This is a genomic window from Paenibacillus ferrarius (assembly GCF_002027705.1).
GTDB classification, from domain to species: domain Bacteria; phylum Bacillota; class Bacilli; order Paenibacillales; family NBRC-103111; genus Paenibacillus_E; species Paenibacillus_E ferrarius.
Window position 1 is genome coordinate 115343 of sequence record NZ_MBTG01000008.1, and the last position, 115343, is coordinate 230685.

Annotated in this window: 113 protein-coding genes (2 of these 113 running past the window's edge); 31 read left to right on the plus strand and 82 right to left on the minus strand. The window is 46.5% G+C overall.

Annotation, left to right across the window (positions count from 1 at the left end; translation table 11 throughout):
* The 11 genes from BC351_RS10075 to BC351_RS10125 all read right to left on the minus strand — a co-directional run.
* Window positions 1-599 carry the 5' portion of a hypothetical protein gene (locus BC351_RS10075; RefSeq protein ID WP_079411377.1) on the minus strand. Its footprint begins 106 nt before the window's first position, so the window shows 599 of its 705 coding nt (coding positions 1-599); the start codon lies at window positions 597-599; the stop codon falls past the left edge of the window.
* Between the two features lie 166 nt (window positions 600-765).
* Entirely contained in the window at window positions 766-1419 is a 654-nt protein-coding gene (locus BC351_RS10080; RefSeq protein ID WP_079411379.1) for a FusB/FusC family EF-G-binding protein, read from the minus strand.
* Window positions 1420-2002: 583 nt separating this feature from the next.
* Window positions 2003-2653: a ThuA domain-containing protein gene (locus BC351_RS10085; RefSeq protein WP_079411382.1), complete on the minus strand. Its 651-nt coding sequence runs from the start codon at window positions 2651-2653 to the stop codon at window positions 2003-2005.
* A 26-nt stretch (window positions 2654-2679) separates the two neighbouring features.
* On the minus strand, window positions 2680-3399 hold the full coding sequence (locus tag BC351_RS10090) for an SDR family NAD(P)-dependent oxidoreductase (protein ID WP_079411384.1): 720 nt from the start codon (window positions 3397-3399) through the stop codon (window positions 2680-2682).
* Window positions 3400-3445: 46 nt separating this feature from the next.
* The gene (locus tag BC351_RS10095; protein WP_079411385.1) at window positions 3446-4204 is read right to left on the minus strand and encodes an SDR family oxidoreductase; all 759 of its coding nucleotides are present in this window, start codon (window positions 4202-4204) and stop codon (window positions 3446-3448) included.
* A 147-nt stretch (window positions 4205-4351) separates the two neighbouring features.
* The gene (locus BC351_RS10100; protein ID WP_079411386.1) at window positions 4352-5563 is read right to left on the minus strand and encodes a M20 metallopeptidase family protein; all 1212 of its coding nucleotides are present in this window, start codon (window positions 5561-5563) and stop codon (window positions 4352-4354) included.
* A complete protein-coding gene (sdaAA, locus tag BC351_RS10105; protein WP_244208951.1) occupies window positions 5544-6398 on the minus strand; it encodes an L-serine ammonia-lyase, iron-sulfur-dependent, subunit alpha in 855 nt (284 codons plus the stop codon). Before sdaAA ends, BC351_RS10100 begins: the two co-directional genes overlap by 20 nt.
* 83 nt (window positions 6399-6481) lie before the next feature.
* A complete protein-coding gene (gene sdaAB, locus BC351_RS10110; RefSeq protein ID WP_079411387.1) occupies window positions 6482-7150 on the minus strand; it encodes an L-serine ammonia-lyase, iron-sulfur-dependent subunit beta in 669 nt (222 codons plus the stop codon).
* A 13-nt stretch (window positions 7151-7163) separates the two neighbouring features.
* Window positions 7164-8231 carry a dihydrodipicolinate synthase family protein gene (locus BC351_RS10115; RefSeq protein WP_079411389.1) on the minus strand — a complete coding sequence of 356 codons (1068 nt, stop codon included), beginning with the start codon at window positions 8229-8231 and terminating at the stop codon, window positions 7164-7166.
* 2 nt (window positions 8232-8233) lie between these two features.
* Window positions 8234-9250 (minus strand): NAD-dependent epimerase/dehydratase family protein, encoded by a 1017-nt coding sequence (locus BC351_RS10120; protein ID WP_079411629.1) that lies wholly within the window; start codon window positions 9248-9250, stop codon window positions 8234-8236.
* Window positions 9251-9416: 166 nt separating this feature from the next.
* Window positions 9417-10748: a hypothetical protein gene (locus BC351_RS10125; RefSeq protein ID WP_079411391.1), complete on the minus strand. Its 1332-nt coding sequence runs from the start codon at window positions 10746-10748 to the stop codon at window positions 9417-9419.
* A 419-nt stretch (window positions 10749-11167) separates the two neighbouring features.
* On the opposite strand from BC351_RS10125, the gene BC351_RS10130 reads away from it, so the two are divergent.
* Window positions 11168-11869, plus strand: coding sequence for an endonuclease domain-containing protein (locus BC351_RS10130; protein ID WP_244208944.1), 702 nt, complete (start codon window positions 11168-11170; stop codon window positions 11867-11869).
* A 373-nt stretch (window positions 11870-12242) separates the two neighbouring features.
* Here BC351_RS10130 and BC351_RS10140 read toward each other — a convergent pair whose 3' ends face one another.
* The 7 genes from BC351_RS10140 to BC351_RS10170 all read right to left on the minus strand — a co-directional run bounded on the left by BC351_RS10140 (window position 12243) and on the right by BC351_RS10170 (window position 19891).
* Entirely contained in the window at window positions 12243-13061 is an 819-nt protein-coding gene (locus tag BC351_RS10140) for an inositol monophosphatase family protein (RefSeq protein WP_158082045.1), read from the minus strand.
* Window positions 13062-13093: 32 nt separating this feature from the next.
* Window positions 13094-13537, minus strand: coding sequence for a DMT family transporter (locus BC351_RS10145; protein WP_158082046.1), 444 nt, complete (start codon window positions 13535-13537; stop codon window positions 13094-13096).
* 40 nt (window positions 13538-13577) lie between these two features.
* Entirely contained in the window at window positions 13578-14522 is a 945-nt protein-coding gene (locus BC351_RS10150) for a ComEC/Rec2 family competence protein (protein WP_079411400.1), read from the minus strand.
* Window positions 14523-14557: 35 nt separating this feature from the next.
* Entirely contained in the window at window positions 14558-15640 is a 1083-nt protein-coding gene (locus BC351_RS10155; protein WP_144028338.1) for an ABC transporter ATP-binding protein, read from the minus strand.
* A 12-nt stretch (window positions 15641-15652) separates the two neighbouring features.
* Complete coding sequence (locus BC351_RS10160) at window positions 15653-17299, minus strand: ABC transporter permease (protein WP_079411403.1); 1647 nt, start codon at window positions 17297-17299, stop codon at window positions 15653-15655.
* A 100-nt stretch (window positions 17300-17399) separates the two neighbouring features.
* Window positions 17400-18515: an ABC transporter substrate-binding protein gene (locus tag BC351_RS10165; protein WP_158082047.1), complete on the minus strand. Its 1116-nt coding sequence runs from the start codon at window positions 18513-18515 to the stop codon at window positions 17400-17402.
* A gap of 41 nt (window positions 18516-18556) precedes the next feature.
* Window positions 18557-19891, minus strand: coding sequence for a hypothetical protein (locus BC351_RS10170; protein ID WP_079411408.1), 1335 nt, complete (start codon window positions 19889-19891; stop codon window positions 18557-18559).
* A 374-nt stretch (window positions 19892-20265) separates the two neighbouring features.
* Here BC351_RS10170 and BC351_RS10175 point away from each other — a divergent pair, with 374 nt between their 5' ends.
* Window positions 20266-20973, plus strand: a complete 708-nt coding sequence (locus BC351_RS10175) for a GntR family transcriptional regulator (RefSeq protein WP_079411410.1) — start codon at window positions 20266-20268, stop codon at window positions 20971-20973.
* Between the two features lie 138 nt (window positions 20974-21111).
* Entirely contained in the window at window positions 21112-22089 is a 978-nt protein-coding gene (locus tag BC351_RS10180; protein ID WP_079411412.1) for an aldo/keto reductase, read from the plus strand.
* 56 nt (window positions 22090-22145) lie between these two features.
* Here BC351_RS10180 and BC351_RS10185 read toward each other — a convergent pair whose 3' ends face one another.
* From BC351_RS10185 to BC351_RS10205, 4 genes are all read right to left on the minus strand, one after another.
* A complete protein-coding gene (locus BC351_RS10185; protein WP_079411414.1) occupies window positions 22146-23366 on the minus strand; it encodes an ABC transporter permease in 1221 nt (406 codons plus the stop codon).
* Between the two features lie 16 nt (window positions 23367-23382).
* Window positions 23383-24096 carry an ABC transporter ATP-binding protein gene (locus BC351_RS10190; protein WP_244208945.1) on the minus strand — a complete coding sequence of 238 codons (714 nt, stop codon included), beginning with the start codon at window positions 24094-24096 and terminating at the stop codon, window positions 23383-23385.
* Window positions 24097-24622: 526 nt separating this feature from the next.
* Complete coding sequence (locus tag BC351_RS10200; protein WP_079411418.1) at window positions 24623-25129, minus strand: GNAT family N-acetyltransferase; 507 nt, start codon at window positions 25127-25129, stop codon at window positions 24623-24625.
* A 116-nt stretch (window positions 25130-25245) separates the two neighbouring features.
* The gene (locus tag BC351_RS10205) at window positions 25246-25842 is read right to left on the minus strand and encodes a hypothetical protein (protein ID WP_079411420.1); all 597 of its coding nucleotides are present in this window, start codon (window positions 25840-25842) and stop codon (window positions 25246-25248) included.
* A gap of 246 nt (window positions 25843-26088) precedes the next feature.
* Here BC351_RS10205 and BC351_RS10210 point away from each other — a divergent pair, with 246 nt between their 5' ends.
* The gene (locus BC351_RS10210; RefSeq protein WP_079411422.1) at window positions 26089-26427 is read left to right on the plus strand and encodes a PadR family transcriptional regulator; all 339 of its coding nucleotides are present in this window, start codon (window positions 26089-26091) and stop codon (window positions 26425-26427) included.
* The gene (locus BC351_RS10215; RefSeq protein WP_158082048.1) at window positions 26414-26935 is read left to right on the plus strand and encodes a DUF2812 domain-containing protein; all 522 of its coding nucleotides are present in this window, start codon (window positions 26414-26416) and stop codon (window positions 26933-26935) included. Before BC351_RS10210 ends, BC351_RS10215 begins: the two co-directional genes overlap by 14 nt.
* Before the next feature lie 87 nt (window positions 26936-27022).
* Here BC351_RS10215 and BC351_RS10220 read toward each other — a convergent pair whose 3' ends face one another.
* The 5 genes from BC351_RS10220 to BC351_RS10240 all read right to left on the minus strand — a co-directional run bounded on the left by BC351_RS10220 (window position 27023) and on the right by BC351_RS10240 (window position 30585).
* On the minus strand, window positions 27023-27976 hold the full coding sequence (locus BC351_RS10220; RefSeq protein WP_079411426.1) for an aldo/keto reductase: 954 nt from the start codon (window positions 27974-27976) through the stop codon (window positions 27023-27025).
* A gap of 26 nt (window positions 27977-28002) precedes the next feature.
* Entirely contained in the window at window positions 28003-28392 is a 390-nt protein-coding gene (locus BC351_RS10225) for a MerR family transcriptional regulator (protein ID WP_244208946.1), read from the minus strand.
* Window positions 28393-28562: 170 nt separating this feature from the next.
* Window positions 28563-29387: a hypothetical protein gene (locus tag BC351_RS10230; RefSeq protein WP_079411428.1), complete on the minus strand. Its 825-nt coding sequence runs from the start codon at window positions 29385-29387 to the stop codon at window positions 28563-28565.
* Window positions 29388-29404: 17 nt separating this feature from the next.
* On the minus strand, window positions 29405-30118 hold the full coding sequence (locus BC351_RS10235; protein WP_079411430.1) for a hypothetical protein: 714 nt from the start codon (window positions 30116-30118) through the stop codon (window positions 29405-29407).
* A 20-nt stretch (window positions 30119-30138) separates the two neighbouring features.
* The gene (locus BC351_RS10240) at window positions 30139-30585 is read right to left on the minus strand and encodes a flavodoxin (protein WP_079411432.1); all 447 of its coding nucleotides are present in this window, start codon (window positions 30583-30585) and stop codon (window positions 30139-30141) included.
* A 779-nt stretch (window positions 30586-31364) separates the two neighbouring features.
* Between BC351_RS10240 and BC351_RS10245 the strand changes: the two genes are divergently transcribed.
* The gene (locus tag BC351_RS10245; protein ID WP_079411434.1) at window positions 31365-31706 is read left to right on the plus strand and encodes an ArsR/SmtB family transcription factor; all 342 of its coding nucleotides are present in this window, start codon (window positions 31365-31367) and stop codon (window positions 31704-31706) included.
* A 50-nt stretch (window positions 31707-31756) separates the two neighbouring features.
* Here BC351_RS10245 and BC351_RS10250 read toward each other — a convergent pair whose 3' ends face one another.
* Genes BC351_RS10250 through BC351_RS10260 form a run of 3 tightly spaced genes read right to left on the minus strand, consistent with a single transcriptional unit; the run spans window position 31757 to window position 35374 of the window.
* A complete protein-coding gene (locus tag BC351_RS10250; protein WP_079411436.1) occupies window positions 31757-32842 on the minus strand; it encodes a Ger(x)C family spore germination protein in 1086 nt (361 codons plus the stop codon).
* A complete protein-coding gene (locus tag BC351_RS10255) occupies window positions 32839-33936 on the minus strand; it encodes a GerAB/ArcD/ProY family transporter (RefSeq protein WP_079411438.1) in 1098 nt (365 codons plus the stop codon). Before BC351_RS10255 ends, BC351_RS10250 begins: the two co-directional genes overlap by 4 nt.
* On the minus strand, window positions 33917-35374 hold the full coding sequence (locus tag BC351_RS10260; RefSeq protein ID WP_079411440.1) for a spore germination protein: 1458 nt from the start codon (window positions 35372-35374) through the stop codon (window positions 33917-33919). The genes BC351_RS10255 and BC351_RS10260 overlap by 20 nt, the downstream gene beginning before the upstream one ends.
* A 293-nt stretch (window positions 35375-35667) precedes the next feature.
* Between BC351_RS10260 and BC351_RS10265 the strand changes: the two genes are divergently transcribed.
* A complete protein-coding gene (locus BC351_RS10265) occupies window positions 35668-37410 on the plus strand; it encodes a methyl-accepting chemotaxis protein (RefSeq protein ID WP_079411442.1) in 1743 nt (580 codons plus the stop codon).
* 17 nt (window positions 37411-37427) lie between these two features.
* On the opposite strand, the gene BC351_RS10270 is transcribed toward BC351_RS10265, so the two are convergent.
* Window positions 37428-37700: a hypothetical protein gene (locus BC351_RS10270; RefSeq protein ID WP_144028339.1), complete on the minus strand. Its 273-nt coding sequence runs from the start codon at window positions 37698-37700 to the stop codon at window positions 37428-37430.
* Between BC351_RS10270 and BC351_RS10275 the strand changes: the two genes are divergently transcribed.
* The 4 genes from BC351_RS10275 (at window position 37688) to BC351_RS10290 (ending at window position 40397) form a co-directional block, all read left to right on the plus strand.
* Entirely contained in the window at window positions 37688-38164 is a 477-nt protein-coding gene (locus BC351_RS10275; RefSeq protein ID WP_079411639.1) for a helix-hairpin-helix domain-containing protein, read from the plus strand. The genes BC351_RS10270 and BC351_RS10275 overlap by 13 nt on opposite strands.
* A gap of 142 nt (window positions 38165-38306) precedes the next feature.
* On the plus strand, window positions 38307-38636 hold the full coding sequence (locus tag BC351_RS10280) for an ArsR/SmtB family transcription factor (protein ID WP_079411446.1): 330 nt from the start codon (window positions 38307-38309) through the stop codon (window positions 38634-38636).
* A gap of 19 nt (window positions 38637-38655) precedes the next feature.
* Window positions 38656-39162, plus strand: a complete 507-nt coding sequence (locus tag BC351_RS10285) for an SRPBCC domain-containing protein (protein WP_079411448.1) — start codon at window positions 38656-38658, stop codon at window positions 39160-39162.
* Window positions 39163-39359: 197 nt separating this feature from the next.
* Complete coding sequence (locus BC351_RS10290) at window positions 39360-40397, plus strand: LLM class flavin-dependent oxidoreductase (protein WP_144028347.1); 1038 nt, start codon at window positions 39360-39362, stop codon at window positions 40395-40397.
* 278 nt (window positions 40398-40675) lie between these two features.
* Here the strand turns inward: BC351_RS10290 and BC351_RS10300 are convergent, their stop codons facing one another.
* Window positions 40676-41209 (minus strand): type 1 glutamine amidotransferase domain-containing protein, encoded by a 534-nt coding sequence (locus tag BC351_RS10300; protein WP_079411454.1) that lies wholly within the window; start codon window positions 41207-41209, stop codon window positions 40676-40678.
* Between the two features lie 161 nt (window positions 41210-41370).
* Here BC351_RS10300 and BC351_RS10305 point away from each other — a divergent pair, with 161 nt between their 5' ends.
* On the plus strand, window positions 41371-41568 hold the full coding sequence (locus tag BC351_RS10305; protein ID WP_079411456.1) for a hypothetical protein: 198 nt from the start codon (window positions 41371-41373) through the stop codon (window positions 41566-41568).
* 519 nt (window positions 41569-42087) lie between these two features.
* Here the strand turns inward: BC351_RS10305 and BC351_RS10310 are convergent.
* The 5 genes from BC351_RS10310 to BC351_RS10330 form a co-directional block, all read right to left on the minus strand.
* Window positions 42088-43677 carry an extracellular solute-binding protein gene (locus tag BC351_RS10310; RefSeq protein ID WP_079411459.1) on the minus strand — a complete coding sequence of 530 codons (1590 nt, stop codon included), beginning with the start codon at window positions 43675-43677 and terminating at the stop codon, window positions 42088-42090.
* A 39-nt stretch (window positions 43678-43716) separates the two neighbouring features.
* Window positions 43717-46074 carry a helix-turn-helix domain-containing protein gene (locus BC351_RS10315; RefSeq protein ID WP_079411462.1) on the minus strand — a complete coding sequence of 786 codons (2358 nt, stop codon included), beginning with the start codon at window positions 46072-46074 and terminating at the stop codon, window positions 43717-43719.
* Window positions 46075-46233: 159 nt separating this feature from the next.
* Entirely contained in the window at window positions 46234-47115 is an 882-nt protein-coding gene (locus BC351_RS10320) for a carbohydrate ABC transporter permease (RefSeq protein WP_079411464.1), read from the minus strand.
* A 10-nt stretch (window positions 47116-47125) separates the two neighbouring features.
* Complete coding sequence (locus BC351_RS10325) at window positions 47126-48082, minus strand: ABC transporter permease (RefSeq protein ID WP_079411471.1); 957 nt, start codon at window positions 48080-48082, stop codon at window positions 47126-47128.
* 66 nt (window positions 48083-48148) lie between these two features.
* On the minus strand, window positions 48149-49771 hold the full coding sequence (locus tag BC351_RS10330) for an extracellular solute-binding protein (RefSeq protein ID WP_079411474.1): 1623 nt from the start codon (window positions 49769-49771) through the stop codon (window positions 48149-48151).
* A gap of 80 nt (window positions 49772-49851) precedes the next feature.
* Here BC351_RS10330 and BC351_RS10335 point away from each other — a divergent pair, with 80 nt between their 5' ends.
* Window positions 49852-50211 carry a hypothetical protein gene (locus tag BC351_RS10335; RefSeq protein ID WP_079411476.1) on the plus strand — a complete coding sequence of 120 codons (360 nt, stop codon included), beginning with the start codon at window positions 49852-49854 and terminating at the stop codon, window positions 50209-50211.
* A 474-nt stretch (window positions 50212-50685) separates the two neighbouring features.
* On the opposite strand, the gene BC351_RS10340 is transcribed toward BC351_RS10335, so the two are convergent.
* The 7 genes from BC351_RS10340 to BC351_RS10370 all read right to left on the minus strand — a co-directional run bounded on the left by BC351_RS10340 (window position 50686) and on the right by BC351_RS10370 (window position 59918).
* Entirely contained in the window at window positions 50686-51144 is a 459-nt protein-coding gene (locus tag BC351_RS10340; RefSeq protein ID WP_079411479.1) for a hypothetical protein, read from the minus strand.
* Between the two features lie 205 nt (window positions 51145-51349).
* Window positions 51350-52342, minus strand: a complete 993-nt coding sequence (locus tag BC351_RS10345) for a Gfo/Idh/MocA family protein (protein WP_079411481.1) — start codon at window positions 52340-52342, stop codon at window positions 51350-51352.
* 21 nt (window positions 52343-52363) lie between these two features.
* On the minus strand, window positions 52364-53272 hold the full coding sequence (locus tag BC351_RS10350; RefSeq protein WP_079411484.1) for a Gfo/Idh/MocA family protein: 909 nt from the start codon (window positions 53270-53272) through the stop codon (window positions 52364-52366).
* 209 nt (window positions 53273-53481) lie between these two features.
* Window positions 53482-54315 carry an AraC family transcriptional regulator gene (locus BC351_RS10355; RefSeq protein ID WP_079411486.1) on the minus strand — a complete coding sequence of 278 codons (834 nt, stop codon included), beginning with the start codon at window positions 54313-54315 and terminating at the stop codon, window positions 53482-53484.
* A 518-nt stretch (window positions 54316-54833) separates the two neighbouring features.
* Window positions 54834-55880, minus strand: a complete 1047-nt coding sequence (locus BC351_RS10360) for an S-layer homology domain-containing protein (protein ID WP_079411489.1) — start codon at window positions 55878-55880, stop codon at window positions 54834-54836.
* A gap of 112 nt (window positions 55881-55992) precedes the next feature.
* The gene (locus BC351_RS10365) at window positions 55993-59277 is read right to left on the minus strand and encodes a discoidin domain-containing protein (RefSeq protein ID WP_079411491.1); all 3285 of its coding nucleotides are present in this window, start codon (window positions 59275-59277) and stop codon (window positions 55993-55995) included.
* Window positions 59278-59474: 197 nt separating this feature from the next.
* The gene (locus tag BC351_RS10370) at window positions 59475-59918 is read right to left on the minus strand and encodes an Lrp/AsnC family transcriptional regulator (RefSeq protein WP_079411494.1); all 444 of its coding nucleotides are present in this window, start codon (window positions 59916-59918) and stop codon (window positions 59475-59477) included.
* Window positions 59919-60071: 153 nt separating this feature from the next.
* Here BC351_RS10370 and BC351_RS10375 point away from each other — a divergent pair, with 153 nt between their 5' ends.
* The gene (locus BC351_RS10375; protein WP_079411497.1) at window positions 60072-61073 is read left to right on the plus strand and encodes an oxidoreductase; all 1002 of its coding nucleotides are present in this window, start codon (window positions 60072-60074) and stop codon (window positions 61071-61073) included.
* Between the two features lie 261 nt (window positions 61074-61334).
* On the opposite strand, the gene BC351_RS10380 is transcribed toward BC351_RS10375, so the two are convergent.
* The 5 genes from BC351_RS10380 to BC351_RS10400 all read right to left on the minus strand — a co-directional run bounded on the left by BC351_RS10380 (window position 61335) and on the right by BC351_RS10400 (window position 64568).
* A complete protein-coding gene (locus tag BC351_RS10380) occupies window positions 61335-62141 on the minus strand; it encodes a nucleotidyltransferase domain-containing protein (RefSeq protein WP_079411501.1) in 807 nt (268 codons plus the stop codon).
* Between the two features lie 183 nt (window positions 62142-62324).
* On the minus strand, window positions 62325-63110 hold the full coding sequence (locus BC351_RS10385; protein WP_079411503.1) for a putative protein N(5)-glutamine methyltransferase: 786 nt from the start codon (window positions 63108-63110) through the stop codon (window positions 62325-62327).
* Window positions 63111-63322: 212 nt separating this feature from the next.
* Entirely contained in the window at window positions 63323-63670 is a 348-nt protein-coding gene (locus tag BC351_RS10390) for a DMT family transporter (protein WP_079411505.1), read from the minus strand.
* Between the two features lie 26 nt (window positions 63671-63696).
* On the minus strand, window positions 63697-64026 hold the full coding sequence (locus tag BC351_RS10395; protein WP_079411507.1) for a DMT family transporter: 330 nt from the start codon (window positions 64024-64026) through the stop codon (window positions 63697-63699).
* Between the two features lie 11 nt (window positions 64027-64037).
* Entirely contained in the window at window positions 64038-64568 is a 531-nt protein-coding gene (locus BC351_RS10400; RefSeq protein WP_144028340.1) for a TetR/AcrR family transcriptional regulator, read from the minus strand.
* Window positions 64569-64734: 166 nt separating this feature from the next.
* On the opposite strand from BC351_RS10400, the gene BC351_RS10405 reads away from it, so the two are divergent.
* Together BC351_RS10405 and BC351_RS10410 are read left to right on the plus strand one after the other, a co-directional pair.
* Window positions 64735-65331 carry a TetR/AcrR family transcriptional regulator gene (locus BC351_RS10405; protein ID WP_079411511.1) on the plus strand — a complete coding sequence of 199 codons (597 nt, stop codon included), beginning with the start codon at window positions 64735-64737 and terminating at the stop codon, window positions 65329-65331.
* A gap of 23 nt (window positions 65332-65354) precedes the next feature.
* Complete coding sequence (locus BC351_RS10410) at window positions 65355-65789, plus strand: DoxX family protein (protein ID WP_079411513.1); 435 nt, start codon at window positions 65355-65357, stop codon at window positions 65787-65789.
* A 16-nt stretch (window positions 65790-65805) separates the two neighbouring features.
* On the opposite strand, the gene BC351_RS10415 is transcribed toward BC351_RS10410, so the two are convergent.
* The 5 genes from BC351_RS10415 to BC351_RS10435 form a co-directional block, all read right to left on the minus strand.
* Window positions 65806-67071 (minus strand): ATP-binding protein, encoded by a 1266-nt coding sequence (locus BC351_RS10415; protein WP_079411515.1) that lies wholly within the window; start codon window positions 67069-67071, stop codon window positions 65806-65808.
* Between the two features lie 157 nt (window positions 67072-67228).
* The gene (locus tag BC351_RS10420) at window positions 67229-69109 is read right to left on the minus strand and encodes an LTA synthase family protein (protein WP_079411517.1); all 1881 of its coding nucleotides are present in this window, start codon (window positions 69107-69109) and stop codon (window positions 67229-67231) included.
* Between the two features lie 80 nt (window positions 69110-69189).
* Window positions 69190-69666, minus strand: coding sequence for a DMT family transporter (locus BC351_RS10425; RefSeq protein ID WP_079411519.1), 477 nt, complete (start codon window positions 69664-69666; stop codon window positions 69190-69192).
* 18 nt (window positions 69667-69684) lie between these two features.
* Window positions 69685-70383 carry a Crp/Fnr family transcriptional regulator gene (locus tag BC351_RS10430; RefSeq protein ID WP_079411521.1) on the minus strand — a complete coding sequence of 233 codons (699 nt, stop codon included), beginning with the start codon at window positions 70381-70383 and terminating at the stop codon, window positions 69685-69687.
* A gap of 62 nt (window positions 70384-70445) precedes the next feature.
* Entirely contained in the window at window positions 70446-70871 is a 426-nt protein-coding gene (locus tag BC351_RS10435; protein ID WP_079411523.1) for a DMT family transporter, read from the minus strand.
* Window positions 70872-71110: 239 nt separating this feature from the next.
* Here BC351_RS10435 and BC351_RS43865 point away from each other — a divergent pair, with 239 nt between their 5' ends.
* A complete protein-coding gene (locus tag BC351_RS43865) occupies window positions 71111-72037 on the plus strand; it encodes a methyl-accepting chemotaxis protein (protein ID WP_079411525.1) in 927 nt (308 codons plus the stop codon).
* A gap of 109 nt (window positions 72038-72146) precedes the next feature.
* On the opposite strand, the gene BC351_RS43870 is transcribed toward BC351_RS43865, so the two are convergent.
* From BC351_RS43870 to BC351_RS41495, 3 genes are all read right to left on the minus strand, one after another.
* Complete coding sequence (locus BC351_RS43870; protein WP_279628329.1) at window positions 72147-72278, minus strand: hypothetical protein; 132 nt, start codon at window positions 72276-72278, stop codon at window positions 72147-72149.
* Window positions 72279-72356: 78 nt separating this feature from the next.
* Window positions 72357-72665, minus strand: coding sequence for a hypothetical protein (locus tag BC351_RS10445; RefSeq protein ID WP_079411527.1), 309 nt, complete (start codon window positions 72663-72665; stop codon window positions 72357-72359).
* Window positions 72666-72852: 187 nt separating this feature from the next.
* On the minus strand, window positions 72853-74889 hold the full coding sequence (locus BC351_RS41495) for a helix-turn-helix transcriptional regulator (RefSeq protein WP_144028341.1): 2037 nt from the start codon (window positions 74887-74889) through the stop codon (window positions 72853-72855).
* A 239-nt stretch (window positions 74890-75128) separates the two neighbouring features.
* Here BC351_RS41495 and BC351_RS10455 point away from each other — a divergent pair, with 239 nt between their 5' ends.
* Genes BC351_RS10455 through BC351_RS10465 form a run of 3 tightly spaced genes read left to right on the plus strand, consistent with a single transcriptional unit; the run spans window position 75129 to window position 77935 of the window.
* Window positions 75129-75647: a hypothetical protein gene (locus BC351_RS10455; protein WP_079411529.1), complete on the plus strand. Its 519-nt coding sequence runs from the start codon at window positions 75129-75131 to the stop codon at window positions 75645-75647.
* Between the two features lie 15 nt (window positions 75648-75662).
* Window positions 75663-76118 carry a PQQ-binding-like beta-propeller repeat protein gene (locus tag BC351_RS10460; RefSeq protein WP_079411531.1) on the plus strand — a complete coding sequence of 152 codons (456 nt, stop codon included), beginning with the start codon at window positions 75663-75665 and terminating at the stop codon, window positions 76116-76118.
* A gap of 41 nt (window positions 76119-76159) precedes the next feature.
* Window positions 76160-77935 (plus strand): S-layer homology domain-containing protein, encoded by a 1776-nt coding sequence (locus BC351_RS10465; RefSeq protein WP_244208954.1) that lies wholly within the window; start codon window positions 76160-76162, stop codon window positions 77933-77935.
* Between the two features lie 106 nt (window positions 77936-78041).
* Here BC351_RS10465 and BC351_RS10470 read toward each other — a convergent pair whose 3' ends face one another.
* Both BC351_RS10470 and BC351_RS10475 read right to left on the minus strand, forming a co-directional pair.
* The gene (locus tag BC351_RS10470) at window positions 78042-78860 is read right to left on the minus strand and encodes an ADP-ribosylglycohydrolase family protein (protein WP_079411535.1); all 819 of its coding nucleotides are present in this window, start codon (window positions 78858-78860) and stop codon (window positions 78042-78044) included.
* A 311-nt stretch (window positions 78861-79171) separates the two neighbouring features.
* Window positions 79172-79843, minus strand: a complete 672-nt coding sequence (locus BC351_RS10475) for an O-methyltransferase (RefSeq protein WP_079411537.1) — start codon at window positions 79841-79843, stop codon at window positions 79172-79174.
* A gap of 129 nt (window positions 79844-79972) precedes the next feature.
* On the opposite strand from BC351_RS10475, the gene BC351_RS10480 reads away from it, so the two are divergent.
* Complete coding sequence (locus BC351_RS10480) at window positions 79973-80869, plus strand: LysR family transcriptional regulator (RefSeq protein WP_079411539.1); 897 nt, start codon at window positions 79973-79975, stop codon at window positions 80867-80869.
* Between the two features lie 89 nt (window positions 80870-80958).
* On the opposite strand, the gene BC351_RS10485 is transcribed toward BC351_RS10480, so the two are convergent.
* A complete protein-coding gene (locus tag BC351_RS10485) occupies window positions 80959-82089 on the minus strand; it encodes a DNA alkylation repair protein (protein ID WP_079411541.1) in 1131 nt (376 codons plus the stop codon).
* A gap of 63 nt (window positions 82090-82152) precedes the next feature.
* Complete coding sequence (locus tag BC351_RS10490) at window positions 82153-82971, minus strand: squalene/phytoene synthase family protein (protein ID WP_244208947.1); 819 nt, start codon at window positions 82969-82971, stop codon at window positions 82153-82155.
* Between the two features lie 363 nt (window positions 82972-83334).
* On the opposite strand from BC351_RS10490, the gene BC351_RS10495 reads away from it, so the two are divergent.
* The 3 genes from BC351_RS10495 to BC351_RS10505 all read left to right on the plus strand — a co-directional run bounded on the left by BC351_RS10495 (window position 83335) and on the right by BC351_RS10505 (window position 85628).
* Entirely contained in the window at window positions 83335-84048 is a 714-nt protein-coding gene (locus tag BC351_RS10495) for an SDR family oxidoreductase (protein WP_079411545.1), read from the plus strand.
* 231 nt (window positions 84049-84279) lie between these two features.
* Window positions 84280-84852 (plus strand): metal-dependent hydrolase, encoded by a 573-nt coding sequence (locus BC351_RS10500; protein WP_079411547.1) that lies wholly within the window; start codon window positions 84280-84282, stop codon window positions 84850-84852.
* Window positions 84853-85007: 155 nt separating this feature from the next.
* On the plus strand, window positions 85008-85628 hold the full coding sequence (locus tag BC351_RS10505; protein WP_079411549.1) for a TetR/AcrR family transcriptional regulator: 621 nt from the start codon (window positions 85008-85010) through the stop codon (window positions 85626-85628).
* A gap of 557 nt (window positions 85629-86185) precedes the next feature.
* Here BC351_RS10505 and BC351_RS10510 read toward each other — a convergent pair.
* From BC351_RS10510 to BC351_RS10535, 6 genes are all read right to left on the minus strand, one after another.
* Window positions 86186-87727 (minus strand): choice-of-anchor Q domain-containing protein, encoded by a 1542-nt coding sequence (locus BC351_RS10510; protein WP_425270912.1) that lies wholly within the window; start codon window positions 87725-87727, stop codon window positions 86186-86188.
* 111 nt (window positions 87728-87838) lie between these two features.
* On the minus strand, window positions 87839-88786 hold the full coding sequence (locus BC351_RS10515) for a carbohydrate kinase family protein (RefSeq protein WP_079411551.1): 948 nt from the start codon (window positions 88784-88786) through the stop codon (window positions 87839-87841).
* Window positions 88783-90084, minus strand: a complete 1302-nt coding sequence (gene melA, locus BC351_RS10520) for an alpha-galactosidase (protein WP_079411553.1) — start codon at window positions 90082-90084, stop codon at window positions 88783-88785. Before melA ends, BC351_RS10515 begins: the two co-directional genes overlap by 4 nt.
* A gap of 18 nt (window positions 90085-90102) precedes the next feature.
* Window positions 90103-90927, minus strand: coding sequence for a carbohydrate ABC transporter permease (locus BC351_RS10525; protein ID WP_079411555.1), 825 nt, complete (start codon window positions 90925-90927; stop codon window positions 90103-90105).
* Window positions 90928-90943: 16 nt separating this feature from the next.
* Complete coding sequence (locus BC351_RS10530) at window positions 90944-91879, minus strand: carbohydrate ABC transporter permease (protein ID WP_079411557.1); 936 nt, start codon at window positions 91877-91879, stop codon at window positions 90944-90946.
* Between the two features lie 15 nt (window positions 91880-91894).
* Window positions 91895-93187: an ABC transporter substrate-binding protein gene (locus BC351_RS10535; protein ID WP_079411560.1), complete on the minus strand. Its 1293-nt coding sequence runs from the start codon at window positions 93185-93187 to the stop codon at window positions 91895-91897.
* A 239-nt stretch (window positions 93188-93426) separates the two neighbouring features.
* Between BC351_RS10535 and BC351_RS10540 the strand changes: the two genes are divergently transcribed.
* Window positions 93427-94449 (plus strand): LacI family DNA-binding transcriptional regulator, encoded by a 1023-nt coding sequence (locus tag BC351_RS10540; protein WP_079411564.1) that lies wholly within the window; start codon window positions 93427-93429, stop codon window positions 94447-94449.
* Window positions 94450-94932: 483 nt separating this feature from the next.
* Here BC351_RS10540 and BC351_RS10550 read toward each other — a convergent pair whose 3' ends face one another.
* The 3 genes from BC351_RS10550 to fba all read right to left on the minus strand — a co-directional run bounded on the left by BC351_RS10550 (window position 94933) and on the right by fba (window position 97625).
* Window positions 94933-95727: a DeoR/GlpR family DNA-binding transcription regulator gene (locus tag BC351_RS10550; RefSeq protein ID WP_079411568.1), complete on the minus strand. Its 795-nt coding sequence runs from the start codon at window positions 95725-95727 to the stop codon at window positions 94933-94935.
* 105 nt (window positions 95728-95832) lie between these two features.
* Window positions 95833-96762 carry a 1-phosphofructokinase family hexose kinase gene (locus BC351_RS10555; protein WP_079411570.1) on the minus strand — a complete coding sequence of 310 codons (930 nt, stop codon included), beginning with the start codon at window positions 96760-96762 and terminating at the stop codon, window positions 95833-95835.
* On the minus strand, window positions 96759-97625 hold the full coding sequence (gene fba, locus BC351_RS10560) for a class II fructose-1,6-bisphosphate aldolase (RefSeq protein WP_079411573.1): 867 nt from the start codon (window positions 97623-97625) through the stop codon (window positions 96759-96761). The genes BC351_RS10555 and fba overlap by 4 nt, the downstream gene beginning before the upstream one ends.
* A 284-nt stretch (window positions 97626-97909) precedes the next feature.
* Here fba and BC351_RS10565 point away from each other — a divergent pair, with 284 nt between their 5' ends.
* Window positions 97910-98944, plus strand: a complete 1035-nt coding sequence (locus tag BC351_RS10565; RefSeq protein WP_079411576.1) for an SIS domain-containing protein — start codon at window positions 97910-97912, stop codon at window positions 98942-98944.
* Window positions 98945-99292: 348 nt separating this feature from the next.
* On the opposite strand, the gene BC351_RS10570 is transcribed toward BC351_RS10565, so the two are convergent.
* Window positions 99293-99754 (minus strand): AraC family transcriptional regulator, encoded by a 462-nt coding sequence (locus BC351_RS10570; RefSeq protein ID WP_079411579.1) that lies wholly within the window; start codon window positions 99752-99754, stop codon window positions 99293-99295.
* A 139-nt stretch (window positions 99755-99893) separates the two neighbouring features.
* Entirely contained in the window at window positions 99894-101432 is a 1539-nt protein-coding gene (locus BC351_RS10575) for a sulfatase family protein (RefSeq protein WP_079411581.1), read from the minus strand.
* A gap of 480 nt (window positions 101433-101912) precedes the next feature.
* Here BC351_RS10575 and shc point away from each other — a divergent pair, with 480 nt between their 5' ends.
* On the plus strand, window positions 101913-103841 hold the full coding sequence (gene shc, locus BC351_RS10580; protein WP_079411584.1) for a squalene--hopene cyclase: 1929 nt from the start codon (window positions 101913-101915) through the stop codon (window positions 103839-103841).
* Between the two features lie 32 nt (window positions 103842-103873).
* Here shc and BC351_RS42165 read toward each other — a convergent pair whose 3' ends face one another.
* On the minus strand, window positions 103874-104371 hold the full coding sequence (locus BC351_RS42165; protein WP_158082049.1) for a hypothetical protein: 498 nt from the start codon (window positions 104369-104371) through the stop codon (window positions 103874-103876).
* Between the two features lie 594 nt (window positions 104372-104965).
* Window positions 104966-105916 carry a metallophosphoesterase family protein gene (locus BC351_RS10585; RefSeq protein ID WP_079411586.1) on the minus strand — a complete coding sequence of 317 codons (951 nt, stop codon included), beginning with the start codon at window positions 105914-105916 and terminating at the stop codon, window positions 104966-104968.
* Window positions 105917-106192: 276 nt separating this feature from the next.
* Here BC351_RS10585 and BC351_RS10590 point away from each other — a divergent pair, with 276 nt between their 5' ends.
* The gene (locus tag BC351_RS10590) at window positions 106193-106987 is read left to right on the plus strand and encodes an HAD family hydrolase (protein ID WP_079411589.1); all 795 of its coding nucleotides are present in this window, start codon (window positions 106193-106195) and stop codon (window positions 106985-106987) included.
* A 69-nt stretch (window positions 106988-107056) separates the two neighbouring features.
* On the opposite strand, the gene BC351_RS10595 is transcribed toward BC351_RS10590, so the two are convergent.
* Complete coding sequence (locus BC351_RS10595; protein WP_079411591.1) at window positions 107057-107845, minus strand: DeoR/GlpR family DNA-binding transcription regulator; 789 nt, start codon at window positions 107843-107845, stop codon at window positions 107057-107059.
* A gap of 104 nt (window positions 107846-107949) precedes the next feature.
* Window positions 107950-108681 (minus strand): MgtC/SapB family protein, encoded by a 732-nt coding sequence (locus BC351_RS10600; RefSeq protein WP_079411593.1) that lies wholly within the window; start codon window positions 108679-108681, stop codon window positions 107950-107952.
* Between the two features lie 918 nt (window positions 108682-109599).
* Here BC351_RS10600 and BC351_RS10610 point away from each other — a divergent pair.
* Window positions 109600-109803, plus strand: a complete 204-nt coding sequence (locus tag BC351_RS10610) for a CsbD family protein (RefSeq protein WP_079411598.1) — start codon at window positions 109600-109602, stop codon at window positions 109801-109803.
* A gap of 155 nt (window positions 109804-109958) precedes the next feature.
* Here the strand turns inward: BC351_RS10610 and BC351_RS10615 are convergent, their stop codons facing one another.
* Window positions 109959-110555, minus strand: coding sequence for a TetR/AcrR family transcriptional regulator (locus BC351_RS10615; protein WP_079411601.1), 597 nt, complete (start codon window positions 110553-110555; stop codon window positions 109959-109961).
* A 141-nt stretch (window positions 110556-110696) separates the two neighbouring features.
* Between BC351_RS10615 and BC351_RS10620 the strand changes: the two genes are divergently transcribed.
* Window positions 110697-111956, plus strand: coding sequence for an MFS transporter (locus BC351_RS10620; RefSeq protein ID WP_079411603.1), 1260 nt, complete (start codon window positions 110697-110699; stop codon window positions 111954-111956).
* 32 nt (window positions 111957-111988) lie between these two features.
* Here the strand turns inward: BC351_RS10620 and BC351_RS10625 are convergent, their stop codons facing one another.
* On the minus strand, window positions 111989-112597 hold the full coding sequence (locus BC351_RS10625) for a TetR/AcrR family transcriptional regulator (RefSeq protein WP_079411606.1): 609 nt from the start codon (window positions 112595-112597) through the stop codon (window positions 111989-111991).
* A 218-nt stretch (window positions 112598-112815) separates the two neighbouring features.
* On the opposite strand from BC351_RS10625, the gene BC351_RS10630 reads away from it, so the two are divergent.
* Window positions 112816-113574 carry an SDR family oxidoreductase gene (locus tag BC351_RS10630; RefSeq protein WP_079411608.1) on the plus strand — a complete coding sequence of 253 codons (759 nt, stop codon included), beginning with the start codon at window positions 112816-112818 and terminating at the stop codon, window positions 113572-113574.
* A 385-nt stretch (window positions 113575-113959) separates the two neighbouring features.
* On the opposite strand, the gene BC351_RS44295 is transcribed toward BC351_RS10630, so the two are convergent.
* The 4 genes from BC351_RS44295 to BC351_RS10645 all read right to left on the minus strand — a co-directional run.
* Complete coding sequence (locus tag BC351_RS44295) at window positions 113960-114046, minus strand: DUF3502 domain-containing protein (RefSeq protein ID WP_425270913.1); 87 nt, start codon at window positions 114044-114046, stop codon at window positions 113960-113962.
* Window positions 114043-114228 carry a DUF3502 domain-containing protein gene (locus tag BC351_RS10635; RefSeq protein WP_079411610.1) on the minus strand — a complete coding sequence of 62 codons (186 nt, stop codon included), beginning with the start codon at window positions 114226-114228 and terminating at the stop codon, window positions 114043-114045. The genes BC351_RS44295 and BC351_RS10635 overlap by 4 nt, the downstream gene beginning before the upstream one ends.
* A 41-nt stretch (window positions 114229-114269) precedes the next feature.
* Window positions 114270-114653, minus strand: coding sequence for a response regulator (locus BC351_RS10640; RefSeq protein WP_079411612.1), 384 nt, complete (start codon window positions 114651-114653; stop codon window positions 114270-114272).
* A 103-nt stretch (window positions 114654-114756) separates the two neighbouring features.
* Window positions 114757-115343, minus strand: the 3' portion of a protein-coding gene (locus BC351_RS10645) for an AraC family transcriptional regulator (RefSeq protein ID WP_079411615.1). It continues 235 nt past the right edge of the window; 587 of the gene's 822 nt are visible here — the last part of the coding sequence; its start codon lies off the right edge, out of view — the gene reads right to left on this strand; its stop codon occupies window positions 114757-114759.

A 115343-nucleotide genomic window follows, 5' to 3' on the forward strand; every position in this document is an offset into this window, starting at 1 on the left:
TTGGCAGGCGCTTGCTCATTGCCCGTACCAGTGCTGCTGCCTCCTGATGCGTCCGGTTTCGCGCTAGCCGCAGGCGCTTTAGCAGGATCTCCCGCTGCATTGCCGCGTTTGCCTCCGCCGCCGTTGCCTTTGTCTCCATTCGTGCCGCCATTTGGCCCGCCATTGCCACCGTTTCCGTTGCCGCGGTTATTCATACGTGTCGCTGCGTCTTCGACGAATTTTTTCTGAGCGTCTGTTAGTTTCTCCAGCAGCTTAGTTTTGTTGTCATCGGTGAGTTCACCTTTGGTCACAGCTTCCTCAGCCACAGGCAGCATGACCTGCGCTTGATCTTTCGTTATCGCTAGGCCATCGGCTTTATCAAGCATAAGGAGCGTCTGCATCGTACTGAACATTTGACGCTGCTCCGTGCTCATAGCTGGCCGGTTTGCCCCGTTGTTCGCAGCGTTTTTGGTGCCTTGCTCCTGGTTCTGCGCAGGCTGTGCCGTGCTCGCTGCAGCTGCTGCTTTGCCATCTGCAGGCTGGCTGCCGCTAGCGCATCCCGTTAGTAAGACAGGAACCAGTACACAAATACCCGCCATTTTTTTCATATTCGCCTTCATTGAATAATCACTCCTATCTCTTTTCGTACAACCCCTATCTTACTTTTCAAATATGAACAAAATTTGAAGCAAAGCTGAAACTTGGATAAATGTTTGCTTAAAATTACCTAAGTAACACACGAAAAAACCTCGAATCCACAGTATGTGGAATTCGAGGTTGAGCGGTCTATCCGTTGACGGATTCAATAAATTTTTCTAGAGCAGAAATATCGGAGATATTTTTGTTGCAATCCGCGCTATTCATACATAAATAATTGCCCACCGTTTTATAATAATCAGGCGAAGACTTGGGTGGCCGTATTTTGGATGTCGCCGAAAATAGCACAAGCTCCTCATACCGATTGCAAACAAAACAAAAGCTCTTCTTATTGGTAGGCGTAGCTCTGCCTTCAATGCCAATGAATTGCCCATTAGCATGATAGACCATGAATAATTTATTCGTAGCAATATCCATCCAACTCAGATAGGTTACATACCGATGGTCGATGGTCGACAAGTCAGGAATCTTTAGTTTCTTATTCTTGGGAAACAGTTTAAGCAGCTGCTTCTCTGTTGCTTGGGGAAATCCAACGATATAAGGCTCTAAGGACTTGATATAGTATTGGAACTCATCCGTTTTTTCTAATGTGGAAATACGATTGAGCATTTGTTTCTGCTCTTCAGTAGCCAGCGGAAACAGCTCGTCAAGTTTAGTTTCTGTAAAATATCTTAGCGAAGCCAGCACTTTGGAATCGGCATTGGTCCGAATAGCATTCAGCAGTGAATCGGCTTGCTTTTTAATAAAATTATATTGGTGGTTTCTAATAAATGGATCACACATATTGGTTCAGCCCCTTATTTATGAATAATTGAATGAAATAAGGTGCAAAGCCACTATTAGAAACGAAATATGCGTTATGGGCGATTATTCGTCGTTCACATTACGCCCATGCAAAGTATCGCCTCTATAATAGGCTTTGCATGAGACTGTGCCAATCTGACAATCGTTCATTGCCATCTTTACCAACTCCCTCGGTTCCGAATATGACTATTATAAAAAAATTAGCCTGCTAGATCAATGGAAAGTATTTTTTTAATAATGAATGAGAAGATTCTCGACATTTCCTTGCGAAAAGGAACTATGATCCGCTAATTGGTTCAGAATCCGATATATGCAGCTGAAAGGGAAGTACGATCCCTTATTTCACCTCTTTACCGGGAAATCCCGGCAATGTAGACAAAATAGCGTACCTCAGTTCCGTCTGACTAGCCAAATAGCTGTTTTGAGGGTAAATAAGGGATCATAGTTCCCTCCCACTCGTGAACTCTAAGAAAAAGCTCAGCTCATTCGAACTCTAGTAGTGTCGCTTACCGCAAAACGCCCCCCGATTGATTCGGAGACGACTTCGACAAGCTTGTTTGAGTTAAAGGCGTTCAGCTACATAACGAGCACTGTTCAACACCAGTCTCCGATACGAAGCCGGTTCGAACGAAGGAGCATGATGGCCTGGCTGAAGATAGACGACTTTGCCCAGTCCATAGGTACTTTCCCACGCAGCAGGGTACTTGCCGCCTTCGTATTCATATTCAAGAAAAACGGTTTTCTTGGTGAATAGATCGAATTCGAACATATACGGTTCCTCGTCCACCGTGAAGCTCTCTACACCTTCAAGCAAAGGATGATCCGCTATGGAGGCCGAATAGGTCAATGATTGGTAAGGAGGATGTCCTGTAAACTTAGCGCCGATAACTTGAAGCAGCTCATAGTTGTTATGCAAGGAAACACCATTGTGAATAACCAGCAGTCCACCTCCGCCCGCGACATAACGAAGAATACCTGCCGTTTGTTCCCGCGTTAAACTGCGATTCCAGCAGTCCGTATAGGACAAGCAGAATCTATAGGCCTCCAGTTGATTCTCCTGTCCCAGCCTAGCGAAACTATCATAATCTTCCGTCCCAACAACCTCGTATTCCTGACCAAGAATTGATTCTAACTGCCGCTGAGCCGGCTCTAAAGGATGCCACGGAGCATCCGTTTGATCTCCTACTAATAGAACTTGCGGTTTAGTAGACATTCTCCACTACTCCCCTCATGATCAGATTACCAAGGAATTTCATTGCCGCTGTGCGCCTCTACGTAGAGCGGTTTATCAAGGATGAAGTGCTTGCAACTTTCAATGCGATTCACAATATGAGCCGCGGCTTCATCCGGTGTGAATCTGGCTGAGGTATCCAATGTGCCACTCATATAACTTTGCACCCATCCCGGATGAATGAGCAGCACACGGCCGCCATCCTTTTTCATTTTGTTATGAATAATGGAAGAACCCATGTTAAGCGCTGCCTTCGCCATGCAATAACCAAACCAGGAGTCACGATAGCTTTGACCGATGCTCCCTGCCTCGGAGGAAATATTAACGATGAGTTTGCCGCCCTTCATGATCGGTTCGAATAAAGCATTCGCCATACGAATGGCACCTAAGGCCGTTACATTAAACACCTGCTGCATATCCTCAAAATCTAATTCATCTTCAATCGTACGATGAATATCGCCAAGGATTCCCGCGTTGTTAATCAGCAAATCCAATCCATCGGTTTGTTTCATAATAAGCTTTGCAGCTGCTTCTACACTCGCATCATTGCCTATATCCAGTACAAAGCTATGAAGCTTTCCAGGATATTTCTCGGCCAAACGCTCATGTTCTTCATTGGCTGGCAAATAACTGCCTGCATAGACGCAACAACCTGCTTCCAGCAGCAATTTCGTCAATGCCAAGCCCACTCCGCGATCCGTTCCTGTCACACATACAACGCTTGCCATAATCGCAACTCCTTTCTGCACTTCCCTGTTATAGGATTTCGTTCCATCAGCTGCCGAACGTGTTGCCACCGTTTACCGACAAACATTGACCCGTGATGAATCTAGACTCATCCGAAGCAAAGAAGACGACTGCGTTGGCAATATCGGTCGGTTCTCCCATACGCTGCAGCGGTACTCCGGCCTGATAATCACCAGTTTCAGCACCTTCATGACGTTCAACGGGAATCCATCCGGGAGCAACCAGATTCACACGTATGCCTTGTGGTCCTAGCTCACTGGCCCAAGATCTGGTCATTCCGACCATAGCTGCTTTGGCTGTTACATAGCTGGAAAAGTTGGCATTGCCGATTTGAACGACCTCGCTGCCGATATGAATAATGCTCCCTGTTCCCCTTAGCTTCATGCCGGGGAGAATCGCTTTAGCTAAAAGCAGCGGTGTTTTGACAAAAAAATCAAGTTGATCCAAGTACGTTTGCCACGTGCTATCCTCGATAGAAAGCATCGGCTGTGGCCCTGTCGCGTTATTCACAAGCACATCGATCCCGATGCCAAAATATTGCTCGGATTGTTGAACAAGCTCGAGGACCTCCTTCTCACTTGTCACATCAGCGCGAAAGGCTTGAGCTTTGCCGCCGCTAACTGTGATCATCCTTACCGTTTCTTCAGCATCTTGCTGGCTATTCGCATAGTTTACCGCGACGACAGCCCCCGCAGATGCCAAAGATACAGCGATGTGCCGTCCAAGTCCTCTTGAAGCTCCTGTTACAAGAGCAATCTTTCCTTGCAAACGTGCCGTTGATTCCATGAGTGCCTCCAGAGCTATGTACTTTCATAGATAATGTGCTATAAACACTTTCCATGTTACCATACAATGATTTCAAACGTATTTCCTGAAAGCAAAAAATTCCATGCACATCTAGCACATGGAATGATATGAACGCTAGCGATGCGCTCACTTGACACCTTTTTGCAATCTGCTGACCGCAATCCCAGCCAATAGCGCAGCACCGACAGGCAGGCATTCTTCGTGAAGTGTGAATTTGGGGTGATGGAGCCCAAAAGCTTGATCGGCATTCTCCTTCGTACCGGAACCAAGCCAAAAGAAGCAGCCTGGGATCTTCTCGAGATACAGGGAGAAATCTTCTCCGGCCATGGTCGGTTCAGCTTGGACCCGCTGTTCGGGTAGAAGCATTTGATCAATAACAGATTCCACATGCAGCAGGCACTGATCATGGTTCGTCAGTACAGGCGTTTGTTCCACGTACCGAATCTCCGCTTCGCAGCGATAAGCCTCTGCAATGGAGCGAATAATTCGTCTCAGCCTCATCTCCATGCCCATTTGCGTTGATTGGGCGAATGTCCGGACCGTTCCCGACAGAACAGCACGATGGGGAATCACGTTGTTCGCTTCGCCGGCTTGCAGGCTGCCAATCGTCACAACTGCTGGCTCGAACGGCGAAATTTCACGGCTTACAGCCGTTTGCAAGCCCATCACGATGGCAGACGCCGCAACGATCGGATCAATGCTTTGATCTGGTATTGCACCGTGGCCACCCTTGCCGGTCAGCTCGATCTCGATTCGGTCGACGGAGCCCATCAACGCCCCTTGGCGTGTAGCAGCCATTCCGTTTGCCAGCGTTGGCAGATTATGCAAACCGTAAATTTCGTCAACGCCATCTAAGGCGCCGCCAGCAATCATGGCTTTGGCTCCGGCATTGATTTCTTCCGCTGCTTGAAACAACAGCCGAATGCGCCCCTTGAGCGGTGCGTGCCACTGCGTCAGCAGCTTAGCTGCGCCAACTAACATTGCCGTATGTCCGTCGTGTCCGCAGGCATGCATCCGACCTGGCCGCTTGGATGAGAACGATAGCCCCGTCTCTTCCTGAATAGGAAGGGCATCCATATCGGCGCGCAAAGCAATTGTCGGTCCGTCTTCGCTATAAATAAGGTCCGCGATGATGCCATGACCACCAATCCCCCTGCGTGGGGAAAGGCCTAACAAATGCAGCTGATCCGCTACTTTCCGAGCTGTTTCTCCCTCGTCCAAACTAAGCTCGGGCTCTTCATGCAGACATCTGCGAAATGCCACTATATCATCGCTAATGGCTTGTGCTTCAGCATGCAGCGATTTGAGCGATTGCTGCTCATTCCGACTGCTGTTCATTTGGGATCACCGCCTTTCCTGTGCCATATAGCTCCTGCATGATGCGAGTTCCTGTTGGCGTAGCTGCTAAACCGCCCTTAGCGGTTTCACGATATTTGTCCGGCATGCTGCCGCCGACCTCGAGCATCGCGCCAATGACCTCATCCGACGGAATGACGCTGCGGATACCTGCGATCGCCATCTCAGAAGCGGTGATTGCCGACACCGCCCCGAAACCATTGCGGACGATGCAGGGAATCTCAACGAGTCCGCCTACAGGATCGCAAATTAAACCAAGCGAGTTCTTCAGTGCCAAGCCTACAGCGTGAACAGCTTGCTCTGGCGTCCCGCCGCGCAATTCGGTCAAGGCGCCAGCTGCCATTGCCACGGCAGAGCCAATTTCCGCTTGGCATCCGCCTTCGGCTCCAGACACAAACGAACGATTCGCGATCACATAGCCAAGTGCGCCGGCAGTGAACAATCCCTCGGTCATGCGGTCATCGCTCCAGCCAAAATGCTCTTGAACACTAAGAAAAACGCCAGGGATAACACCGCAAGAACCAGCCGTAGGTGTAGCAATGATCCGGCCCATACTGGCATTAACCTCAGATACGGAAAACGCATATGCAAGGGCTTTGCCGGCAATTGGCCCCAAGAGACTGGATTGTACTTCTATTAGAGCCATCGCACGTTTGGCATCATTGCCTGTGAGACCGCTTCGCGACAACGTATCCCGCGTCAGCCCGCGTTTCACGGCATCCTTCATGACCAGATAATAGCTGTGCATTTTATCGGTTTCCTGCTTCAGGGTGCGCCCGGATTCCTGCGCCTGCTCTTCCGCCATCAGCTGGTGGATAGGCTTTCCTTCTTTTAGACAAAGCGCAGTTCATTCATGCAGATGGGAAAATCTCATATAACCTCCTGGATCGTCATAACCTATCACGAAAGATCTAGGATACGCATGGACAAATCCGCTTTAATAGCTGATATCGCTTGCACCAGCTCTTCAGGAAAGCTGCTGTCCGCCTCAATGACTGTCAGCGCCTCACCGCTGCGGCTTCGACGGTCAACATCCATAGAACCTATGTTCACGCCGTTTTGAGAAAAACAGGCTGTAATCTCAGCGAGCATCCCCACACGGTCTGAATGCGTAATGACCATAGTCGGAAAGCTGGCTGAGAAACGCACATCAAAATCATCAATTCCGACAATTTCGATATTCCCGCCACCAATCGAAGTACCTAGCACTCTCAAATCTGCTATCCCTTCTGCCTTCAAGCAGATCCGTACAGTGTTGGGATGTCCGACAATGCCTTGCGATGGAATAAAAACCAGTTCCACGCCTAGCTCCTCGGCCGCAGTCAACGCTTGCGGAATCCGCTCGTTATCCGTTCCCCAGCCAAGCAGTCCAGCCGCAAGCGCAACATCTGTCCCATGGCCTTGATAAGTCTCAGCGAAGGAGCCATACAGATAAAACTCGGCACGCTGCGGCAGCCTGCCGAACAATTGACGTGCAGCCAGTCCTATTCGTACCGCACCGGCAGTATGCGAGCTGGAGGGTCCGATCATATCAGGTCCAATGATCGAAAAAACGTCTTTAAACCGCACGCGATCTCCTCCATTATTCCAGCCATTCCGCCAAATGCTCATTCACAAACGCATCATCATGCAAGTGCGGATAATCACGGTACATTCGGTCAATTTCCTCGGATTGGCCTGGGGACAGCTGCTCATGCGGATTCAAGCACCACGTACCTTTCATTAGCCCCTGTCGACGCAGCACTTCATGAATCCCGGGAATACAGCCCGCAAAAGCATGCGCCGGATCAAAAAACGCAGCATTCGTATCCGTAACCTCTACATTTCGAGTAAGCCAATCCAAAGAGATGGACTCGTTCTGCCTAACTTTCTTCACTTCCTCAAGCAGTTCAACCGCCTTGCGTGTCCAAACCGCCCAATGCCCCAAAAGGCCGCCGACAATGCGTTTCTCCACAGATTGACCTTCAATCTGAAACCGATATACGGTCAATAGATCATTGACAATGTTATCGTCATTGCCTGTATAGAGGGCGATTTCATCGCGACGGCTCGAATAGCAAACGGCACGAGCGACATCAATCGTTTGGTAACGGTTGAATGGCGCCATTTTTATTGCAACGATGCCTGGAATGTTCGCAAACTCTTTCCAGAAGTCAAAGCTGAACACCTTGCCACCCACAGAAGGCTGCAAATAAAAGCCGATCACTGGAATTTTTTCGGCAACTTTGGCTGTACGCTCCAATATTTGCGCTTCACTCCACTGACCAAGGCCTCCCATCGAAAGCAGCCCCGTATCATACCCCAGCTCAATAGCGATTTCCGTTTCATGCAGCGCCTGTTCTGTCGGGCCGCAGATGCCGGCAACCTTGATAAACGGACGTGTCAGTCCAGCACGATCAACCTCTTCCGATGCCATGCGCAGCACCTTTTCGAACAAGTTATGCTGCGGCTCGCGAATCTCGAATTGCGTAGAGTGCACACCTACTGCAATGCCGCCTGCGCCAGCTGCTGTATAATAACGAGACAATGCCCGCTGACTTTGCTCATCCAATTGCCGGTTCTCATCCAGAGCAAGGGGATGTGCCGGAATAACAAGCCCGTCATGAAGCGCGATGTGCTGCTGCGTAGTTAATTCCCGTCGTGTCGCCATGCTTAGAATTTCCCCTCTCTTTCTTGAAAATGAGTTGGTTTATTGATCATGCTTCCACCATGCTGAAGCCATTCCGCAACCCAATCAAACATTTGCAGAAGCGAAATCCGCGGGTAACCAAACAGCTTCATGCTCTTCGCAGCATTGCTCAGTAATGCGGTTTCGGATTCTTGGCCAACGAACTGCGGTTCAATACCCAAGCGCTGCCCTAGCTGCTGTGCTGCATACTTCACAGAAACCGTCTCAGGTCCCGTCACATTCAAGAAATTGGCTGGGCTTTGTGTCGCAAGCAAGGAACGAATCGCGATTTCATTCGCATCCCCCTGCCAAATACAGTTGAAATGCCCCATGGATAAATCAATGGCACGCCCCTCTTTAATGGACTTTGCAATCTCCAGCAGAACTCCGTAACGCAAGTCAATTGCATAGTTTAAGCGGTACACGAGGACTGGCGTTCCGTTCTTTTGACTATAATGCTCGAACACTCTCTCACGCCCCAAGCAGGACTGACCATATTCTCCAATTGGCGCTGGAGCAATTGCTTCATGCGCTCCGCCATAAGATACTGGGGTGAATGGGTAGATATTGCCTGTCGAAAACACGACGATACGGGAGTCGCGAAACTTCTCCGCTACCCGCCCTGGCAAATACGCATTCATAATCCATGTGAAATGCTCCTTGCCTGTCGTACCGAACTTCGTACCTGCCATGTAGATGACATTTTTGACATCAGGAAGCTCTTGCAAAGCTTGATCGTTAAGCAGATCGCAGGCAATGGTTTGTATGCCATAGGACTGAAGCTCGTCTTTTAATCCCGCTTCAGAGAAACGTGACACACCATAGACGGTTTTCTTGACGCCTGCCGCTGAGATCGCATTCATAGCTAGCTTCGCGAGGCTCGGCCCCATTTTGCCACCAACGCCCAGAAGCATAATATCCCCGTCCAATTCCTGCATAAATGCTATTAACTCGGCCGATGGCTCCGCCATTACTTGTTCCAAATCCGCCAATGTTCTCATCATCTGTTACCCCTCTCATCCATTGCAAATAATCGATTCTGATGAAAGTATAACTTGCCAAATATATAAAAGACAAATCTATTAATCGTCTTTAAATGTGGCATAAAAACCGCCTCCGTCATAGCTTGTGGTTTTGACATTAGCGGTATCGATTTGCGCCTTTGGGCTACACATTTTTCAAAAAAGAGAGATGAAACAACTGCTTCGGCCTTCCTTTGGGCACTTTCACAGAACCAGCTATGGTAATTAGATCATGATCCATCCATTGCAGCAGCAAGCGGTGCGTGCTTCTCACTGTAATTCCAAGAATAGCTGCTAAATCATGCACCTCGTAATCCAGCTTGCTTGTCCTCGCCACTGTTGTGAGCAGCCGGCTTAAATAGGCGGAGGTCATTCCTGCATCTTCGGCTTTTTTCAGCAGCTCGGGGTCGGTTACCGACAAGTCACGGCTTAGCGAATCCGCCATTTCCAGCGGCCCGATCAGCGTTTTATCCTCACGAACAATGAAACAAGTGTTGCCTCCAGCCTCCTTGCATCGTCTGAGAGCCAGACGCGCATGTGTGCCCGCTTCATTCGCACTACGTCCAAAGCCAATCCCCATGCTTAGCGACAACCCCAGCGACTTCCAAATCTCTCGGGCTAATGGGACTGTTTTGTAGCCAACCGTTTCCCGCTCGAAAATGCCTCGGGTCGTGAAAAATAAATACTCATCTGCTCCCAGATGTGTCAAATAACCATCCAGCGATTCTACATAATCAATCAGCTTTCTGTGAATATCCAGCTTAAACCGCTGAATGTCGTGCTCAGAGCCCTTGAATTGCAGCCTTTTGCCAAAATCATCCACATTCAGCATTCCGACGAGAATTTGTGCTTCCTTGCTTCGTCTGGTTTCCGTAGACAGCAAGGCCCGCTCGAGCACAACGGTAATATTCTGGTCCGTCGGCTTAATCCATTCACAAGGGATTCCATCTCTGGTCAGTGCTTCCGCAACTTCACTTTCTGTTGTAAGTGCAGCTTGCGAGCTTCCGCTTCGATACGCCTCCGTATGAAATTTCACAAGCTCATCCGCCTGCGGATAAGGTTGCCCGTCATACACAAGGAAGCTCGCGGGCTTCTCGCCAATTTCAGCAACGATTCTTCCAATCGCAGATGATGTGAAGGAATCAACGCTGAACACAATCCCGCTGGGACTGTGCCAATGTTCACTTTTGAGACGATAAAGCGCGCTGATCAGTCCAGTGTCCGTCAGTGGAATCACATGCACCGGCAGCGGTGTAATCACCTGCTCCTTCACCCTGCGGTACAGCGTCGGTCCCGTAATCAGGAGCACCTCCACTTCGCTTAACAGCTGTTCCGCTGCGGCTGGAGCTTCTTCTACTGAGCATATTCTAGCTACAGGATGAAAAGATGGAAATGATGAAGTAATAACATGCAGTACTTTATTCACCAGCGCTTCTGGCCCGAGTATCCCTATCGCGATCCGATTCGCAGTATCCATAACAGCAAGTAACTCCTTTATAGGCTTGGTGAACCCATTATAACCACACGTCGGGCTAGTGGACAAGGGCTTCATTTTGCGGCTTTGCTGAGTGGAGGGATTAATGGAGGGAAAGGCTGATCCAGATTAACTTTCCAGATCGTTGTGCGGTTCTTCAGTCAACGCAGCGATACTTGCAAGGAGACTAGTTGACTCCATAAAAAAATACCTATAAAAATTCCTTTTTTCATATGGAACCCATCCATTTTTTACAAAAGCACCTATCTTTAAGTTGTTTCTTGTGATATGTTTTTTTTCAATATAAGGACCAAAAGGAATATCATGAATCATTCGGCTGTGAAGTACACGCCGCTTTTCGAGTCAGCTTTCGCTGTTTAACTCGAAGAGCGGCTTATTTATTTCTAAGGGAGGCATGTCCGTTGAATGAAGCCAGGCAACTCGCTATTGAACATTTCTTAGAGCAGCATCTCGCTGTGCGAAAAGGAGAACGATTACGGAAGCTTAAAGAAGGGTTGGGTCACGGAGAAAAACTATTTCTGCAACAAGTTTGGTGGCCGGCATTCCGCAACTTTAACAACCTGCATCCTGAGTACGAAATCAAGGATTTCCGAGATGGTACCCGATTTCTAGATTTCGCTTTTTTTCATCATGCTTTAAAACTAGCTATCGAAATTGATGGTTATGGTCCTCATTCTTCACAGATAACCCGTCCCCAGTTTGCTGATCAGTGGATTCGCCAAAACCACCTCATCATCGATGGTTGGAAGATTCTACGTTTCTCCTTCGACGATGTTAAAGATCGACCCAGAATGTGCGAACAAATCCTGCAGCAATTTATGGGGCGCTTCCTCGGTGGACGAATATTAGCAGATATAACCATCAACTACATTGAGTCCGAGATCATCCGCCTAGCTCTCTCTGGTAACGGCATAATTAGACCAAGTGATGTGAGCAACCTTCTCCACTTCGGTATAAAAAAATCATGTGATATTCTTAAATCCATGTCTGAGAAACGATTACTCAAGCCCGCCGGAACCGGAACAAAGTGTATTAGGAGCTACCGTCTGCATGAGCATACACAAGGCATCTGGGAAGAGCAAAATCAGCTTAGAGGTAGCTGAGACTGCTTTTTTCACCCGCTCGGGGCGGGGAGGCGGCAGATTCGGCGCTGAGACTGCCTTTTCGGCAGGCTCGCTCTTCTTTTTCTCGGCTCAGGCCACTTTTGGGGGCTGAGACTGCTTTTTTCGCCCGCTCGGGAAGGGGACGCGGCGGATTGGGTGCTGAGACTGCCTTTTCGGCAGGCTCGCTCTTCTTTTTCTCGGCTCAGGCCACTTTTGGGGGCTGAGACTGCTTTTTTCGCCCGCTCGGGGCGGGGACGCGGCGGATTGGACGCTGAGACTGCCTTTTCGGCAGGCTCGCTCTTCTTTTTCTCGGCTCAGGCCACTTTTGGGGGCTGAGACTACTCTTTTCGCCGGCTCGCCCCCCTCCAACATTTCAAACCAAAATAGAAATCAAAGCCTCATGAATCACTGAATTCGATGCCACCAAGGTGGTATCGCTTAATTCAAAAGCCTTTCCTGCCGCATTGGTTACCTGACCGCCCGCTTCCTGCAAGATGACGAGACCTGCGGCGACATCCCAAGGATACAGTCCATCATGCCAGAATCCGGTTAATCCTCCGGACGCGACGAGGCAAAGATCCAGACTGGCTGCCCCCAAAATACGCACGCTCCGCGCCTTGCCCGTCATCCGTCCGATTTGCTCCACAACGACGGAGTTCGGTTTCCAGTCTTTGGCCTGAAATCCTGTTGCCAACAGGGCTTCGCAGATGTCTTGTTCCTGCCCGACATGAATGGGATCATCATTCAAAAAAGCGCCTCCGTGTTTCCGAGCCGAGTAAAGCTCATCTGTCACGGGATTATACACGATTCCGATTAACGGACACCCGTCTTTCATGACGCCTACGGAAATGGCAAAATGGGACAAATGATGGATAAAGTTGATTGTGCCGTCGATCGGGTCAATAATCCATCCGTATCCTTGGCGCGGCTCCTGCAGCATCATATGGGAATCCTCCCTTCCGCCATCGGTTTCCTCCGATAAAATCCAGTGATCCGGGTAATCCCGACAAATTTGATCACGAAGGAAATGTTCACTATGCATATCCACTCTGGTCACCAGGTCGGATTGATTCTTTTTTTCCTGAATTTGCAAGGGTTTCTTCATCAGTTCCATGATTAGTCCACCCGCTGCTTTGACATACCGGATTGCGTCCTGCATGATAGCATCTTCGTACGCTAGTTGTTCATTCATATGTTCTCCTCTCATCAAGCTGTCAAATGGGTTTATGGGGATGATTTGATTAAGCACAAAACACCCGTCATGATAAGCAGCATGCTGCCTAATTTAGCAAAGTTAACAGGGCTTTGAGGGACGCCCATGAGTCCAAAATGATCGATAACGGTCGAAGCAATCAACTGCCCGGCCATAATCAAAACAAAAACCGGAAGGGTTCCAGTTCTCCCAGCGGCATAGGATACCCCGAACATGATGCAGACTCCCATCATTCCGGCAATTCCCATCCATGGAATCACCTGTTGCTGCAAAGGAGGGGCCGATTTGATCCGCCATAATAGAAAAGTGGCAAGCGCAATTTGCGCAGCCGAAACACCGATAATCATGCCGTATTGGCCCTGTATTTTACCGATATAAGCATTGATCATTCCTTGTGCAACACCTAACAAGCCCGCTGAAAAAGCAAGCAAAAGGCTGATTTTATTACCTAGCATAGATTGCGCCCCAGTCTCTGTAGCTGCCATTTTTCACAATTTAATTGCCGATTTCAACCAAGATACCTTTGTTATGTATTTGGATTTTTTCTCCAGAAGCGAAGCTGCCTGTCATATATAGGGAAGCCCTTGTACACAAGCGAAGTTCGTTCCACTCCCCTTGCAGAGGGATGGACCGTTCCATGCTGATGGGGATGATGCAGTGCTCTGGTTTAATCCAAGCTAGAATACGGGAATTAAAGCCGTCCTTCATGCCATGGTGCGAAACTTTCCAAATCAGGCTGCTGATATCTGTCCGCTGAGCGAGGCGCTCCCACTCTGGTTCCAATAGATCACCACCAAAAAGCACGCTCGAATTCAAATCTTGCTCATCGCTGAGCCGATATACTGAGCTGTCATGGTTTGATAATTCAAAGAAATCAATGAGGGTTTCACACACTTCTTTACTTTCAGCACTAGAATGAGCAAGAATGCTTGCCAAACGTTCGTAAGCCGGCAATGTATCACCTTTCCACGGATAAAGCTGCGAAAGCCTAATGCCGTCCTCCGACCATATTACGGAATCAGCGTTAGATCCGTACTCGTCACGCCATTTTATGGCAGTCCCTTGCTGGGCTAATACTTCAATTAACTCCAAATAGGAGGCTAACATCAAATAAACTCTCATGGCGAAGCTGTCACCCTGCTCTTGAACGAGCTGCTTGGGTGGAAGCAGGAAAGGTTTGTAGGGCAATATCGCCTTATTGACTATTTTAACCTTCGCAATATCCAGGAGTCCTTGCAGATGGTCATTGTGAATATGGGTCAGGATCATCCATTCCAAGCAATCCTTCCTATTCCGGTTCATCCATAACAAGGGATGATCTTGTTCATCCGAGAATGTGCCATCCCCTCCATCGATCAATGAAACGGAGCCTGAAGGATGCTGAATCAGATGAGCGTCACCCCAACCGACATTAAGAAACTGAACTTTGGCTTTATTCATTTACCAATCTCCTTTTTGGATTAGATTGCATGTCGCTATTTTTCGAAAGGCAGCAAATGAATTTTATATTTATCCAAACCCACATACACGTTCCCTTTCAGGTAACCTCTCACACTAGGACTAGCATCATCAACAATCCATTGCAGCGGTGATGCATTAATCCAATATCGAATCATTCGTCCCAAAAAGCTGCTTCTTTGTATTTCACCGCTCCACACATTATCACCAGCAACCGGATCTTCACTGATTGTGATGCATTCCGGTCTAATCACTAAGGTCACCTGATCCCCTATGCGAAAGGAAGTGTAACTCTGATGCACCCTGAACACGTCCGAACCGCATTTTACAAGCAAATCCTTATCTTCAAAAGCTGTTACTTCACCATCTATAAAATTGGCTGTCCCCACGAAATCGGCGATAAACTTGCTTTCCGGCTTAAAATAAATTTCCCATGGATCGCCCACTTGGCCGATACGGCCTTTGTTGAATACCGCAATCCGGTCCGAGATCGACAAGGCTTCATCCTGATCATGAGTGACAAAAATCGCGGTTATCCCTAAACGCTGCTGCAATTCTCTCAATTCATTCCTAACTTCGACTCTCATCTTAGCGTCCAAATTGCTGAGGGGTTCATCCATTAAGAGGACCTGCTGCCCCATGATCAGCGCTCTGGCGAAGGCAACACGCTGCTGCTGCCCACCGCTTAGTGCTCTTGGCAATCTATCCTGCAAGCCCTGAAGCCCGAACATGCTGAGCATAGCGTCTACTTTCTCTTTGGCCTCTTGCTTGGACAGCTTCTGCAATTTCAAGCCATACGAAATGTTTTCTTGAACGGTCATATGCGGAAAAAGCGCATACTCCTGAAAAACTAACGGCGTATTCCGCTTGAACGGCGGCAATCCATTCACATTTTTGCCTTGTATCGAAATAGATCCGGCATCCGGCTCATAAAATCCGGCAATTAGACGCATCAGTGTTGTTTTGCCGCAGCCGCTTGGCCCAAGCAGCGTAGTGAAGCTGCCGACAGGAATATCAAGCGACACTTGGCTGATCGCCTCGAAATCACCAAAGCGTTTGGATACATTTGAAATTCGGATCATCGGTTCTTCTGTCTTCATGATTTCCTCCGCTTAAAGTTCTATCGATTTTCCTTGTTTCCTGAAAAAATACTGAGCTATGCACAACACAGCGAAGGCGATGGAAATCAGCACAACGGTAAATGCCGAAGCACTCCCCCATTCTCCGTTCTGAACCAAGCCAAGTATAGACACTGTGCCTACAGAGGTTTTCGCTGAATAAATAAAGATGATGACGCTTAGACAAGTTACGGATCGAAGAAACGACACTACAATACCCGAAATGAATGGTCCTTTCAATAACGGAAGCACAATCCTTCTGAGCGTTGCCAAACTGTTCATGCCCAGATTGAGCGATGCCTCTTCGAGTGCCCCGCTGATCTGTTGAAGTCCTGCAAGACTCGCACTATAGCAGGTAGGTAAATTCCAGAACATAAGCGCCAAAACCATGATGACTGAAGTACCCGTAAGCAGGAACGGTTTCTCATTAAAAGCCATGGCGAAGCCAAGTCCTAAAAAGATCCCCGGAACAGCGCCAGGCAAGATAGCCAGAAAATCAAGCAAACGGTTGATGCCAATACGTTTTCTTTGAACAATGTAAGCAAGCGGAAGGGCAAACAATCCAGCTGCCAATGAAGCGAGCAAAGCATATTTTAAGCTATTCAGAATCTCTCTGCCCTTCGCTTCAACGTAATGGATATTTTGTAAGGTGAAGGACCAGTCGTACCCCCACGTCTTCGTAAATGCGCCATAAAACAACACGCCGTACACAGCAAGTACGATGAGTGTAATCAGCATGCAGCATGCAAACAGTCCCCATTTAACCGCAGACGGTATTGGATAATGCTCCAAAGATGTATCCTTTCCCGTTACGGTAACGTAGGATCGTTGGCCAACCCATATTCGGTTCCATACGAACAAGCCTAATGCCGGCAGCAAAAGAGCGGTTGAAAGAACAGCTGCCGAATTCAAATCAAACAACCCGGACATCTGCATATAAGCCTCCGTTGGCAGAACATTGAAATTGCCGGCAATAATCATTGGATTCCCAAAATCAGCCAGCACGTTCATTGCTGCAATTAGTGCTCCGCCTGCCAAGCCCGGTCTGCACAAAGGCAGAAAAACATTTTTGAATACTTGGAAATGGGTAGCTCCCATGTTATAAGCGGCATACTCCAAATTGACAGAGGTCGATTTCATCACCCCATGAATAACCGCGTACGCATAAGGAAAAAAGGTCATCGTCTGAACCAGCCATAAGCCGTGCCAGCCGTAAATATCGATTTTAACGTGCAAAATATATTTAGAAATAATACCTTGTCCACCAAAAAGCAGGATGTAAGACAAAGCCACAATAAACGGAGGTGACACGATCGGCAGCAGCGTGATAAAACGGAAGAGCGGTTTAAACGGAACTTTTAATCTTGTGATTGTATAAGCAAAAACAAAGGCGACAAGCGTACAGGAAACCGTCGATATCACGGTCATGAATAAACTATGCCAGGCAGCGCGATACCACCTTGGATACGTAATGAGCTTCAGATAATCCTCTACCCTGGAAAAACTGATGACCTTAACAATAGGCCAAATGACAAAATAACAAGCAATTAGAACGATAACTGCCACACCTATAGCTAAGACAGGCTCGCTTCTTAACTTCTTCATTTCTGCCCAGGTGTCTTTGATAGTCGTTGAAATCAAGCACTCCCCACACCTTTCGTTTATCAACAGGCACCTGCCCCTGGCCGGTTTGCGGCAAGAGGAGGTGTCATGTTTTTGTTGGATACTTAAACTTAATGGTTTACTTGCCTGTCATTTCCGTAAATTTCTTCACTACATCAGCTTTCATTGAAGATGCCTTGTCTCTGTCATAATTAACAAGCTTAACATCCTCAATCTTGATCATGCCGTCAGGTGGCGCAACGTCTTTTCTAACCGAGTAGCGATTGGACATTTGTGTATTCATTTCCCCAACCGGCTTCGTTAACAGCCAATCAACGAATTTCTTGGCATTTTCCGTGTTCGCTCCGCCTTTCACAACACCAACGCCACCGATTTCAAACGCCGTTTGCTCAGGAACGATAACCTTGATCGGGTAACCCTTTTTGGCGGATTTCACAATATCATGAGCCCAAGACATGGCGGCAACGAATTCTCCTGTAGCGGTAAGCGTAATGCCATCGCCTGCAGCCGGCGTATAATGATGCACATTCGCATTTAGTTTCTTGAGATAATCCCAACCTTTATCCTCACCCAATCGGAACAATTGATCCGCTATAAAAATGTAGCCGCCACCCGCTGTCGCCGGATTGGATGTAAGGAAAAGACCTTTGTAATTAGGATCCAACAAATCGTCCCAAGTCGCTGGTTCTTTGACGCCTTTGGGAGCCAGCTCCTTTTGAAATCTATCTTTATTGAGCACGATGCCCAGAACGCCCATATACCAGCCTTGCCAGAAGCCTTTCGGATCATTAAATTTCGCATCGATATCCTTGGCATTCGGGGAGCTGTATTTCTCAAGCAAGCCTTGCTGAGCCAAAGGTTCGTAGAACTCAACGGACCCTCCGACGAAAATGTCTGCTTGTGGATTCGCCTTTTCAGCTTGAATCCGTGTACTGGCATCTCCTGCGCCGTTTAAACGGATATATTCGATATCAATCCCTGTATCTTCTTGAAACTTCTTTTTAATTTGGACGATATCATCCTCATTTAATGCCGCATAGACAACTAGCTTTTTGGACTCTGGAGCTTTCGAGGGTTTGGCAGCTTCGCTGCTTGCCGCACTTGCAGGAGCAGCCGATGCTGCCGTTGTCTGCGTATTTTTGGCAGTCCCGCACCCCGATAAAACGGTAGTGATTGCGAATAATGTGACCATGGATAAACTCATAACACGCGCTTTTGGTTTCTGAAAAAACATGTCCATCCTCCTAATAGATCTATCTCTCTTATTTATCGAATTTATTGAGCTGTCACAGTTGCCGTTACTTTGGCCTGTCCATTGCTGGTCAGGGCATTGTTCCAAGTCATCGTATTACCTGGAGCTATCACGGCTGAGACATAGCCCATATCATCATCACCAGAGGTTCCGTCTGAATCATAAACATGAATTTCCACATTGGTATTGGATGGTTTGGCTACATAAACCGTGCTGTAACTTTCTGAGAAGTTAGGCCCGAACTCTGCATCGTTAGCCCCAAAAATGATGTTGTACGATTGATTCTTCGGCGCATCATTTTTCTTCCAGAATCTCGCATCAGTCTGACCTTGGCCATTCACATAGGCTTTGATATAAATATCGCTTTTCCCGCCGAACGGATCACGGTCTTCCAAGCTTTGTGCGTTGGTCAGAACAATTTTATGAGAATAGTAGGGATTAAACACATAGTTATGTGAGAAGTTGCCTAAACCGTTCAGATGTACATCGACTTGATGAGCCGGATCTGACCAGTTCATCCCTTGCAAAGCCGGGCCATCGTCGCTATCATCCCAGCCCCACGGTGCATTGGCCGAGTTAGGTGTGTGATTATCTCCGGCAAAGGTGCCCCATGAAGAAAAAATGTTAGGATCATTTCTTCGGCTCCAAAGATCGCCCCACTCGATTAAGGCATATCCATAGTGGTTCGTGTAGCTGCCGGATGTCGTTGTCGGAAACTGAGCTGTGCCTGTATAGTCATAAACGATGCCATCTCCACCGGGAGCACTCGATCCATCATAGGCCTTCACGCCATGTCCGCCGCTTGGGCTTTGTCCGTTCGCCTGACAGAAAACTTTGGGGTGGCTTCCGTCAAAAAGCACGCCGCCATCCACGTTGTCAGAGCCCGAAGTAATGCTTGGATCATTCGTATAGTCGTACCATTGGTTATGCGCCATTGTCTCCATTAATTGGAACGTTCCGTATGTAGATCCGTCTTTTTTGATGACAAGGAACAAACCTTCAAGATCATTTTCATGGGCATCAAGCGGTCTTGTGTAAGCATCATCTCTGGCGTGGAACAAATCATATTCAATAAAATAATGCGTAGTTGTTTCTGCCACCTTGTAATAAACATAGGCATTTTCATTGTAGTTGTTCAGATTATCCCAGTTATTTCGAGCCAGATAATCACCGTCATAGTTGAAATTCGTAATAAAGTCAGCTCTTACATCAAGATCGGCATTCACATCTTGGTAAATTTGCGGAGCCCAATGAGCAGCCAAATCCGAATAACTTGCGGCTTGTGTCGTGGCGCCGCCACTTAAGAAAGGAACGACCAATGTAAGTACGGTCATAACACTCAGAACTATTTTCTTCATAAAATAATGTCCCTCCGAGAATGAAGTTATTTTAAATTCAGAATAGCCGTCATGCTTACCCTCATCTGCCAGAAAATCGACTGTACAGAATCATTTCCGCATTATTTGCGAAAGCCCCCTTTCGTCATGTTCGTACGTCGTTCATGCTGTCTGACATCTCAAATTATAGGGACTTTCGCTTCTTAGTGTCAATGAATCTAATGTTAAATAATTGTGTAGATAACGCCGTCTATCAAGGTATCTGGGCCATAGGACAAGATAATAGTTGTTCAAAAAAACAAGGTTGTGATACACTTGAGTTGTCAGACAGCATTAAATTTTAGAGCATGCTTTACCCGAATTCGATCACATTTACGGAGAGGAATCGCTGAAATTTGGAAAAGAAATTGCTATACCTCAAGGTCAAAGAGGAACTCGAAAGAAGCATCAACGAAGGCGAGCTCAAGCCAGGGGAAAAGCTTCCCTCCGAGCCCGAGCTGGCAAAGAAATTCGAAGTAAGCCGTCCAACGCTTCGCGAAGCGCTTAAGATGCTTCAACGTGAAAAGGTTCTCATCAGCAAAAACGGCGTTGGAACCTATGTCAACACACGATCTGAGTTCATTATCCATCCGCTTAGCAAATTGCAAAGTGTCGGTCAGATGATCAAAAATCAGGGCTTTCTGGAAAGCGAGTCCGACATCAAGCTCTACACGCGTGAGCCGGAGGAAGATTGGAAAAAACAACTGCTCATTGACGAACCCGTTGTCATTCTGGAGCGTTCGCGTACAGCGAATGGCAACAAAGTGGCGTTTTATTATAATATCTTTCCACAAAGCTTGGTCCAAGGTCATTTGGATGGGGAGTTTTCGGGCGCTATTTTTGATTTTCTCCAAAGCAAGACGGGCATCCATATTGCTTATGCCATGACGGAAATCTGTGCAATAAACAGTTCCAAAAAAATGGATCAGAACGCGATTGACGTGCTTGGCAGCGAAATCATTTTGTTGAAGCAGCTTCACTTTGATGATAATGATAAGCCTATTTTCTATTCTTTGGACTACTTGAAAAATAGCGTCTTTAAATTTTTTATTAAACGTGAATAGATAGGCGCTAAGCTTACTAACTTCCAGGTAAGTAGATAACACTTTCCATACTATCTGCATTAAAAGTGCGTACTTTTGATGCCTCTTCTTATGGGTTATATTTAAATGGATAGAAACTTGTACCTGGAGGAGATAACTATGAAGTACAGTTACTTGGGACGTTCAGGCTTGAAAGTCAGCCAATTATGTTTAGGAACGATGAATTTCGGTGTAGATACAGATGAACAGGAAGCTTTTCGCATCATGGATGCCGCACTAGATGCAGGCATCAACTTCTTCGATACCGCTAATATTTACGGTTGGGGCGAGAATGCAGGACGCACCGAAGAAATTATCGGCCGCTGGTTCGCACAAGGTGGCAACCGCAGAGAGAAAACGGTTCTAGCCACCAAGTTTTATGGCGACATGCATGATGCGAACGACGGCCCAAATCGGGATGCCGGTCTATCCGCTTATAAGCTTCGCCGCCATTTGGATGCCTCTTTGCGCCGTCTTCAAACGGACCATATTGAGCTGTATCAAATGCATCATGTGGATCGCAATGTCTCGTGGGATGAGCTTTGGGAAGCTTTCCAAGTTCCTCTCAACCAAGGCAAAATCGGCTATGTCGGCTCAAGCAATTTCGCTGGCCGCGATCTTGTGAAAGCGCAATATGAAGCCAAAGCCCGCCATTTCCTTGGGCTTATTTCGGAACAGCACAAATACAGCTTGCTTTGCAGGCTGCCGGAGCTGGAAGTATTGCCAGCCGCGGAAGAACTCGGCATTGGCGTCATTGCCTGGAGCCCTCTAGATGGCGGATTGTTAAGCGGCAACGCCTTGAATCCTGTCCCAGGCTCCAGAAGAGCAAGCAACGCTGAGAATGTAAACAAGCACCGTGCCAAGCTGGAAGCTTTCGCGGCGTTATGCAAGGAGCTCGGAGAGAACGAAGCGAATGTCGCCTTGGCATGGACACTTGTCCACCCGGCGATGACAGCTCCGATTATCGGACCTCGTACCCTTGAACAGTTCCAGAATACACTGCGCGTAGTCGACATCGTACTGGATGAATCCACATTGAAGAAGCTAGACGAAATTTTCCCTGGTCCCGGTTCAGCTCCGCAAGCTTACGCTTGGTAATACAAAAAAGCCATTTCATCTGAACATAGATGAAATGGCTTTTTCTCTGATAGAACTCAATACCAGCTTGTGAACACAGAAGAAGTCCCGTACGCAAGCGGGAATGCCGCCCCCACCATCAGGATAGGTCCCCACCAAGTGAAGAAGGAGATTCCTGTAAACAAACTGATAAGGATAAGCGCTGGCAAGACGAGAACCGGAATTGCCGTTTGCAGGGCTTGATGCTTCGCTGTATCGGGCAGGGTGAACAAGGTCAGGAACGGTGTTGTTAGTTCACCCTTGCAGAAGGATTTTCTCCAAAAGACTAATAGAGAGGCAGATATAATCCAGATCGTGATTTTAAGAGGACCTGGCAGGACAAACATGACACCGCTGATCACAACGACGAATTGGATCGATTGCTTCCACTGGGTACCGTTTCGGAAAAATGATTTCGTTAACAAATCCGCGATCCCGTTGCTCGCCCCTCTGCCCTTGAACAAGCGTTGGGACCTTCCGAAGAAAAGCGGGTATTTCCGCGTTGATTTCCGTTTCCTTTCGATGACACGAATTAGCATCAGTGAGACGATTCTAAACCGCGCATCTCGCTCTCTAGCGATGTCCGTCAGGAAAGCCCCCTTCTCTTGCAAGCGTATTTTGCTTAAGAAAATAAACAGAACAAGCAAAACAAGATTAGCGGCCCAGCTGTACCAGATTTGAGCAGTCAATTCCGTCACCAATACGTAGTACAGGAAATAAAGACCTGCAAAGAGTACAATTCGTACCAGCCATTGAACAATCCCATGAATGCGCAGGGAAAGCAATTGGCGAAGCAGACCAAGGTTTATTTTCAAAAGATAGGTCAGCAGCCACAAGCAAATAACTTGCGTCAGGTTAAAGGAATCGGCTTGGATGAGCAGAGGCAGAAACACAAGCACTAACAATAACGTGGTAACGCCTTGCAAAACAAGCGAATACCGGTATCCAAGATGCATGAGATGCTGGAACCACTCCTGATTCTGCCGAAGGAAAAGCTGATCTCCCTCCTCAACAAAGTAACGAATCGTTCCAAGCCACGTGAACACATAGAAAACCGCGGTAACCAAGCCTAACGGTATCCAACTAAACCAAGATGGCTGAGTCCCCCACCAAGAGACATATTGATAACCGGCCACAATCATCAGCGGTATCACAAAATAAATTGCGATGATCCAATCCACAGCCATTCGCAAGGCGCGATATTGGAAGTGCCAATCCGAACGTACTCTTCGACTAAATAGCTGAAAGCTGCTCTTCATTTAAGCTGTCCCCCTCTCATAATAAAGAATGGAAACAATCGAATAAAGGGGCGTCCGGCATACCGCACTGCTGTTGAATGTCCTGCAGTGTTCCGTTAGCTACCAATCTGCCGCCTGATAGCAGCACGAACGAACTGCATATACGCTCTGCTGTATCAAGCACATGCGTACTCATCAGAATGCCTGCGCCGCGCTTGCGTTCTTCTTCCAACATGCCTAAGAAATCCTTAATTGCTTTGGGATCCAAGCCTATGAAAGGCTCGTCCACGATATACACATCCGGCTTGTTCAAAAAACCAAGAATCAGCATAATTTTCTGCTGCATCCCTTTGGAAAATTTCCCAGGCAATTGATGTTTCTCATCCAACAGCCTAAACCGATGCAGAAGATCGTCCGCACGCTCAAGGAAAACCTCTCGATCCAGATCGTAAACGGAAGCCGCGAATTCCATATGCTCCCAAAGTGTTAGTTCATCGTACAAAATCGGATGTTCCGGAATATAAGCATAGCTTTTCCGCTCGCCTATAAACGATATTTTGCCTTTAAAATCCTTCAATAAGCCAAGGATACTCTTGATTGTCGTGCTCTTCCCTGCTCCATTGGGCCCGAGCAGCCCGACCAATTCTCCTTGCTTCACATCAAAATGAATCTGTTTAATCGTATCCGGCTGCTCATCATAGCCGGCTTGATCAATATGTACGTTGAGCACTGCTAATCGTTCATCTGACACTTGTGGTCGCCTACCCTTCTACCTTCATCATATATCACGAACCTTCACATTCCAACATCGTATCATGAATTGCTCGTGTGGAACATGAATGTCAGATAAAAAAATAGGCATCTTCAAAAGAACCTATGGGGTTGGTAGTACCTCCATTTTACTAATGAGAGACAGCCTTTTTGGCAGGCTCAGCTGACTTTCCCGCGGATGCAGCCTTTTTCATTAATAGCAGCTACTCTTTAACAGAGCCTAACAAAGCACCCTTTGGAGCAATCTCCCAGCTTCAGCAAGATGCCACCCAGCCACCGCCCTCAAGCTAAAGCCTGCATAAGTGCAGGCTTTTTGGCTCGAATCATGTGAAATCATCACAAAGCCTGCGATTATGCAGGCTTTGTGAGCTTTTCCTTCCTGAATTCGGAAAAAGCTCTCCAAAGGATGCATTATCGCAGGCTTTTCCCTATTTCCCCTATATCCAAGAGAAAAAGATGCATATTTGCAGGAATGTACGAATCTGATGGACCTGAGGCCTGACTAGCTAGACTTCCTTTTCATATAAACTGCCTCGCCAGCTATGCTCGCCGGACTGCAATTGGAATGTTCCTCTATATGTAAAGTTCTGTTTGCGATAATAGCCATTCAACGCCTCATTCGAAGCCATGCAATCAAGTCTCACATATCTTTTGTTATGAGCTTTCACATATTCCTCAATCCACTTCAGCATGTATGGGCCAATGCTGCGCCCAGCTTGTGTTCTTCGAACCACAAAGCGATGCAAATAGCCTGAATCCTCATTGTGCAGCTCTCCCCACACGCTAGGATCAGACCATTGCAGCGCAAAGCTTCCTACAATTTCGTCGTTTATCTTCACGAGAAAAATTTGCCTGTTTTGAAAATAGGCCAATACGGTTTCGCGATTAAAATACTCCGGCCGCCACTGATCAATCCCATTGTCCAGCATCCAATGCGCTGCTTCCAGCCACAACGAAAGAACCTCGTCAACTTGCGAGGGGGAGGCTTCCAAGATGTCTATTTCGTGTAACATGATGAACCTCCAAAATTTCAATTACTAACTATTCCTATTGATTAACTTTCATATAAAACCAATTTTACCATCGATATCTTCTGCCTGTCAATTTATTAGCGACGCTGTCCAGCATACTAACCTTCTTCCCATTTGGCAAGTATGGTTGTCATAATGTCCTTTTTCGTCTCTTCCTCGAACCCATTTCTCAGCTCAATGATGAATTCAATAAACAATAAAGTGACCAGCTCGTTCAAGTCCATGTCCAGCGATGTCTCATATTTACAATCCCAATCCGCGAAAAATACAGCAATCCGATTCACTTCTCTGGGGTGAACACCGATGTTGAGAGTCAGATAGTCTCGATCCCCCATCCCACCCAACCGATGAGTCAGACTCCATTGAAATTTAGGAACACTGCGTATGGGTCGTACATCCTTGTCTGCTAATACAGAGTTTGCATGTAGCAGGTGACTGTAGTTTTCTCTCAAATCGAGCAGATAATCGTACAAATCATTTCCTTGGCGGACGCGATCCAGAAAATTATCAAATAAGAGCTTGACGATGAACGTTACATTCACGCCGACAAGTTCTTCGTTGGTTGTGTATTTCATGTCCTCAATAAACACTTCAGCCCGGTTAAAAAAGTCACGAGGCGCGCGAACTTTAACCGTATGGTAAACATCAACTGAGTCTCTGTTAAAAAAACTTGCCCATGATTTTAAAGTTAGCATGCAGCAGCGCTCCTCCTTATTCACTCTATTACTATGTATTCGAAATCTAGCAAACTTATGACAAGGAGATCAGATTGCTTGAACAAGCCGTAAAGAGGAGTTTTAACTGTGATACAAAATGTGTTTTTTGCGTGTTGACAGCTATATCGCATCGCGATATACTTCACTATATGATATATCGCAACGCGATGTAACGAGCCGTGACTGACCGACTGAAACTTCAATCAGTCTAGAAGGAGAAACGCCATGAATAAGGATAAGATTCAACGCAACTACTTGCCTATGTCAGAAACTGCCTATTATATTCTGCTCTCCCTCATAAAAACCCGCCACGGATATGGGATTATGCAGCATGTGGAAGAAATTACGAAAGGTAGAATCAAGCTAGGGCCAGGCACCTTGTACGGAAGTCTTTCGAAGATGGAAAAGGATACTTTGATTCATGTTATTGCCGAAGAAGATCGCCGAAAAGTGTACCAAATAACCGCTCTTGGCCGCAACATTTTGACACAAGAGATAGCAAGATTAAGTGAATTGTTTCATAATTCCAAATCTGTGGAGGATGACCAACATGGAGGACATTAAGAAAATAACGAAGATCTGGGCAAGCTGGGACAGTGACAAGATTGAGGATTGGCTGGAGAGCATGGAGGCTCAAGGCTGGCAGCTTGTGAAGATCAAATATCACGGCTACCGGATGCATTTTAAGAAGGGTGTTCCCCGAAAAGTAAGGTATTGTGTAGATTTTCAAGGTAAGAAAGATAAAGCCTATGAAGCCCTTTGCCTAGAAGCAGGCTGGAAATGCGAGTTATCCGCCAATGGCTGGTATATATGGAGCATGCCTTATACGACGGAGCGCCCTGCGATTTATACGGATGTAGATTCTCTCATCGATCGAAATAAAAGACAGATTGCCACTCTCTCTGTAGCTATGACTGCTCAAATTCCGATATTTATCATTACCTTAAATAACCCTATTATTCATTATACCTTTATCTTGTATGCCCTTTTATTCGGACTACTCTTCTATGGCATTGTTCAATTGAACAAAACGAATCGGAAATTGCGTGATCGCAGCGAGCATGTGAAATAGAACGAGGATTTGTGATCCTCGTTCTGTTGTGGAACAACCTGCACGTTTTTTACAAAGCTGCTGGTCCCTTTCCACCTTCCACCTCTGTCAAGTATTTAGCCGGTCCAGCTGATTCTGCGTCAAACGAATGTTCAGTGAACCCAAATTCTCCTGCAATTGCTCCGGATTACTTGCCGCAATAAGCGGAATGACCATAGGCGATTTTTGCAGCATCCATGCTAGAACAATCTGGTTCACAGTTCCCTCCGTCTCGCTTGCCACTTCTTTCAGAACCTGTAGTTTACTTATTGCCTGGGGCCCTTGGTATTGAGCAGGGAGAAGCGCCTCACTTCGTGTATATGCCCCATTCAGCAATGGGGAGTAGGCAAGCAGTGAAACATCCTGCGTGCTTTGGCAATAGCTTAACAACTCTTCATCCACACTAACCTGTACGCCAAAATCTGCAGCCGAATTCGGACGAATGTACGTATACCGTTGTTGAATGCAAGAATAGGCAGCCCAGTTATGAGCTTGGCTAATGCGCCTTGCTTCTTGCAAACGAGACAATCGGTGATTGCTGCAACCAAGCGCCCGAACCTTACCTGCTCGTACGAGGCGGTCCATAGCCTCTAGCGTTTCTTCCAGCGGCGTCTCTCCATCATCAATATGGCTGTAATATAAATCAATATAATCCGTTCCCAGCCGCAACAGACTTTCATCTAGCGCTTTTTCAATCGCTTTTGCGCCTAAGCCTTCCATATGCTCAAATCCTCCGCCAGGAAAAGAAGGCTTTGCTCCCACTTTGGTCGCCACAAACATACGGTCTCGATTGCCGCGTTCCTTCATCCATTGGCCAAGCAGCTTTTCACTCTCTCCACCTTGGCAGCCTTCGTTCCAGAAAGCATAGTTATTCGACGTGTCCAAAGAAGTTCCGCCAGCATCCTGATATTGATCCAGCAAACGATACGATGTAGATTTATCTGTTCGTGATCCAAAGTTTAGACATCCCAGCACGATTGCACTTACTTTCAAGCCTGTCATTCCTAACGGCAGCTGAAGCATGGAACCAACCTCCTCCAATATATCTCCTAGTCGTCCAAGTGAGGCTGCTGATCCTCCCAAGCTCTGTAATAGGTGATCTTATCCCGCAGTACGCTCAGAGTATCCTGCAGCTCCTTGACCTGAACAAGCAGCTTTTGTTCATGTTCTTCCAGCAATTGTCTTCGTTGTCCAATCCCTCGATCCCCTTGGCGCATCATCTCCGCAAAACGCTGCATATCGGCGATCGGCATGCCGGTCGTGCGCAAATGCATCAACAGGTTGATCCATTCAAGGTCATGAGATTGATAGGAACGATGACCATTCGCTGCGCGGCAAATAGGTTCCATTAAGCCAACCTTTTCATAATAACGCAGCGTATGTGCACTAAGTCCCGTTTTTGCCGCCACCTGCTGAATCGTTAATTCCATTTCAATCATGAAGAGGCCCCCTCACTATTATCACTTACTTTATATGTTAGAGCGCACTCGAAGTCAATAAGAAGATTTCTTGGCTGGACTCGAGGTTTTTTTCTTCAAAAACCAAATAGAACCTATGAGCTGCCGTTTCATCAAGAAACTAGCAAGCCTATAGGCTCTTCCAATTGCATTCATAAATTGCTTTGAAATCCTGATCTATTCATCGTGCTATAGCGGATTCCGGCATCCAAGGTGGCAATAAACATCATATTGTTCCAGATCAGAAAGTCCGTCACAGAAGCCTGTATCCCCATGGAGCGAAGCCAAATACTGCCTGATACTTTATAAATGCCAGTATTGGCGCAAGCATACACATCCCCCTGATGGGTGACTAAACGATGAATAAATTTCCCTTCAAACCATACCTGTTGAAAACCGCCTTTTTTATTTCCGATAACCAGACCGCCATCGTCTGTTGTCCCTAGCAGCAATTGATTATATACTGCCAAGCTCGTAACAGGCTGATCGATAGGAATCGCCAACCATTCGCTCATAAACACATCATAGTAAGCGATCCCATCCTCGTAGCCAAGGAATAGAAAATTGGGCGTGACCAGCAGATCAAAGGTGTTCTTTCCCGGATAAGCAACCGAAATCCAGTTCCCATCACTTCCACACTTTAGCCCGCTTTCGGTTAAAACAAACCGATCTCCCCAACTTACCGTCCGGTAGCAGGGTTCACGCATGGCTGTAGACTGCCACACGTCATCTTCCAAACGGAAGTGGCCCTGATTCGTAGAAGCAAATAATTGCGCGTCTACCCAATCCAGCCTCAAAATTAAAATGCCTTCAGGCAACCCCTGGGAAATGCTTTCCCAAGAGCGCAGGGCGGTGTATTGATACACGCCCGACCCCCACGTTCCAGCGAATAAAATGCCGTCGTTCGAAGCAGCTAAGGTTGAAAAGCGAAGCGGCAGCATATCATTGGTAGAATGCCATAACTGATTTGAATCCATGAAGCTCCTCCTACTTGTTACATGATAATGCGTCCGGAACTAGCTGCGGGTGAACAGCACGAGCAAGATCTGCTTTCCATATAGACCTCTTTCACAAGTCGGAGATAATCCATGGATTGGCTCAGATTGTAATCCCTTGCAGCTAGGCTTTGCCTTTCGCCGCTCATTAATCGACAAATGTACAGTTGTTCCGGAAGCTGCCCGAATGCTTCATAGCAGAAAATGACGGACATATGGGTAAATAACTCCAACGCCGCTTGGCACGGATTCATCACATATTTATGGATATGGAAGGAACGTTCGGAAGGCTCCATCACTTGAATGATCATGGACAGCCTAATATCCAGCTCCTTGACATAGACGTTCATATTCTCGAACAACATCAGCGGTGTTTCCAAACTGTTCGTGTCTGACAGAAAGCCAAAGAGATGCGCTGTCACGATGCGCTTGACATCCCGATAAAACTCCGGCGAGCTGAACACATGCACTTTGTTCGTCCATCGACGTTCAAACAGTTCGTTTAGCTTCTGCTGTGTTCGCAGCTTGGCAGGCAGCGAATACCATTCATTAATGACGTGATATGCGGCATATTGAGTGAGCTGCTGCCAGTCTGCTTCCTGCGTAGAAGTGTGGCTGAGCTGCGAATGGCTGGCGTGCAGCCAGCTTTCGAGTTGATAATCGGCAAGCAGCGGCGCGGTTGCAAAATTCTCTTCTCCATGTAAGTTCATCATGAATTCTCGAATTCCCGGGGCTACACGCCGAGTGCTTGCACGAATTGTTGACCGAATTGTCGACAAATTTCCTTGTCATCCTTCGATGGAGACAATTCTACCTTCAATCCTTCCAGCGTCACTTCCGAGCCCAGCTCTTTCAGCTTCGTAATCAACGTATCAACCGCAGCCCCATATTCGGAATAGGAAGAATCACATGATCCGAAAACCGCTGACTTTTTCCCGTCTAATTGGATATCATCCATCTCATCGTAAAAATCGAGGAAATCATCGGCCAAATCTCCATCCCCCCACGTATAAGAGCCTAGAATAATGCCGTCATAGCCTGTAATCTCAGCAGCACTGGTATCAATAACATTCTTCACAACAGGCTCGATGCCCGCCTCTTTCACACCTTCAGCGATTGCCTCCGCCATCTCCTCGGTGTTTCCGGTCATGCTTGCAAATACGATAATTACTTTACTCATCTTATTTCCCCCTATTAGTTATCATTTCAGTTTCTTTCAATAGCAACTCATCCGCTTGTAATACACATAATGTTAGAAGTTCATGTTCATTTTTGCTATGTAATGGCTTTTGCGTATCCTTCCGCTGCTCTTTTCGAGCAGAGCCCTTTTTTTTCACAAGTTCATACAGAAGGCCCATGTTGCAAAACTCTCCCCTCTAGCCGAAATTATATTGAGAATGATTTTCATTTGCATTTAACACTTTGAATGATAACTATTCTCAGTAAATATGTCAATATGCTGGCCTTATTTTTCTTCAAAAACTTTAAATTTTTTCACAATTTCTTGAAAATCCCCTTGCGATCACCTTAAGCTCCACGTTTCTCAGCGTATTCAGTTATCCTTGGCGGACTCGGAACGCTACTGGTTCAAAAGCCTGCAATAGTGCAGGCTTATCAGACAAAATCGCCTTAAAAAAGAAAAAACCTGCGAATATGCAGGAATTTCAAGTGTTTTTTTCCTAAAATCAACTTTCGGACTGAAAAAGATGCATTATCGCAGGAATTTGCGCTTGCTGGCCATTTCTAGCCGCAAAAAGATGCACAATTGCAGGAATTCACGCTCAACGGCTGCTTTAAGACACAAAAATGTACAACGGGAGGCTCCCACGATCCCCTCAAATTCACGCATTCCCCCTACAGAGGTTCTCTTTCCTTACAAATTATTTCATTTAAACTTAACCATTCCTTTACAGGCATATTCTAAGCGCGGTATATTTAGACAGAAGGGAGATCGGTACGATGGGCATGAAAATTACTACTTTGAGTGCGCTTGCCGAGCCCAACCGCTTACACATTGTCGAGCTCTTACGTGACGGCCCGCTTACCGTGGGTGAAATAGCCGAACGACTTGGGCTGGCACAGCCGCAAGTCTCCAAACATCTTCGTGTATTAAGTGATTGCGGTTTCGTTGAAGTGCATCCGAGCGCCAATCGGCGTATTTATAAACTGCGGCCTCAGCCGCTCATCGAAATGAGTGACTGGCTGGAATCTTTCCGCCGCATGTGGGAAGAAAGATTTGATCGTCTGGACGATTACTTGGCCCAACTGCAAAAGAAAGACAAAGAAGGACCGGGAAGCTAAGCAAGAAGGCTAGCCGCCCGGTCCATTTGGGAACGCATGAAAGATTCGACTCAATTGATGATCCCAGGCCTCGTTAATTTCACATGTACATGGGGATCTATTTGAATTGTCGGATACACAGAATCCCAATCCAGTGTTTTCCAATAATCGTGATGAAAGGCGATCAATTGTCTGCCAATTCCCAAAGCATCACAGTTCATCAGCTGAAGCTTTTGAACGACTTTGACCGCTTCTTCTGTCATCTCAGCGGAAATAAGCTCGTTTAGGTTTCTAACATTCTTTTCATCCGACAAATGATTCTGAGGAAATTCCTCCACTTGTGCTTGCATATTCACTTGAATATCAACATGGACTTGATGATTAAGGACAGTAAGCTTCATGTGACTTTTGGATTTATACACTTGCAAGGTTATAAGGCTCCCGAGAGCCTTATTTTTTTTGGTTTTCAGGCTAAATGTAGCGGTTTTTCCCATTTGTCCAGCCAACAATAAGTAAATCGGCGACTCGCTATCGGATAAGAATCCAGCAAGCGACTGGTTGCTAAAGAGCGCGACTCCTTTCACAACACCTCCAGAATACCCAGGCCCCATATAAGGAATTACAATATCTTGCCCAGGATCATGAATAAGCTTTAATACCGATTGCAAATTAACAACTGGAACAATTGTCGCTTTCTCAGCACTGATCACTTGCCTGTCTAAGTTAACGATCAAATTCGGTTTATGTTTATGCACACGGGTCAAGAAATCCTTAGCTTCCCCTTCGATAATTGCAATTTTCGCGCTTAAGGCACTTTTGGGATCTCGATGAAAGACGTCTAAAATAGTAACCAGCTTATTTTTGGCCATTTTCTCACCAATAGCGACCAAACGGTTCTTCGAAGTATCCGGTACCCTCGTTAGCTGCTTAGCAAGATTACCTCTCGTTTCTCTCGCTGTATAACCATCTGCATGCATCAAACGAGGCAGGCTTTTTTTATCAACCACGACAAAAGTCGTCCTCATATTCGTATTGGGCCCCTCATCCAAACCCGTGTCTAGAATGAGTCTTACATCTTTTAGCAGCGTTTGATCCCAGCACCCCGTTAAGCCGACAATTGCTAGGATCCCGATGAAAACCTTATGCCAAATCCTCATTCTACCACCGTCTTCATTTTTCTATGCTTCCAAGATGATATCGCAAATAAGAGAATCGGCAATCCATAAATCATAATTAAGGTAACTCTCGAAAACCATGCATTGAGCTTTTCAATGAGCAAGAAATCGCTGGGCACCACAACAAGCAGCCAACAAATGATAACTACGAGTAGAGTTACCAAAGAGGGTTGTTTCACCTGAAATAGTTTCTGGATACTCGTAGCCGCGAAATAGACATAGTTCACAATAGATGTCATAACAACTGTTATCCAAAAAGACAAAAAGATGAGGTCGGTACGTTCAAAAAATCGAAAGGAAACGGCTTTGAGCATATAAAGAACAGGCTCCGGCACGATATCAAGCTCTTCAGGACTAAAAAATATAAAACATGCGATGACGATAAGCAAATAAAACAAGGTCACGATTGAATAGGATAACATCATCGTTTTGAGTATGGTTCGCTCCCCTGATTGAATCAGAGGATATACAACGAACATCAGCTCAAAACCAGCCATAGCAATTGCCGCATTCTCTACCCCTTTGATGATATCCCAGCTTCCCGCTATGCCGATAGGCAGCAGATACAGCATGTTCCCTTTGAATAATGGAAATAAGATTAAGCCCATTAAAATAACTAAAATACTCGACATGAGCACTTCGAAACGTGCAATCATTCGCAAGCTTTCTTTGGCTAAATAATAGGTCGTAAACATCATTAAGGTCATGATGATCCATCTGGGTGTCGTCGGGAAAATCCAAGAAGAAATGATTTTGGTATAATTCAAAAGCACAATGCTCGCTAAGGCCGTGAAATATGCGATGAATAATAGGCTGATAACCATTCCGATGGATTTCCCCACCAGCTTGGGCAAAATTTCGATGAGGGTCAGCTCTGGGTATTTCCTGCAGATTAGCCAAATTAGAACGATAACAAGTTGTGACGAAATGCCTGCCAAAATCAAAGAGATCCAGCCGTCGCCAGCTGATATCGTATGTAAACTATAAGGTAAAGTGAGCGCGCCTTCCCCGATAGCTGTTTGTATCGTAAAGAAGGCTAACTGTGTCGATGTGATCTTATTTTTTGCTTCTCCCATGTTTCACCGAGCCTCTCAAAAACAAATTCCTCCACTTTTTCTGAGGACGACTATCTCGTGGCCTCTCATTCATTTGCCAGATGGACGACCGAATAAAGGAATCTTTCAGCCCCTTCCAATTCAGCGGTGACAGTGGATAGAAGTAAGGCACTCCAAGTACTTCCAGCTTGCACATATGAATCAGAAGGATGGATAAACCAAATACGATTCCAAGAAAACCAAAGGATGCAGATAGAATCATGATCGGAAATCGGAGGATTCGCAGTGTTTCACGAAACTCATAGGAAGGTACAACAAAAGAGGATATCGCTGTAAGTGCCACAACAACAATCATAATATTAGAAACAAGTCCCACTCTGACAATCGCATCTCCAATCACCAATCCCCCAACAACACCTATGGTTTGACCAACAGCCGAGTGCAGCCGCAGCCCCGCTTCTCTAATCAGCTCCACGGTTAACTCCATCAACATCGCTTCCATAATGGGGGGAAAGGGAATATCCAGCACTGCATTCTGCATAGGCAGCACCAATTCATTGGGAATCGTCTCAAAATGAAAACTAACAACCGCGATGTAGACGGCCGGCAGTGTAATGGCAATAAAAAAGCTGGAGACTCTCAGCAACCGAAAAAAGCTGCCATTGAGAATACGCAGATTGTAATCATCCGGCGATTGATAAAAAGCGAAGAAGCTGACTGGAAGAATGATCGCATTCGAGGAACCGTCTGCCAGCAAAGCAATACGCCCCTCCATCAGGTTCGCGGATACGCGGTCAACTCTTTCTGTACTTAGCACTTGCGGAAAAGGGGAATACGGCGCGTCCTCGATGAATTGTTCCACAATTCCTACCGAGGAAATATAGTCGACGCGTATCTCTGCAATTCGCTTCTCAATCTCCGCCACAATATCCTGGTTCGCAAGCTGATCCATGTAGACTATCGCCAATTTGGTATCGGCTTCCAGACCCACATGGACATAACGTATGGCTAATTGCTTGGATGTTACTTTTTTGCGAATTAAGTGCAAATTCACATCCAAACGTTCAATAAATCCTTCGTGAGAATTGCCTAATACTTTCTCATTGACTGGCTCTGTGATGCTTCTCTGAAAGCTAGAAGGAGTATGAAAGAGATACAGATCGGAGTCATCGTCGACATAAATAACGCAAAACCCTCTTAATAACGCATCAACGGCTTGCTCCAGCAGACAGGTGACCTGCATTTGTCCTAAGCCAATCGTTTGCAAAAACTGTCCCTGTTTGGTGTGATTTAGAGGTGTCAACACCCCATCTTGGATCATTTCTTCGCTTACTAAAGTTGCTAAATACACAATATCAATCGGTTTTTGATTCCAAATTAACGTATGTATAATGAAATCATTGGCACTTGCAAATTCCGCCTGAAAGTAGGTCCTAACATCTTGTATGGAATGATGCATGCCCTCACCTGCCGATTCTTAGTACTCCCAGTAAAAGGTATTGTACCCGTTGCTTGATACATGTTATACATCTTTTATTTAACAAAAGAATAGCCCTCACCCGTTCGAAAGGGTAAGGGCTGTTCATAGACTCTTCGATCAATACCCCAATTGTAAACCCTTTCCCAAGGAAATTACAGGAAACTATAACATTTTCGACACGATTCGTCGAAATAAGATAAGAATAAACATATCCAAACAAAGGGAAAACATGACCCCTTACAAAAAAAGAGAGACTTCGGAGGCTATGCATAATGAAACTCACGCTTTACAAGAAACTATTTTTTAGCTTTGTAATTGTTCTACTTCTCCTGTCCGCAATTACTATGACGTCCATCAGCAAGATGACCTCTATGGGAGAAACAGCCAAGCAAACTACGAAAACCGGCTTACCCCAAGTCATCCTGCTTGCTAATTTGAATCATGATCTGAAAAATCTGGATGATCTTATGCTGCGCATACAGCTTAATATGCAAAATAATACATCGCTGAGCGAGTCCAGCTTAGCAGGCGGCTCAACAGAAGACAGCACCACCCCATCGAAGAAAGCACAAACCTTGTTTGAGGAGATCCAACAAAAGGTTACACGCCTTGATGCTATCCCGCAAAATGAGAAAGATGCCCAACTGCTCAAAGTGTTTAAAGATCAGTGGGCGCAATATGTCAATGGCTTTCCAGCAACGCTTGCTGCGGCAGAAAAGCACGGCATCGAGGGGATGAGACTTATTCAGCAGTCCGATTCGAGTCTCGGCGGCTGCAGTATCCTAATTGAAATGTTCACCAAAAAAATACAAGAACAGACGGACGAGTGGGCTACGAATCTAGATAATTCCTATCAAACGGGCATCACTTGGATTATCACTCTGAGCGTATTAGCTATCATTGTTGGCTTAGCTATTTCATTCTTGATTGCAAGACATGTCTCTAAACCGATTATTGCGATGAGCGCTGCCGCCAAACGCATTTCGTCAGGCGATCTTTCCGTTCACGATATCTCTCTTCAACGACAAGACGAGATCGGCGAACTAAGTATTTCGTTTACTCAAATGACTGAGCATATGAGAGATATGATCCATACCATAAACGGGCACGCGCAAAGCGTCTCCTCATCGGCGGAACAGTTGAAATCCAGCTCCATCGACATGCAGGAAGTATCGCAGCAAATTACAATTACCGTGAAAGAAGTTGCCAGCGGCGCTGACCAACAAACACTCACAATGGAAGAAACCTCACGTTCCATGGAGGAAGTAGGCTCCGGCATTTATCGGATGGCAGAGAATGCTTCCTCCATCGCGGAATCCGTTGAATTTACCAAACAGCAGGCCGAAGCTGGCGGAACGTACGTACAGAACACAGTGCACCAAATGGAGTCTATTCACCAATCCGTTCATCAAACAGATCAAGTCATGACTTTGCTTGAAACTAAATCACAAGAGATCGGTCAAATCTTAGGAGCCATTCAAGATATTTCCCAACAAACGAATCTTCTAGCACTGAACGCAGCTATTGAAGCAGCAAGAGCTGGCGAGCAGGGGCGCGGCTTCGCAGTCGTCGCTGCCGAAGTTCGCAAGCTGGCCGAACAATCCAGCAAATTCTCTGGAGAAATCTCTACGCTTCTCGGTGAAATTCAAGATACTATTCATGATTCCGGCGATGCTCTTGGCCATGTCAAAAACGAAGTACAAACCGGTATTCTGCTCGTTCAGAAAACAGAGCAAAACTTCGGAGAAATTTTACAATCCACTTCTCTCGTAGCTTCACAAATCCAAGAGATGGCTGCAACCACCCAACAAATGTCGGCAGGTGCTCAGGAAATTACGGCTTCGGTGCAGCAGGTTGCATCCATTGCCCAAAAAACAGCAGCCTCCTCCCAAGATGTCTCCCTTTCTGCTGTTAATCAGCTCGAAACAACGGGAGAAGTCAGAGTCGCCGCGCAATCTCTCTCGGCTATGGCGGATGAGCTGCAGGAGATCTTGGCTCGTTTCCGTATCGCCTAACAGAAATAATAAAGTGGTTAAACAGGGTTCACTCTGTTTAACCACTTTTTTGATCCTAAAGATCGTTTTTCAGCCGCCCTTGGGATGTTAAGATTTAATTCACCATCAAATGCCTCAACCGAATGTACGTGAAACGCTGTTAATACAGCAAAAATTGAAATCATGGACACTAGTTTTTTCAAGTTTTCCCCCGCTATAATATAGATACTTATCTCTGATACGCCCATTATTATCCCTAAAAAAGGAGATTCTACTGTCATTGAAAGAAGGTAATCGTATGCAGCCCTCACCTCCTAAGCTTCCACTAACGCCTGAAGAAAAGCAGCATTTAAAAGCTTCCAAAGTAAAGCTTAATGACATTGCTCTTATGGAGCTATCCGAGCTCGCATTTTATTTGCAAGCCTCCTTAGAAAGGGCTCAATATCTGCGAGGGTTGGCGCAATTCCAATCCGTTCCATCCATTGGTCCAAAGGTGTCTGAGCGTGTTGTGCAGATGGGTTTCTACTCCCTTGATGACATCAAACATACACGTGGTGAGGAATTAATTAACCGTTGGGAACAGCATTGCGGCTATTGGGAGGATCCGTGTTTAGAGGATTCTTTCCGCTGTATGGTCCATTATGCCAATCATCCAACTAGTGAAAGAACTTGGTTTGATTTTACGGACGAGCGTAAACACTATCGTGAGCAAAATGGATATCCGGCTACTCGGCCTACTGTTTCATGGCAAGACATCTTCAAGAAAACTCGTTAACGGAGATATAGCGTAATCTAGTTTTTATGTGTCTATAGGAATTGCTTGGTTTTCTTTTCAATATTCCTTGACAGGAATATTCCTTTTGGAGTATATTTAAATTGTTAGTACGGTACGATTCAAAAAGAACGAGGCCATAACGATGGATATAACAACCTTTAGCGCACTTGCAGAACCTAATCGTTTGCGTATTGTGGAGCTCCTGCTTGACGGTCCCCTGATGGTAGGAGAGATCACGGAACGGCTTCAGCTCCAGCAGCCGCAAGTATCGAAGCATCTGCGAGTTCTCCTGGATGCCGGACTCGTCGAGGTGCAGGCTGAGGCTAATCGCCGGAACTACAAGCTCCGATTGGACCCCTTTCAAGAATTGGATGCTTGGCTCGAAACCTATCGGACTGTCTGGGAGGAGCGTTTCGAAGCTCTAGAACGATACTTGCAGAAACTGAAGGCAAAAGAAAACAAGAAAAACTAAATTTTAGGAGGAATGTAGAATGTCGAGCAAAATGATTAGCAAAGTAGAAGGTCAAGAACTTATATTAGAGCGGGTTTTCAATGCACCGCAGGCACTTGTTTTCAAAGCTTTCTCTGAAGCTGAGCACCTGAAGCAATGGTGGGGACCTCGCGGCTGGGAAGTCACCGTATGCACCGTAGATTTTCGCCCAGGCGGCATTTGGCATTACTGCATGAAATGTATGGATAAAAATCAAGGCGATTTCTATGGATTTGAATCATGGGGAAAAGCTGTCTACGAAGAGATTGTCGAGGCAGAGAAAATCGTTTATGTGGATTACTTCTCAGATGCTGAAGGCAATGAAGCAGATGGCTTGCCCTCCTCTCATATTACTATGACGTTCGTAGAGCAAGACGGCCAAACCAAACTTATTAGCCGTGCAAGATACGCTTCAGTTGAAGCACTCAAAACCGTTATGGAAATGGGCATGGAGCAAGGAATCACAGAAACTTGGGATCGCCTCTCCGAGTACCTGCAAGTTATTTAAGCTGCTATGTTTTAGAAAAGCCGTCCGGCCTACAGCCGGCGGCTTTATTTCATTTGCAAGTCAAAATTAGCTGCCTCAAGAGCTTCCTAGTGTGCATTTTTTCATTTCTTGCTTACTAAATTTGAGAAACCATAAAAAAATGAGTAAACTATAGATAGTGAAGGAGGCGAGTCTTAATGACCGATTTGACAACGAGTATGGAAATAGGAATCAGTACATTTTTGGAAACAACACCGGATCCGGTGACAGGAATAATCATGAGCCACGCTGAACGACTGCGCAATGCGGTTGAGGAAATCGTGCTGGCCGATCAGGTTGGTCTGGATGTCTATGGTATTGGCGAGCACCATCGAGCTGATTACGCCGGCACCTCACCTGCCGTTGTATTAGCCGCTGCCGCTGCTATGACCAAGCGAATCCGGCTTACCAGTGCCGTTACCGTGCTGTCCTCCGACGATCCGGTACGTGTGTATCAAGCATTCTCAACGCTGGACGGCATCTCGAACGGGAGAGCCGAAATTATGGCCGGCCGTGGTTCGTTTATCGAATCTTTCCCGCTTTTTGGGCACAGCCTAGAAGATTATGACGAATTGTTTGAAGAGAACTTGGAACTGCTGCTGGCGATCAGAGCCTCCGAGAAAGTGACATGGCGTGGCGGACATCGTCCTGCCATCCATAACCTTGGCGTATACCCCCGTTCCGTGCAAAGCCCACTGCCCGTATGGATTGCAAGCGGCGGGAATGCTCAGTCCGCTGTTCGAGCGGGCATGCTTGGACTTCCGATCGCCTTCGCGATCATCGGCGGAATGCCGGAGAGTTTTGCTCCATTAGTCGCACTCTACAAAGAAGCTGCGGCAAAGGCCGGGCACGATCCAAGCAAGCTGCCCATTGCGACGCATTCCCACGGTTTCATTGGGGAGACAACACAGCAGGCTGCGGATCTCTTCTTCCCATCAACGCAGGCCCAGATGAATGTCATCGGACGCGAACGAGGCTGGGGGCAAAGTTACAACCGTGCAACCTATGATACTGCGCGCAGCCTTCGAGGCGCTCTCTACGTGGGCGATCCAGAATATGTGGCCGAAAAAATTCTCCTGCTGCGCAAAAATTTGGGCGTTACTCGTTTCTTCCTGCATGTCAATGTCGGCACAATGCCCCATCGTGAAGTTTTACGCGCTATCGAGCTGCTAGGCACCAAAGTTGCTCCGATTGTACGTAAGGAACTAGCCCGATAGTTGCTTACCTCTGCTGAGTCTGCGTTTTTCGCCGGCTCAGGTCCGATTTCCTAGGGTTTCGGCTTCTTCCGGCTTGAGACTGCCTTTTCGGCAGGCTCAGCGCGGGTTTGCAGCTTCTCTGCGTCTGAGACTGCGTTTTTCGCTGGCTCAGGTCCGCTTTGCTGGAGGTTGCGGCTTTTTCCGGCTTGAGACTGCCTTTTCGGCAGGCTCAGCGGGGGTTTGCAGCTTTCCTGCGTCTGAGACTGCGTTTTTCGCCGGCTCAGCAGACACATGTCACTCTAGTAGGCTGCGACACCCACGCGATCAATGATTTCTTGGATAAATGCGGGCTCATCCGCCGGTGTGCGAGACGTGATCAAATTGCCGTCTACAACGACTTCCTTATCGACAAAAGTGCCCCCCGCCTCACGCACTTCGTCCGCGATACCGGGATAGGAAGTCAACGTCCTGCCTTGCAGCAGACCCGCTTTTGCGAGGATTTGAGGGCCATGGCAGATTGCTGCGATCGTCGTACCTGCCTGATCAGCCTTTTGCACGAATGACCGCACATGTTCATTCTCGAGCAATACGGACGGTGACTTCCCTCCTGGGATCACAATTGCCACATAATCCCCAGCGTCCGCTTCTTCTGCAGCTAGATGCGAGGTATAGGAGATTGTACCTTTTTTCCCGTTCAGTACTGCGCCTTTGTCCAGACTGATGATCACGACCTCGTTGCCATTTTGCGTTAAAGCCTCATAGGGGTTTTTCATCTCAGAGTCTTCATAGCCATCTGCCAATAGAAACGCAACCTTCTTAACCATCTGCTTCATCGGGGTCCACTCCTCTTTTAAATGATTACAAGCCTTCTCTATGCCTTACCCTTATTGCCTGAATTAGTAACATTCATTCACTTGTTAAGCGGACATTTCAGCCTTGGAAGATTCTGATTGTCCATTTTGGGTTAATAATCATGTAAGAGGAGGTGTCCATCATGAACAAGGATTCAACTTACAATCCGGATGAGCCGAAAAAGAACCCGGAAATCCCCCCAAAGGTCATCCCTGAAATAAAGCCGGAGATAACACCCGAGATTCAGCCCAAACAAATACCGGAAATAACACCGGAGCAGCCTACTGAAGTGAACCCTGCGATCACACCAGAAGTACCGGTAATTCCGAAAGATCAATGAGAAAACCACTATCGAGGTCATTTAAAAGAGGAGCGACCGCGTTGCGCGTTGTGAGGAAGCTTGTATCGTCACGTTTTCAACCGAAACGGATACTTTCACTTGTGGCAAACGCAAAAAAGGGGCTGCCTCCGCAGTCCCTTTTTTGTTAGATCTATGTTTTAACCTTCTTTCGGGGATCAAAAGAGATTTCATCGATTCCCTCAAACCACTTTTGGTACACATAAATCATTATACTAACCAGTCCCATGAAAAGCAGCATCGTGAATCCCGACATGTCCCCCGAGATTGATTGTATCTCCACCAGTTATTTTCCCAAGCGATCTCGTAGAAAATAACGTTGATGGCAGTCACTAAAAAGGCGACAGACAGGTACCTGCACATTAAAATATACTTGAAGCCTAGCAGCAGCCTGGTTCAATTGGGTTATTTAGAATTTGTATTTTTACTGTTTACTGTTTACTGTTTACTGTTTACTGCTTACTGTTTACTGTTTACTGCTTACTGTTTACTGTTTACCATTCACCGTTTGCGATCCCGCTCCAGCGCTTGCTCCTGAATTTGAATCGCTCGATCAATTTGCAAAGCTTTGATTTGACGGACATTGCGATCAAAAGTATCCACAGACTCAACGCCTAAAATTATTTTTAGCGACATTTCATCTACAAGCGTCGAAACGTCGTTCATAATAGAGGAAAGCTCTGCGTTCTCCAGCTCCGTTTTGGGAATTTGCGGCAGAATGCTGCGATCAACATCCGTGTCCGACCAAATCTGGACAGCTTTCTTCTGCTGTGGCAGCGTATACACTTGTTCCATATACCGTATATCCTGAACGAAAGGACCGAAATAGCTCGCACGACTGTACATCGCCAGCGCTTGCGCAGGCGCAAGCTTGTCCGGGTTCTGCAGAATGAGATTCGTGTAGGTCGGATACCCGTTAACCCATTTGTAACTGGTCCCCTCGACGCCAAAATTAAACAGCATGTGCCCCTCAGGCCCATAGCCGTAATCCAGCAGCTTCACCGCTTCCACCGCATGCTTGCTCTTGCTCGAAATCGCGACGCCTCCCGTCCCTTCGTAGGCATAGCTTCTTTGGCTGAATTTGGGCTTTTCACCTTTCTTCAGCACGGGATATGGCGCTGGCTCCAACTGAGCCTTCTTATCTTTCTCTTGAACAATCGGCTGCCATTTCCCCAGACCAGCGCCCGCATTCCAAATCGTTGCTCCGCTGCGACCCGACATCATGTTGGCATCCATGGTTTTCGTATCGACTGTTGCAATATTTTTATCGATCAGACCTTCCTTATACCACTGGTGAAAAGTCTCCAGAAACTGCTTGTAACCAGGTTCGATCGCCCCGAATTTAACATGATCTTGGTCGAGATAAAATGACTTTTTGATGCCGTAGGCGCCAACAAAACCCCCTCCTTCAATCCCAAAAAGAGCGCTGGGCACGCCAAGAAAAGTTAGCGGCGCTTCAATCCCCTTTTTCTCCTTAAAAGCTTGCAGTACCGTGTGCCATTCATCGATCGTCGTTGGCATCGCAAGCCCCAGCTCATCCAGCCAGTCCTTGCGAATGATCGGCCCTTGGTAGGTGCGCAGCTGATCATCGCCTCTAATAAAAGGAAAAACGTAATAGCTGCCATCATCGGTTTTGATCTGCTTGTCTATATTCGGATGCTCCTTCAAAAATTTCTTCAAATTCGGCGCGTACTGATCAATTAATTCATTGAGCCGAATAATATAGCCATCATGAATCGCTTTGACGGGTCCGCCGGGAAACTGATTCCATTCGTATTCCATCATATCCGGCAAATCGCCGGAGGCCAGCAGCACGTTCATCGCTTCTTTCGCTTGATTCGCCGGAGGCTGCAGGAATTTGAGCTGGACGCCTGTTCGCTTCTGCCATTCCTGGAAGAAAGGAACATCCTGAAAGCTTGGCTTTACACTGCCGGCATTGCCGTTAAGCTCAGCCCAATAACTCAGCTTGGGCGCTCTTGATTGTGACTCGGAAACGGCGTCGATGTTCTCTTTGGAGTTTGAGCATGCTGTCAATAAACCGACCCCGATGGCCAACAACATGATCCCTATATAAGCTTTTTGGCGCATCATGTGTTCCTCCCTAACCCTGCTGCTGATCTCAAACTTGTCTCAGCCCATTTCTTTGAATTTGCCTGGTGTAATTCCCTCGTATTTCTTAAAAACCCGGATAAAGGTTGCCACTTCGTTATAACCAACAATTTTGGCGATCTCCGAGATGGAGTCTTTCCGGCTGGCCATCATCTTCTTGGCTTGATCAATCCGATATTTGCTTATATAATCCAACAAACCATCGCCGGTTTGCTCTTTGAATAATTTGGATAAATAGCTGCCCTTCAGCTCGAAGCGTTCACCGATCGTATTGACATTCAAATTCGCATCATGATAATGCTCCGCTATGTGCTTCATGACTTTCGCGATGAGATCACGCAGCGTTTCTGTCCGCTCTTTGGACTGATTCGATTCCACTTTGGCAGCGGCAAACCCGCACACTTCTTTGAGCAAAGTCTGAAGCTCATGCTGCATTTCTGCGAACGTATCACATGCAATAATATTCTCCATCCACAGAGGGTTGTCATCCAAAATGCCGCTATCGCCTTCTCCAAGCTCATTAATAGCTTTCACCATCGTACCTACTAGGTTGAAAATTAGACATTTGGCCAGCGTTAAGGACACGAACGGCTTATTGAAATTGCGCTCTGTGACGTCATTCATGAAAGCAGAAGCTTGGCTATAATCCCCCACTTTGATGAGATTGATAATTTGCTGCTCCACCTGCAGGGGGTAATAGTAGCCGAGCTGAGACTTATCCTCCGCGTCCCTGCGAAGATCATCGTAGGTGATAATCTCCCTTTTACCCAGGATCATCTTATACTCCATTGCATCCATCGCTTCTTGGTAGGCAATTGCCGCCCCAGAGAGAGTACTCTGAATACCGCCGATTGATACGGTTAAATCCATTCGAAACCGCGTCAGAAAGCGCTGCGCTTCGGCGGCGATCCAATTAAGATCCTCTCTCCAATCGGACGTGCCTGCATCATCAAAATTGATCAAACAAGCCATCATATCGTCCATTTCAGCTACATAGCCTGTATGCTGCCGTTGTCCGACTAATTCTTCCACGACATTCGTAATAATGAATTGAATCAGCTTGCGTCTCTCATTCATATCCATGCCTGGCAGATTGCCATTTAGACTTTCATGATTTTCCACTGCGAATAAAATGACAGCGAACTTGTTTGAGCTTAATTTAATATCAAATGACTTGAAAGCCTCTTCATAGGAAACTAAGGTGTCCATCTTGCCTTTCATCAAACGACTGAGCATATTAGAGCGCAGCACATTATGATGGGACTGCAATTGCAAAGCAATGCGCTCCTTTTCGTCGCGCGTATTAAAGATTTCTTTTTGGATAAAATGCAATTCATTCCAGTCCGTTCGTTCTTCCGTTGAATTCTTGTCAGAGAGCGATTTCACGAGCTGTTGAATAGGCGAATAATTCCGACGCAAGAAGAACCAAGTTAGAACACCAGCGCCCATTAAGCTGATAAAAATGCTGATATAGGTGAATTTGCGGACATATTCGGCTTTTTGCCAATAGATATTGCTTGGAATAACTAACACATACTTCAAATCTGAAATCTCGGACTGAATATAGAAAAGCTCTGAATCCCCATTGCCTGACGGTGACACCATCACATGATCACGATCCATCCATTGCTGCAGGATGAGGTTGTCTTGATCCGTCACAGGTAAATTGGACATTAGAACCTGATTGTCATGATTGAGAATAAGAATTTGACCGCCGTTAAAAAGCGAAATACTTTCCATCGCTTTTTGAAAGCGCTCCATATCCGCCATAACGACGACTGTACCCGCCTGTTTCCCATTTAAATCCTTAGGCAAGTGGGTAATGTAAGCGATCGCACTTTGGGGACTGGCAGAATCGACGTGAGGCAGCAGCACGAACTCGTTATTGGCAGCATGATTAATCATGTCCAGCCATTGCTCGTAGCGAAGCGTGCCTGTGTTGTGAATCGTATCGAAAGCTGTTTGTTTATCTCTAATATTGCCAGGCCTGAGAACAGCCGATTCCTGATCCCATGTAACATAAAATTCATCAATGGTCGCATACGAAGTTTGATACATGCGAAACTCCTTCACTAGCTGATACGCTAGGAATTGGGCATCACTCGACTGCTTCGTAGAATACATTAACGTCTGAAGCTTCGTATTCCAGGAAATTTCCATGTTCAACCGCTTCATCAAATCAATCTGAGTGTCTATCGAATAACGAACTTGCTTCAGCAAAGAATCATTGGCCCGGTGGATCTCACTCTTCAACGCTTCACTGGATTGTGAGTAAATAATCATACTCATGATCATCGGAATAAACAAAACAGCGCTATACGAGATGAGCCAAGTAAAAATGATACTCTTTCGCTTCTGCCAAAGAAAACGGAGATTCACATGGTTCTCCTCCCTATGTATGATGGATAAATGTCTGAAGGGATTGTCTCCACTTCATCTCATTATATCAACAATTGCAGAGGGAGGAATGTCCAAAATGAGGAATTCGATTGACAAAAAGTCTATTGGGTCCTGTTTTAACAACATGTTGCAGCAATGTTAGCCCTTTAACGAACCAACCATGACCCCTTTGACGAAGAAACGTTGGACGAACGGATAAATGCATAGCACAGGCAATGTCGCTACAACAATCGTTGCGTATTTAATTGTTTCTGCCATCTGGAAGCGATCCCCGGCATCTGCGCCTGCGGACATGCCATCCGTCGAGTTCGAGATGAGAATTTCACGAAGCACCAGCTGTAAGGGGAATAGCTCCCGGCTTTTGATAAACACAGAGGCATAGAACCAACCATTCCATTTATCCACCGCGTAATACAAAATCATAACAGCAATAACCGGCATGGAAAGCGGTATAATGATGCGGAACAAAATGGTAAAGTGGTTTGCACCATCAATTTTGGCCGATTCCTCCAAGCTGTCCGGTATCCCCATAAATGCTGTACGCATAATGATCAAATTAAAAGTTCCGATAGAAAACGGAATGATCGTAGCCCATAGCGAGTCTAGAAGACCGACATTTTTCACAACGAGATACAAGGGAATAAGTCCGCCATTGAAGAACATCGTGAAGACGATAATCATCATAAAAGCTTTATTCCAGATCACATTTTTTCTAGAAAGCACGTAAGCGCCAAGCGCGGTCATAAATAGGTTGACCACCACACCCGCAACGAGAATAAACAAGGTATTCCTGTAACCGATCAGAATTCCGGGATTGCTCATTACATTTTTGTAAGCTTCAATGCTAAAACCAAGCGGCTTGAACAAAATGCCTTTGAACGCAATAAGTTGACTGGCATCGCTCAAAGAAGCCATGACCACATAGAGCAGCGGATATAAGGTAACAACAACTAGAAATATGAGCAAGACATAGATACCAATATCGAACAGTCTTTCAAACAAACTTAGTCCTTTTTTCACAACTTTCACCTCACCATAAACTGCTTTTATTAACCTTACGGCTAATATAATTGGCTGTAATCAACAACACGAGATTAATAATGGAGTTGAACAAGCCTACTGCCGAACTGTAGCTCCATCCGAATTCCAGCAAACCTTTCCGGTACACGAAGGACGAAATAACGTCTGCGGTGTCATACGTCACTGGATTGTAGAGCAGAATAATTTTCTCAAAACCAACATTCAGCAGGTTGCCCATCCGCAAAATAAACATGATCGCTATCGTCGGCATAATGCCTGGCAGCGTAATATACATGATCTGCTTCCAGCGGCTGGCTCCATCCATTCGCGCGGCTTCATATTGTTCTAGATCAATACTCATTAACGCTGCAATATAAATAATGGATTCCCACCCGATTCGCTGCCAAATCTCTGACAAAATGTAGATCGATCTAAACAACTCAGGCTTCTGCAGCATGGCTTGTCCATCATAGCCAAACAGCATAAACAGCCTGTTAATTATCCCGTCCGCATTGGTGAAATCCGTAATAATCCCGCAAATCACGACGAGTGAAATAAAGTAAGGCATGTACGTAATCGTCTGCGCGACACGCTTAAACATTTTGCTGCGAACTTCATTAATGAGCAGCGCCAAGATAATGGGAGCAGGAAATTCAAAAACTAACGAATAAAGACTAATGACAATCGTATTTTTTAAAATCCGCCAGAAGTAGTAGCTGCCAAAAAAATCTTTGAAATGGGCAAAACCTACCCACTCACTGCCCAGAATCCCTTTCATAGGCGAGTATTCCTTAAAAGCAATCAATGCACCGTACATAGGGGCATAGTGAAAAACAGCATAATAAGCTAATACAGGAATCATCATGAGATACAAATATTTATTAAGTATAAAATCACGCACATACTTATTGGTGCTTGATTTGGTTCTGCTTGTTTGTGTGCTTTGCAGTGGCTGTGTCTTCGCCATTCTCTTCCTCACCTCTATGCAAACGGATAGAGAGGGCAGCACGGCCCTCCCTCGTATGAAGTTTTCTTATCGTTTATTAAACCGATCATTCGCCGCTTTTTGAATTTCAATCGCACGATCCAGCTTTAATGATTTCATTTTGGCTACATAGGAATCAAATTGATCCACTTTCTCATTGCCCAGAATAATCTTCAGTGTCATTTCATCGACCAAAGTATTGACATCCGTCATAATTTTCGCGAATTCCGAGCTCTCTTCCGGTGTTGGCGTAATTGGCGGCAGACTGTACTTATTTGCATCTGTTTTCTTCCACACGTTCACAGCTTCCCGTTGGGTTGCCATTGTAAAGAACTGCTCGGCATATCGTTTATCCTGCACGAACGGCCCGTTGTAACTGCCTCGTGTGTAAAGGGAAATTGCTTGCGCCGGCGCTAGTTTATCCGGATTTTTCAACAGCAGGTCCGTATATTTCGGATACCCGTTCTCTGAGTTATAGCTGACGCCTTCAGTTCCAAAGTTAAAAAACATATGGCCTTCATCGCTATAACCATAATCAAGCAATTGAACGGCAAGCGCCGGATCTTTCGCTTTCGTGGAGATTGCAACCATACCGCCGGAATCAAAAGCGGAAGCTCTTTGACCGAATTTAGGCATATCGCCTTTCTTTAAGACCGGATAAGGTGCGGCTACCAGCTGCGCTTTCGGATCTTTGCCTTGAACAAGCGGCTGCCATTTGCCGATTCCGCCCCCGGCATTGCCAATACTCGCTCCCGTCGCTCCTGAAGCAAAACCGCCATCAAGCGCTTTGGTATCCGCGGTAGCAATGTTTTTATCCAGCAAGCCTTCTTGGTACCATTGGCGGAAAAGGGTCAAATAATCCTTAAATCCGCTTTCCGCCGGGCCGAATTTAATATCGCCATTTTCAATGTAGAAGTTGCGATTCACGCCAAATGCGCCAAGGAATGCGCCATTGTATGACTCATTGAAGAAACGCGGTTTACTCACGAATGACAGAGGAGCTGCTGCGCCTTTCTTCTCCTTGAATGCTCTTAATGCCGCAGTCCACTCATCGATCGTCTCTGGGACAGGCAACCCTAACTCATCGAGCCAGTCTTTGCGAATAATAGGTCCTTGGAATACTTGCAAGTACTCATCGCCCCGGATAAAAGGAAATGCATAATAGCTGCCGTTATCTGTTTTGATTAACTTATCGACTTCTGGATGCTCTTTCAAATATTTCTTTAGATTAGGCGCGTTTTTATCAATCAGGTCATTCAACTTGAGAATGTAGCCATCCTTAATCGCTTTCTCCGGCCCCCCTGGGAAATCGTTGAGGAAATTGTACTCGATCATATCCGGCAAATCGCCGGATGCCAGCATCACATTAAGCGCTTCCTTTACTTGCCCTGTCGGAGGCGCTGTGAATTTAAGCGGAACTCCTGTTTTCTTCTGCCATTCTTGGAAGAACGGCACCTCGCTGTGCGATGTTTTTACACCGGTCAAGTTGCCATTCATCTCACCCCAGTAAGTAAGCGTCTTGCTCGTTTTTATCGGATACGATACTGCTGCAACCGCTGCCGGTGACTGCGTATCCGTATTCGTTGTTTTGGTTTCCGTTGGCGTGGAACAAGCAACCAGTGTTGTTCCCATCATCACTACGGCCACCGTAGAAGCTAACATTTTCTTCATTCGTGGACCCTCCAATAGTAGGTTAGAAATTGTGAGATGCATCTCTCCCTTAAGACTACGGGAATTTAGCGGCCCTCGATATGAGCAAAAACCAAAACTGCATGATCATTTCAGCAGCAAGCACTGACGATTTCTCCAACTGGATGGATGAAATCGTGAATGTAAAGCAGGCTCAGCCTTCATTCGCGCTGCCTTGGCGAGTTTGCTATTGCGATCTAGCAGTCTTTTTCAGTTGGGAAGGCTTGATTATCCCCGCACAGTGCATCCGTTTGGCGAAACAAATATTCGGCACGCTTCTTGAAAGGTGCGATCCAAAGCATACAGCCCCGTTTCCCCGCCAAGCAGGGCAGATTGCCCGGGAAATAATGGCACGCCTTCAGGCAGCCCCAGCCATAGCCCCAGCTCCAGCTGATCTGTCGTATCCTGCTTGCGGCCTGTGAACCAATACGCATTCTGATTTCACCAAATAAAAGTAAGTTACATACTCAACTCCAAGGCAGCATGATATAGCCCAGTGCTCTTCGGAAGCAATGAACTCAGTCGGATAACAGAAAAAGAAGGCCGGACTCACGTCCGCCTTCTCTTGTCAGCCCTTATAAAATTCACCCGAAGCCAGCAGCTTCCATTCGCCAATTATGAAACGTCCAAGGAGAATCGTTACCAAAAGGAACTATGATCCGCTAATTGACTCAAAATCGGATATTTGCAGCTGAAAGGGAAGTACGATCCCTTATTTCCCCACTTTACCGTGATATTACGGCAAATCAGACAAATTAGCGTACCATAGTTCCGTCTGACTAGCCAAATGGCTCGTTGAAGCACGAATAAGGGAACACAGTTCCCCTCCAAGGGGTTCATGTGAGCCGAATTACGCTTAAGCCCGATGAATCCAGCAGGATTCCGGCTGATTACACTTAAATACCAAAGCCGCTCATCAATGGCATAATAAATTTAAGCATCCCCATGCCAAATTTCATGAACCCGCCAATGTTCCCCAGGAAGCCTCCGCCTCCGCCCGTAGCAGCGCCAGCTCCAGCTCCGGCCCCTGCTCCAGCCCCGCCGCCTAGACCGCCCAATAGTCCGCCCAGTCCACCGGAACCTCCACCTCCGAACATACTGAGCAAGCCGCCTAAACCGGAGATGCTTGCTTTAGCTTTGCTCGAATTCTTCGGAAGTTTTTTCTGACTTTTCACACCTTCAAACAGCACCTCTTGACCTTGCACATCACGAACCATTCCGTAGTAGCAGCTTCCATCGGTTAAAACGATGACGACCGGCACCTTATTCATAACCTGACTAATTTGTGCAGTCGCCTGTGTGATTTCCATGTTCCCAGAACGTCTTTTCTTTGACTTGTAAGTTCTCTTCTTCATGTAACGAAACACTTCCTCTCATCGCACTCGTCCCTTCTAGGCAGTGTATGATACTGTTTTGGCATTTGACTGAGCAGGTATGTAGATAAATGAAAAAAGGCGCTTTAGACTCGCCAAACATGGCCATTCACACAATTCCTTGTCACAAAAGCAAAAACTGCCAAGACAGCGTTATCGCTGCCTTGACAGTTCATTCAGTCTACTCCTATTTCCCAATAAGAACCTGCTCCTGCCCGGTTTCCGCTGAACGATATACAGCTTCAAGCACAGCTATCACTCCGCGCGCATAATCAGGTGTGCAGCTAGTTTCACTGTGATTCCTGATGGCAGCAAGCAAATCGGAATATTGCCGTTCAAACGGCTTCGTCGTTCCCACCGCCTCGAGCTTCACATAAGCACCAGCTTGGCTGATCCACAAACTATTGCCCGTAACGAGCTTCAGCATGCCTTCCGTGCCAATGATTTCTGTTTCATTGCGTGATGCTCCTGCGTAGCCGGATTGAACAATTGTCGCCGGAATCCCTTCCTCCAGCTCCAAATAAATCATCCCGCTGCCTTCCACGTTTCCACGGCTTCCATAGTGACTGGTCGATGCTCGCAGTTTGCGAACGGATTGATCCGTCAGCCACTGTATTTTATCAATGGAATGTGTACCTAGATTGGCTAGAATGCCGCCGCCTGATTTTTCTTTTTCTAGAAACCACTGTGGACGCGAATCTTGAAAATAATGGATATGCCGGACATCATGGATCATTACCAGCTTGCCTATTGCCCCGCTTTGGATCAGGTTTTTGGCTTGGATATTCTCCGCCATGTAGTGCTGGGTATGTCCGACCAGAATACGAATATCTGCTTTCCGCCCCGCTGCAATGATCTCATCGCATTCAGCTACAGATAATGCCATTGGCTTCTCCAGCATAATATGACAACCATGCTCAGCCGCAAAAATGGCTGTCTCTTTATGCAAATAATGAGGCAGCGCGATCGTCACAATATCCGGTTGTTCCTGTTCGATCATCTCTTTGTAATCGCTATAGGCTTTAATCGAATAGAGATCAGCAATTTCATTTGCTTTTTCCACCACATAATCTACAACCGCACAAGCCACAAGCCCTTTGGTTGCTTGAATCGCATCAAAATGCTGTTTGGCAATAATCCCCGCACCGAGCACCGCTACCCGTAATTCTGCTTTTTGCATGTGCGACTCATCCTTTCTAATTTACAAATTCACAGGCAAACCGGTAACTCGGCTTTCATTCGCAGCTTCCATAAAACGAATAATTTGCAAAGTTTCTTCCGCATCAATATGTGCTTTTTTCAACTGAAACATCGACATTATCTGTTCCAATAAACTGGCGTAATACGATTTGGGATGTTGATAGATATCTATAAATTGTGTTTTGTTCTCCCTATGCAGCAGAGCACCAAATTCTGTATTGCCTTTGCGATTGCCACGGATCGTCCCGATACTGCCGTTCGCCCAAACACCTGTAATGAAATCATGATTTTCATTGGTCACAGCTGTTACTTGCTTGCAGTCTTTGCCCAATGTTCGGAACAGCATCTCTACCGTATGCACGCCATACCAAAACAATCCCGGCTGCGTCGCTTGCAGCGCCATCGGTCCGTAGCAATCCATTCCAAACACAGGACCACCTTCTGTTTCCAGCAGTGCCTCGGTTAATCCTTCCGCATAGCGCAGTGCCGAGCTGCTCATTACAGATATGCCATGCTGCTTCGCCATTTCAAACATTGCTTTGGCATCCGCCGATGAAAGGGCCATAGGCTTATCAACAAAAACAGGTTTACCGTATGCGGCAATGCGTTGAAACTGCTCCAAATGTACCCGACTATCTACGGACTCGAGCAAAATAGCATCACAATTCGCAGCAACTTCTTCAATGGAATCCACGATCTTCACACCATATTGAGTGCGCAGCTTATCCGTAAATCCCTCAACACGCGAATAACTCAATTCGAAATCGGCTGAACCTCCCGGGAAAGCAATCGTTACCTCTCCGCCCGGAACATGATAAGCATGATTCTGATCATGCAATAATTCCGTAAAGGCAACAACATGAGACGTATCCAAACCTATAATACCGATGCGAATCTTGCTCTGTGACATATCTAATCCATCCTCTTAAAAATAATCTTCTATCTGTTATTTTAATCAGCATTCATTTTAAAGACAAGTCTTTAAAATGTCCTTATATAAAACACCGACTTCTCTATATACTCAACATGTTTGATTTCTACCTCTACCTTTTGCTTTCCGAGAAAACGAATGCTTACTGTTTCCATAGACATACCCGCTTGAATGGAAATATTCTCCTTTTAAATCGTTTTATTAAACAATCCTTTGTACTGCTTTGGAGAGATTCCCGTATATTTCTTAAACAGTCGTGTAAAGGTTTGAATATCATTAAAGCCAAGCCGTTCACTGATTTCCGTTATATTCATTTCGCGCATTTCGAGCAGCGATTTGGCCTTGGCGATTTTGATTTCCCGGTGCAGCAGAATCGGGGACTTGCCGAATATCGCTTTGAACTGGTTGCTGACATAGGTCGGATTCATATGCAGTTCTTCAGCTAGATCCGCGAGTGAAAGCGATGCTTCGGGCTGGGTAACAATTTTTAGCAGGATGGATAAAAAACTATGGGATTGCTGGCTCTCCGTTACGGTCTTGGCGCTTCCCCAAGCGCTACCCAGCAGTAAATAAAGCAATTCAAGCGATTTGGCCTTTTGTAAAATGATAGTGGGCAAATGCCCCTGCGTAGACATTGAAAGCATGAATTCATCGAATACTTGCTCAAATCTTTTATGATTTTTCAGCGGATATATATAGGGAATCTGTAAAAAGGGCAAAACATCAACCACGTTATGAATGTTGTACGTGAAGTGCCACCACAGGAATTCGGTTTCCTCATCACTATCCTTGTATTGATCATGCTTCAGATATGGAGGAATAAAGATAACAGAACCCGGATGCAGGTTGTATACCTGGTCCTGGACCTTCAATTTAGCAGAACCTTTCCTGACATAAGTCATCATATAGCAGTCATCTAATCTCCGGTTGCGGTAGTTCATTTCCTTGCGGTTGTGGATATCAAATTTTAGAATTTTTAATTCCGCTGTTTCCAGCAGGGAGGAGATCAAATCTGCTTTCACCTGCCTCACCTCCTATTCACGTTCTCATCTTTGCTGAAATCGTATGTCAATTATGCTTTGTTGTAAAGATACTCATGTTAAAATTTAGAATAGCCTCAAACAGGTTCTAGTTGATCGTGATGCAAGCTATTTGTCCGGAATCGACACAGCATCAGCGAAAAGGTGAATAGGTTGGAGTAAAAACCTGCGATAATACATCCTTTTTCATAGAAATCGCATGAAAATCTGGAAATCCCTGCAATAATGCAGGAATCCCCAGATTTTCCGCCCTATAATCAGAGTATAGTCTCAAAAACCTGCACAATCGCAGGAATTTACCACAAATGGCTGCTTCACCAACCAAATGCCTGCACAATCGCAGGTTTACACAAACACAGCCCCACAAAAACAACATCTCAACAGTTCAGTGATGCCAAACCCGTCCCTTCTTCCCTCCATTTCAGGATTTCATCTGGAAAATCTTATGCCTAACGAAAAAGAGAGAACCGACGACACGATCACCGCCGGTTCTCTCTCGTTTATTTTCCCAAAAAAGCAACTATTTTGCTTATTAGCATCGCAGCCTGTGCGCGGTTCGACGTCTCTTTCGGATGGATGCCGTTAGAGTAGCCTTCCAGCAGTCCTAACTGGACGAAATCCGCGACACTGTCAGCAGCATAGTCGGATATCGACGAATAGTCGTTGAATGTCTCCAATACAGACAGGCTGCTATGAGTGGAGAGGTGATTGGACGCTCGTAATGCGCGATTCGTAAGTACCACCATATCCTCTCGTGTAAGGGACTCTTTGGGGTGGAAATTGTTGCTTTCATCACCTTCCACGATACCCAAGCTTCTTGCCGCAGCTAGAGGCTCAGCGTAATACAAACCATCCTGCACATCCTCAAATTGGTGTTCTGTCGTGCCCTTTAGCTGCAGGGTTCTCATCAACAGCAAGACAAAGTCGGCACGTGTGACCGAACTAGCAGGACTAAACATACGCTCAGCCGTACCTGTCACAATACCTTTGGCAGCCAGTGCTTCAATCGCCGATATCGCCCAGTCGAAATCATCGAGGTCATCGAAGCGGTATTGACTCAGTATAGCAAGAGAGAGTTTGCTATCTATTTGAAGAGCGGAACTCGCAAGTGCGGAATCGACGACCTTCACGCTGCTCAACATCAGCTCAACATTTCCCGAACGTATCGCTTCCAAATGAATCTTGAAAAGCTGCTGCTCGCCATTCAATCCCTTAGCTTTTCCTACTTGTGTGTGCGCGAGCTGAATATTTGTATCTTTGATGATCGGATTCACAGAAAATCCGGGAATGTCCGTCTTAGCATCCTTCAGCTTTAAACGAGTTGGATCATAAACCAAATTGACTTCGAAAGCATAAACGTCTTTGAGATGACTTCCTTGGATCAGAACTTCAATGGTATCACCTTTTGTAACCGATTTATTGGAAATCTTCATTGCATACGCAGGTGCCTCACTTATTTCTGATGCTGCTGCAGATACGGATGTAAGGATCATACTCGTTAAGAAGAATAACATCATACTGCTGGTTAACCATCGCCTCAATCCCATGTTCGATATCTCCCTTCAACATCGAAAAACGTGAACTTATTCTTTTGTTAGAAGGCCGTATGCGATACATTTCGTATCGCATACGGCGCAATTTTACCAGTTGCCTACATAACTATTCCTGAAGAATTTTTTGTGCAACAGCTGCAAGATCGAAGAGATCCACTTTATTATCGTTGTTGACATCTGCCTTCTTGTACAGTGCCCAATCTGGATCCGAGGATGTTTTGCCATAAGCTGCCGCAACAATAGCCAAATCACCGATGGTGAATTTGCCATCTCCATTTGTATCTCCTGGCGAAGCGGTCCGTACGGATTGCGTGAATGTCGACAAGGCCGCACTCAAATCAGTTACCGCTTGAGCGACTTGTTGTTTCGTTGCATTGGCATTCGCTGCTACCGCTTTCGCTATATCAATCGCAGCTTGCAGTGCCGCTTTGGAACCAGCAGGGTATTGACCTATTTGCGAACCTTCTACAGCAGCATCGTGTTTCGATTGCGCATCCTGTATGGTTGCATTCAGCAGGGTCAAATCTACCGTTGCCTTAATCTGAATAGGCAGTGAGGTGCCGTCGATATCACTCTCGATCCCTTGCCCATCCGCTAAGGTAAACTTCGTCAATGTTATTGCTGTGTTTGTCGACTCCTCCGAAGACTTCGCCTTCCAATGAAGCGTAATTACATTGCCACTCAGAGCTGAACCGCTTAAATTCGCTGTAATTAAACGTACTTTACCCGCTTCAACCTTCTTGTCAACAAGAATGAAGCCTTCTTTTAAAGAATCCGCTGAAATAAATTCAAGCTGACTGTCATTGTAAGAAAAACTCAAATCTTGCGCATAACTGCCCGTTGTTAGAGCATCCAAACCAAGAGTAACATCAAAGGCTTGGCCGCTGGAGACTGCTGCCGGGCCTGTCAAGGTTGTGCTTGAAGCTGCAACTCCATAGACGTTGAGTTCTCTAACGGACCACCAGCTTGAGGATGTACTCGTTTGCACCACCTTGATGTAACGTGCAGTTTGTTTCGCAAAAGAGACTGACATCACAGGCCCCGTGCCTGCTCCGCTGGCAATTGCACTGCCCCAATTCGTACCGTCATTGGAAACATAGACTTCATAGCCACGTGCATAATCTTGATTGCTGCCCGTTGAATCCAGCACAATTTTGTTGAAGCTTTGGGCAGTCTTCATATCTACTGTAATGGATTGACCCGGTACCATCGGGGCTCCCGTACTCCAGCGGGTGGACATGCTGCCATCCAGTAGATTGGCCGGACCGTCTCCGCTAGTTGGGGAAGAGGTCGCTGTCCATCCTGTCCGGTCAAGAGCTTTGGCCGGTGTTGTGACCGTTGCTGTGTTGCTGGCCGGCGATATGTTGCCCGCACTATCCTTTGCTTTGACCGTATAGCTGTAGGACGTAGAGGCTTTCACCCCAGTATCGCTGAATGTCTTGGCTGCTGTCGTGCCAACAACCACTCCATCGCGATAAATGTCATAGCCAGCGACACCAATATTGTCCGTAGAAGCTGTCCAACTTAAATTGACTTGATTATACGTCGCAGCCGTTGCCGTCAGATTCTGCGGGGCAGTTGGCGGAATCGTATCCCCCTGATTGGACCCCACGAATTCTGTAACAGTTTGCCGCATCGCTTCTCCTGGGGAGTTGGCATATACAGCACCGCCAGTATCGTTAATAATATGCGAGATTTCACTGCCAGGCGTTCCATTTAACCAAATTGTTGTGGCATGATGGATTTTCACACCCTCTACCTTAGGAACTTCGATTGCACTATCCAGCTTCACAGCTGCATCTCGGAAGAAGGAATAAACGCCAAGGCCCCATGCCTCATGGTCGGTTACCGTATCTGCCACTTTATAAGAAGCATATCCCTTGACTGTCCCATTTTTACTCATCCAAGCTGCTTGATTAGGAACATCGTACGGAATCTCTGATTGATAAAAATAAACTCGACCGCCATTGCCGTTCCACAGCGTTTGATATTCGTTATGGTGTTCATTAAATAAACCATACAGCGTAACATTGTTGCCATTGACAACTAGGCCGTTTTTGGAAACATTATTCGTCCAAGCAGCGCCTGCCCCATGGTCAGCACGCCATAACCAGAAATGGTCCCCAATGACATTATTGCTGTTAATCTTCAGTTCCGCATCATTCTTGCCATTAACGAAACCGCCCGTGCGGAAAAAAAGATCGCTGAGCGAAGTTGGATTGGCTGAATGATCTGCCGAACTGCCTGTAGGACCAACTTCCAACAAAGAAGTAGAGCCAATTGGACCCGCATCATAAACAATCCCCGCAATTTTCACACCGTCTACATCAGCAACCGACATGGCCGCTTTGCCTGTATCTGGAATGAGTGTCGGCATACCTATACCAAGCACGACCGTATTTGGATTACTGATACGAATCGTATCATTCAAGTGATAGATTCCCGGTGTAAATAAAATATGCTTCCCTTGGCTAAGCGCATCGTTAATGCTTGCGGCATTCGATAAATCTGATCGAGCAATGTAGAACTGATCCAAAGAGATGGATTGACCAGGTGTAGTTCCGTTCGCCCAGCTCGCTCCTTGCGTATTCGTCGCAAGAGATGGAACAAATACTTCGTATTGTCCAGAATTATTGATATACAGATATGGCTTTTCTCTTACGGTTGGCGTTTTGTCGACAACCGTATAAGGCGCGTCTGGGAACTGCCCTGCGGGCGCATTCTTATCTCCGACAAATACCATGTTCCACACACCGTTCGACCAGCTGGCCCATTCACTATTCCGCGAGAACCACTGCTGCTGAGAGGCTGGAACAATCGCATTATCAACGATAGAGTCAGCCAGATATCCACCACTCGCCCATCCAGCGTTCCAGTTCGAATCAAAATCAAATAATTGCAATTCACCTTTAATGTGCAATCTTCTTAGTGGCGCTGCTTGTGAAACCGCGATTTGCGTTTTACCGTTGGATGGGATAATCGTTAGATTCTCAATCCCTCGCCAAAAGTTACGCGTCGCGTTGCCGTTATCCCAATCCGCATTCACATTCAATCCGCCGTTAATCGTCACATCGCCCGGATTTTGCCCAAGGCCGGATGCCTGTGTATAGAAGCCTACATTGAAGTTCACGTTATAGGTACCTGGTTTGAAAAGAAAGGCATCTCGCTCGCTTCCAAACTCGTTAGACTCTTGTCTGCTGAATACGGAATTCGTTGTATTCTGAATATCAGCAGCCGACATGGATGGGTCAAATACATACACATTCGGGCCAAAAATCGTTGAATTGGCCGCACTTATTGGCGTTTCCGCGCTTGATACACCTGGCATCCACATACTTAACGCTATTGCCATTACGGAAATAGACGAAACCATCTTTTTGATTTTTCGCATTTCGTACCTCCTATAGTTTTAACCCTTCAAAGCTTCCCACTTCAATCAGTAAGCGTTTACAAAGTTGCTGCACCATTCTCCTTTCTTTTTTAAAATAAGAGCATGTTCGTAGTTGATATATGTATCATAAGTAATTAAATCCCCTATTGAAAGGGGAGAACTTAAGATTAAAGGTGTGCTTTATTAAGAACATGCTATTAATTCCCTTCACTCCTTTCATCAATCAGGCTTTTATTTTCAATCGCTGCCGAAAGCACGATAAGTGTCGAAGAGAAACCGTAAGGGCCGCACGAATCCAGAAAAACGGTTAATGTTTCCATGGATGTGGTAATTATTTTCATCATGAAATTATATTCTCCGCTGATGCGGTACAATTCGATGACATCCGGAGATTGCGAGCAGAATGCCTGAAAATCCATACAACTGCTCGTCTTGAAAAGTACGAACGCCGTGACATCTTTACCAAGCCTCTTGGGCGAGAGAACGGCCTTGTAGCCTGCGATGATCCCTTGCTCCTCCAGCTTGCGGATCCGTTCAGTAACGGCTGGCTGTGTCATCGCGATTGTTCTGCCGATTTCGGCAACTGCCATTCGCGCGTTCTCATGCAGCAGGGAAAGTATTTGACTGTCGATTTTATCCATATCAATCATCCGCCTTTCATTTATACGGTTCAAGTGCATTTTTAACTTTAATATGAAGAATTTTATTCAATTATAACATGATTTATATATGTAAAACTTTTTTTAATCCTTATAAAATGTTATCAGAAGATACTTTAAAGGAGTGGATCCTACATGATCACGACAAAATCATTTACGCTCGACAGCCCTCTGGCCATCGGCAGCTTGGAGCTTCGCAACCGATTAATTATGGCGCCTATGCAGCAATACAATGGCTCTCCGGAAGGTTATGCCACTGAGCATCATATTCAGCATTACGCGAGAAGTGCGAATGCCGTTGGACTCATCATTGTGGAGTCAACCGCGGTGTCGGGCAACGGCAGATTGGTGCCTAATGACATCGGGATTTATTCAGATCGGCACGCCGACGCGCTGAAAAGGGTAACTGAAGCCGTGCATGCCCGGCATACCCCGCTATTCGTGCAGCTATCCCACGGAGGAAGAAAATCGGACCCGCAAGTGACGAAACGGCTTATCGCGCCTAGTGCGATTGCCTATGACGAGATATTCGGAAAACCGGCGCAATTATCGGTCTCCGACATAGAAACCCTTATTGAGGATTACCGTTTGGCTGCCAGACGCAGCATCGCGGCGGGCTTTGACGGGATCGAGGTACATGCGGCTCACGGATTCTTGATTCATCAGTTTTTGTCTCCGCTCTCTAATTTCCGCACCGACGCCTACGGCGGAACACTGGAGGGCAGAAGCAAATTTTTGCAAGACACACTTGCTGCAATCCGCTCCGAAACCGGCAGCCAATACCCCGTTATCGTGCGGGTCTCCTCAACGGATTACACCGATGGCGGTTTAAATCCGCATGAGCTCGCGCTCATACTTAAACCGCTTGAAGCCAAAGGGCTTCTTGACGGCGTCGATGTCTCCTCTGGCGGTCTTCTACCGACCGCGCCGACGGATGTCCATCCTGGCTACCAGCTGCCAGACGCTGCTGTGATCAAGCAGCATCTTCAAATCCCTGTTATCGCCGTCGGGAAAATCTATACCCGCAGCTTCGCGGACCGGATCATCAGGGACCAATTGGCGGATGCCGTCGCGATTGGCCGGCCAATGCTTGAGAATCCCGACTTCGCGCAGCAAATGCTGATGAGTCCTCGCTGAGCCTTCTACTCTCTTGCCATGTCATTGGCAAGAGATAACAACACGGCCAAAAGACTGTCAGCGCATTTGCAAGCCAAACCTGCAAAAATGCATCCTTTTGAGCTCAAAATAAGCTGTATCACCAAAAGCCTGCAGGAATGCAGGCTTTTGAGGCATTTGCTTACCTATCGAGCAAAAAAACAAAAAATTCCTGCACAATCGCAGGAATTTCCATATTTCACCTCGGTTTATCCCGGGAAGCCTGCATTATCGCAGGCTTTCCTAGCGATTAGCATCCAGATGAATATATTGAAGCAAGGCTACCAGATCCGTCAATCGCTCTTTTTGCGATAAATAATAACGACTTGGCTCGAGCCGCTTTATCGCGATAGCTTCTTGTATAAGTCCGTGCCATTTTTCCGGCAGCTGCTGAATACCGTAGTTTCCTGCGCCAATTTTGCTGGTTATGTCCCGTTCTTTTAACGTATACCATTGTCGCAACATTCCCAGTGTACACCACTCGATCGCTTTATCAAGCTGTTCGATATAGGTTACGTCCTCCAACACGTTGTCGAACGATAATTGTTTCTCTAAGCGGTCTATCCAATTAACCCAGTAGCTATTCAGGTTGCCTTTGACATATGCGAGCAGCGAAGCAAGGTCTATCTCGTAATGGAATGCTACAGCCGAGCCATAGATGCGAATACCATGCTTTTTCAAAATCCACCAAGTAATCGGATTAATATCGGCTCCAGAGCCATCGGTATGCAGCCGTTTATTGAAATAAGCAACGAAAGTGTTCATTTCATTTGGCTTTTTCCCTACGTCTTCGAGGAGGATGTAAGCCCCCATTATATCTGCATTTGGAAGCTCTCTTTCAACCTCTTCATGTGCCGCCATAATGGACTGGATCTCTAACTGCGTAAGCGGTTTGCGAACAATGGCTACAAAGTCGATATCACTGGTACCCTCTATATAGTCATTTAACGCAACCGAGCCGTACAAATACACGGATTCAACGCTCGATGTGCGGGCCTCTAAAGCTTCGCACAACCGATTCATCGTTTTTTCGACTATTTCAGGCAACATAGCAGCCACCTCCTTCCGGGTTCAAAGCTCATTCTTAAGCCACATTATAAGTGGAGCGAGCCTCCCGATAAAGAGAAAAAAGCCTGCTGACTTTTTCCAGTTTTAGTTTGAAGATTCCTAACATGCAAATCAAAAGAGAAGCTGCCGCAACCAACCGAGGCACCTTCTCTTTATACGCAAGTTTTATTTTGTTCCGATGACAACAGTGGCGTCCAACTCGTCGCAACGGGCTGCTCGCGCAATCAGTCCATTCCGGGCGAAAATCTCGACAGTATGCGGCGCTTGGCGCTCACTAGTCTCGACTAGCAGATGGCCGCCCGGCGCCAGCCAAAGTGGCGCCGCAGAAGCTACCCGGCGCTGAATGTCAAGCCCGTCCGCGCCCCCGTCGAGAGCGGCCCGCGCTTCATGGATGCGGGCCTCTTGAGGGAGCAGCTTGATCGACTCCGTAGGTACGTAGGGGGTGTTTGCGATCAAGATATCGACGCGGCCCTGCAACCTGGCAGGCAGCGGCTCGAAGAGGTCGCCTTCGTATACATGGCCGCCAACACCTGCAACGTTGCGGCGGGCACAACGAACGGCAGCAGGGTCGATGTCGACGGCGTGCAATTCGCTCCAATCCAGCGCTGCGACCAGCGCGACGCCTAGTGCTCCGGAGCCGCAGCACATGTCCACCACGATGGTTCTTGACCTTGCAAGATCAGCAGCTTGACGGACAAGAAACTCGGTGCGATGTCGCGGAACGAATACGCCCGAGTCGACCGCTATCCGCAGACCGCAGAACTCCGCCCAGCCGATCACATGTTCGAGGGGCGAACCGGCAACCCGGCTTTCGATCATCGCGGCGAGATCAGCAGGTGTCCGCCCAGCGGAGATGAGCAAATCGGCCTCATCTTCGGCGAACACACAACCAGCAGCCCGAAGCCTGTTGACGATTGCTGTATAGCTCCAAGGTGATTTTGTTATGTCCATAATCCCTCATTTCGGAATGATTATCTTTTTAGCAGATACCCATCATTTTATCCCCGTCTCCGTTTGCTGAACAGATACAAAATCATTATAAGAATTCTCTCTTCCATCACAAAGGAACCCACAGCTCAAGGCTGAGGGTCTCCGTTCTATCTATCAGCGGGCAATTGCTCACTCGAAATAGTGTCTGCTGCTGCTCCCTGTAACGTTCCCTCCTAGATGGAAGGTGCCGTATCTTTTTCAGATTGATTAGAAGCGTTTAATAAGACTACGCCGCCGATGATGAAGGCAATCCCGCAAAAAGTCATCAGACTGAACGCGTCGCCCCATACTAGGACCCCTATTAACGCAGTCAACGCTGTACCTACACCTGACCATATCGCATAGGCTAAGCTTAAAGGCAGGGTTCTAAGACTTATCGAAAAGAAATAAAAGGCAATGCCAAAGCCCAAAATAACGGCAACAGAAGGCGCCAAGACAGTAAATCCATTTGACATTTTAAGCATCGTTGTCCCACATATTTCACTAATAACGGCGATTCCTAATGCTAGATATCCATTCATAACTATGACCTCCGATTCACCAAAGGTTAATGCGAGCCGTCCACAGAAAGCTTCATCATAACAACGCCGCCAATGATTAGCACTAATCCTAAATAGTTTTTGAGATTTAACTTTTCCTTATAAATAACGACACCGATTAAGGCGGTCAAAGCTGTACCTGCACCTGACCATATCGCATAAGCTGTTCCGAGCGGAATCACTTTAAGGGATAACGACAAGCAATAAAATGCTAAACCCATCCCCATAACTACGCCTAAAGAAGGGAACAGCTTCTTAAATCCGTTCGACATTTTAAGCATCGAACTCCCGAATACCTCAGCTAGAATAGCTGCTGCCAATAATACAAATGAATTCAACACTACACCTCCTACTCCGTCATCGCGCTCATTTCACGAAGTACTTTCTCACGCAGTTCGTCATCCAACTTCCCTAGACCAAACATTTCGGCAAACCATAAGCCATCAGCTGCCAGCCTGACCATCGTAGAACGTACAGGATCAATGCCATCGTTCTCTAAATTCCTTTGCCAGATGGCGTATTGATTTTGAAGCTTGCCAAGCAATTCCGGATTAGTAAAGAGGGCAGCGGTAAGAGCTGTATTGATCCCGTTTCCTGCTATATCTTCATAGGTGGATGTGAGATAAGCACGACTCCACTTGCCATTCTCCACCGTGTCTCGGTCCACCCTATCTTGAATATCAGCAACAAATTCAGTAGCGATTTCTTCCACCATGCCTTTGATTAAAGCTTCTTTACTCGGAAAATGGTGAAGCAAGCCTCCTTTGCTGACCCCAGCTTCCTTCGCTGCTGCCTCAAGTGTAAGCTTCTCAACCCCTCGAGTTTTGACTAGATTCGAAGCTGCCGCCAAGATATTATTGCGTTTAGAATTACTGTTCACGTTTATCACCTCTCATTTAGTATACCGTCCAGACGGTTTTATCGCAAACGCAAACTAATGTTTTTTGATTTTAATTTTTATTCAAATAGTTATTTACAAACCGATGGTCGGTTTATATAATAAGAGTAACAAAGCCACCCCCACCAACAAATAAGGAGGAATTACGATGAAGCAAGAAGATCGCAGGCAGCAAACCATTCAACTGTTGCTTCAATCAACCAAAGTGCTAATAGCGGAAAAAGGATGTCACGCATTCACATTGAAGGACATTATGGATAAGTCGGGGTTATCGAAGGGTGCTATCTTCCATTATGTGAAGAGTAAAGACGAAATCTTCGCCTGGGTGCTGCAAGAACGACTCGAGGAGACCAATGAACGATTCATGAACGAGGTGAAGCAGGAATCCCCTTCCTTCGATGGGCCGATGCAGCAAATCGTCGGACGGTTCGCCTCTTTGAGCGACACGAATGACGTCACGAACAAGGTGTTGATGTATTTGCTGGGCAAGGAAGATCAGCCTGCGGTTGCCCAAGCGCTCAACCAGTTTTATGAGCAATCCGTCCATTATGCCAAGCTTTGGATCACAACCGGCCAACAACATGCGGTCATCTCAGCGGCGGTGGATGCAGGCAAAACAGCGGAGCTCTTCGTTCTGCTCTCCCTTGGCATAAGGATGCGCACTTCTATGCCGCAAGCCTCCTCTGCTTTCCATATCCAAGATTATTCAGCATGGATGACGCAAATTTTGAATCCGCACCAATAATACAAACGACCGGAGGGATAACGATGATTCCTTTTTATGCGCTTATCGTTTCTTTTCTATTATTCAAGGTTCTTGGCTTACTCGGACTATCTTATTGGGAAGGATGGCATACAGCTCTTCAAGGAGCAGTAGCTGCCATGTTCTTACTTACCGCCTCAGCTCATTGGGGGAAAAGCCGACAAGACCTGATTCGCATGGTCCCTTCATCGTTCCCGCGGCCGGATTGGCTAGTAACGGCGACCGGATGGCTTGAAATTGCCGGAGCTGTCGGCATACTGCTTCCAGCTACTTCCCGCGTAGCTTCCATCTGCTTGGCACTCATGCTGATTGCAATGTTCCCTGCTAATCTGCGTGCAGCCCGAGAAGGATTAACCATACGCGGCCGAGCAACGCCCAAACTGCTTGTTCGAACATTACTGCAGCTCGTGTTTCTCACTGCGGTTATTCTAGCTGGCTAAGCCTAAACTAATGGGATTATTCTGTCATAGTGGAAGGAAATGAAATTTCAAATATGGTTCCTCTCCCCACTTCGCTCGCTACGTTGATGTTCCCCTTCATCGCTCGGAGCAGGCTGAAAGAAACCATAGTGCCTAGACCAGTCCCTTTTTCTTTGGTCGAAAAGTAAGGAGTTCCAAGCCTGCTGATCTGCTCTTGCGTCATCCCAATCCCTGTATCCGTTATGGTTAATACGAGGTCATTCTTCTGTTTGCTTAAGCTGATGCTTAACACACCGCCGTCGGCAGACATGGCCTCAATCGCGTTTTTCCCAATATTAATCAGCGACTGCCGAAGTTTATTTCGATCACCGAGCATAAACATACTGTTCTCCTGCAATAAAACATTGATCTGCACCTCATGGTAATTCGCGAAAGTTTGAAGCACATGGACGACATACTGAACCTCATCATGCAAATTAATCTTCTCGATCTTCTCCGGCTCCGGTTTGGCAATGGCCAAATAATCCGTAATAATCATTTGTGCGCGCTCCAGCTCCTCCAGCGAGATCTTTTGATAAAACAGTTTTTTCTCCTGCTCCAGCCCCTGAGCTCCCATTAGTTGAATAAACCCTCTTACCGACGTAAGTGGATTACGTATTTCATGTGCAACTGAGGCAGCCATCTCACTGACGATTTTTATTTTATCGCTAAGCACAGCCTTTTCTTGCATATGATGATAGTTTTGTAGAAACTCGATTAGAAATACGACTAAAGCTGTCACCGCACCTTGCAAAATATATACTTTTAACGTTTCCGATCTGTGCAACAGCAAAAGGCCAATGTTATGTATCAGCAGCAGATAGATTGTAAATGTCACAATTTTTATAAAAACGCCCATCAATATGGCCGTGATCATTTTCTTATAGATATCATATTGCTTGTACTTTTTCAAAAAAACAGCAATACAAATCATCGTCGGTACAAAAGCAAGAGCATATTCAAGATTATTCGGACTCCCTATCACAAATCGACAGACGAGCACCGTCGCATAGAGGAACACCGACACATAAATACCGCCATACAAAGAGCCCACCAGCAGCGGAATCGAACGGAAATCATAAATAAGGTTGTATAAATTCACAGGAAACGACATCGTAAATACGATAGCTACAGCAAAAACAATGAAAATCATTAACCGATAAAGCTTGGAATTATTCTGAAATTTAATGATATAAGGATAGAAAGCCAGCGGGGAATAGATTAAGAAGACATTTAATATAAAGTCTTTAAAATAGTTGATCATCGGGGGCACCGTCTTATGGTTATATTTTCAAATGTATACGCTCGCTCTACCTGTCATAATTCGGTGTAATTCCTTGGAATCCTTCAAACCATTTTACATATTTCTCCTTTTCAAACGGAAAGAGACCCACAGGAACATGCTGTGAGTCTCTTTTTACTTATTTATGGAAATAGTTGCTTTCGTGCACCCAATCCGCAATCTGAAAGGAACGAAGAAGATGGCTCATGTCTGGCTCTTCAGGCTGTCTGCCTACAATGGCCCCATCGTTCAGAACGGTATAATCTCGCTTCGTATTGACGAGAATTTTGCCCATTGCGGTCGATTCGAATTTCGCGGCGTCTACCCCCATCAGATAAGCAAGCGTTGGCAAGGTATCGATTTGTCCACCGACCGTTTCAATCGTCTCGCTCTGCATGCCCTTGCTGTAGACGATGAATGGAAGTTTCAGCGTATGCGATCTCCACTTTTCGTTTTCCAGCGGTGGGAGGGCGTCAATCTGGTCCTGATAATATTTATGGACGCCCGTATGATCGCCATACACGACGACAACCGTGTTATCCAATAGTCCTGCTTTGTCCATTTTACCTAAAAATGCACCGATCTGCTTATCCGTATAATGCAGTGCCTGAAAGTAGGCACCCATAATCGTCTGCTCGAGGCTGGGATTCAGGCGCAGTTCCCTCTTGTCTTCGGCCAAATCAAACGGACCATGGCTTGATAAAGTAACCAGATGCAGCAGGAATGGCTGATGTACGTCCTTGATTTTATCACTCATCTGGCGCAGGTACGACTCATCTGAGAAGCCGATTCCGACCTGCTCGTCGAAATTAAATTTACGTAAATCCCAGCTCTCTTGATAGCCAATCGCATGATGCGCTTCAAGCCAATTCCAGTTTCCGGCTGGTTCCGGATGTGACGAAATCGTATGATACCCGATGCCCTCAAGCAGCTTTGGCAGCGAATTGTACGTATTGGTAGGGTAGCGATAGAAGTTTGTCCCCGACCTGAGCGGAAATATCGAAGTTGTCGTAAGCAAATCACTGTCTGAGCTGGTTCCGTTATTGACTTGCTCATAGAAGTTCGTAAAGTTCAAGCTGCTGCCCAGCATCCGATTCAAGTTCGGTGTAATTTCCTGCCCGTTTGCCTTCTGGCCGAGCACGAACGCTTCCAAGGATTCAACCTGAATCACAATCAGGTTTTTCCCTAGAAATTTGCCTTTATAGCCATTGTCAGGCAGCTTCTCAGCATTACTCGCGAACCAATCCTGCACTTCGCCGCGTTCTTGCGATGTAAGATCAACTTCTTTGGTTTCACCAAACAACCTTAGTCCATCGAGAAAATGATAGCCAATCGGCGACATGTTCGACATGGACTGAAAGGGAACCCAGCACATTCTCAGAAAGATCATCTGACCTTTCGTAGCGTCCTGCACATCAATTCGGTAATGGTCGTAGGAGATGACGCCTACGGCTGCTGCCATCAGAATGGCAGCGAGTACCGGATGCCTTCTGTGCCTGCGCTTTCCAGCTGCAGCGGCGGTTTTCATGCGAAAAAGCGCAAAGCAACCGATGATGATGAGATCGATCAGAAACCAAAAATCGAATAATCGAATAACCGTCCATAGATTTAAGTGGAGCGGATTAAAACCGTTTGCATGCTGAATAAACCGCAGAGACAAAAAAGCGGCATAGGCACGGTAGTAAACCAAATCCCAGAAAAGCAGCAAACTAAAGGCCGTATGTATAACGAGCAAATACGTACGGCGGCCGCGGTTTGTGAAGAACAGTCCGATCGCCACGAAGAACAAAACGAACATAAGATGCGAGAAAACGGGAGGAAGACTAAAGTACATTTTACCAATATTAACTCCGGCCGAATCCGGTGCGTGCAGCGCTGCCAGAAGCAGCAATGACTTTAGCAAAACAGCCGCGTACGTATAGATCAGCAGCTTATTGTTCAGCAGTATTAACCAGAACGAAGCGTAAACTGTGGTGCGTTGTTTCTGTTTCTTTTGCTTTTGTAATTGGAATGGAAGCAAGGATTGTTCACCTCATGGAATAGTCGAGAAAGCCGATTTTTCCATTTTAACACAAGATGTATAAGGATGTTAGAACAGAATTATTCCAACGACGCTGCCTCAGTTGCGCGCTTTGGCTCACTTTTCCCACCTAATTTAAACACTATAATGCCGCCAACAATGATCAAGACGCCTAGCAGCTGCTTCATCGTGAAGTCGATCTTTTCCAAACCCAGCCAACCGAAAGAGTCCCATACTAAAGCAAATACAAGCTGTGAAGTCAATATGATCGAGACCGCAACCGTGGGACCCAGCAGCCTTATTCCATTGACCAAAGATAGCACAACACCTACTCCGATCATGCCGCTGAACCAATACCAGACCTGCATATTGGGCAAGTGAAACATTTGCTTGCCTTCAAAAATGAAACCTAACGTCAACGAAGCGACAAATCCCAGTCCTAGAACCAATGCCGTTGTAGCCCAAGAACCTGCTCGTTCATTTACTTTGCTGTTGAAAATGTTTTGCAAGCTAACGAGCGAACCTGCAATTAATGCCAAAACGAGCCCCACAATCATCGCACATCGCTCCCTCTTTTACTCATAAATATTGCGGCTTGCCAGCGTACTTAACCCTTCCCTATCCTTCACAACAATGACCCCTTTATCGCGCTCTATCAAGCCTTCTTTACCGAATTGTTGGATGACGCGATTCAAATGCCGATAGCTGGTTCCAATTAAATTGGCGGCATCTCTGAGATTGGCCGATTTCAGATGTCCTTGAAACTGGGAGTCCGCCTCATCAAAAGAGACAGACAACAGATAGCTGGCTAGCCGAATTTCGACAGGATGCATTAAATTAAAACTCAAAGAATTCGATTTCACACAAAATTTATTCGTAATAATCTCGAGCAAAAATTGCAGCAAAGAAGCGTCGCCTTTTCCATACTTTTTCAGCCACCGCTGTTGAACGCCTATCATATGAACCGGGGACACCGCTTCTACCGTATTGATGAATTCAATGCCCTGCACATATTCAATATCCCCAATCACCTCTACTGGGTTTTTAAAAGAGAGAATCAAGGATTTGCCTTCAGCCGAAGTATGATAGATTTTAACTTTCCCTTTTACCAGGACATACAGATACTCAGCCGCCTCTCCTTGGGAACAGATAAGCTCACCTTGGTTGAAGCTGAACAGTGATAAATATGGTACTATTTGTTCATTAAAAATGGCTTCTATTCGATACAGCTGCAAATAGCGCCTGAGCTGTTCGTGATCTTTGATTTCTTTCATAACACCGTTCACCTCCGGCTATCCAATTCCTCTGAATTTGGTGAATTGGCACCCTTTTCCACTCAAAATCTTAGTATGACCACACCAGCAATCATCATTCCAATACCGATGAACTGTGGCAGCTGCATCTTCTGTTTAACCACTCCAAACCATCCGTTGCTGTCAATTAAAAAAGTGAGACTCAGTTGGGCAATCAGAATAGCCGATATGGTAAGCGTCACTCCAATATGATGAATCGCGGTGACATTGCTAAAAATAATGATAGCCCCAAAAGTCCCGCCAATCAAATACAATGGCTTTACCTGCTTAAAGCTGTGCCCTTTGCCGCCTCGGACAAAAAACAAGATAACCAAAGCCGTTACGAAGCCGGTAAAATGGGTAATCGTTGCCGCCTGCCAAGTCCCAATATCTTGACTGATGCGAGAATTAGCCACGCCTTGCAATGTAATCAAGGTTCCACCTAAAAAAGCAAATAAACTCCCTCTCATTTGGTCTCTCCCTTCCTTTCGATGTCTTTATTATTAAATGACAACTCCCCGCCTCTTGGAAAGGACATATGTCCTCAGATTCGCAAAGATCATTTCTTTCATAAAAACAAGTAGGGAGCAACCATAAACAACACATTTTCGTCTGAAATTATGTCGATATTTGTAGGAAAATCCATGTAAACAAATGTTTAGTTGAGGTATACTTTGTCTATAGACGTAAACAAAGAGGATGTGCGGAAATGAGTATCGACCGGCAAGCTATTTATACAAGTACACAAGTATTACAAGAGAACGCAGTATTAGCCGCGCTCGAACAGTCACTGGCGATGATTGAATTTAATATTGATGGTGAAGTGCTTTGGGCGAACGAGCATTTCGCGCATGCTATGGGCTACCAAGTTCAAGAACTTCCCGGCATGCACCATCGGCAGTTCTGTTCACCCGATTTTGCCCAAAGTCCAAAGTACGCAATCCTGTGGGAAAATCTCAGAAATGGCGTTAAATTTCAGGAAAAAATCATTCGCGTTGGGAACAACGGCCAATCTCTTTGGCTTGAGGCCACCTACATGCCCATCTACAAGGATGACAATCAGGTTGTCGCCGTTCTGAAAATAGCGACTGATATTACGGCAAGGGAAACGGCTGCTACCCAAGTCACCAAAGAGCTGCAGCAGATGGCTGAGAACTTGCTAAAGCGCACAGATGAAGGCATACAACGCAGTCAGCAAGTCGCTTCAACCATCGAACATGTAGTTCACGACAACGAGAACAACCTGGGCTCTCTTCAAGATCTCGAACAGCAAGCCAAAATTATTCATGGTATCGTCCAGACCATTCGGGACTTCGCCTCGCAAACGAACCTTCTTGCCTTGAACGCGACCATAGAAGCGGCGCATGCCGGGGAACACGGACGGGGCTTCAATGTTGTGGCAACAGAAGTCAGAAAGCTTGCCCAGAATGTGCAAGAAGCTATTAAACAAATCCAAACCACCGTAACCGCGATCTCTGAGCAAGTTGCTCGGGTCAGCAGCGGCACGAAAAACTCCCAAAAGTCCGTCATCCACAGCCAACTTCAAATCCAACAAGCCGTCAACGAGTTCACCCTCATCGGTCAAGCCGCAAGCAATTTGGATGCTCAAGCCAAAATTCTGAACCAGCTAATTTGATGGGTATTTTTCACACTTGGAAGCCTGCTTTGCGCCTGAGCCTGCTTTTTTCGCCTTCTCAGCAGCTTGTTGCACCTTTTGTTCCGCCGAGACGGCTTTTTTGGCTGGCTCAGCTTGCTTTCTTGCTCGAAACTTCGTTTTCTGCACCTGAGCCTGCTTTTTTCGCCTTCTCAGCAGCTTGTTGCACCTTTTGTTCCGCCGAGACGGCTTTTTTGGCAGGCTCAGCGGCTGACGGACTCATATTTCCTCTCTTCCACTGCTTTCAACCCAAATAAGAGCCCCCAAGGGCTCTTATTTGGGTTGAAAGCAACCTCACTATTTAAAATTGAGAATAAACCAAAAACCCTAACATCGGCACGATCCAGATTAGCGGAATGGCGTTCCAGATCAGCGCAGCTTTATATCTTGTGCGGGCAAACAGAACCCAACCTCCAATTAGTGCAGCAAGAAGGCCCAGAGGATAAGCGACAATATAAGAAAAAATGAGCCACGTCTTCGTGTCACTCATCGCACTGGGATCGTCGAACATCATGACAGAAAATCCAGCAATAAACAGCCAAACAGCGATAAATAAAACATAGACGATTTGCGATAAAATGAAGCTCCAAAGCATTTTTTGACGAGTCATTTGTCATACCTCTATTCCAACTGGTTTGTTCCCTATCAACTCTATTATACTTCGATTTTTGGCAAAATCTATGACAACAATAGACAAATTCCACATGGGTCAGAGCTAATGGATTCCCCATGAAGCTGGTCTGGTCTGGCCCGGATTGAAGCTAGCTGAGCGGGTTCGCCCAAATCGTATTTCTCAGTTAATTCTTCGCCCTCTCCGTGTACTGACGGATCAGATGTACCCGGTTTTTGATGTTCAATTTTTTAAGAATATGTGAGACGTGTTTTTTGACTGTGGTCTCACTTAGGAATAGCCGGTCTGCAATTTCCGCGTTGGAGCAGCCTTTTATGAGCAGATCAACGACCTCCCTCTCCCGGATCGTTAAGGAATGCTGTGGGAGCGATGTCTCTTCAATTTCTTCGGCTAAGCCAATGGCGGTAATCATCTGTTTCAAGTAATCTTGGAGCTTGTTGCCTCTGGTATCAATGACATAATACGGGGTTGGTGTTGCGTCATCGTAGTCATAATGCACAACATCCGGAATCTGGCAGCCGAGACTAAGCAAGATATCCCGGGGAAGCGGATGCGGCGGCGGGGCAGACACGACGAATCCGGCAGACAGCATATGGGTGATAAAGGCGATACCGGATGCTTGCATCATGGCCTCATCCGAAGGATTGGAGACATCGAGCGTTTTGACAAAATACCCGGAACGTTGATTGCCAGGCACCTTTAATTCGTTCAGCTTGGATTCAGGCAGACTGGAGAAGTAAGCAGCAGAAAGCGAGTGTGTTTGCAAATAGCCTATCGTGTGCGCGTTGATGGAGATAATGACGAATAATCCGCATAGGTTCCCGCCAGCATCACGAGCGAGTTTAACGCAGTTCGGATCAAGAGCATAAAGCTCTTCAAGATGAATATGCTTCAGTCCGTTGAGGCTGTCCTCCACGGTATAACGATAATTGAAAATTTCTTTGGTGACGGGATGTATTCGCTGTACAGAATATTCTTTGACATGAAGATAACGTTGCTCGATATAGTGTTCAGCGTCTGCCCAATTCGCAAGAGTCAAAGGCTCAAAGTGATGTTGGATGGATTGCTGGTAAAAAAGAGACTGGATCAATTGGTTGCCGATATAGTAAAACCATTCCGCATTCTCCCAGGACATCGTTCTTTTCCTGACTGAGCTCCTCAGCTTGTTGTAGTAATAAAGTACGCAGCGTTTCCATAGAGTTTCATAAAAGTCAGGGACACGCAGCCGCACTTCATCTTGAACGGCCTCTCGCAGCAAATCATGAAGCACCCACCCGCGGTCGACCCGCTGAACGAAGGAATATTGGCATAATCGCCGGAATTCCTCAGATGGAACCTCTTTATTTAGTACATGAGCGAGCAGTTCTTGATTGAATACACGCAGAATCGCAGCCGCTTCAACCAGTTCCTTCATCCCTATATCAGGAACTTCCTTGAACCAAACAGCTACCACATGGGAAAATACGGCATTATCCCCCATGAACAGGTCTTTTGGGGAAGCGTTTGCCAATGCGGCGGCTGCGAGCAATGACAAGGTTAGCGGATGCCCTTTGGTCTTCGCCCACATGTCTTGGACGGCTATTTCCTGCTTGATGCCGGATCGCTCCAAGTACACTCTCACGGATGGATAGTCCAAATCTGACAGCGAAATGCGATGAATCCACTGCCGCCATGCCGGCGAAGAAAACCAAAGTCCCCCCAGCGGGAACCTGCCCGATAGGATAGTGAGAATTCTAGGATCGAGAAAGGGAAAAAACGCTTCTCTCAGCCATTGTTCCAACTCGCCGCTGTTCTCGAATGTGTCCATGGCCAGTATCGTTTTTCCTAGTTCTGCGGATTCAGCCAATGCAAGCAAACAGATTTCCGTCAAACGAGCCGCATCGGCTTCTTGTTCAATTGTCTGCGTTGGGTAGCAAAGCAAGCGAAGAAGTTGTAGACAGAGATCATTGGGCGTTCGAAGAATACGACAGTCAATAGACAAGAAACGGTGCCCTGCCCGGTCCGTCAACCTGCGGAATTCATCCAGCAGATAGCTTTTTCCAATACCGCCTGTTCCATAAAGATTAATAATCTTCTCCTGCGGGAATTGTTCCGTTAACCGTGATTGGAAAAAGGCGATTTCCTTCTCTCGTCCGACTAGATAGTGCTGCTCTATTCGATCAATCTCGTTGTTCTTCCTCGACTTTGATGGATTTAGCGACATTGTACAGGGGTCACCTTCCTTTGATCGTATAAAATAGGTAGTATTTGATAATTATCCTATCAACTTAGAAGGAAATAGACAAAGGATTTTTTCCAGAACAGATCAGATTCTCATAGCCAGCATTGCGATTATCCTATTGAACCTCCTACTCCTTTTCTACTCCCTTCGGGTAATATCCTTATGTTTCCAGACATGGTACTGTTAAATTATCTAAGACCAAGATGAGGAACGGTGTGCACATGAATCGGAAAATGATGATTTGTTGCGTTGTCTTGTTGCTTGCCAGTCTAATGGCTGGATGCGGCGGCAAGAATGAAAAAGCAGCGGCCGGACCACAAGCTGAAGCTATAACAGATGCTTTGCTGGGAGCCAAGCTAAGCTACTTCGACTCCAAGTTCGGGGCAGGTGTCAAGAAGGAAGACAATCCGATTGTCAGCTACATGGACGGCAAATTGAAGGTGACGGAGAACCAAGGTTATGCTTATAACATTTTCAACCCCTACGTTGACCGCGGTGAAACGACGAGCCCCGAGGAGGCGCTTGCGTTCATCAAGCAGTTCCTTCCCACGGATGCCGTTCAAATCAAGGACGAAGAAGATAAAACAACCAAGATTCGTACGCTTACTTTTACAAGCAAAGCCCTGAAAGCTCAAACTGGACTCGCGGGACAATTGACGATTATTATTTTCAAAGATCCTGCAAATGATGCCAAAGTCAGACAGGCCCAAATTAGCATTGATATTACCGCAAATATGTAATCGGAGGTGGATAATGTGGCAAACCGAAGTTGGGGCAAGCGCTTGCTCATCGCCGCGGCGATATTATTGGCTTGGATTGAATATTCTCCCTCTCCAGCCTCTGCCAGTATTGATCCACAAATAACGAAGATGCCGATTGTTGACAACTTCCCTCGTATTCGTCTTGACCTGCTTTCCCCAACGATAGATGCAGGCAATGTCAAATCCATTTGGAACTATAAAACCAAACTTATTCTTCCCCCTCTACAAACACCCGCCATTGGCGCCGACGGAACTGTTTATTTGGGAGTCAATTATTATATTATTTTTGGAGCGCAAGGTGCTTTGACGGCTGTTTCGAGCCAAGGCAAGAAATGGGAGTATCTCCCTCCAACCAGCTTACTTATGGCAGCTCCTGCACTCGGACCTGACGGTACCATCTATGCAGCCTCGGGGAATATAACCTATGCCGAAGGTGAACTTGCCGCTTAGATCCCGACGGCACGCGGAAATGGGCGTTTGGCACAGGAGCCATCTACTCGAAGCCAGCTATCGGACCTGACGGAACAGTGTACATTGCAGTTAACGATGGTACCATACACGCGCTGAATCCAAGCGATGGCAAAGAGAAATGGACCTCCAAGATTGGCTTTACGTTCACTGTTTACTTAACAACAGGCAAGGACGGCACCATTTACTTGAGCAATAATACGGACACCTTTTATGCCATAAAGCCCAACGGCAGTATCAAATGGACTTATCAGGCTGGCGGTATCATTAAAACGGCATCTGCCGTCGGTCCCGATGGGACCATTTATTTTGGCGCGGCCGACAACAAGCTGTATGCGCTCTTGCCAGACGGAACGAAGTTGTGGGATGTCTCTTTAGGCGGCAATCCATCTGCTCCTGCGATTGGAGCTGACGGCACGATCTATGTCAGTACATCGGATCAAAATCTTTCTGCCTTTGGGCCAGACAAAACGCTAAAATGGAAAACGACATTTCGCAAAGCAATTACGGCGCCTATCGTTGGTCCCAACGGAACCATTCACTTGCAATCTGCAGATGGGATGGTTCATGCCCTGAATCCTTCTGACGGCAGCACGCAGTGGAGACACGACATCGGCACCCCGGCCGAAATAACTCCCCCAGCTATCGGAGCAGACGGCACTGTGTACACAGTTGAACCCATTGACGCTAATATGAATTTGTTCGCTCTCCGGGTGCCGATTGATGGCATCACTTTAAATAAAACAAGCTTGAACTTGAAGACTAATGAAAGCGAGAATCTGTCTGTCAAGCTGTCCCCGGAAAATGCACCGAATCAGAAGGTAGTCTGGAAAAGCAGCAATGAAGGTGTAGCCACTGTAGACAACACGGGCAAAGTCTTTGCCCTTTCGTCCGGGAAAGCAACCATCTCGGCCAAAAGCGATGATGGCGGGAAGATCGCCACCTGCGAGGTTGTTGTGGAAAGCCCCGCTGGGGCTATCGAGGTAGTCAGTGTAAATGTCAGCCCTGCAGCACTCTCCCTCACAGCGAACCAAAGTGGAAATCTAACAGCAAGCATACTACCCGCCAATGCTACCAACCATAAAGTAATTTGGGAAAGCAGCAATTCGGGTATTGCTCAAGTGAATGAATCAGGGCAAGTGATGGGAATATCGCCCGGGACAGCTGTTATTTCCGCGAAGACGATTGATGGAGGTTATTCTGCAACTAGTCAGATCACTGTTCTGAAGGGTACGGCAACGCAAGGATCTGCCCCATTCACAGACACAAACGGACATTGGGCCAACAAGGAGATTGCAAAGGCCTACGAACTCCATATCGTAAATGGTTATCCCGATTTCACCTTCCGTCCGGATGGCAGCGTGACCCGAGCGGAATTTGTCGTCATGCTGATGAATGCTTTGAAACCCGAAGTTCAGGGCGCAGAACTTACTTTCCAAGATAAAAGCGAGATTGCTGTCTGGGCGGAGAAAGCCATAAGCCAGACCGTACAATTGGGCATTGTTAGTGGATACCCAGACGGGACCTTCCGCCCGGGAGCGAATATTACCCATGCTGAGATGGCAACGATTGTATCCAAGACATCTGGGATTCCACTTGATTCCAGCATGCGCACGGGATTTACCGACGATGCCGATATCCCCGATTGGGCTAGAGGGGCCGTATCTGCTGCCGAGAAGAACGGCATTATCATCGTAGGCGGCAAAACTTCCGGCTCCTTCACGCCACAGGCCCTATCCACGCGGGCAGAAGCAGCGGCATGGCTTGTAAACATGCTCGGCATCCAAGCAAAAGGCTAAGGTTTGGGCAACTCAATCAGGACGGCACACAGTCGTCTATCCCCTGTTCGTGACAGAGAGGGCTGCCATGTGGCAGCCCTCTCTTTTTTCTTTTATACGAATATATTTAAAGACTAATCTTGTATTCGTCATTAAACAATCCAATAACCTGCCTTAATTTGAGATCGAGCTTTAGCATCACTTCAGAAACAATATCCTTAGGTATCTCCTTATAAAAAGCCTGGGCAATTCCCCCTGTCATACATGCAATTGTATCGCTATCTCCGCCGATGGAAATCGCTTTTCTAATTGCATCCTCGAAATTCGTTGACTCCAGAAAAGCAATAATCGCTTGAGGAACTGACCCTTGGCAACTAGGATCAAACATGTAGGTAGGTCTTATCTCGTCTAACTTCTGCTTTAAATTATACTTGAACCTCTGCTGAATAAATGTGCGAATTTCATCCTTCGAGTGATTGCTCCTTGCCAAAAAAACTGCGGACGCTATCGCTTGAGCCCCCCTAATACCTTGTCGATGATTATGCGTAACAAGCGCTGATCTCCTTGACTCCACCAACACTTCTTCTATTGAGTTAAAAGCAAATCCTATCGGACTTACTCTCATCGCTGATCCATTTCCATAGCTTCGGTATGGCTTAGACTCCTTGTTCATTGCCCAGGCTTCGAAATTTTGCCCATATCCAACATTTGGATACCACCGGGCATATTGTCTTAATTTACTAGCATATAATCGTTTGCTGTCGAGGTGATCCAGCAGCCTGATTGGATGTTTTTTCTTATTTAAAATGGCGTCAGCAACAGCCACCGTCAAAACGGTATCATCGGTAAATCTTGTGAACCTATCATATAATTTAAAATCAGTAGATTTGGTATTATGCCATTCAAAAATAGAACCAATCACATCCCCGATAACGGCACCTAGCATCCTACACCTCATCGCTGCATTACTTTTTATAGCTTTCTATTTCAGATAAAGATTCGAGATAGAGGTGTCGTTTCCTTTAATTGTTGAAATATCCCTACCAAAAGGAACTATGATCCGCTAATCAACTCATAATCCAATATTTGCAGCTGAAAGGGAACTAGGTTCCCTTATTTCACCTCTGAAGGGTGATATTCCGGCAAATTAGACAAATTAGCGGACCATAGTTCCGTCTGAGTAGCCAAATAGCTGTTTGGATGAGAAATAAGGGATCCTAGTTCCCTCCCGCGGGTTTAAGGTCAGAGCTCAACCTTTCAACCTTTCACAAGACCAATAACGAACCCATCATAGCCTTTGCTGCCAACAGTCTGAATGGCCGTCGCTGTAATTCTAGCTTCGTCTGCCAACAGATCATAAAATTCCCTTACTCCTTTTACACGCGGATCTTGCGTATTTTCGTTAATGACCTCGCCTTCGCGAATAACGTTGTCTCCTATAATAACCGTTCCAGGATGAGAGAAATGAAGGGCCCATTTCAAATAATGGGGATTGTTCGGCTTATCCGCATCAATGAATATGAAATCAAAAGGCTCAACTCCCTCCTCCTTCATCTGAGCCAATTGTTCAAGTGCATCCCCGACGCGAAGTTCAATGCAGCCATCCACCGAAGCAAGGGAAAGATTCGCTCTGGCCACCTGAGCATGCAGAGGATCGAGCTCCAAGGTAACCAATTTCCCATCAGCGGGCAAGGCTCTCGCTAACCAGATGGTACTGTATCCACCTAGGGTTCCAATCTCGAGAATGCGTTTTGACCCATGCAGGTGGACAAGCAGGTTTAAGAATTTCCCTTGATTAGGTGTAACATCATAAGCAGGCAATCCAGCTGCTTGATTTGCGGATAATACTTGATCCAGAATAGGATCTTGCGGGATCAAACGCTCAGTAATATAGTGATCAACCTTTTCCCAAATTTGCGTGTTACTCATGATTATCACTTCTCCTCATACGTTTTTTACTTTCTACACTCAGTATACAGGTGTTATAATCATAGTTATAATATATCTTTAATCAAATTATATAACTTATATATATGAATCATACGAAGGGGTTTAGCAATGAATCTACATGCCTTACGCTTATTCCATGTCATCGCCTCTTGCGGCAGTGTAACGCGCGCTTCGGAATTGCTCAAAATAAGTCAGCCCGCCATAACGGCTCAAATCAAGAAATTTGAGAAAGAATTGCTCCTCTCTCTACTCAAGCCTCAAGGAAGAGGAATAGCTTTAACCGATGCGGGTGAAGAGATTGCTCAGCTTGCTAAGAGACTTTTTGCTGTCGAACAACAAATTGAGCAATTCGCTCAACATTACCGTGATGGGACGAACGGAAGTGTCCGGCTGGCTGCGACCTATTTACCAGCTCATTTCCTGATACCTACCTGGATCGCCAAATTCAAGCAACAATTCGAACAAGTCGAAATGATCATTACAACGACCAATTCTAATGATGCCTTGCAGCAGCTTCTAAATGTGGATGTGGATATTGCTATTTACGGAGGAATTCCCGAGGAATATCCGGATACGATCCAGACAGAGGAGTTGTTTCAGGACGAATTATGGTTTGTTGTGGCACCCAATCATCGCTATGCGAACCAACAAGTTTCCTTGGCGCGCATGATGAAGGAACCATTCGTTATGCGGGAGGAAGGCAGTTCAACGAGAGAGCGATTATTATCTTTATGCCGCACCTATAATTCTTCGACACCAACCATCTCTTTGCAATTTAATGGTCTTCATGAAGCAATTACGGCTGTGATTGCAGGCTATGGCGCAAACTTCGTCTCTTCTTTAGTTGTCCGCGAATATGTAGCGCGTGGTGAGCTATGTCGTGTTCATGTGGATGGAATTCATCTAAAAAATACAATCGCCATCTGTACCCGCAAAAATGAACCTCTTTCTGCGTCTTCCCTGAATTTTATTCAGATGATTCGTCAAAATCCTTTTAGAAAATAGCAGTTTCACATGCTGCCCATTCAAAGCCTCTATACGACAAACAGCCCTGCCGCAAATCATGCGAACAGAGCTGTAAGGCAAATCATTTACTAAACCGAGGAATCCGCGTTGTCTGGGACGTCGTCCAAATAAATCTCCGTATGAGCGACTTCTTGTCCATTGATAACCAGTGTCAGCTTATGCATGCCAGGGTAATGGCGACGGGTCGTAAGATCGGACCATTGATGCGTTCGCTTCCCTTTCAGCTGTGACCCTCCTGGTACCGTTTTATCTGAAAGTAAAAATAATTTCCGCGACGTCTTGCCTTTCGACTTCACAAAATAGATGCCATATTCAATCCGAATTCGTGCGGCTTCTCCCTCGCGGATCTCAAGCTCATAGCTGATTTCACAGCTCTCGCCTTTCGAAACTCGGGCCTTATCCGTCGTGATTGAAGATTGTACCGTAAGCGAAGATGCTTCTGTGGAGTCAGCGTAACCAAACAAGGCAAGTATTTCCGGACTTCCTTGGCGAATCAACGTGCGACAGCCATGTCTGACAATCCAGTCTGTATCGGCATTCTGCCCTTTCCAACGCCGCGCCAGCTCAAGCACAAGCGAGGGATGATCCTTGGCGATGTCGTTTAAGTTGTTGGCCACACTTTTTCGCACATAAAGAGACGGGTCCTCTTTTAATTGCTCCAGCACAGGGAGGACCGGGTCCGGATTCTGCTTGAATAAGGGAAGCGCCTGACCCCATGGCAGACGAGGACGACAGCCTTCACTGGCAAGTCGACGCACATGTTCGTTGGGGTGCTTGGACCACGCCCTCATCTGCTCCATCACTCTCTCCGGTTCGCGGATAAGGAACGAACGAACTGCGAATTCTGCCGATGAGCTCTGTGTAAACTTCTCCAACGCGTTCATCGAAGTCGCCCAATGCTTGTCTTCCTGTCCGTATACTTCCACAAAGTCAGGGAAAAATAGATAAGGAAAACCTTTGCATTTCTCATAAATGTTCAATAAAACCTCGATGGCAGCTTCGTAGGAACCGGGCAGGTACACCCCCAAAACGTTGGAAATTTGCCGGGTTCGTCCTTTGAGCTCAAGGCCCTCCCACTTTTCATCCATGACAGCCTGAACGAAACTGTGCACATCGAATGTGTCATACACAGCCTTCACTGTCTCGCCAAAGTTAAGTAAGAATGCCTTATGATATATGCCTTTTAGAGGCTCCGCCATGATTCAATCTCCTCTCCTAGATGTCAAAAAAACCGGCAGCCCATCCCCCGGTTTCTTTCTTCCTCATAAACGACTCACAATTTTCAACACGGCATCCCGCGTTAATTTGTTGCCGCCTGAACCGATCAATTTGACTGTTGCATTAGCTAATGCAAGAGGAATTTTGCAAAACTTCAATGCCGGGCCTTCCTTCAGATCTGCGATATACGAGTCAGCAAGCTCAAGATTGCGACGCGTGTACTGCATCATATCCTTCATTTCCCATCCTTTCGGAAAGAAATCAACCCCACGCGTACGATCCTCAGCTCGATTGCGCAAAATATTAACAGCCTGCAAGCCTCTTCCGAAACCAATGGCCTTCACGGAGTCGGATTGTGTCCCATCGTTCCAGAACCATAGATCGGACAGCATCTCTCCAACCATGCCAGCCACACTATAGGTATACCGATCCAAATCTTCTTCTGTTTCAATTTTCCAATTGCATGCTGCCCACTCTGCCATTTCCAGCGACATCTTCTGAATATAACGATTGACAATTGGAGCTGCGGAAGAAGGACAGAGGTTCAGCCACTCATCGAGACGCCATGATACCTCAGGCAATTGCTCCCGATACGGCAACAAAAACTCCGTGACAGCATCTATGACGTTGGGAGCGTTGAAAGTTTCTTGTATTCCCATCAATATCTCCACTTTTAATGACTCGTTAAGATCAGGGTGATCCTCGACTTCATCTATAGCCCGCATACAAAGATAAGCAGATGCCACTGCCTCTCTCAGTCCTGTATCCAAATGACTAATCGGTATGTAAAATGTACGGCTTGTTTTCTTCAGCATGGTCATGGCGTCATTCAGGACAACGTTATTAATGGGTATTCCCTCCAAGTATTCGTTAGCTCAACAAATGTGTAGTTTTTATCATGATAACATAAAAAGCTGCGTTTTATCCAAAATGCTGACGCTCGTAGAGATTTGTTCACATTTCAGTGAAATTGAAGCAGTACCGCGGACCGATTATCCTCAAAATTTGGTATTTCTCCCTTCTATTGATCGAGAAACCATCCATAGCCGTAAGCCAACTTTTTTAACCTAATTATCCCTGTGAAATCACATTGATATCTTCCGGGAAAGTATATGAATAAAACATCACTACTTCCCTAAATGAAGTTAATCTACTTATAATATTATTGTACAGTTCGGAGGCCGCATTAAACGACTACATCATCTTATTTATCAGGAGGAAATCTTATGCTGCGCAATCAAAAAGTGGTCATTATCGGAGGAAGCTCAGGAATCGGTCTAGAAACAGCCAAGCAAGTCATTGCACGCGGTGCAGATGTCATTATCGCCAGCCGCTCAGAAGATAAACTGCTTAAAGCCAAAGAACTACTAGGCGCCAAAGCTGCTGTCTATTCTCTGGACACGACAAATGAACTGCAAGTCCAGTCTTTTTTCCAACAAATTGGCCCGTTCGATCATCTTGTCATCAGTGCTGCGGAAACCTCCGGGGGATCATTTCTCCATACGGAAACGGCTCAAGCCCGTCAATTGTTCGAAAACAAATTCTGGGGCCAGTATTACGCGGCCAAATATGGGGCTCCTCTCATGTCGACAAATGGCTCGATTACTTTATTTTCTGGCATAGTCGCCTATAAATCCATGATTGGATCGTCTACCCTTGGCGCCGTCAATGCGGCCGTATCGAATCTAGGCCAGACTTTGGCCTTAGAGCTTGCTCCGCTTCGCGTGAATGTCGTTTCACCGGGTATTATTGATACGCCTTCCCGCAGTAAAATGGCTGAAGAAGCACGCAACACCCTCTATGCCACAGTGGCGGGCAAGCTTCCAGTGAAGCGAGTAGGTACAGCAGAGGATGTCGCACAAAGTGTACTCTACCTGCTCCAAAATAGCTTTGTAACCGGTACCGTTCTCCATGTAGAAGGTGGGCATCTCTTAACTTAATCACGGGTAAAAAACAAGGAAATTGGCGCTTCTCTAGGGAAGAAGCTCGTTTCCTTGTTTGATTACGGGAAAGCCCCAACAGCAACATACCATAATATGGAATTAGCACGATTACTTTTAGTAGGTAAAAATCATTTCACATCCAATCCATACATATAAAAGCATTGACAGTTTAATAACCAATGGTTACTATATAACCATTGGTTATTAAACTGAATTGGAGGGTGAACCATGTTTGCAGGACACTTTGGATTAGCGGCAGGAATACGGGCGAAAGCCCCGGAGGTGCCGCTATGGGCGCTGATGCTGGGTACACAGCTATTGGACGTTGTATTCCTTCCCTTGTATTTGACGAATGTAGAAACAATTGATAATCCATTTGGAACTGGATATGGCAAAGGGGTTATTCACGCGGATTATACACATTCCTTGCTGGGAGCTCTGATCATCTCGTTATTGGCTGGGTTAATCGCTAGATGGTTGTGGGGAAAACGGGCTGGCTGGATCCTCGGCGGAGTCGTCTTCAGTCACTGGATACTGGATCTCGTGGTTCACCGCACCGACATGCCGCTGCTGCCTGATAACTGGGGGAGCTATCCTTTGCTTGGTTTCGGTGCTTGGCGATTCGAGAGTCTTTCTATTGCTATCGAACTTCTTATTCTTATTATCGGCTTCTGGATGTATGCAAGATCCGCGATCCAGCGAGGAAATGGAACAAGGAAGAAAGCGGAAATCGTTTCATCCATCGTTCTGGGATGCTTGCTCGGATTTGCTTTGATTACGGATGTGACAAGTTTATTCTAAGGAGGCTGGCGTTATGAGTTTCATCGTATTTATCCTCTTGTTCACTCTATTATGTGGGTGGTTGGATGCCAGAATTTCCATGAAACCCAGTAAAGTTGACTAGCTGCATACGGATTGTTACAATAGCTCCACTATGAAGACGAGGTTGACTATCTATGGTATCTAAACAGGAACAACGGTCGGAAGAAACGAAGAAAAGCATCCTTGCTTCAGCTGGTGTTTTATTTTCCAGCAGAGGTTATGATGCAGTCACGATGAGAGATATCGCCAAAGAGGCAGGCTGTTCGCATACAACCATCTATATATATTTCAAAGATAAGGAAGCGCTGCTGCATCAGCTCTCGATGCCGCCGATCCTGCAATTGTTGGAACAAGTGGATACATTGCTTTCAGAAGACTCTCCTCCCTCTGACAAGTTGCAGGCGATCAGCCTGCAAGTCATTGAGTTTTGCTTGGTCAACCGCAATATGTACAATTTGTTTTTTACCGTGAAGTCCGTAAGAGTGGATGAGCAAACACCCGAGATGGCGATTAACCAAGCCCGGAACAAGCTTTTTGGGAAGCTTACCGAATCCATTCAAGCGGTCCTGGGGCTTGATTCTCAAGATGAACGGCTTTTACTCTACACGCGGATCTACTTCTTCAACTTATATGGCATTATCGCTACGTATTCGAACTCGGATGAAACAGTCGAACAACTGATGGGCAGGCTTAAGCCAACTTTTGCAGAGTCCTTTGAAGTGCTTCTAATTGGTATTCGGAGTAAGGTAAAATAGAAAAAAGAACCCGCGACGGTTGTTAACCGTTGATCGGGTTCTTTACTGTTTGCTCAGCAGCGCTAAAACCTGCAAATGTGCAGGAAATTTCGATAGAATCGTTTGAAATGTGGAAAAACCTGCGTTTATGCAGGAATTTCCAGACATTTCATCCAGATAACCAAATTAAGCCCTAAAAAGATGTACATTTGCAGGAATTACCATCATTATTATTTCAAGCGAAAAAAGATGCACAATCGCAGGTTTTCCCCGATTTATCGGCTATAACCCTTTGCAACGAAAATATAAGCCACTGTCTCGCCAAGCTTAAATTTTATTGCAGCGTATACGCAGGCAAAGAAGCATTCGCACCAGGCAGGCGAGCCGTCGTGGAATCATTTTGAATGTAACCAAGTTTAATGCTTTGCCCTGCGCTCACACCAAGCGTTTGCAAGGGAATCGCGACCTCAATTACGGTGCCATTATTCACGAGTTGGGAAGCGGATAAGGTAAGAATCGGTCCCCCGTAAAATCCAGGAAAATCAAGGCCTTGCTCATCTAAACGCTGATCTTAACGATTATTCATCCGCACCGATATTCACAGCCGACCCCTGTACTCTGGCTTGACCGTCAATATCCTGTGTGCCGATAATTGCCGTATCGGTCGAACCCGCATCAATTGCCGGGGAAGTGGACTGCAAATGGAAATCGTTTGTCGTGACATTCACGAACAGCGGGTCAACGAATAAAGAATGCGCATCGTTTGCGGTGCCTGATTTGTACGAAGCGAATCCTGTGTACTCTGTACCTTTCCAGCCCCATGTGGCATTGGAGGTGCCGCCTGGCGCAAAATAAAGATTGTAATCTACAATGTTGCCCGAATTTTGTGTGTTATCGTTCATGATCAGTAAATTATTAGAGCTAGCTACCATAATGTTGTTTTTAATGATATTGTTGTTGGTTTTGTACTGGAAATTTATTTGACCACTGCCCTGATTCGCTGCATCGTTTTTGTACAGCGTGTTGTTGACAACTTTATTATTGTCAGCGGAGCCATTCCCGCTGGATGAGCCCCCAAGTGAAATACCGGAAGCGCTGTTTTTATACACCATATTGCTGCGGACCGTAATATTGCTCGTGGATTTACCTGGATGCTCAGACGCAATTTCAATGCCAATATCATTATTGTAACTGTAGTTTTGTTCAATAATGGTATCTTTGCCGCCATCCACATAAATACCATCTGCTCCATAACTTTTGTTTGGCAGCTTTTTGCCATAGGACGGATTGTTATTGGAAGTAATATTGTAGACGCGGTTCCCTCTTACGATGCCGTTACGTGCCTGATCGTAGGCTTCTGTTGGCGATTTTTTTTCAAAACCGATAATATCTATACCGATGTTATCATTATCGTGAACAATATTGTTAAGAACAGAGAACGTATCGACATTGCCATTTAAAACAACGGACTCACTCGATCCAAGAACGAGGTTATACACTTCATTCCCGCTAATGATAACGTCATGAATAGAAGCTGGCGCCTTCGTCCCATATACGGCAATACCGTGGGCATCCCGGCCAAGAAGGTCAGAACCCGTCGGGGTTGCTGTATTTTTGATATCGTGCACCTTATTGTTCGTCAGCTCAATGAAGCTGCCGGAGCCATGAACATAAATACCGACCGGCATGACGTTCGAAGTTGATGTTGTATAATTGCGAATTTCAAATCCATTGATTTTCACATAATCTTTGTCAGTAATATCTACGATTCCTTCAATACCGCTAACCGAAAGCCCTGTACCATCGATGGTCGCTACTTCGGTGCTGTAATTTGAGAATGTAATCGGATTACCTGCAGTACCGGAATGAGTCAGTTTCAGCTTCTGATTATATACACCACCGCGTACATAGACCGTATCTCCCGCTGCAGCAACATCCGCTGCGTGCTGCAGCGTTTTCCAAGGTGCACTGATCGTACCAGCATTGGCATCATTTCCGGTTGTTGCCACATAGTAAGTCGTTCCTGCGGCAGAAGCCGTCGGGCTGTGCACCCCACCGGAAGTAACAATCAATGCAGCAATACTCATTCCAAGTACGAAACCTTTCTTCGCTTTCAACACAAACATCATCTCCCTAGATTGAATTTGGCCATGCTTGAAGCTTGTTCAGTCTTCCTGACAGCATACATAAAACTTCTGCTATCACCCCCTTCACGTAATTAATTGGCGCTTTTACGCCTCATCTTGCATGCGAGCCACAGCCTCGGCGGTGGGGAGACTTCCCGTGCCGCCTACTCCCAGTGTTGACAGCGCTCCGCAGGCATTGGCATATCGGAGGAGGCTTTCCCCCAAATAGCCATGCAAAAAGGCATAAATGATTCCTGCATTAAAGCAATCCCCCGCTCCTGTTGTATCTACAGGAGTTACTTGGTAAGGAGCGGCCGACACGATATGTCCATCCGAATTACGCAGGGACGCCCCTTTGGAGCCTTGTTTAATTGCCACAATCCCCGGTGTTGAAGGAAGCCGCTCCCAGACTTCACTTAATTTCTCTGTGGAATAAATATGCAGCGCTTCCTCCTCGCTCGGGATGAACAAATCAGTCTGCCCCAGCAGCAGGTCAATGCCTTCCCGATCCCACTCATTGCGGACATCCCATCCCGTATCGAAGGAAGTGCTAATCCCTTGAGAACGCACGCGTTCAAACAGTGTTTTCCAATGAGGTCTCATACTGTCCTGCAAATAATAGGAACCGAAATGGAGATGACAAGCTTCACGCAGCAGTTCCTCAGGAATATACTTTGGCATCAGCATAGGAATACTGCCTGGATAGGTTAGCAATCCTCGATCAGATGGGGTTGAGAACGAAAGGGTAACCCCCGTCTTCATCTCCGGCTCCGAAGTGACATGCTCCGTATTAACGCCCATTCGCCGCAGCTCTGCTAAGCAAAACTTGCCAAAGTCATCATCGCCTACGACACTTACAAACCATACATCCAATCCCAGACTCGCCAAGGCACAGGCTGTAATCGCCGAGGAGGAACCGAGAACGACATCAAATCCATTGATCATTTTCTCACGATTCCACTGGGGCACCACATCTTCTCCGGACAAAATAATGTCCACATTCAATTCCCCGACTACGACAACTTTTCGCTTTTCCGTCTTAACTCCCATCATTTCATGACAGGGATGAAATCCCGCTCCGCTTCGTAAAGTTCTTCAAACATATCTCCAATCTCAGCCAAGGAGCATACCGCAGCAGAAAGTGGATCAACCATGAGCGCATGTCTCGCCATTTCTTTATCATTGTTCAGTACAGCACCCACAGCGAGATCGAAGAAGGCCATATTGGATCGGCAAAGCGCTGCCAGGTGCTCAGGCAAGCTGCCGAATCGGCAAGGATTGACGCCATTGCGATCAACCATGCAGGCCACTTCCACGACCCCATTTTGCGGCAAATTATGAATTAGGCCTTGATTCGGCACATTGCCATAAATAACCTTGGATTCATTCTTCAGTACAGCTTCAATAATAATCGCTGCATACTCGTTGCTGGACTTCAGTTCAAGCGGAAGCGTGCCTTCCAGCTGTTGTTGTATCTTATCGTCATTATCTTGACGCCATGTAGGCCAGTTATCGGCATAATAGCCTGTAGCTCCGTTGTAGCCAGCATTGCAGTGAAGATCAATCAACGATTGACGTTTGCGGTAGTACGGGATGTACTCCGAGAAATGACCGCTTGATTCCGAAACGAAAGCTCCCAAATATTTCATCGTATCAAAGCGCACAGGATCTTTTTTCAATAAATCCGGGTTCTGAATCTTTTCACGGAGCACAGGATATAGATCTTGCCCCTGATGGGTCAATTCTACGAACCAGGACATATGATTGATGCCGCCGGCTCTCCACTTCATTTCCTCATAGGGAACACCAGCGTATTTCGCTAATTGGCGAGACGTATTCTGGATCGAATGACAAAGTCCGACCACAGGAATTTCGGTCATGCGGGAGGTCAGCAGCGTAACCGCAGACATCGGATTCGTATAATTGAGAATCATGCTCTCTGGGCACAAGTCCTCAATATCGCGAACAATCGCCATCCAGCTTGGCAGCGTGCGCAACGTTTTGAAGAGGCCACCTGGACCCATTGTATCGCCAATACATTGATTCACGCCGTATTTCAAAGGAATTTCGTATTCATATCGAACCGTTTGCAGTCCGCCTACTTCGATCTGGTTAATGACGAATTGGGAGCCTGCAATAACTTCTCTGCGATTAACCGACGCGATAACTTCCCAATTCCTCCCGGAAACCTCGATAATTTTGAGCACCAGCTTGCGGGCGATCTCCAGACGTTTCTCGTCAATATCCACCAAGGCAATTGTGCCGCCTTCTATGCCTTGAATCAGCATAATATCCATAACAATTTCTTGTGTAAAAGCACTGCCAGCCCCGATAATCGATATTTTTGTCATATGTCTTCTCCTTGTGTGTTATTTCATGCCTGTCATCGTTAAGCCTTTAATAAATTGCTTTTGGAAAATCAAGAAAACGATAATAACCGGTGTTGTGATGAGAACAGCAGCAGACATCACAACGTTGTAATTGACCATATGAGTGCCGTTGAAGTAAACCAAGGCCAAAGGGACCGTCATTTTACTCGTATCATTCAACACAATCAGCGGCCATAAATAGTTGTTCCAGGAATTCATGAACGTGAATATCCCTAAAGCCGAAAGCATCGGAAGAATAAGCGGCGCAATAATGCGAAGCATTAATTTAAGCTCGCCAGCCCCATCTATTCGCGCTGCATCCAGAAGATCTTGCGGAATTTCCTCGATGAATTGCTTGGCGAGAAAAACGCCGTACGAACTGACTAAGTTAGGCAAAATGATCGCGAATAAATGATTGATTAGTCCAAGCTTCGCCGTAATTAAATAAGTCGGAATCATAATTACTTGGAAGGGAATCATCATCGTTGCCAAAATCAGAATGAACAACAGCTTCTTTCCTCTGAATTGATGCTTGGCAAAAATGTACCCCGAGAGCGCACTCGTAAACAGCGTCACCGCCGTTATAACAACCGAGGTGACCGCACTATTCAGCAGCCATTTCACAAATGGCGTATCCTGCAGAACGGTACGGTAACCGTCCAAGCTTGGATGCTGTGGAAAGAAGCCGCCGGAACCCGCCACAATTTCCATATTGCTCTTCAGCGATGACAGCACCATCCATACATAGGGCATGAGCATGATGCAGGCAAGCACACTAATGACAGCTATGATGACGCCATCGAACCAGACACTTCTGCGTTGCATGTGTTTAAGCCTCCTGTCAATATTCCCATTGGGTGCGTCCCCATTTTAACTGCAGCAGCGTAACCAATAAAATGATGATGAGGAATACGGTAGCCATTGCCGAGGCGTAGCCCATGTTGGAATTGGAAAAAGCTTGCTCGTAAATGTGCAAAGCCAAGACCCGCGTTTCATTAAAAGGCTCCCCCTTCGTCATGATCTGGAACTGGGGAAAAGCTTGGAAGTACGAGACGACGGTTGTCACCGAGACGAACAACGTCGTTCTGCGAAGCAGCGGCACTGTCACATGCCGGAACAAGTGCCAGCGGTTAGCGCCGTCTAATATAGCCGCTTCATAGTACAAATCCGGAATCGAATCCAGTCCCGCCATGAAAAGAACGACATTATAGCCAATATCCGCCCATAAAGTCATCATGATAACCGAGAAAAGCGCATAATGCGGATCGCTCAGCCATTGGATCGGTGCCATATGAAGCTTGGAGAGCAGCATATTGAACAAGCCGTTATGGTAGTTAAACATCGTGCTCCATACGATAGCTGTCCCTGCGAGCGGAGCAATCGTCGGTAGAAAGAACACCGTGCGAAATAAATCTTTTAACCAACGAACTCTGACACGCTGGATGGCCATTGCAATGAGCAAGGTGATCAGGATGTTGGCAAGCACGGCTATCGTTACGAATTTGAACGTTACCCAAAGCGACTTGAGGAATACAGCATCGCCCAGCATGCGAATATAGTTGTCTGCGCCTACGAACAGCGCACTCGCACTAAGCGGATTATATTTGAATACAGACAACCCCAAGCTCCATCCAATGGGAATAAAAGCAAATACACCAAACAACAGCAAAATGGGAATAAGCGAGAAAAGCACGAATTTCCTTTCACCCTTGTATTCCACGAGATTCTGATCTGATTTAACTTTCTTGCCTCCGATAGATACTGCACTCTTGTTCATACTCGAACACTCCGATCACTTGTGTTGATCCTGACTATCGTTAACCGCTTTTTCTATCTTCTTGAGCCCCTCTTCGACGCTCACTTGCCCCGCTGCAATGACTTGGAAATTATCATTCACCTGCTTAAAGAAAAAGTCGCGATCTGCTATTGGACCGATCCATTGACCTAAGGACAGAACACTTAAGGAAGTCTTCATATAAGGATTCGCTTTCAGGAATTCCGGATCTTCAGCTACCTCTTTCTTGGCCGGAACGGTGAAGGTGTCTAGATTCCAGTTGCGCAGATTATCCTTCTGTGACATGAATTGAATGAAATCAAGGGCTGCCTGGCGCTGCTTGCTCTTCTGGGAAACGACCACACCCCAGCCAGACTCCGCTGCAAACGATGGTGGATTACTTGTGAAGGAAGGAACAGACACATACTCAAAGTCGCTGACTTTATAATTGTTAAGCCCCGCTGCAATGGTCCAAGGTCCGCGATATGTCATAGCTGAATTTCCTCGGTAAAAATAATCCGATGTGTCGAGCTCACCGCCAAACGTCGTAAGGTCAGCTACTTTATCATCTGCCACAAAGCTTTTCAAAGTTGACATCGCTTTCAAAGCTTCCGGCGTTTGGAAGTTCACATGGTCTTTCTCGCCCCAATAAGTACCTTTTTGCTGCAAAATCAACGATAGGAAGGTGAACGTAATATTGTCGCTCGATACGAAATCAAAGCCTTTTACTTTAATCCCATTGCTATCTCGAATCGTTAGCTTCTTCGCATCTTCAACCAATTCAGTCCATGTCGCTGGCGGAGCAGCAATTCCTTTGTCCTTCAGCATTTGCGGGTGTATCAGCATCCCGCCATTTTCAATGTTATATTCCAGCGGCAGACCATACAGCTTATTGTTCAGCGCATAACCGCCGATTGGGGCATCATAGTAGGCTTTTTTCACATTTTCGCTATCAGGTATTTCGGCAAGCAATCCGTTCTTGGAATACTCTGGAACCCATGTGCCGAACACTTCTGCGATATCAGGAGGATTTTTGGCCGAGTAGGCGGCTTTCAGTTTGGGATTGTAGATATCATAAGGGAAAGATTGATAGTCGATCTCGACATTCGGATGCAAAGCGCGATAATTGTCAATCTGCTTCTTATAGGCGCCCACCATCGCATCTTCTTGGTGACTCCAGAAAGTAAGCTTAACGTGACCATCTGTTGTTGCAGGTGCTGTTGCATCAGGTTCATTACCACTCGTACAACCAATAGTTGCAAAAATAATGCAAAAGATCGATAAAATTGCACGTTTTCTCGATAAATTCATGCTTATCCCCCTCAAAAACGATGTATTAGGTTGTATCCTCTCGTTAATACTAAAAATATAACCCAAATTGTGGAACCAGTCAATAAATAATTTTCAATAATTTGCGGCAAATTATTATTTAATTTTCAAATATTTTCACCATTTTTCAAGTTGACCTTAGGATTTTTTTTACTTAACATAGAGAGTAAGAATTTGCGGCAAATTATTTATCCTATATGAAACTGAAGGCAGGTTGTGTCATGCCCACATTAAAAGATATAGCCGAACGCGTAGGCGTCTCGATTTCCACCGTCTCCCGCATCCTGGCCAATGATTCCAATCGCGCTGTGAACAGTGAAACGAAACAAAAGATCTGGGATACGGCCCGGGAGCTGGGGTACGTAATCAAACCCGCATCGCACGAGGCAAACCCGGTAACCAAAGGCATTGGGTGTGTCGTATCCACCATGCAGGATCGGCATTACCACCCCTACTTCTCGGTGATCTTCGATGGGATCGAGAAGGAACTGTCCCGCAACGGGTACAAAATTGCCTTCACGCATACGCAAGAAGATCTGAAAAGACCTGAAATTTTGCATCAAATTACGAATGAGAATCAAGTGGAAGGCATCATCGTCATCGAAGGCATTGAGAGCAAGCTGTACACTTATTTGAAAAAACATGTAAAACACGTCGTCGGGATCGATGTCTCCGATCCTACGATCCCAACGATCACCTATGACCGTGTTGAAGCCGCTCGGATTGCTGTCCAGCATCTTATCGATCAAGGGCACCGCGATATTTTGTTTATCGGCGGCACCGGCTTATCAGGTCAATTCCATCGTGAGAAAAGATACCGTGGCTACCAGGCAGCCTTAGAGCAATCTGGCATTGCCATCAACCCCCAGCATGTATTGAATGCTGAATGGGAACCAGACAAAGCCTATCGTCTTGTTCTGAAGTACATCGAGGATCATCACGGCAAGCTCCCGACCGCCGTGTTCGCAGCAAGCGACATCATGGCAATGGCCGCTATGCGCGCGATCTCGGAGAAAGGCTTCCGCACCCCTCAGGATTTCGCGATTGTGGGATTCGACGACAACGAGCCGTCCCGTTACACGGTGCCTCCACTCTCAACCATTCATATCCCAACCTTCGAAATTGGGATTGTCGCTGCACGAACCGTTCTGCAGTGCATACAGTTCCCCTACCCGCTGCCAATCAAAATATTGCTGCCGTTCGAGCCCATCTTCCGCCAATCCAGTGACTGGCGTGTGCCATAGCAAAAGACCGCAAGGGTTTTCCCTTGCGGTCTTTTTGACGGGAACCATGTGCTCGAGCACATGGAGTATTGACTCGCTATTTGCGAGTGAGCCTGCCTTTTTCGCCGGCTCGGGGCGGGGCGGCGGGTTCGCTGCTTGTGAGCCTGCTTTTTTGGCAGGCTCAGCATACCTTGCGCGCGGATTCGGTCTTTTCGCGCGCTGAGACTGCCTTTTTCGCCGGCTCGGGGCGGGGCGGCGGGTTCATTGCTTCTGAACCTGCCTTTTTGGCAGGCTCAGCATACCTTGCGCGCGGATTCGGTCTTTTCGCGCGCTGAGACTGCCTTTTTCGCCGGCTCGGGGCGGGGCGGCGGCTTCGCTGCTTGTGAGCCTGCCTTTTGGGCAGGCTCAGCTTGCTTCCTTAGACCAAAAGGACCCAGCCACAAATGGCTAGGTCCTTTTGGCCAGGTCCTAAAAAAACAACCAGGTCCTTAAATCCTTTATCCCTCACTCAGCAACAGGAATCGCCGTATGTATAGCAACATCCCGCTCTTCGCAAGCTTGCGCAAACCAGCCTTCTGGCTGTTCATTCAGAATAACCCCCGTTGCTTGCTGGAGGGGAATAATGGTGAACAAGGCGCTTTTCTCAAGTTTGCTCTGATCGAAAACAGCATATACTTGTCTGGAGCGTTCGATCAACAATTGAGCAATTCGGGCTTCGAGCTCGGAGTGCATCGTAAATCCATGTTCCAAAGATACCCCGTCTACACCAAGAAACATCTTCGTAACGTTTATTTTATCAATGACACTTTCCGCCAGCGGTCCGCTCAGTTCATAGCTTTTTGCCCGCATAACGCCGCCAATCACAACGACCTGCACACCTTCGGCATCCGCTAGCTCAGCGGCAATGTTCACGGCATTCGTAACGATCGTAATATGGCGATGCTTCTTCAAGGCTCTAGCGATGAAAAACGTTGTCGTCCCCCCAGTCAGGCAGACAATGTCCCCTTCTTGCACCAAATTCGCTGCCGCTTCGGCAATTCGCTCTTTCCCTTGCTGCTGAAAAAAACGCTTATCCGCAAACGGCAATTCAACAGCAGATTGCAAAATAGCTCCTTCGTAGATTGCTCCTCCAATAGTGCGAATGATGGGCCCTGATTTCTCTAACAAATCCAAATCGCGTCTGGCCGTAGCTTCCGAACAGCCGATAGCTTCAATAATTTCTTGAACGGATATTTTGCCGTGTAATTTAATAAGCTCCAGAAGTTTCGACCTGCGCAACTCGCTCTTTGAATATTCCATATGTCTCTCCTTTGACGCTATCAGCGCCGTCTTCCCTGCTATTCCTAATTTTGGAGGACAAAGAGCAAGATTGCAAGTAGCCTGTATAAATACCACGATTACGGCTTACAAAGTAATAACCTTCACTTGCTCCATATATGCTTGAAAAAGCGAATAGTCGACATGACCAGCTTTATCCGACATCGCATTTGCAGCGGCAGCTGCCGCAGCAATGCGCAATCTTTCGGCAGGCGTATCTCCCCGATCGTCCGCAAAAGCCATACCCGCAACGAATGAATCGCCGCAGCCAACCGTATTGACCGCTTTAATCAAAGGTGGCGTAACCAAATATCCTTCGCCTTCTATAAAGGCAATTGCCCCTCGGCTGCCCAAAGTGACGCATACTTGCTCGATCCCAACACCAGCTAATTTCTCTGCTGCTTCTACCCAATCGGCGTCTCCCCATTGCTCCCGCCCCATCCACTGAGCCAACTCTTGCTCGTTTGGCTTCACAAAATGCGGGCACGCCAACAGTCCGCTGCTCAAGGCAGCTCCGCTTGTGTCTAAATATACGCGTGCTTGCGTAGATCGAATAACGTGCATAAGTTCCACGTACAAATCGGCAGGGGCACCTGGCGGCAAGCTCCCAGAGAGTACTACAACCGAAGATTGCAGCGCCAGCCTGTGCACAACTTCTTTCATCTCCGCGATGTGAATCTCATTGATTTCAGGTCCCGCTTCCAGCAGTTCCGTCGATCGGCGGTTAGACTCCTCGAGGATATTCAAACAAACTCGAGATTCCCCCGGCACACGAACAAAAGAAGTCTGAATGCCCCGCTCCTTCAAGTTTTCCTCAATGAAAGAACCGCTGCTGCCAGCGACAATTCCGGAAGCTGTTACATCTCCGCCTAGCAGTCGAATCACTTTGGCGACATTATTGCCTTTCCCACCCGGTTCTGCGATTTGCCTAACAACACGCTGTATTTCACCTATTCGAAATGAATTGACATAGTACGTTTTGTCGATGGCTGCATTCAGTGTAATCGTGGTAATCATCTAACTTCGCCAGCTTTGCCCACACACCCGCATAGCTGCATCTTCTCAATGGCCAGGCGCTTTGCAGCCTCTTTCGCTGGAACCATATATTTTCGAGGGTCATTTTCCTCCGGATTCGCAGTGAATACTTGTTTTATCGCATCCGTGAAAGCAATGCGCAGTTCTGTGGCAATATTCATTTTGGCCATTCCCAGCGCCACCGCTCTTCTTACCTGTTCAGCAGGAATACCCGATCCCCCATGCAAAACCAATGGAGCTGCGACGCGATCGGCAATTTGCGCAATCCGAGCAAAATCAATATTCGGTTCCCCTTTATAAATACCATGAGCAGTCCCAATCGCCGGAGCCAGTGTTAACACGCCCGTGCGCTCAATAAATTCTCTGCACTCTTCTGGATCCGCCAAAAGCGCATCACGCTCGTCTACAACGATGTCGTCCTCAACGCCTCCAACTTTGCCAAGCTCAGCTTCCACATTTACACCAGCGGCAAGGGCGATTTCCATCACTTTGCGCGTGCGCTCCACATTCTCTTCGAACGGATACATGGAAGCATCAATCATGACCGACGTATAACCTGCCCGTATACATTGAACGATGAGCTGGAAATCTGTGCAGTGGTCCAAATGCAGTGCAATCGGCAGCCCTGTGCGGTTCGCGGCAACCGTCGCCGCTGCTGCTAGATAATCGGGACCTAAATGTTTAACGGTACCAACCGTTGATTGAATAATCAGCGGGGATTGCGTTTCCACAGCAGCTTCAATGACAGCTTGAAGCATTTCAAGTGTGTGCACGTTGAACGCACCGATGGCATACTTGTTTTTGCGGGCAATTTGAAGCATGTGAGTCGATGAAATAAGTGGCATAATGAGTTCCTCCTTCTAAGTTACGCCAAACAACTGGCATACTGAACATAATGGTTTGTAAAATGATTGCCATGCCGTATTATTGATCATCATAATCTCAGTTTATGATTTTTTCAATCTTTTTTTGATTGTAAAAGTATTTAAAATCATAAATTTGCCGTTATTACGCAGAATTTCACATAGATATATTCATTTTTGATTGTAAAAATCAAAAATTGATTGAAAAAGTACGATTTTTGATTTAAGCTTATGTGGCAGAATCATATTTGAGGAGGTTATCATTCATGAGTTTAACCTATCGTGAAATTAAACAGCAGTATGCAGCTTTGCAACAAACCTACGATTACATGCTAGCTCAAAGAGCGGCAGTTACTGCTTTTGCCCAGGCACAATCCGTCACCTTCATTGGCTGCGGCTCCAGTTACTGCTTAAGCGAATCCGCTGCATTTTCCTTCCGCTTGCGGACCGGTCTTCCTTCAAGCGCTTTAGCCGGAGGCGATCTTATGTTGAATCCGGAGCGATATCGCGCTTTATTAGCAGGCAGCTTATTAATAGCACCCTCGCGGTCCGGCAGTACGAGTGAAATTGTCGAAGCTGTTCGTCTCATTCAACAAGCTTCCCCTATTCCTGTGCTCGCTCTTTCATGCGTAACGAATTCACCACTTTCCCAGCAGGCTGACTTTTCGCTGGAATTGCCTTGGGCTTTCGATCACAGTGTATGCCAGACACGAACTGTAACTAATCTTTACACCGCCAATCTATTGTTGGCCGCCTTCCTCAGCAACGATGAAGCCGTCATCGCGGATATTCAAACAGCGATCCACCAAGGTGAAGCATTCATGTCACGGGTTGAGCAGGATATCCGCACAACAGCCGATTTTGCCTGGACCAACGCTGTCGTGCTTGCCGATGGAGAATTGTATGGACTCGCGTCCGAAGGGGCGATTGCGCTAACGGAGATTGCCAAAGTTCAAGCCAACTCCCATCATCTGTTGGATGTTCGTCACGGTCCGATGGTAACCGTCGGACCAGATACACTCGTTATCGCAGCGATAACCGGCGATGGCACCGAACATCAGAACAATTTGATGCGCGATATCAAACAAAGAGGTGCGACGATTATCGCATTCGCCGATCGAGCTGATCTCATCTCCACCGAGCATGTCGATCTTGCCGTGATCTCGGATAACCCCTTGGATATTGCCGTGCAAGGCATCCCCTTTATGTTCATACCCCAAATCGTTGCGTTAACCAGCGCCGAACGCCAAGGCATGAATCCTGACCAGCCTGATGGATTGGTAGCTTGGGTGAAATTGTAAGCGCGAGCCCTAATACGATGCAAAAAACGCCTCCAACACCACTAATCACGTGGGGATGGAGGCGTTTCTAAAAACCTGCGATTATGCATCCTTTTTCTAGCCGCTACCGCGTTCAGCAGTAAATGCCTGCGATTATACATCCTTTTGAGGCCTTTCCCCTTATAACAAGGCAAAACAACCTAGAATACCTGTATTTTCGCAGGCATTTCGATTTTTCATGCGATTTCGCCGAAAATACCTGCATTTTCGCAGGCTTCTGATTCCCTGAAGCACACGTGTAGCTGAAAGATGTCTGTAGTTGCTCATAGATGATCTGTTCCCGTTCCGGCAACGCAGCCCCCCAGCCTATTATTCCTTCATCAATTTCTGGATACTCTCGGCATAACCCAGCGATAAGGCGATTTCGATCACAGACAGGTTACTCTCTCGCAGCAAACGAGCGCTTTTGTCCATTTTTAGCTTTTGCAAATAGGACTGAGTTGAACAGCCGAACTTTTTTTCAGCCCAAAATAAAGAGAGAGAAAGACCTATATCTGATATCACTAAATGAAGCTGCGGGCCTTCCAATGCGAGCCATGCCATCTGTAATTGTTGATTACACCGAGTCACTAACGCCTCATACACAAAGGAAGTGCCCGGAAACAAGCAAAACATATCACCTTTTTCTAATGTAATAGCTTGATTGCCCGTTGCGACCTTCACCTTGCCATGCAGCACCCAGTGCAAACTGTCTTGTTCAATGACTTTAGACCCAACACGATAAGTCGGCTTCGCTTTATTCTGCCCCGCCCTTACGATTGCGCTATGCAAAATGCAAAGAGGAGCAACCGCGTTTAGTGGTAGATTTTATCGCCAAATAGAAGGACGTTTTCGGGTACCTTATACTTCCTGGCAAAAAAAGAACAAGCGCCGGCGATGCTCAGCAGCTTGTTCTATATTTTATCCCTATTTAAGCTCCGCAAACTCTCGGCATCGGCATCGGTTCCTTGCCAAGCTCCGCCCAAGCGTATTTCAGCAATAACTCAGATTTCAGATCTGCGTATTCCTTCTGGTCCCATAAATTATTGATCTCTCCAGGATCGTTCTGAAGATCAAAGATTTCTCCGTATGTTTGATTATAATAAACGGTGATCTTGTATCTCTCATTCACATACGTTTTTTGATGAATTGTCGTTGGCTGATGATGAAACTCGCATAAGGCGTGGTCTCGCGCACTTTCCTTCGTACCTAGCCAGACCTCTCTCTGATCGACGCCTGTCATCGTCCTCGGGATAGGAATGTCACAGAAAGAAAGGAATGTCGGAGCCAAATCAACTAAGGATTGAATCGATGAGTTCTCCTTGCCTTGCGGAATATAATTAGGATAACGAACGATAAAAGGAAGCTTAATAAGATCTTCGTAATGAAAGCCGCCTTTTGCCTGCAAGCCATGCTGCCCGAAGAAATGCCCATGATCTGTTGTAAAGATCACGATCGTATTTTCAGCCAGTCCCAGTTCATCGAGCTTATCCAAAATATTGCCGATATACTTGTCCATCAAGCTGATCATGCCGTAATACACCGCTACTTGCTTCGCCTTATGCTCTTCAGTCAAACGAAACTTATCCCCATAGCCGTAGTAATGATGTGAATGATACCCATGGGCATTATTTCCACCTGGCTCCTGCAAATACGAAAAGTCCGGATCGTCTTCCTGCGTTAATCCAAAATGCGGCGGATTATTCTCATGCTCTCCCGGAGTTACAGCAGGGATCGTCAGCTTGGACGGATCATACATCGTATCCCAAGGTTCAGGAACCAAATATTCCGGATGCGGATCGAAGAAGCTGCTCCAGAGGAAAAAGCTCTCCTCCTGCTCTTTGTACGTCTCCAGCATAGCGTTGGAACGTTCCGCAATCCAAGTATTATAGTGGAATTCTTCCGGGATTGGCCATTTATACGTCGTGGAGCTATCCATTGTCCCTGTCGGAGGCAAGAAATAATCCCGCCAATTCAGACAGCCTTTTTCCTCCAGCCATAACGCGTAATGCTGTCCAACATGTGCTTCGTTCGTATGATTTCTGGCGAGTTCGACATGGTCGAAGCCATAGAACGACTCTTTATAGTTTCGCCAAAATTCCAAGTCCTGCATAATCGGATACGATTCAAGAGATGGATATTCCTCCGTTGATTGCAATTGCTGGAAATGGGCTTTGCCGATTAATGCGGATTGATAGCCACCTTCCCGGAAATCCTCTGTCACTACATGGCGATCCTCAAGCAGCTTAGTTCCAAGCGTCCATGCCCCATGCTGACTCGGATACATTCCCGTTATAATAGACGCTCGTGTCGGGGTACAGGTCGGATTCGGGCAATAAGCCCGATTGAACGTTGTGCCTTCACGAACCAAACGATCCAAATTAGGGGTAGAAACTTCAGGATTAAAAGCTCCAATCGTGTTCCAATGCTGTTGATCGCTCGTTATTAACAATATATTAGGTTTCTTCATCGTATCATCGCCTCCCAATATGTCTATCTTATCCGTCCATCCGACTTTTCGCCAATAGCAACATGTTGTCTCCTATTGTCATTATGTTAGATTTGAACCTTGACAACAGCTGCACTGTATCCGCCTACAATCCCTAACACCTTTCCGCTATTTCGATTGCCGATCGAATGCGTTTTCGTAACATCAACAAGCCGGAATTCTCAAGCTGCATCTGGGAAAAGGCATCATTGATGTAGAAGTACGTTTGCTTGACGATCAGCTGGAGATCGTTGTCAGAGACAACGGAGTTGGCATGGCGCCTCACGTGCTCGAACAATTCGGCGAGTGCATTGCATCCGACGGCTCGATCCCAGACCCACCAGATGTCATCCAATGATCGTTATGGATACGCAATCGCGAAGTCTCAGGAATCGGCACCCTGAACTCCTCATATCATGTAAAGATCCATAAATCCGTTCGAAAATGGCAGGAGGAACGTTCATGCCTGTTTGGACTCAAGTGAATGAGGAAATTCACCGTATGACCGAGATGCTTTCGGGTATGCAGCGGGATGACGGCAGTTGGCGATTTTGCTTTGAAAATGGTATTTTAACCGATGCTTATCTGATTATTGTGCTTCGCACTTTGGAGCTTCCGCATGAAGAACTGATTCAGCAATTGCACGCAAGGATTATCGGCAAGCAGGAGAAGAATGGCGCGTGGAAGGTTTATGCCGACGAAGAAGATGGCAATCTGGATACCACTGTTTATGCCTACTACGCGCTGCTGTTTACCGGTTATAGCTCAAAAACAGACGAATCCATGGAGAAAGCGGCGCAGTTTATCAGGTCCAAGGGCGGGCTTGGCCAAGTGAAGAACTTGCTGACTCAAGCATTCTTGGCAGCTACGGGACAATCCCCTTGGCCTGCTACGCTCAGGATTCCCCTGGAGTTTCTTTTATTGCCAACCTCCTCGCCGATTAGCTTTTTTGATTTCTCCAACTATGCTCGCATTCACTTTGTGCCTATCTTGCTCATGGTGAGTCTCAAATCCCCGTTGAGGACGAAAGCTACACCCGATTTATCGAACTTATACAATAATGACTACACAGGCTCTCCCTCAAGGCATCATCCTGTGAAGGAGAATAAGGAGACAATACCTGAACTCTATCGGCTTTTCGATGAAATTCACAACGGGATCAAGCATTTAGCCAGCCTGCCCGGACAACTTCATAAGCAGGCTGTTAAGTACGCCGAACAATACATGCTGGAGCATATTGAACCTAACGGAACACTGTTCAGCTATGCGAGCAGCACCCTGCTGATGATGATGGCACTCGCCATGCTAGGCTATGACAAGCATCATCCCGTTATGACAGCCGCTTTGCGCGGACTTTTGTCGATGATGTGGTATTCTGATGCAGATAAAATCACAGAAGCTCACCTTCAGAATTCGCCTTCGACCATCTGGGATACCGCCTTGCTTTCCTATGCCTTGCAGCAGGCTGGAACTCCGCCCGAACATGCCGTTGTTCGCCAATCGATCCACTACCTGCGTGATAGGCAGCATACAAAAAAAGGAGACTGGAGCATCCACGCACCGTCCACGGTTCCCGGCGGCTGGGGGTTCTCCGAGTCCAATACGATCAATCCGGACGTCGATGACACGACTGCTGCTTTGCGGGCCATTCATGGAACAATGCTCCGTGAGCCTGCCTGCCAAGATGCCTGGAACCGCGGCTTGAACTGGGTATTGTCTATGCAGAACAAAGACGGGGGCTGGCCGGCTTTTGAGAAAGGCATCACCAATAAACTGCTCGCCAAGCTGCCTGTTGACGGTGCCTCCGCTGCGGCTATTGATCCGTCGACCGCCGATTTGACGGGAAGAACGTTGGAATTCCTTGGCGCGACGGCCGGTCTTGACATGCGGCATCGCTTCATTCGCAGGGGAACAGAATGGCTGCTCGAGAACCAGGAGGCAGATGGTTCTTGGTTCGGCCGCTGGGGAATTTGCTACATTTATGGCACATGGTCAGCATTAACCGGCTTAATGGCTGTCAAAGCTGACCCCGAACAGCCAGCGGTAAGGAAAGCCGTCGACTGGCTGCTCAGCATCCAGAATGATGACGGTGGCTGGGGCGAATCCTGCAGCAGCGATTCTCTGGAGCGCTACGTTCCGCTCGGTGCCAGCACGCCTTCCCAAACCGCTTGGGCGCTGGATGCCCTCACGGCTGTACATCCCAAACCCCTGCCAGCCATGGAACGTGGCCTTGGACAATTGCTTCATCAGCTGCACAAGGATGACTGGACCACTCGCTATCCAACCGGAGCCGGATTGCCCGGCAGCTTCTATACGCATTATCACAGCTACCGCCACATTTGGCCGCTTATTGCACTCACTCAGTACAAAAAGAAATACGAGACGTTGTGACGCGAGTCTTGTTTTCGAAGTCTGTTGGCGGACTATTGGTTGGGGTTTGGCGAATAGTTGGCTGTTGGCGGACTGTTGGTTGGGGTTTGACGAATAGTTGGCTGTTGGCGGACTGTTGGTTGGGGTTTGGCGAATAGTTGGCTGTTGGCGGACTGTTGGCTGGGGTTTAGCGAATAGTTGGCTGTTGGCGGACTGTTGGTTGGGGTTGGCGGACTGTTGGTTGGGGTTGGCGAATAGTTGGCTGTTGGCGGACTGTTGGTTGGGGTTTGGCGAATAGTTGGCTGTTGGCAGACTGTTGGTTGGGATTGCGGATATTCGTTGACTGTTGGCTGAGGTTGCTGATATTCGTTGGCTGTTAGCGGACTGTTGGTTGGGGTTTGACGGATAGTTGGCTGTTGGTTGGGGTTGCTGATATTCGTTGGCTGTTGGTGGAGTGTTGATTGAGGTTTGACGGATAGTTGGCTGTTGGCGGACTGTTGGTTTGGGGTTAGCGGGGTTTTAGTAGAATCTTGATAGTGTCTTGATGGCATGTTGGCGGGCTTTTGGAGACTTTGGAGGGGGTTTGGTGTTTCCGCTTGTTTATAGGTTTTCAGGACCTGTTCCTGTTTGGAGGTTTTTTTGAGATTTTCGAAGTTTGTTTAAACTGCCAGGAGATAGGTTTCCTATCGTTTGCCCATATAACAGGCGCGCTGCCGCTCATCGGCTTTGAAAGCCTGCGAAAGTGCAGGCTTTTTCAATGAAATCACCTAGAAAGAGGAAAAGCCTGCAAAAGTGCAGGCTTTCCCAGCTAATTCACCCCGAAATTCAAAAACAGTCTCAAAAGCCTGCACAATCGCAGGAATATCGAGGTTTTCGAGCAATCGAGGCGTAAAAACATGCACTTTTGCAGGCTTTCTCAGATCACAACTACTATTCTCATACACTCGCCGCTTTCTCAGTCATCATCATTCTCATACACTCGCTGCTTTCTCAGTCATCACTATTCTCATTTACCCGCAAAGTCAAAGAGCAACCGCTGTGTTTAAATCATCTCTTTCAGCCAAACTTTCAGCATTTATCGGAGCAATACTCCCGTATTTTGATCATAATTGCTTAAATTTGATTTAGATGCTGTACTTTGCTTACTAACTGCCTGGCACATGCTCAGGCTCCTGTTCAATGACGCTGCCATCCGCCAAGCGCAGCCAAGTTTCAAACTCGCGTTGTCCTTCTGTCAAACGAATCAGTCTCGCACCTCTGGCAAAACCTTCTTGCCCATAGGTGTTATACCCCGTCGCTCTGCCATAACACAGGCGTATGCCGTGAAGATTTCCCCAGTAATCATTCACATGATCATGTCCGGCAAACGTCCCCACGACATCGCCCATTTCCAGCATAGCTGCGAACATGCCCGCATTCACCTTGGCGCAGCATACAGGCTCGAACTTATTGCCGTAGCACGTTTGGCTTTCCCATACTTCCTTGTATTCCGGAAGCGGAATATGAAAAAACGCCAACGCAGGCACAGAAGCTGAACGGTCCTGCGGCATAATTTTCAGGGATTCTTCTGTATACCAATGGATTTGATCGCGCTGAATCCAGTCATACCCGCCAATATGGGGATAAGGGGATAAATTGCCTGAATCAAAGAAATACATCACAGCCCCAGTCTCACCCTGACTATTCTTCACTTGAATGGAATAATTGCCTACACCATGAAGCTCTTCCGGTCCCGCTTGTGCAACAGTATGGTTATGCTCACACACAACTTCCATGAGTTGTTCTCTGGTTATGCCGCTTTCTGTATCATGATTGCCAAAAACAACAGCCCATTTGATGCCGCGTGATTCTACAGCCTGAACAGCCTCGCGAAACGCCACAGCAGGCTCTTCGCAGGCAGAATCTCCTGGCTTGACATATCCTGTATAAATCACATCGCCCGTAAACACAACAAGATCCGGACGTTCTGCATCCAGCACTTGTTCCATCAGCTCCCTTGACAGCTGGTCTTCACTTCCACCGTCTTTCCAATGGATGTCTGTAAATTGAGCAATTGTAAAGGTACGATCCTCGCGAAAAGTTAGTTGAGCAGGCATGTTGCATCCCCTTTGTATTTGTTGTTTGTTGACCGTTTGTTTATTATAATGTGGTTTAATCATATTTTAAATTTCGATGAATTGTCAACCTCTAAAATGCAAAAACGAAGTCCAGGCTTGCTCTCAGCCCTTATTCCCATTAAAGTTCAAACTCCTTTCTAAGGAAGCAGAAGATATATCAAATTGTTTATTATTCTTTTATTCCCTTCATTTTAATGTTGATTATTATGATTTTGTGTTGTAAATTGAAAATATCGGCAAGAAAGGAATGATAACATGAATAGCTTGAAATCGATTATTTTTGATCTCGATAATACCTTGCTTTGGGATGAACGAAGCATTGACGAGGCGTTTCAAGCAACCTGTGGGGTAGTTGAACAAGAAACAGGCGTGAACGCTGAACACTTTGAACACATCGTTCGCCAAACGGCGAAGCAATTATTTGAGCAATCTGATATTTTTGCCTGGGCGGACATGATTGAGGTCACTGATCTTGAAGCGCTTTGGGGCACCTTTACCGCGCAGCATACGGCTCCCTTGCAGAAATTAAGCGAGATGGCCTCAGGGTACCAAAGAGAGACATGGTTCCTAAGCTTGCAGCAAGCAGGAATTGAACGCCCTGGCCTCGATGTGCGTTTAGCACAAATGTTTGCTGCAGAAAGAAGGAAGCGGCCACTCCTATACGCCGATACCATAGAAGTATTAGATGTATTGCGAAGCCGGTACTCGCTTGTTTTGATGACGAATGGCTCGCCTGACTTGCAGCAAGAAAAAATAGACAGCATCCCAGGCTTGTCCGACTATTTTGATCACATTATCATCTCGGGTACGTTCGGCGTCGGAAAGCCTGACCCATCTATATTCAAACATGCCTTGAATCTGCTTGGCCTCCCCCCGCAAGAAGCGATCATGATCGGCGATAATCTGAATACGGATATCCTCGGAGCCCAACAGGTTGGCATGTCAACGGTTTGGATCAATCATCATCACGTGGAAGCGCTGGAAGATCGCAAGCCAACTTTTGAAATCAGATGTCTTTCCGAGCTCCCATCTATTATCCAGACCTTATAGTTCATCCCTTATAAAGCCGTACAACAAAAAAAAGGTTCAGCCAGATGAGTTATCGGCCGAACCTTTTTTTCATGCTTCGCTGACAATCCAGTGCACACCTTTCTGCTCCATAACATCCTTCCAATCTTTGGGATAAGGTTGGTCAGATACGATGATATCCACGTCTTCCAAGGGAGCGATTAAGGAAAATGCTTGAACGCCAATTTTGGATTGATCAGCAAGCACAATAACTTCCTGCGCCGATTTGGCGAACTGTTTGGAGATATAGGCTTCATTCAGGTCGTAATCGGTAATACCGCCGGAGAGCGACAGCCCCCCTACCGACAGAAAAGCTTTGTTCAGGAAGAAATTCCCCATCATTTGCTCGCACAAAGGGCCTGTAACCGATTGCTGTTCAGGATTCAACTGCCCGCCCAGCATAAATACTTTTCCCGTGAAAAGATGACTGTTAAGTGCTTCCGATAAATAAGAAGCGATGGATAAGGAATGAGTAAGAATCGTCAAATTTCGCTTGCCAGTTAACGCTTTTGCTACTTCTAAAACCGTTGTCCCGACGTCCAGTGCAATCGTATCGCCATTCTCGATCAACTCGGCAGCCCGTACACCGATTTTCTTTTTGGCGTCGGTATATAATTGTGTTCTTTGCTGATAAGGAGGCTCTCCATGCTCATAGCCGGAACGTACGGCCCCGCCGTATACCCGACTCAGCTTGCCTTCCGATTCCAAAATATCCAGATCGCGGCGAATCGTTTCCGAGGAAACACCCAGCTGTTCAGCCATCGGAAGAACTTTTACTTTACCTTCGCGAAATAAAACCTGCAGGATCAATTCTTTTCTTTCCTGAGCCAAAAGCGACACCGCAAACACCACCATCAATTAAATTAAAAAACAAACCAAATTTATTATAACGGATTTGCAAGGATAATTATAGAATCTGCAAAAGCAGCACAGAATTGGGGAGGCTATGAGGCAAATGAGACCGTTTCCAAGCCTTGTACACCCTCGAGTGAGGTTAGAAACATCAACGCTTCCTCGAAACGTTTGGGCTGCTTTATTTTAATCTGCATGCGGATCTTAACCAGCTGAACATATTCTTCGCCAGTAGGATTGTTTTCATTTTCAACGACGATCTTGTGAATTCGAATGCCATAACCATTCATTTGATCAATGATATCATGAAGTCGGGCTGTTTTATGCTCAATATTCAATAAAATTTCACGGCTTGTTTTGGATTTCGAGAAAACCGACTCTAGCTTATTTAGAAAAAACAAGCAAATCACGACAAGCGCCGTCGCAACCGAAGCGCTGAAATAAAAACCAGCCCCTACAGACAAACCAATAGCCGCAACAACCCAAAGCGAAGCCGCCGTCGTCAAGCCCGATACAGAAAAGCCGTTCCTCATAATCGTCCCCGCACCGAGAAAACCGATTCCACTGATGACTTGGGCTGCAAGACGAGCAGGGTCCAATCTCACATTGGGTTCGTTCGCAAATTCGGCGAAGCCGTACATCGACAAGAGGACAATCATGGTCGAACCGATACATACAAGAATATGAGTACGAAACCCTGCCGAATGTCCCCCCATCTCCCGCTCAAATCCAACTAACCCTCCCAAAACCAGGGCAAGAACCAAACGAAACGTTAACTCCCAATAATCAATATGCCAAATTGCAGGATTAGAAACAAGCGGCATGTCAGCTTCACTCCCCCTAAAATGTGTATTATCTTTGTATAATGTTGATTATTGTGAATTCATGTTGTTCTACAAATTCTAAGCAACGCCTTTGGAAAAGTCAATCGGTATTTTGGCAATAGGGGGAGTGCCCGGGCACGTGGCATTCCAGCCGCGTCTATACCCCTAACAGAGGCTGGGGGCGCGGAGTGCGGAAATGCGGAGTGCGGAGTGCGGAAATGCGGAGTGCGGAGTGCGGAGTGCGGAGTGCGGAAGTGCGGAGTGCGGAGTGCGGAGGCAAAAAACCTGCGAAAATGCTGGCTTTTTCAACGAAATGACGCGAAAAATGGAAAAGCCTGCAAATGTGCAGGAATTTTTCAGTTTTTCATCCTTTATTCCAGAAAATGCTCTAAAAGGATGCATTATTGCAGGAATTCACTAATTTCGGGCTAAAACTAGAGCAAAAAGATGCAGAATCGCAGGAATTCTTCTCAGAGTCTCAAGTCTCAGAGTCGAACTGCCTGAAGCAATGCTTCATGCTTCATGCCGTCTGATTGCCGACTACTGAAAGCCATTGAAAACCTGCGAAAATATAGCCCTTTTTACGCTTTAGGGACAGTCCCTCCAGTCACCTATCCTTCCAGATGGCGCTTTATCCAGGCACGGGCGGTTCCGCCTGTACAACAAACCTTGCAGCGCATGGTGAACTAGCATCATGATTTGCAATACGAAATAACATGATTCGAATTACGAAACCTCATAATTCGAATTATGAAATTACTTCTCCTTACATCACGAGACGCATTGAATGACACTCGAATCACCCACCCAACTTTTAGCAGCCCCCCTTTAATCATAACTTCTGTTTTAAAAACAGTTTTATCGGGTAGATATAGACATAAACATCATTTTTATTCTTACGAAAGAGGAGTGAGTATTATGGACAACCATGTATTTAAAGGCAAATGGAAACAGCTGAAGGGTGAAACCCAGAAGCAGTGGGGCAAACTCACGAACGACGATCTTGACGTCATTGACGGTGAGCGCGAGAAGCTGATCGGCAAGCTGCAGGAACGCTATGGACATAGCAAAGAAGCTGCAGAAAAAGAATATCTCGCATGGACTTCTATGCATAAAGTATAGAATAAGTGCGTAATACAGCTAGCAGAAGCATTAGAAGCAAGCCGAATCTATGAAGAAGAACCTCATGCCCTCCAGAAGTGGAGCTGAGGTTCTTTTTTATGCAAATGGAACTCAGGTTCTTTTTATCTAAGTGGAGCTGCGCACCAAATCCCCACTCAGTTTTGTACGCATACTGCTCGCAAATAAGCAGAAAAGTTCTCGATATTCATCCGAACATGCCGATTGTCACCTTCCAGCTTGCTCATCATTACGCTGCCTTCCATGATGGAAAGCGTGAAAGTCGCCAAGGCGTCGACATCAATATCAGCTTTGAATTCACCGCTTTCAATGCCCTGCATGATGATAGCTTTGATGTTGCCAAGCGTGCCCTCCAGACCTTGCTGAGCCCTTTGGCGCAAAATCGGATGACCATCGTCGCATTCGACAGCTGCGTTGAGGAGTGGACAGCCTCCGATAAAAGGCGGCTCTTCAACTACATTCACATAGACACGCAAATAGGACAGCAGCTTGCCAAAAGCTGTTTCCTGCTGGCGAATCGCTTCTTGAATATGCCCTCCCACTATGCTGCCTGCATAGTTATAAGCTTCGAGGGCAATTTCGTCCTTACTGGCAAAGTGGCGGTAGATGCCGCCTTTTTTAATGCCAGTCAGCTCTGTAATATCAGACATGGATGAACCGGCATAGCCTTTCTGATTAAAAAGCTCAGCAGCCTTCGATATGATATGCTTGCGTGTGTTTTCTCCTTTTTTCATATGAGTCCCCCGTTAATCGCATGAAATTTTATCATCATTATACCAAAAAGAAATGGCCTATTGTAATGGAGTTCCTTATGCCATATACTAAAGATACCGATCGGTATCTTTAGTATATGGCATAACACAAAGGAGAGTTCAATGGAAACGACATGGTTCAAGGAACCCAGGCATGCGTGGATTGGATTAGGCTCGCTTTGGATAATCGGATTTATTGGCGCGCTTTCGCGATTTATTATGGCTTATTTTCAGGTTCAAATCTCAGATGACTTGGGTATCAGCAGGGGATTCATTTCGATGGCCTGGTCTACGAATTTGCTGATTGCAGCCTTATGCGCACCTCTAGGGGGATGGCTTGTGGATCGCTATGGTCCGAAGAAAATTATGCTGGCCAGCGCCGTTATAAGTACGCTAGGAACGGGAACTGTCGTGCTTGGCCATCATTCCATCGTCTTCTTTATCGGCTATGGCGTCATCTCTGGCTTCGTCGGCATCGGAACAACTACCACCTATATGTTGATGTTTGAATGGTTCCGGCATCATCGCGCCAAAGCCGTAGCGCTGCTGGCTAGTGCTTCTTCGGTAGGGCTGGCGATCAGTACGCCGATCTTCGTTTCATCAAGCTGGCTGACTTGGAAAGATGCGTTTCTGGCCTCATTTGTCCTAGGTATAATTGTGACATTGCCTGTCATTTGGTTTGGGATTAGGGGAACGGCGCCTAAGAGGACTCTTCTTAACAAAACGCAAAAGAATGAGCTCGCAGCATCGGAGGATTCGGAAAAGACTACGGAAGTCCGTCCTTCCTACAAGGGAATGTCCGTACATCTGCCCATCTTCATTGTAGTTGCCTGCGCACTGTTCACCTGCGGTTTCAATATGGGGACGGTAGAAATGAATTTGGTCGCTATCCATCAATTGGCAAATGTATCGCCTCGTATAATTGCCTTATCCATGAGCATTCTTGGTGTTTTGGAGATTCTCGGGTCGCTCATATTTGGCTACTTTTTGGACCGATTCAATAAGCTAGTGATGATGACTCTCTTATATGGTATACGTATTATTGGATTTTCTCTCCTATTTATGCATGTGGGCTGGTCCCCTGTCCTATTTGCCATCGCCTTCGGAATGACGTATTTAAGCGCGATTCCCGGAGGTCTGATGATCGTCAACGAATTTGCCCAAGGAAAAGGCAAACAAACCGGCTTCCTGCTTCTTTTTCATCAAGGAGGCGGTATTCTAGGCGCCTTGATTGGCGGCATTTCCTTCGACTATTTCCACAATTATCAGGCGCTGATCAGCGTCGACATCTTCATCTGCCTGCTCGTGACACTAGGTTATTACATCCTTTATGCCAGACGGAAACGAAATTACCAGTTTCAAGGCAGAAGCGCTTCTATCTGAAAAAGCGATAAAGCGGCGCTATGTGAAGAAAATCAAGCATCTGTGCCTCGAACGACTACGGTTCTAGCTACCGTCGGGCGCCAGTTAATGATTTTCACAAGCTGATCCTGCATATAGCTGGACGAATGCTTAAACCCGCTTTCAATCCAGTGGAACACAAGACCAACTAACGCATGGATGGAATAGATGGACAGAAGCTCCTGATCAATACCGTTATCGGAATAGAGCAACTCCTCTTGGGAAATTTGTTTCAAGGCAATAAACATTTTCTCCTTCAGGTTGGGCAGCACATCGCTTTGTAATAGAACGGTATACAACGCCGCGTGTTCGAAAATGTGTTCAAAGATCATCACCGAATTCGCGGGCAGCTCATCAATGCGAAACACTTCAACATGCTCGTAAGGCGCTCGAAAAGATTGAAGCAGCTTATGAATCAACTCAGAAGTAATTTCATCCAGCAAAGCTTCTTTGCTCTCATAATTGGCATAAAAGGTCCCCCGATTGTAATTGGCGCACTCGACGATTTCCGTTATAGAAATGGATGCAAAAGGCTTTTGTGCCATCAAGGACAACAAAGCCTCGCGCAAAGCTATTTTACTGCGAATGATTCGACGGTCTGTTTTTTTCTCTTTTTCTGACATTCCCATCATTCCCTTTTTGAGTTATTGAACAAAATCGCGCAAAGTGTTCGGTAGATAACAAACGCACGCTTTTTACTGATTGAATTTGCTCTCCGTAATTCATTATACTTGAACCAACAGATGTTTTCTATTGAACATGTGTTGAGTCAATCCTTTGAGCAGCCTTGTATGAAAACTGGGCTGAAAACAAATAATGAAACAAAATGGAGGCATTCAACATGAAACTTTCTGGCAAAGTAGCTGTCGTTACAGGCGCTGCATCCGGCATGGGCAAAGCGATTGCAGAGTTGTTCGCAGAAGAAGGCGCAAAAGTAGTTGTATCTGATTTGCGTGTAGAAACCGCACAAACGGTTGTTTCGGGGATTGAAGCCAAAGGTGGTACAGCCATCGCCATTGCTGCCAATGTAGCCAAAGAAGAAGATGTTCAACACTTAATCGATACCACAGTGAAAGAATTCGGCACCGTAGACATTCTCATCAATAACGCAGGCATCATGGATAACTTTGTTCCTGCCGGAGATTTGACTGATGAGCTTTGGGAGCGCGTTTTTGCTATCAATACCACCGGACCGATGCGGACAATCCGCAAAGTGCTCCCTATCTTTACAGAACGCAAAAGCGGTGTCATCGTTAACATTGCTTCTGCCGGCGGATTGCAAGGTTCCCGTGCAGGTGCTGCCTATACAGCTTCCAAGCACGCCGTTGTTGGATTAACCAAAAATGTCGGCTTCCAATATGCACAGCTGGGCGTTCGCTGCAACGCCATTGCTCCAGGCGGCGTGAACACCAACATTAGTACGTCGATTAATGCCCCTAACCCATTCGGAATGGAAAGAGCTATGGCAGGCATGCAATTGAATCCTCGTGCTGGCGATCCCGAAGAAATCGCGAAAGTCGCTCTGTTCTTGGCTTCGGATGATGCCAGCTTCGTCAACGGAACTGTCGTTACGGCAGATGCCGGTTGGACAGCTTACTAATCTCTGAAAGAAGGTCGGACTTAACTCGCTCCCGCCTTCTCTTCTCACCCCTTATAAAAGAGTCTCGACATCGACATTTCTTTATGAAAAGGAACTGTAATCCGCTAATTGACTCAAAATCCGAGATTTGCAGCTGAAAGGGAAGTACGATCCCTTATTTCGCCTCTTTAGTGTGAATTTCCAGCAAAATAGGCAATTAGCGTACCGTAGTTCCGTCTGACTACCTAAAAGGCTGTTTTGATGCAGAATAAGGGAACATAGTTCCCTTTCACCTCATTCTCATTCTCACCCGCACCCGCAGCCGCCAAGAAACGATTCGCTTACCCAGAAAACAAAACGAACAAGCCGCAAACACCCCGCGGCTTGTTTATTCAGCTTCAACTCATCACTTCTTGGCACGCCAGTCGTTAATTTGCTGCTGGACCTCGGCCACCACTTTATCAAGCCCATTATCCTTCAGCTTTTTCGTCACTTTAGGCAGATTATCCTTCGGTCAATCGTGCCTGAGAACAGGACATTATAGACCGCTTCCTTGGCGTTTTTCAAGTTCGCCAGCTCCGTCGTTATTTTGGACGTATCCAGCTGGAAGCCAAGCAGCGACCTCGCTCCTGCCCAATACCGCAAGCTGCTGTGAAGCCTCGCAAATAAAGCCACCGCCTGAATTCTCTTGGACGGTGGCTTGCTTGTAACCTTTTCTACTTAGACACATTAGAAATTAATACTTTTCCAATCGCTTCCGCAATTCTATCCTTATTAAATGGCTTGACGAGGAAATCCTTAGCCCCAGCGTGAAACGCATCAACAACCAATTTCTGTTGTCCCATCGCAGAACACATAATGACGAGCGCTTGAGGGTCCATTCGCTTAATTTCCTTAAGTGCGGCTATCCCATCCATTTCCGGCATGGTGATGTCCATGGTTACTAAATCCGGTTTAAACCTTTTATACAAATTGATAGCTTCCAAACCGTTGCAGCCTTCTGCCACTACTTCATAATCCAGAGTTACAAGTATATCTTTTAACATAGCTCTCATAAAAGCGGCATCATCAATAATCATGATCTTCGTTCTCACATTCATGAATCCTCCTCTACTTGCCAGGTTGAACACAACACATTTCACTCGCACCTTTAAAATAGAACAATTCCATGGCATCGTATCACAGCCGTCTCTCAAAATTCTCTCAAAGGTGAAGGCCACGTTTCTGCTCTCGTCTGACAGCAAGGTAATGCAAGGGAGAATCCCCAAAAGCACGACGAAACATGGCAATAAAGCTGCTGGGCGTTCCATAACCGAGTGCATCTGCAACCATACCGACGGATTCGCCTTGCGCTAACATTTCAAGCGCATGTGTGAGTCGAGCCTGCTGACGCCACTGATTGAAAGTCAAGCCTGTTTCTGCCAAAATCAATCGATGCAATGTTCGCGGAGATAATGCCGCCCATGTTGCCCACTCGTTAAGCGTACGATTATCTTCGGGCTGCTTCAATATCATGTCTGCAATGCGTAAAAGACGAGGATCAGCAGGCATTGGCAGATGCAGCGGCTCAAGCGGCGCTCTTCTTATCTCATCCAGCAGCACAGCCACTAGTCGTTCTTGTTCTGGTTCAAGAATGTCCTGGTCTCCCCACGATACAGTGCGCTGCACAAGAGCTCGCATGAGGTCACTAACATTGATGACGCATGGCTGCTTGGATAACTCACTGCTGATCTCAGGCGTAAGAAGCACGCTCCATCCACTCATGGCTCCGCTGATTGAGACCTTGTGCG

Bases quoted from the DNA above. Each gene is read 5' to 3' on its own strand.
- BC351_RS10080 (WP_079411379.1), bottom strand. From the start codon at position 1,419: ATGTGTGATCCATTTATTAGAAACCACCAATATAATTTTATTAAAAAG.
- BC351_RS10085 (WP_079411382.1), bottom strand. From the start codon at position 2,653: ATGTCTACTAAACCGCAAGTTCTATTAGTAGGAGATCAAACGGATGCT.
- BC351_RS10090 (WP_079411384.1), bottom strand. From the start codon at position 3,399: ATGGCAAGCGTTGTATGTGTGACAGGAACGGATCGCGGAGTGGGCTTG.
- BC351_RS10095 (WP_079411385.1), bottom strand. From the start codon at position 4,204: ATGGAATCAACGGCACGTTTGCAAGGAAAGATTGCTCTTGTAACAGGA.
- BC351_RS10100 (WP_079411386.1), bottom strand. From the start codon at position 5,563: ATGAACAGCAGTCGGAATGAGCAGCAATCGCTCAAATCGCTGCATGCT.
- BC351_RS10115 (WP_079411389.1), bottom strand. From the start codon at position 8,231: ATGGCGACACGACGGGAATTAACTACGCAGCAGCACATCGCGCTTCAT.
- BC351_RS10120 (WP_079411629.1), bottom strand. From the start codon at position 9,250: ATGAGAACATTGGCGGATTTGGAACAAGTAATGGCGGAGCCATCGGCC.
- BC351_RS10125 (WP_079411391.1), bottom strand. From the start codon at position 10,748: ATGGATACTGCGAATCGGATCGCGATAGGGATACTCGGGCCAGAAGCG.
- BC351_RS10140 (WP_158082045.1), bottom strand. From the start codon at position 13,061: ATGAATGAACAACTAGCGTACGAAGATGCTATCATGCAGGACGCAATC.
- BC351_RS10145 (WP_158082046.1), bottom strand. From the start codon at position 13,537: ATGCTAGGTAATAAAATCAGCCTTTTGCTTGCTTTTTCAGCGGGCTTG.
- BC351_RS10150 (WP_079411400.1), bottom strand. From the start codon at position 14,522: ATGAATAAAGCCAAAGTTCAGTTTCTTAATGTCGGTTGGGGTGACGCT.
- BC351_RS10155 (WP_144028338.1), bottom strand. From the start codon at position 15,640: ATGAAGACAGAAGAACCGATGATCCGAATTTCAAATGTATCCAAACGC.
- BC351_RS10165 (WP_158082047.1), bottom strand. From the start codon at position 18,515: ATGTTTTTTCAGAAACCAAAAGCGCGTGTTATGAGTTTATCCATGGTC.
- BC351_RS10170 (WP_079411408.1), bottom strand. From the start codon at position 19,891: ATGAAGAAAATAGTTCTGAGTGTTATGACCGTACTTACATTGGTCGTT.
- BC351_RS10180 (WP_079411412.1), top strand. From the start codon at position 21,112: ATGAAGTACAGTTACTTGGGACGTTCAGGCTTGAAAGTCAGCCAATTA.
- BC351_RS10185 (WP_079411414.1), bottom strand. From the start codon at position 23,366: ATGAAGAGCAGCTTTCAGCTATTTAGTCGAAGAGTACGTTCGGATTGG.
- BC351_RS10200 (WP_079411418.1), bottom strand. From the start codon at position 25,129: ATGTTACACGAAATAGACATCTTGGAAGCCTCCCCCTCGCAAGTTGAC.
- BC351_RS10205 (WP_079411420.1), bottom strand. From the start codon at position 25,842: ATGCTAACTTTAAAATCATGGGCAAGTTTTTTTAACAGAGACTCAGTT.
- BC351_RS10210 (WP_079411422.1), top strand. From the start codon at position 26,089: ATGAATAAGGATAAGATTCAACGCAACTACTTGCCTATGTCAGAAACT.
- BC351_RS10215 (WP_158082048.1), top strand. From the start codon at position 26,414: ATGGAGGACATTAAGAAAATAACGAAGATCTGGGCAAGCTGGGACAGT.
- BC351_RS10220 (WP_079411426.1), bottom strand. From the start codon at position 27,976: ATGCTTCAGCTGCCGTTAGGAATGACAGGCTTGAAAGTAAGTGCAATC.
- BC351_RS10225 (WP_244208946.1), bottom strand. From the start codon at position 28,392: ATGATTGAAATGGAATTAACGATTCAGCAGGTGGCGGCAAAAACGGGA.
- BC351_RS10230 (WP_079411428.1), bottom strand. From the start codon at position 29,387: ATGGATTCAAATCAGTTATGGCATTCTACCAATGATATGCTGCCGCTT.
- BC351_RS10235 (WP_079411430.1), bottom strand. From the start codon at position 30,118: ATGATGAACTTACATGGAGAAGAGAATTTTGCAACCGCGCCGCTGCTT.
- BC351_RS10240 (WP_079411432.1), bottom strand. From the start codon at position 30,585: ATGAGTAAAGTAATTATCGTATTTGCAAGCATGACCGGAAACACCGAG.
- BC351_RS10245 (WP_079411434.1), top strand. From the start codon at position 31,365: ATGGGCATGAAAATTACTACTTTGAGTGCGCTTGCCGAGCCCAACCGC.
- BC351_RS10250 (WP_079411436.1), bottom strand. From the start codon at position 32,842: ATGAGGATTTGGCATAAGGTTTTCATCGGGATCCTAGCAATTGTCGGC.
- BC351_RS10255 (WP_079411438.1), bottom strand. From the start codon at position 33,936: ATGGGAGAAGCAAAAAATAAGATCACATCGACACAGTTAGCCTTCTTT.
- BC351_RS10260 (WP_079411440.1), bottom strand. From the start codon at position 35,374: ATGCATCATTCCATACAAGATGTTAGGACCTACTTTCAGGCGGAATTT.
- BC351_RS10265 (WP_079411442.1), top strand. From the start codon at position 35,668: ATGAAACTCACGCTTTACAAGAAACTATTTTTTAGCTTTGTAATTGTT.
- BC351_RS10275 (WP_079411639.1), top strand. From the start codon at position 37,688: ATGCAGCCCTCACCTCCTAAGCTTCCACTAACGCCTGAAGAAAAGCAG.
- BC351_RS10280 (WP_079411446.1), top strand. From the start codon at position 38,307: ATGGATATAACAACCTTTAGCGCACTTGCAGAACCTAATCGTTTGCGT.
- BC351_RS10285 (WP_079411448.1), top strand. From the start codon at position 38,656: ATGTCGAGCAAAATGATTAGCAAAGTAGAAGGTCAAGAACTTATATTA.
- BC351_RS10290 (WP_144028347.1), top strand. From the start codon at position 39,360: ATGGAAATAGGAATCAGTACATTTTTGGAAACAACACCGGATCCGGTG.
- BC351_RS10300 (WP_079411454.1), bottom strand. From the start codon at position 41,209: ATGAAGCAGATGGTTAAGAAGGTTGCGTTTCTATTGGCAGATGGCTAT.
- BC351_RS10305 (WP_079411456.1), top strand. From the start codon at position 41,371: ATGAACAAGGATTCAACTTACAATCCGGATGAGCCGAAAAAGAACCCG.
- BC351_RS10310 (WP_079411459.1), bottom strand. From the start codon at position 43,677: ATGATGCGCCAAAAAGCTTATATAGGGATCATGTTGTTGGCCATCGGG.
- BC351_RS10325 (WP_079411471.1), bottom strand. From the start codon at position 48,082: ATGGCGAAGACACAGCCACTGCAAAGCACACAAACAAGCAGAACCAAA.
- BC351_RS10330 (WP_079411474.1), bottom strand. From the start codon at position 49,771: ATGAAGAAAATGTTAGCTTCTACGGTGGCCGTAGTGATGATGGGAACA.
- BC351_RS10335 (WP_079411476.1), top strand. From the start codon at position 49,852: ATGAGCAAAAACCAAAACTGCATGATCATTTCAGCAGCAAGCACTGAC.
- BC351_RS10340 (WP_079411479.1), bottom strand. From the start codon at position 51,144: ATGAAGAAGAGAACTTACAAGTCAAAGAAAAGACGTTCTGGGAACATG.
- BC351_RS10345 (WP_079411481.1), bottom strand. From the start codon at position 52,342: ATGCAAAAAGCAGAATTACGGGTAGCGGTGCTCGGTGCGGGGATTATT.
- BC351_RS10350 (WP_079411484.1), bottom strand. From the start codon at position 53,272: ATGTCACAGAGCAAGATTCGCATCGGTATTATAGGTTTGGATACGTCT.
- BC351_RS10360 (WP_079411489.1), bottom strand. From the start codon at position 55,880: ATGGGATTGAGGCGATGGTTAACCAGCAGTATGATGTTATTCTTCTTA.
- BC351_RS10365 (WP_079411491.1), bottom strand. From the start codon at position 59,277: ATGCGAAAAATCAAAAAGATGGTTTCGTCTATTTCCGTAATGGCAATA.
- BC351_RS10370 (WP_079411494.1), bottom strand. From the start codon at position 59,918: ATGGATAAAATCGACAGTCAAATACTTTCCCTGCTGCATGAGAACGCG.
- BC351_RS10375 (WP_079411497.1), top strand. From the start codon at position 60,072: ATGATCACGACAAAATCATTTACGCTCGACAGCCCTCTGGCCATCGGC.
- BC351_RS10380 (WP_079411501.1), bottom strand. From the start codon at position 62,141: ATGTTGCCTGAAATAGTCGAAAAAACGATGAATCGGTTGTGCGAAGCT.
- BC351_RS10385 (WP_079411503.1), bottom strand. From the start codon at position 63,110: ATGGACATAACAAAATCACCTTGGAGCTATACAGCAATCGTCAACAGG.
- BC351_RS10390 (WP_079411505.1), bottom strand. From the start codon at position 63,670: ATGAATGGATATCTAGCATTAGGAATCGCCGTTATTAGTGAAATATGT.
- BC351_RS10405 (WP_079411511.1), top strand. From the start codon at position 64,735: ATGAAGCAAGAAGATCGCAGGCAGCAAACCATTCAACTGTTGCTTCAA.
- BC351_RS10410 (WP_079411513.1), top strand. From the start codon at position 65,355: ATGATTCCTTTTTATGCGCTTATCGTTTCTTTTCTATTATTCAAGGTT.
- BC351_RS10415 (WP_079411515.1), bottom strand. From the start codon at position 67,071: ATGATCAACTATTTTAAAGACTTTATATTAAATGTCTTCTTAATCTAT.
- BC351_RS10425 (WP_079411519.1), bottom strand. From the start codon at position 69,666: ATGATTGTGGGGCTCGTTTTGGCATTAATTGCAGGTTCGCTCGTTAGC.
- BC351_RS10430 (WP_079411521.1), bottom strand. From the start codon at position 70,383: ATGAAAGAAATCAAAGATCACGAACAGCTCAGGCGCTATTTGCAGCTG.
- BC351_RS10435 (WP_079411523.1), bottom strand. From the start codon at position 70,871: ATGAGAGGGAGTTTATTTGCTTTTTTAGGTGGAACCTTGATTACATTG.
- BC351_RS43865 (WP_079411525.1), top strand. From the start codon at position 71,111: ATGAGTATCGACCGGCAAGCTATTTATACAAGTACACAAGTATTACAA.
- BC351_RS43870 (WP_279628329.1), bottom strand. From the start codon at position 72,278: ATGAGTCCGTCAGCCGCTGAGCCTGCCAAAAAAGCCGTCTCGGCGGAA.
- BC351_RS10445 (WP_079411527.1), bottom strand. From the start codon at position 72,665: ATGACTCGTCAAAAAATGCTTTGGAGCTTCATTTTATCGCAAATCGTC.
- BC351_RS41495 (WP_144028341.1), bottom strand. From the start codon at position 74,889: ATGTCGCTAAATCCATCAAAGTCGAGGAAGAACAACGAGATTGATCGA.
- BC351_RS10455 (WP_079411529.1), top strand. From the start codon at position 75,129: ATGAATCGGAAAATGATGATTTGTTGCGTTGTCTTGTTGCTTGCCAGT.
- BC351_RS10470 (WP_079411535.1), bottom strand. From the start codon at position 78,860: ATGCTAGGTGCCGTTATCGGGGATGTGATTGGTTCTATTTTTGAATGG.
- BC351_RS10475 (WP_079411537.1), bottom strand. From the start codon at position 79,843: ATGAGTAACACGCAAATTTGGGAAAAGGTTGATCACTATATTACTGAG.
- BC351_RS10480 (WP_079411539.1), top strand. From the start codon at position 79,973: ATGAATCTACATGCCTTACGCTTATTCCATGTCATCGCCTCTTGCGGC.
- BC351_RS10485 (WP_079411541.1), bottom strand. From the start codon at position 82,089: ATGGCGGAGCCTCTAAAAGGCATATATCATAAGGCATTCTTACTTAAC.
- BC351_RS10495 (WP_079411545.1), top strand. From the start codon at position 83,335: ATGCTGCGCAATCAAAAAGTGGTCATTATCGGAGGAAGCTCAGGAATC.
- BC351_RS10500 (WP_079411547.1), top strand. From the start codon at position 84,280: ATGTTTGCAGGACACTTTGGATTAGCGGCAGGAATACGGGCGAAAGCC.
- BC351_RS10505 (WP_079411549.1), top strand. From the start codon at position 85,008: ATGGTATCTAAACAGGAACAACGGTCGGAAGAAACGAAGAAAAGCATC.
- BC351_RS10515 (WP_079411551.1), bottom strand. From the start codon at position 88,786: ATGATGGGAGTTAAGACGGAAAAGCGAAAAGTTGTCGTAGTCGGGGAA.
- melA (WP_079411553.1), bottom strand. From the start codon at position 90,084: ATGACAAAAATATCGATTATCGGGGCTGGCAGTGCTTTTACACAAGAA.
- BC351_RS10525 (WP_079411555.1), bottom strand. From the start codon at position 90,927: ATGCAACGCAGAAGTGTCTGGTTCGATGGCGTCATCATAGCTGTCATT.
- BC351_RS10530 (WP_079411557.1), bottom strand. From the start codon at position 91,879: ATGAACAAGAGTGCAGTATCTATCGGAGGCAAGAAAGTTAAATCAGAT.
- BC351_RS10535 (WP_079411560.1), bottom strand. From the start codon at position 93,187: ATGAATTTATCGAGAAAACGTGCAATTTTATCGATCTTTTGCATTATT.
- BC351_RS10540 (WP_079411564.1), top strand. From the start codon at position 93,427: ATGCCCACATTAAAAGATATAGCCGAACGCGTAGGCGTCTCGATTTCC.
- BC351_RS10550 (WP_079411568.1), bottom strand. From the start codon at position 95,727: ATGGAATATTCAAAGAGCGAGTTGCGCAGGTCGAAACTTCTGGAGCTT.
- BC351_RS10555 (WP_079411570.1), bottom strand. From the start codon at position 96,762: ATGATTACCACGATTACACTGAATGCAGCCATCGACAAAACGTACTAT.
- fba (WP_079411573.1), bottom strand. From the start codon at position 97,625: ATGCCACTTATTTCATCGACTCACATGCTTCAAATTGCCCGCAAAAAC.
- BC351_RS10565 (WP_079411576.1), top strand. From the start codon at position 97,910: ATGAGTTTAACCTATCGTGAAATTAAACAGCAGTATGCAGCTTTGCAA.
- BC351_RS10575 (WP_079411581.1), bottom strand. From the start codon at position 101,432: ATGAAGAAACCTAATATATTGTTAATAACGAGCGATCAACAGCATTGG.
- shc (WP_079411584.1), top strand. From the start codon at position 101,913: ATGCCTGTTTGGACTCAAGTGAATGAGGAAATTCACCGTATGACCGAG.
- BC351_RS42165 (WP_158082049.1), bottom strand. From the start codon at position 104,371: ATGCCATCAAGACACTATCAAGATTCTACTAAAACCCCGCTAACCCCA.
- BC351_RS10585 (WP_079411586.1), bottom strand. From the start codon at position 105,916: ATGCCTGCTCAACTAACTTTTCGCGAGGATCGTACCTTTACAATTGCT.
- BC351_RS10590 (WP_079411589.1), top strand. From the start codon at position 106,193: ATGAATAGCTTGAAATCGATTATTTTTGATCTCGATAATACCTTGCTT.
- BC351_RS10600 (WP_079411593.1), bottom strand. From the start codon at position 108,681: ATGCCGCTTGTTTCTAATCCTGCAATTTGGCATATTGATTATTGGGAG.
- BC351_RS10610 (WP_079411598.1), top strand. From the start codon at position 109,600: ATGGACAACCATGTATTTAAAGGCAAATGGAAACAGCTGAAGGGTGAA.
- BC351_RS10615 (WP_079411601.1), bottom strand. From the start codon at position 110,555: ATGAAAAAAGGAGAAAACACACGCAAGCATATCATATCGAAGGCTGCT.
- BC351_RS10620 (WP_079411603.1), top strand. From the start codon at position 110,697: ATGGAAACGACATGGTTCAAGGAACCCAGGCATGCGTGGATTGGATTA.
- BC351_RS10625 (WP_079411606.1), bottom strand. From the start codon at position 112,597: ATGTCAGAAAAAGAGAAAAAAACAGACCGTCGAATCATTCGCAGTAAA.
- BC351_RS10630 (WP_079411608.1), top strand. From the start codon at position 112,816: ATGAAACTTTCTGGCAAAGTAGCTGTCGTTACAGGCGCTGCATCCGGC.
- BC351_RS10640 (WP_079411612.1), bottom strand. From the start codon at position 114,653: ATGAATGTGAGAACGAAGATCATGATTATTGATGATGCCGCTTTTATG.